The organism is Synechococcus sp. Cu2B8-bc1011 (assembly GCF_047302735.1).
Taxonomy (GTDB): domain Bacteria; phylum Cyanobacteriota; class Cyanobacteriia; order PCC-6307; family Cyanobiaceae; genus Synechococcus_C.
Genome location: NZ_CP138915.1, coordinates 2,410,020 through 2,519,794 on the forward strand (window position 1 = coordinate 2,410,020; position 109,775 = coordinate 2,519,794).

The 109,775-nt window shown below is 55.0% G+C and carries 127 protein-coding genes and 5 tRNA genes (1 of these 132 only partly in view); 55 read left to right on the forward strand and 77 right to left on the reverse strand.

All coding sequences use genetic code 11. The features are described 5' to 3' along the window. Positions 1-727: 727 nt before the first annotated feature. Positions 728-955 (forward strand): hypothetical protein, encoded by a 228-nt coding sequence (locus tag SIC18_RS12665; protein WP_250395148.1) that lies wholly within the window; start codon positions 728-730, stop codon positions 953-955. 427 nt (positions 956-1,382) lie between these two features. Here SIC18_RS12665 and SIC18_RS12670 read toward each other — a convergent pair whose 3' ends face one another. From SIC18_RS12670 to SIC18_RS12685, 4 genes are all read right to left on the reverse strand, one after another. Continuing rightward, complete coding sequence (locus SIC18_RS12670; protein WP_048346984.1) at positions 1,383-1,709, reverse strand: 4a-hydroxytetrahydrobiopterin dehydratase; 327 nt, start codon at positions 1,707-1,709, stop codon at positions 1,383-1,385. A gap of 216 nt (positions 1,710-1,925) precedes the next feature. Continuing rightward, positions 1,926-2,249, reverse strand: coding sequence for a hypothetical protein (locus SIC18_RS12675; RefSeq protein WP_413429809.1), 324 nt, complete (start codon positions 2,247-2,249; stop codon positions 1,926-1,928). Positions 2,250-2,526: 277 nt separating this feature from the next. Further along, a complete protein-coding gene (locus SIC18_RS12680) occupies positions 2,527-2,919 on the reverse strand; it encodes a nuclear transport factor 2 family protein (protein ID WP_048346986.1) in 393 nt (130 codons plus the stop codon). 264 nt (positions 2,920-3,183) lie between these two features. Continuing rightward, the gene (locus SIC18_RS12685) at positions 3,184-3,483 is read right to left on the reverse strand and encodes a hypothetical protein (RefSeq protein ID WP_413429810.1); all 300 of its coding nucleotides are present in this window, start codon (positions 3,481-3,483) and stop codon (positions 3,184-3,186) included. A gap of 39 nt (positions 3,484-3,522) precedes the next feature. Between SIC18_RS12685 and SIC18_RS12690 the strand changes: the two genes are divergently transcribed. From SIC18_RS12690 to SIC18_RS12705, 4 genes are all read left to right on the forward strand, one after another. Beyond that, complete coding sequence (locus tag SIC18_RS12690) at positions 3,523-4,182, forward strand: hypothetical protein (protein WP_048346987.1); 660 nt, start codon at positions 3,523-3,525, stop codon at positions 4,180-4,182. Between the two features lie 84 nt (positions 4,183-4,266). After that, complete coding sequence (locus SIC18_RS12695) at positions 4,267-4,419, forward strand: hypothetical protein (protein WP_157028591.1); 153 nt, start codon at positions 4,267-4,269, stop codon at positions 4,417-4,419. 173 nt (positions 4,420-4,592) lie between these two features. Continuing rightward, the gene (gene def, locus SIC18_RS12700; protein ID WP_413429811.1) at positions 4,593-5,126 is read left to right on the forward strand and encodes a peptide deformylase; all 534 of its coding nucleotides are present in this window, start codon (positions 4,593-4,595) and stop codon (positions 5,124-5,126) included. A gap of 220 nt (positions 5,127-5,346) precedes the next feature. Continuing rightward, positions 5,347-5,517, forward strand: a complete 171-nt coding sequence (locus tag SIC18_RS12705; protein WP_413429812.1) for a hypothetical protein — start codon at positions 5,347-5,349, stop codon at positions 5,515-5,517. A gap of 888 nt (positions 5,518-6,405) precedes the next feature. On the opposite strand, the gene SIC18_RS12710 is transcribed toward SIC18_RS12705, so the two are convergent. Continuing rightward, a tRNA-Arg gene (locus SIC18_RS12710) sits at positions 6,406-6,479 on the reverse strand. Positions 6,480-6,545: 66 nt separating this feature from the next. Here SIC18_RS12710 and SIC18_RS12715 point away from each other — a divergent pair. After that, positions 6,546-7,370 carry a DNA-binding protein gene (locus tag SIC18_RS12715; RefSeq protein ID WP_048348270.1) on the forward strand — a complete coding sequence of 275 codons (825 nt, stop codon included), beginning with the start codon at positions 6,546-6,548 and terminating at the stop codon, positions 7,368-7,370. 1 nt (position 7,371) lies between these two features. On the opposite strand, the gene SIC18_RS12720 is transcribed toward SIC18_RS12715, so the two are convergent. Both SIC18_RS12720 and rsmI read right to left on the reverse strand, forming a co-directional pair. Next, positions 7,372-7,605, reverse strand: coding sequence for a hypothetical protein (locus SIC18_RS12720; protein ID WP_048348271.1), 234 nt, complete (start codon positions 7,603-7,605; stop codon positions 7,372-7,374). Positions 7,606-7,625: 20 nt separating this feature from the next. Next, the gene (gene rsmI, locus SIC18_RS12725) at positions 7,626-8,492 is read right to left on the reverse strand and encodes a 16S rRNA (cytidine(1402)-2'-O)-methyltransferase (RefSeq protein WP_413429813.1); all 867 of its coding nucleotides are present in this window, start codon (positions 8,490-8,492) and stop codon (positions 7,626-7,628) included. A 23-nt stretch (positions 8,493-8,515) separates the two neighbouring features. Between rsmI and SIC18_RS12730 the strand changes: the two genes are divergently transcribed. Continuing rightward, positions 8,516-9,433, forward strand: coding sequence for a 3'(2'),5'-bisphosphate nucleotidase CysQ family protein (locus SIC18_RS12730; protein WP_413429814.1), 918 nt, complete (start codon positions 8,516-8,518; stop codon positions 9,431-9,433). A gap of 17 nt (positions 9,434-9,450) precedes the next feature. Here SIC18_RS12730 and SIC18_RS12735 read toward each other — a convergent pair whose 3' ends face one another. The 14 genes from SIC18_RS12735 to sppA all read right to left on the reverse strand — a co-directional run bounded on the left by SIC18_RS12735 (position 9,451) and on the right by sppA (position 21,003). Further along, entirely contained in the window at positions 9,451-11,616 is a 2,166-nt protein-coding gene (locus SIC18_RS12735) for a polyribonucleotide nucleotidyltransferase (RefSeq protein ID WP_413429815.1), read from the reverse strand. Between the two features lie 173 nt (positions 11,617-11,789). Continuing rightward, on the reverse strand, positions 11,790-12,092 hold the full coding sequence (rpsN, locus tag SIC18_RS12740; RefSeq protein WP_011620003.1) for a 30S ribosomal protein S14: 303 nt from the start codon (positions 12,090-12,092) through the stop codon (positions 11,790-11,792). 43 nt (positions 12,093-12,135) lie between these two features. Next, positions 12,136-13,218 carry an RIP metalloprotease RseP gene (rseP, locus tag SIC18_RS12745; RefSeq protein WP_048347008.1) on the reverse strand — a complete coding sequence of 361 codons (1,083 nt, stop codon included), beginning with the start codon at positions 13,216-13,218 and terminating at the stop codon, positions 12,136-12,138. A 19-nt stretch (positions 13,219-13,237) separates the two neighbouring features. Continuing rightward, positions 13,238-14,515, reverse strand: coding sequence for a serine--tRNA ligase (gene serS / locus SIC18_RS12750; RefSeq protein WP_048347009.1), 1,278 nt, complete (start codon positions 14,513-14,515; stop codon positions 13,238-13,240). A 64-nt stretch (positions 14,516-14,579) separates the two neighbouring features. Next, complete coding sequence (locus tag SIC18_RS12755; RefSeq protein ID WP_245407112.1) at positions 14,580-14,741, reverse strand: hypothetical protein; 162 nt, start codon at positions 14,739-14,741, stop codon at positions 14,580-14,582. Positions 14,742-14,812: 71 nt separating this feature from the next. After that, positions 14,813-16,312 (reverse strand): AAA family ATPase, encoded by a 1,500-nt coding sequence (locus SIC18_RS12760; RefSeq protein WP_048347010.1) that lies wholly within the window; start codon positions 16,310-16,312, stop codon positions 14,813-14,815. Continuing rightward, positions 16,305-16,856 (reverse strand): YceD family protein, encoded by a 552-nt coding sequence (locus SIC18_RS12765; protein WP_048347011.1) that lies wholly within the window; start codon positions 16,854-16,856, stop codon positions 16,305-16,307. The genes SIC18_RS12760 and SIC18_RS12765 overlap by 8 nt, the downstream gene beginning before the upstream one ends. Further along, the gene (yidC, locus tag SIC18_RS12770; protein WP_048347012.1) at positions 16,853-18,001 is read right to left on the reverse strand and encodes a membrane protein insertase YidC; all 1,149 of its coding nucleotides are present in this window, start codon (positions 17,999-18,001) and stop codon (positions 16,853-16,855) included. Before yidC ends, SIC18_RS12765 begins: the two co-directional genes overlap by 4 nt. A gap of 89 nt (positions 18,002-18,090) precedes the next feature. Further along, complete coding sequence (locus tag SIC18_RS12775) at positions 18,091-18,507, reverse strand: PH domain-containing protein (protein WP_413429816.1); 417 nt, start codon at positions 18,505-18,507, stop codon at positions 18,091-18,093. A gap of 2 nt (positions 18,508-18,509) precedes the next feature. Further along, positions 18,510-18,899: a ribonuclease P protein component gene (gene rnpA, locus SIC18_RS12780; protein WP_413429817.1), complete on the reverse strand. Its 390-nt coding sequence runs from the start codon at positions 18,897-18,899 to the stop codon at positions 18,510-18,512. Positions 18,900-18,926: 27 nt separating this feature from the next. Further along, a complete protein-coding gene (gene rpmH / locus SIC18_RS12785; protein ID WP_011620012.1) occupies positions 18,927-19,064 on the reverse strand; it encodes a 50S ribosomal protein L34 in 138 nt (45 codons plus the stop codon). A gap of 54 nt (positions 19,065-19,118) precedes the next feature. Beyond that, on the reverse strand, positions 19,119-19,616 hold the full coding sequence (locus SIC18_RS12790) for a DUF2808 domain-containing protein (protein WP_157028664.1): 498 nt from the start codon (positions 19,614-19,616) through the stop codon (positions 19,119-19,121). A gap of 191 nt (positions 19,617-19,807) precedes the next feature. Then, positions 19,808-20,194, reverse strand: coding sequence for a chorismate mutase (aroH, locus tag SIC18_RS12795; RefSeq protein ID WP_413430564.1), 387 nt, complete (start codon positions 20,192-20,194; stop codon positions 19,808-19,810). Further along, positions 20,191-21,003, reverse strand: a complete 813-nt coding sequence (gene sppA / locus SIC18_RS12800) for a signal peptide peptidase SppA (protein ID WP_413429818.1) — start codon at positions 21,001-21,003, stop codon at positions 20,191-20,193. The genes aroH and sppA overlap by 4 nt, the downstream gene beginning before the upstream one ends. Before the next feature lie 54 nt (positions 21,004-21,057). Between sppA and SIC18_RS12805 the strand changes: the two genes are divergently transcribed. From SIC18_RS12805 to SIC18_RS12815, 3 genes are read left to right on the forward strand one after another with little or no spacing between them, the layout of a single operon-like run. Further along, on the forward strand, positions 21,058-22,020 hold the full coding sequence (locus SIC18_RS12805; RefSeq protein ID WP_413429819.1) for a DMT family transporter: 963 nt from the start codon (positions 21,058-21,060) through the stop codon (positions 22,018-22,020). Then, complete coding sequence (locus SIC18_RS12810) at positions 22,017-23,129, forward strand: glycosyltransferase (RefSeq protein ID WP_048347019.1); 1,113 nt, start codon at positions 22,017-22,019, stop codon at positions 23,127-23,129. Before SIC18_RS12805 ends, SIC18_RS12810 begins: the two co-directional genes overlap by 4 nt. After that, positions 23,120-24,973: an ArnT family glycosyltransferase gene (locus tag SIC18_RS12815; protein ID WP_413429820.1), complete on the forward strand. Its 1,854-nt coding sequence runs from the start codon at positions 23,120-23,122 to the stop codon at positions 24,971-24,973. The genes SIC18_RS12810 and SIC18_RS12815 overlap by 10 nt, the downstream gene beginning before the upstream one ends. On the opposite strand, the gene SIC18_RS12820 is transcribed toward SIC18_RS12815, so the two are convergent. Further along, the gene (locus SIC18_RS12820) at positions 24,967-25,503 is read right to left on the reverse strand and encodes a DUF721 domain-containing protein (RefSeq protein WP_048347020.1); all 537 of its coding nucleotides are present in this window, start codon (positions 25,501-25,503) and stop codon (positions 24,967-24,969) included. The two genes, SIC18_RS12815 and SIC18_RS12820, sit on opposite strands and share 7 nt — an antisense overlap. Before the next feature lie 79 nt (positions 25,504-25,582). Between SIC18_RS12820 and SIC18_RS12825 the strand changes: the two genes are divergently transcribed. Genes SIC18_RS12825 through SIC18_RS12845 form a run of 5 tightly spaced genes read left to right on the forward strand, consistent with a single transcriptional unit; the run spans position 25,583 to position 29,656 of the window. Beyond that, complete coding sequence (locus tag SIC18_RS12825) at positions 25,583-26,350, forward strand: PspA/IM30 family protein (RefSeq protein WP_413429821.1); 768 nt, start codon at positions 25,583-25,585, stop codon at positions 26,348-26,350. Positions 26,351-26,407: 57 nt separating this feature from the next. After that, entirely contained in the window at positions 26,408-26,734 is a 327-nt protein-coding gene (gene trxA / locus SIC18_RS12830; RefSeq protein WP_048347022.1) for a thioredoxin, read from the forward strand. Next, positions 26,721-27,914 carry an aminotransferase class I/II-fold pyridoxal phosphate-dependent enzyme gene (locus SIC18_RS12835; RefSeq protein ID WP_413429822.1) on the forward strand — a complete coding sequence of 398 codons (1,194 nt, stop codon included), beginning with the start codon at positions 26,721-26,723 and terminating at the stop codon, positions 27,912-27,914. Before trxA ends, SIC18_RS12835 begins: the two co-directional genes overlap by 14 nt. Next, complete coding sequence (locus tag SIC18_RS12840) at positions 27,893-28,678, forward strand: biotin--[acetyl-CoA-carboxylase] ligase (RefSeq protein WP_413429823.1); 786 nt, start codon at positions 27,893-27,895, stop codon at positions 28,676-28,678. Before SIC18_RS12835 ends, SIC18_RS12840 begins: the two co-directional genes overlap by 22 nt. Before the next feature lie 30 nt (positions 28,679-28,708). Then, complete coding sequence (locus tag SIC18_RS12845) at positions 28,709-29,656, forward strand: M23 family metallopeptidase (RefSeq protein ID WP_413429824.1); 948 nt, start codon at positions 28,709-28,711, stop codon at positions 29,654-29,656. 6 nt (positions 29,657-29,662) lie between these two features. Here SIC18_RS12845 and SIC18_RS12850 read toward each other — a convergent pair whose 3' ends face one another. The 3 genes from SIC18_RS12850 to SIC18_RS12860 are packed head-to-tail and all read right to left on the reverse strand — an operon-like array spanning position 29,663 to position 32,730. After that, the gene (locus SIC18_RS12850) at positions 29,663-30,415 is read right to left on the reverse strand and encodes a response regulator transcription factor (protein ID WP_250395538.1); all 753 of its coding nucleotides are present in this window, start codon (positions 30,413-30,415) and stop codon (positions 29,663-29,665) included. A gap of 37 nt (positions 30,416-30,452) precedes the next feature. Then, positions 30,453-31,166: an ABC transporter ATP-binding protein gene (locus tag SIC18_RS12855; protein WP_048347027.1), complete on the reverse strand. Its 714-nt coding sequence runs from the start codon at positions 31,164-31,166 to the stop codon at positions 30,453-30,455. Continuing rightward, a complete protein-coding gene (locus SIC18_RS12860) occupies positions 31,159-32,730 on the reverse strand; it encodes an NAD(P)H-quinone oxidoreductase subunit N (protein ID WP_048347028.1) in 1,572 nt (523 codons plus the stop codon). Before SIC18_RS12860 ends, SIC18_RS12855 begins: the two co-directional genes overlap by 8 nt. Before the next feature lie 126 nt (positions 32,731-32,856). Between SIC18_RS12860 and topA the strand changes: the two genes are divergently transcribed. Genes topA through SIC18_RS12885 form a run of 5 tightly spaced genes read left to right on the forward strand, consistent with a single transcriptional unit; the run spans position 32,857 to position 38,945 of the window. Beyond that, the gene (topA, locus tag SIC18_RS12865) at positions 32,857-35,574 is read left to right on the forward strand and encodes a type I DNA topoisomerase (protein ID WP_048348273.1); all 2,718 of its coding nucleotides are present in this window, start codon (positions 32,857-32,859) and stop codon (positions 35,572-35,574) included. Then, positions 35,574-36,086: a hypothetical protein gene (locus tag SIC18_RS12870; protein ID WP_413429825.1), complete on the forward strand. Its 513-nt coding sequence runs from the start codon at positions 35,574-35,576 to the stop codon at positions 36,084-36,086. The genes topA and SIC18_RS12870 overlap by 1 nt, the downstream gene beginning before the upstream one ends. 5 nt (positions 36,087-36,091) lie before the next feature. Further along, the gene (locus SIC18_RS12875) at positions 36,092-36,736 is read left to right on the forward strand and encodes a DUF2232 domain-containing protein (protein WP_250394773.1); all 645 of its coding nucleotides are present in this window, start codon (positions 36,092-36,094) and stop codon (positions 36,734-36,736) included. Then, a complete protein-coding gene (locus tag SIC18_RS12880) occupies positions 36,708-37,898 on the forward strand; it encodes a nicotinate-nucleotide--dimethylbenzimidazole phosphoribosyltransferase (RefSeq protein ID WP_048347031.1) in 1,191 nt (396 codons plus the stop codon). The genes SIC18_RS12875 and SIC18_RS12880 overlap by 29 nt, the downstream gene beginning before the upstream one ends. Positions 37,899-37,934: 36 nt before the next feature. Then, positions 37,935-38,945: an ABC transporter substrate-binding protein gene (locus SIC18_RS12885; protein ID WP_048347032.1), complete on the forward strand. Its 1,011-nt coding sequence runs from the start codon at positions 37,935-37,937 to the stop codon at positions 38,943-38,945. Here SIC18_RS12885 and SIC18_RS12890 read toward each other — a convergent pair. Beyond that, positions 38,934-40,091, reverse strand: a complete 1,158-nt coding sequence (locus SIC18_RS12890; RefSeq protein ID WP_413429826.1) for an aldo/keto reductase — start codon at positions 40,089-40,091, stop codon at positions 38,934-38,936. The two genes, SIC18_RS12885 and SIC18_RS12890, sit on opposite strands and share 12 nt — an antisense overlap. Further along, positions 40,088-40,681, reverse strand: a complete 594-nt coding sequence (locus SIC18_RS12895; protein WP_048347034.1) for a bifunctional nuclease family protein — start codon at positions 40,679-40,681, stop codon at positions 40,088-40,090. Before SIC18_RS12895 ends, SIC18_RS12890 begins: the two co-directional genes overlap by 4 nt. Before the next feature lie 61 nt (positions 40,682-40,742). Between SIC18_RS12895 and SIC18_RS12900 the strand changes: the two genes are divergently transcribed. Further along, complete coding sequence (locus tag SIC18_RS12900) at positions 40,743-41,405, forward strand: riboflavin synthase (protein ID WP_048348274.1); 663 nt, start codon at positions 40,743-40,745, stop codon at positions 41,403-41,405. An 86-nt stretch (positions 41,406-41,491) separates the two neighbouring features. Then, the gene (locus SIC18_RS12905; protein ID WP_048347035.1) at positions 41,492-42,082 is read left to right on the forward strand and encodes an HdeD family acid-resistance protein; all 591 of its coding nucleotides are present in this window, start codon (positions 41,492-41,494) and stop codon (positions 42,080-42,082) included. 49 nt (positions 42,083-42,131) lie between these two features. Here the strand turns inward: SIC18_RS12905 and SIC18_RS12910 are convergent, their stop codons facing one another. From SIC18_RS12910 to SIC18_RS12925, 4 genes are all read right to left on the reverse strand, one after another. After that, positions 42,132-42,539 carry an AbrB family transcriptional regulator gene (locus SIC18_RS12910; RefSeq protein WP_048347036.1) on the reverse strand — a complete coding sequence of 136 codons (408 nt, stop codon included), beginning with the start codon at positions 42,537-42,539 and terminating at the stop codon, positions 42,132-42,134. Between the two features lie 96 nt (positions 42,540-42,635). Further along, positions 42,636-43,238 (reverse strand): heme-copper oxidase subunit III, encoded by a 603-nt coding sequence (locus SIC18_RS12915; protein WP_048348275.1) that lies wholly within the window; start codon positions 43,236-43,238, stop codon positions 42,636-42,638. Next, positions 43,235-44,899, reverse strand: coding sequence for a cytochrome c oxidase subunit I (gene ctaD / locus SIC18_RS12920; RefSeq protein ID WP_048347037.1), 1,665 nt, complete (start codon positions 44,897-44,899; stop codon positions 43,235-43,237). The genes SIC18_RS12915 and ctaD overlap by 4 nt, the downstream gene beginning before the upstream one ends. Further along, positions 44,896-45,720, reverse strand: a complete 825-nt coding sequence (locus SIC18_RS12925) for a cytochrome c oxidase subunit II (RefSeq protein WP_048347038.1) — start codon at positions 45,718-45,720, stop codon at positions 44,896-44,898. Before SIC18_RS12925 ends, ctaD begins: the two co-directional genes overlap by 4 nt. Positions 45,721-45,949: 229 nt before the next feature. Between SIC18_RS12925 and SIC18_RS12930 the strand changes: the two genes are divergently transcribed. Genes SIC18_RS12930 through SIC18_RS12955 form a run of 6 tightly spaced genes read left to right on the forward strand, consistent with a single transcriptional unit; the run spans position 45,950 to position 50,989 of the window. Further along, positions 45,950-46,882: a COX15/CtaA family protein gene (locus tag SIC18_RS12930; protein WP_413429827.1), complete on the forward strand. Its 933-nt coding sequence runs from the start codon at positions 45,950-45,952 to the stop codon at positions 46,880-46,882. 19 nt (positions 46,883-46,901) lie between these two features. After that, positions 46,902-47,885 (forward strand): heme o synthase, encoded by a 984-nt coding sequence (locus SIC18_RS12935; RefSeq protein ID WP_413430566.1) that lies wholly within the window; start codon positions 46,902-46,904, stop codon positions 47,883-47,885. Positions 47,886-47,915: 30 nt separating this feature from the next. Continuing rightward, entirely contained in the window at positions 47,916-48,929 is a 1,014-nt protein-coding gene (locus tag SIC18_RS12940) for an ATP-binding cassette domain-containing protein (protein WP_048347041.1), read from the forward strand. Positions 48,930-48,969: 40 nt separating this feature from the next. Then, positions 48,970-49,827 (forward strand): ABC transporter permease, encoded by an 858-nt coding sequence (locus SIC18_RS12945; RefSeq protein WP_048347042.1) that lies wholly within the window; start codon positions 48,970-48,972, stop codon positions 49,825-49,827. Between the two features lie 4 nt (positions 49,828-49,831). Further along, positions 49,832-50,281, forward strand: a complete 450-nt coding sequence (locus tag SIC18_RS12950) for a hypothetical protein (protein ID WP_413429828.1) — start codon at positions 49,832-49,834, stop codon at positions 50,279-50,281. 6 nt (positions 50,282-50,287) lie between these two features. Next, complete coding sequence (locus tag SIC18_RS12955) at positions 50,288-50,989, forward strand: N-acetylmannosamine-6-phosphate 2-epimerase (RefSeq protein ID WP_048347044.1); 702 nt, start codon at positions 50,288-50,290, stop codon at positions 50,987-50,989. Between the two features lie 220 nt (positions 50,990-51,209). On the opposite strand, the gene groL is transcribed toward SIC18_RS12955, so the two are convergent. Further along, entirely contained in the window at positions 51,210-52,874 is a 1,665-nt protein-coding gene (gene groL / locus SIC18_RS12960) for a chaperonin GroEL (RefSeq protein ID WP_048347045.1), read from the reverse strand. 118 nt (positions 52,875-52,992) lie between these two features. Between groL and SIC18_RS12965 the strand changes: the two genes are divergently transcribed. Then, positions 52,993-53,169 (forward strand): hypothetical protein, encoded by a 177-nt coding sequence (locus SIC18_RS12965; RefSeq protein WP_245407115.1) that lies wholly within the window; start codon positions 52,993-52,995, stop codon positions 53,167-53,169. Between the two features lie 3 nt (positions 53,170-53,172). Here SIC18_RS12965 and fabG read toward each other — a convergent pair whose 3' ends face one another. The 3 genes from fabG to SIC18_RS12980 form a co-directional block, all read right to left on the reverse strand. Then, the gene (fabG, locus tag SIC18_RS12970) at positions 53,173-53,925 is read right to left on the reverse strand and encodes a 3-oxoacyl-[acyl-carrier-protein] reductase (protein ID WP_048348276.1); all 753 of its coding nucleotides are present in this window, start codon (positions 53,923-53,925) and stop codon (positions 53,173-53,175) included. A 63-nt stretch (positions 53,926-53,988) separates the two neighbouring features. Continuing rightward, a complete protein-coding gene (locus tag SIC18_RS12975) occupies positions 53,989-55,095 on the reverse strand; it encodes a potassium channel family protein (RefSeq protein ID WP_413429829.1) in 1,107 nt (368 codons plus the stop codon). Next, the gene (locus tag SIC18_RS12980; RefSeq protein WP_048347047.1) at positions 55,095-55,925 is read right to left on the reverse strand and encodes a glycosyltransferase family 9 protein; all 831 of its coding nucleotides are present in this window, start codon (positions 55,923-55,925) and stop codon (positions 55,095-55,097) included. Before SIC18_RS12980 ends, SIC18_RS12975 begins: the two co-directional genes overlap by 1 nt. Before the next feature lie 72 nt (positions 55,926-55,997). On the opposite strand from SIC18_RS12980, the gene ispD reads away from it, so the two are divergent. After that, entirely contained in the window at positions 55,998-56,675 is a 678-nt protein-coding gene (gene ispD, locus SIC18_RS12985; RefSeq protein ID WP_048347048.1) for a 2-C-methyl-D-erythritol 4-phosphate cytidylyltransferase, read from the forward strand. On the opposite strand, the gene SIC18_RS12990 is transcribed toward ispD, so the two are convergent. Beyond that, positions 56,635-57,567 carry a S66 peptidase family protein gene (locus SIC18_RS12990; RefSeq protein ID WP_157028598.1) on the reverse strand — a complete coding sequence of 311 codons (933 nt, stop codon included), beginning with the start codon at positions 57,565-57,567 and terminating at the stop codon, positions 56,635-56,637. The genes ispD and SIC18_RS12990 overlap by 41 nt on opposite strands. Then, positions 57,567-58,454 carry a 4-hydroxybenzoate polyprenyltransferase gene (locus SIC18_RS12995; protein WP_413430568.1) on the reverse strand — a complete coding sequence of 296 codons (888 nt, stop codon included), beginning with the start codon at positions 58,452-58,454 and terminating at the stop codon, positions 57,567-57,569. The genes SIC18_RS12990 and SIC18_RS12995 overlap by 1 nt, the downstream gene beginning before the upstream one ends. Before the next feature lie 102 nt (positions 58,455-58,556). Between SIC18_RS12995 and SIC18_RS13000 the strand changes: the two genes are divergently transcribed. Continuing rightward, the gene (locus SIC18_RS13000; RefSeq protein ID WP_413429830.1) at positions 58,557-60,167 is read left to right on the forward strand and encodes a Ppx/GppA phosphatase family protein; all 1,611 of its coding nucleotides are present in this window, start codon (positions 58,557-58,559) and stop codon (positions 60,165-60,167) included. Here the strand turns inward: SIC18_RS13000 and SIC18_RS13005 are convergent. From SIC18_RS13005 to petC, 6 genes are all read right to left on the reverse strand, one after another. Further along, positions 60,151-60,960 (reverse strand): helix-turn-helix domain-containing protein, encoded by an 810-nt coding sequence (locus SIC18_RS13005; RefSeq protein WP_413429831.1) that lies wholly within the window; start codon positions 60,958-60,960, stop codon positions 60,151-60,153. The genes SIC18_RS13000 and SIC18_RS13005 overlap by 17 nt on opposite strands. Before the next feature lie 108 nt (positions 60,961-61,068). After that, a tRNA-Val gene (locus SIC18_RS13010) sits at positions 61,069-61,140 on the reverse strand. A gap of 39 nt (positions 61,141-61,179) precedes the next feature. Beyond that, complete coding sequence (cobM, locus tag SIC18_RS13015) at positions 61,180-61,935, reverse strand: precorrin-4 C(11)-methyltransferase (protein WP_048347052.1); 756 nt, start codon at positions 61,933-61,935, stop codon at positions 61,180-61,182. After that, complete coding sequence (gene lgt, locus SIC18_RS13020; protein WP_048347053.1) at positions 61,932-62,798, reverse strand: prolipoprotein diacylglyceryl transferase; 867 nt, start codon at positions 62,796-62,798, stop codon at positions 61,932-61,934. The genes cobM and lgt overlap by 4 nt, the downstream gene beginning before the upstream one ends. Positions 62,799-62,803: 5 nt before the next feature. Next, entirely contained in the window at positions 62,804-63,736 is a 933-nt protein-coding gene (gene petA, locus SIC18_RS13025; RefSeq protein WP_048347054.1) for a cytochrome f, read from the reverse strand. A gap of 43 nt (positions 63,737-63,779) precedes the next feature. Beyond that, on the reverse strand, positions 63,780-64,316 hold the full coding sequence (gene petC / locus SIC18_RS13030) for a cytochrome b6-f complex iron-sulfur subunit (protein ID WP_048347055.1): 537 nt from the start codon (positions 64,314-64,316) through the stop codon (positions 63,780-63,782). A gap of 82 nt (positions 64,317-64,398) precedes the next feature. Here petC and SIC18_RS13035 point away from each other — a divergent pair, with 82 nt between their 5' ends. Further along, complete coding sequence (locus SIC18_RS13035) at positions 64,399-64,767, forward strand: DUF3067 family protein (RefSeq protein WP_048347056.1); 369 nt, start codon at positions 64,399-64,401, stop codon at positions 64,765-64,767. Here the strand turns inward: SIC18_RS13035 and tatC are convergent. Both tatC and SIC18_RS13045 read right to left on the reverse strand, forming a co-directional pair. Beyond that, positions 64,718-65,452 (reverse strand): twin-arginine translocase subunit TatC, encoded by a 735-nt coding sequence (tatC, locus tag SIC18_RS13040; protein WP_413430570.1) that lies wholly within the window; start codon positions 65,450-65,452, stop codon positions 64,718-64,720. The two genes, SIC18_RS13035 and tatC, sit on opposite strands and share 50 nt — an antisense overlap. A gap of 120 nt (positions 65,453-65,572) precedes the next feature. After that, complete coding sequence (locus SIC18_RS13045; protein ID WP_413429832.1) at positions 65,573-67,315, reverse strand: NFACT family protein; 1,743 nt, start codon at positions 67,313-67,315, stop codon at positions 65,573-65,575. A 65-nt stretch (positions 67,316-67,380) separates the two neighbouring features. On the opposite strand from SIC18_RS13045, the gene gmk reads away from it, so the two are divergent. Further along, positions 67,381-67,953: a guanylate kinase gene (gmk, locus tag SIC18_RS13050; RefSeq protein WP_048347058.1), complete on the forward strand. Its 573-nt coding sequence runs from the start codon at positions 67,381-67,383 to the stop codon at positions 67,951-67,953. A 50-nt stretch (positions 67,954-68,003) separates the two neighbouring features. On the opposite strand, the gene psaJ is transcribed toward gmk, so the two are convergent. Beyond that, positions 68,004-68,123, reverse strand: a complete 120-nt coding sequence (gene psaJ, locus SIC18_RS13055; protein ID WP_011620067.1) for a photosystem I reaction center subunit IX — start codon at positions 68,121-68,123, stop codon at positions 68,004-68,006. A gap of 32 nt (positions 68,124-68,155) precedes the next feature. Next, positions 68,156-68,635 (reverse strand): Photosystem I reaction center subunit III, encoded by a 480-nt coding sequence (locus SIC18_RS13060; protein WP_048347059.1) that lies wholly within the window; start codon positions 68,633-68,635, stop codon positions 68,156-68,158. A 77-nt stretch (positions 68,636-68,712) separates the two neighbouring features. On the opposite strand from SIC18_RS13060, the gene tsaD reads away from it, so the two are divergent. Together tsaD and SIC18_RS13070 are read left to right on the forward strand one after the other, a co-directional pair. Next, positions 68,713-69,783 (forward strand): tRNA (adenosine(37)-N6)-threonylcarbamoyltransferase complex transferase subunit TsaD, encoded by a 1,071-nt coding sequence (gene tsaD / locus SIC18_RS13065; RefSeq protein ID WP_048348279.1) that lies wholly within the window; start codon positions 68,713-68,715, stop codon positions 69,781-69,783. Positions 69,784-69,824: 41 nt separating this feature from the next. Next, the gene (locus SIC18_RS13070; RefSeq protein ID WP_048347060.1) at positions 69,825-70,010 is read left to right on the forward strand and encodes a high light inducible protein; all 186 of its coding nucleotides are present in this window, start codon (positions 69,825-69,827) and stop codon (positions 70,008-70,010) included. A 6-nt stretch (positions 70,011-70,016) separates the two neighbouring features. On the opposite strand, the gene SIC18_RS13075 is transcribed toward SIC18_RS13070, so the two are convergent. Further along, the gene (locus tag SIC18_RS13075) at positions 70,017-71,159 is read right to left on the reverse strand and encodes a type IV pilus twitching motility protein PilT (protein ID WP_413429833.1); all 1,143 of its coding nucleotides are present in this window, start codon (positions 71,157-71,159) and stop codon (positions 70,017-70,019) included. 110 nt (positions 71,160-71,269) lie between these two features. Between SIC18_RS13075 and wecB the strand changes: the two genes are divergently transcribed. The 4 genes from wecB to SIC18_RS13095 are packed head-to-tail and all read left to right on the forward strand — an operon-like array spanning position 71,270 to position 74,422. Beyond that, entirely contained in the window at positions 71,270-72,382 is a 1,113-nt protein-coding gene (gene wecB, locus SIC18_RS13080) for a non-hydrolyzing UDP-N-acetylglucosamine 2-epimerase (RefSeq protein WP_048347062.1), read from the forward strand. Beyond that, a complete protein-coding gene (locus SIC18_RS13085; protein ID WP_048347063.1) occupies positions 72,327-72,992 on the forward strand; it encodes a DUF1643 domain-containing protein in 666 nt (221 codons plus the stop codon). Before wecB ends, SIC18_RS13085 begins: the two co-directional genes overlap by 56 nt. Then, entirely contained in the window at positions 72,910-73,155 is a 246-nt protein-coding gene (locus tag SIC18_RS13090) for a hypothetical protein (protein ID WP_011620074.1), read from the forward strand. The genes SIC18_RS13085 and SIC18_RS13090 overlap by 83 nt, the downstream gene beginning before the upstream one ends. Next, positions 73,145-74,422, forward strand: a complete 1,278-nt coding sequence (locus SIC18_RS13095) for a cation:proton antiporter (RefSeq protein WP_048347064.1) — start codon at positions 73,145-73,147, stop codon at positions 74,420-74,422. Before SIC18_RS13090 ends, SIC18_RS13095 begins: the two co-directional genes overlap by 11 nt. Here the strand turns inward: SIC18_RS13095 and gltX are convergent. The 6 genes from gltX to SIC18_RS13125 form a co-directional block, all read right to left on the reverse strand. Then, the gene (gene gltX / locus SIC18_RS13100) at positions 74,372-75,802 is read right to left on the reverse strand and encodes a glutamate--tRNA ligase (RefSeq protein WP_048347065.1); all 1,431 of its coding nucleotides are present in this window, start codon (positions 75,800-75,802) and stop codon (positions 74,372-74,374) included. The genes SIC18_RS13095 and gltX overlap by 51 nt on opposite strands. Before the next feature lie 19 nt (positions 75,803-75,821). Next, positions 75,822-75,895: transfer RNA gene (locus SIC18_RS13105), tRNA-Asp, on the reverse strand. A 303-nt stretch (positions 75,896-76,198) separates the two neighbouring features. Beyond that, entirely contained in the window at positions 76,199-76,387 is a 189-nt protein-coding gene (locus SIC18_RS13110; RefSeq protein WP_006043540.1) for a hyperconserved protein Hcp, read from the reverse strand. Between the two features lie 39 nt (positions 76,388-76,426). Continuing rightward, positions 76,427-76,499: transfer RNA gene (locus SIC18_RS13115), tRNA-Trp, on the reverse strand. A gap of 59 nt (positions 76,500-76,558) precedes the next feature. Beyond that, entirely contained in the window at positions 76,559-77,017 is a 459-nt protein-coding gene (gene rplS / locus SIC18_RS13120; protein ID WP_048348280.1) for a 50S ribosomal protein L19, read from the reverse strand. Between the two features lie 32 nt (positions 77,018-77,049). After that, entirely contained in the window at positions 77,050-77,361 is a 312-nt protein-coding gene (locus tag SIC18_RS13125; protein WP_048347066.1) for a hypothetical protein, read from the reverse strand. Positions 77,362-77,467: 106 nt separating this feature from the next. Between SIC18_RS13125 and map the strand changes: the two genes are divergently transcribed. Next, complete coding sequence (map, locus tag SIC18_RS13130; RefSeq protein ID WP_048347067.1) at positions 77,468-78,307, forward strand: type I methionyl aminopeptidase; 840 nt, start codon at positions 77,468-77,470, stop codon at positions 78,305-78,307. Here map and SIC18_RS13135 read toward each other — a convergent pair. Continuing rightward, positions 78,288-79,055, reverse strand: coding sequence for an SDR family oxidoreductase (locus tag SIC18_RS13135; RefSeq protein WP_413430572.1), 768 nt, complete (start codon positions 79,053-79,055; stop codon positions 78,288-78,290). The genes map and SIC18_RS13135 overlap by 20 nt on opposite strands. Before the next feature lie 122 nt (positions 79,056-79,177). Between SIC18_RS13135 and SIC18_RS13140 the strand changes: the two genes are divergently transcribed. Both SIC18_RS13140 and SIC18_RS13145 read left to right on the forward strand, forming a co-directional pair. After that, complete coding sequence (locus SIC18_RS13140) at positions 79,178-80,260, forward strand: phosphotransacetylase family protein (protein WP_048347068.1); 1,083 nt, start codon at positions 79,178-79,180, stop codon at positions 80,258-80,260. Positions 80,261-80,331: 71 nt separating this feature from the next. After that, entirely contained in the window at positions 80,332-80,850 is a 519-nt protein-coding gene (locus tag SIC18_RS13145; RefSeq protein WP_048347069.1) for a DNA recombination-mediator protein A, read from the forward strand. A 163-nt stretch (positions 80,851-81,013) separates the two neighbouring features. Here the strand turns inward: SIC18_RS13145 and SIC18_RS13150 are convergent, their stop codons facing one another. From SIC18_RS13150 to SIC18_RS13160, 3 genes are all read right to left on the reverse strand, one after another. Then, entirely contained in the window at positions 81,014-81,469 is a 456-nt protein-coding gene (locus tag SIC18_RS13150; protein ID WP_413429834.1) for an MAPEG family protein, read from the reverse strand. Between the two features lie 433 nt (positions 81,470-81,902). Further along, on the reverse strand, positions 81,903-82,220 hold the full coding sequence (locus tag SIC18_RS13155; RefSeq protein ID WP_048347071.1) for a DUF3288 family protein: 318 nt from the start codon (positions 82,218-82,220) through the stop codon (positions 81,903-81,905). Between the two features lie 368 nt (positions 82,221-82,588). Beyond that, entirely contained in the window at positions 82,589-82,759 is a 171-nt protein-coding gene (locus SIC18_RS13160) for a hypothetical protein (protein WP_245407118.1), read from the reverse strand. 434 nt (positions 82,760-83,193) lie between these two features. Here SIC18_RS13160 and SIC18_RS13165 point away from each other — a divergent pair, with 434 nt between their 5' ends. Continuing rightward, a complete protein-coding gene (locus SIC18_RS13165) occupies positions 83,194-83,454 on the forward strand; it encodes a hypothetical protein (RefSeq protein WP_048347072.1) in 261 nt (86 codons plus the stop codon). Between the two features lie 508 nt (positions 83,455-83,962). Here SIC18_RS13165 and SIC18_RS13170 read toward each other — a convergent pair. After that, entirely contained in the window at positions 83,963-84,163 is a 201-nt protein-coding gene (locus SIC18_RS13170) for a chlorophyll a/b-binding protein (protein ID WP_048347074.1), read from the reverse strand. Positions 84,164-84,221: 58 nt separating this feature from the next. Between SIC18_RS13170 and SIC18_RS13175 the strand changes: the two genes are divergently transcribed. After that, positions 84,222-84,671, forward strand: a complete 450-nt coding sequence (locus tag SIC18_RS13175; RefSeq protein WP_413429835.1) for a GNAT family N-acetyltransferase — start codon at positions 84,222-84,224, stop codon at positions 84,669-84,671. 622 nt (positions 84,672-85,293) lie between these two features. On the opposite strand, the gene SIC18_RS13180 is transcribed toward SIC18_RS13175, so the two are convergent. The 5 genes from SIC18_RS13180 to SIC18_RS13200 all read right to left on the reverse strand — a co-directional run bounded on the left by SIC18_RS13180 (position 85,294) and on the right by SIC18_RS13200 (position 88,389). Further along, the gene (locus SIC18_RS13180) at positions 85,294-85,632 is read right to left on the reverse strand and encodes a hypothetical protein (protein ID WP_413429836.1); all 339 of its coding nucleotides are present in this window, start codon (positions 85,630-85,632) and stop codon (positions 85,294-85,296) included. Next, positions 85,617-86,117, reverse strand: coding sequence for a hypothetical protein (locus SIC18_RS13185; protein WP_053068599.1), 501 nt, complete (start codon positions 86,115-86,117; stop codon positions 85,617-85,619). Before SIC18_RS13185 ends, SIC18_RS13180 begins: the two co-directional genes overlap by 16 nt. A 200-nt stretch (positions 86,118-86,317) precedes the next feature. Next, positions 86,318-87,217 carry a tRNA glutamyl-Q(34) synthetase GluQRS gene (gluQRS, locus tag SIC18_RS13190; RefSeq protein ID WP_413430574.1) on the reverse strand — a complete coding sequence of 300 codons (900 nt, stop codon included), beginning with the start codon at positions 87,215-87,217 and terminating at the stop codon, positions 86,318-86,320. Positions 87,218-87,299: 82 nt separating this feature from the next. Beyond that, positions 87,300-87,575 (reverse strand): HU family DNA-binding protein, encoded by a 276-nt coding sequence (locus tag SIC18_RS13195; protein ID WP_011620102.1) that lies wholly within the window; start codon positions 87,573-87,575, stop codon positions 87,300-87,302. A 142-nt stretch (positions 87,576-87,717) separates the two neighbouring features. Continuing rightward, complete coding sequence (locus SIC18_RS13200; RefSeq protein WP_048347077.1) at positions 87,718-88,389, reverse strand: hypothetical protein; 672 nt, start codon at positions 88,387-88,389, stop codon at positions 87,718-87,720. A 108-nt stretch (positions 88,390-88,497) separates the two neighbouring features. Between SIC18_RS13200 and SIC18_RS13205 the strand changes: the two genes are divergently transcribed. Further along, positions 88,498-90,531 (forward strand): glycogen debranching protein, encoded by a 2,034-nt coding sequence (locus SIC18_RS13205; RefSeq protein ID WP_245407119.1) that lies wholly within the window; start codon positions 88,498-88,500, stop codon positions 90,529-90,531. Positions 90,532-90,535: 4 nt separating this feature from the next. On the opposite strand, the gene SIC18_RS13210 is transcribed toward SIC18_RS13205, so the two are convergent. Continuing rightward, a tRNA-Gly gene (locus SIC18_RS13210) sits at positions 90,536-90,606 on the reverse strand. Positions 90,607-90,740: 134 nt separating this feature from the next. Between SIC18_RS13210 and SIC18_RS13215 the strand changes: the two genes are divergently transcribed. The 5 genes from SIC18_RS13215 to plsY all read left to right on the forward strand — a co-directional run bounded on the left by SIC18_RS13215 (position 90,741) and on the right by plsY (position 94,941). After that, complete coding sequence (locus tag SIC18_RS13215) at positions 90,741-92,054, forward strand: MFS transporter (protein WP_048347079.1); 1,314 nt, start codon at positions 90,741-90,743, stop codon at positions 92,052-92,054. A gap of 23 nt (positions 92,055-92,077) precedes the next feature. Continuing rightward, complete coding sequence (locus SIC18_RS13220) at positions 92,078-92,824, forward strand: MlaE family ABC transporter permease (protein WP_048347080.1); 747 nt, start codon at positions 92,078-92,080, stop codon at positions 92,822-92,824. 12 nt (positions 92,825-92,836) lie between these two features. Next, positions 92,837-93,235 (forward strand): DUF3119 family protein, encoded by a 399-nt coding sequence (locus tag SIC18_RS13225; protein WP_413429837.1) that lies wholly within the window; start codon positions 92,837-92,839, stop codon positions 93,233-93,235. A 126-nt stretch (positions 93,236-93,361) separates the two neighbouring features. Next, complete coding sequence (locus SIC18_RS13230) at positions 93,362-94,354, forward strand: DUF3086 domain-containing protein (RefSeq protein ID WP_413429838.1); 993 nt, start codon at positions 93,362-93,364, stop codon at positions 94,352-94,354. Then, on the forward strand, positions 94,354-94,941 hold the full coding sequence (plsY, locus tag SIC18_RS13235; RefSeq protein ID WP_048347083.1) for a glycerol-3-phosphate 1-O-acyltransferase PlsY: 588 nt from the start codon (positions 94,354-94,356) through the stop codon (positions 94,939-94,941). The genes SIC18_RS13230 and plsY overlap by 1 nt, the downstream gene beginning before the upstream one ends. Positions 94,942-94,983: 42 nt before the next feature. On the opposite strand, the gene pyrF is transcribed toward plsY, so the two are convergent. The 5 genes from pyrF to SIC18_RS13260 form a co-directional block, all read right to left on the reverse strand. Beyond that, complete coding sequence (gene pyrF / locus SIC18_RS13240; RefSeq protein ID WP_284498672.1) at positions 94,984-95,739, reverse strand: orotidine-5'-phosphate decarboxylase; 756 nt, start codon at positions 95,737-95,739, stop codon at positions 94,984-94,986. A gap of 28 nt (positions 95,740-95,767) precedes the next feature. Further along, positions 95,768-96,652 carry an SMP-30/gluconolactonase/LRE family protein gene (locus SIC18_RS13245; RefSeq protein ID WP_413429839.1) on the reverse strand — a complete coding sequence of 295 codons (885 nt, stop codon included), beginning with the start codon at positions 96,650-96,652 and terminating at the stop codon, positions 95,768-95,770. Between the two features lie 30 nt (positions 96,653-96,682). Further along, positions 96,683-97,069, reverse strand: a complete 387-nt coding sequence (locus SIC18_RS13250; protein ID WP_048347085.1) for a hypothetical protein — start codon at positions 97,067-97,069, stop codon at positions 96,683-96,685. Between the two features lie 81 nt (positions 97,070-97,150). Beyond that, positions 97,151-98,398, reverse strand: coding sequence for a tyrosine--tRNA ligase (gene tyrS / locus SIC18_RS13255; protein WP_048347086.1), 1,248 nt, complete (start codon positions 98,396-98,398; stop codon positions 97,151-97,153). A gap of 36 nt (positions 98,399-98,434) precedes the next feature. After that, a complete protein-coding gene (locus SIC18_RS13260; protein ID WP_006853572.1) occupies positions 98,435-98,764 on the reverse strand; it encodes a DUF1825 family protein in 330 nt (109 codons plus the stop codon). 106 nt (positions 98,765-98,870) lie between these two features. Here SIC18_RS13260 and SIC18_RS13265 point away from each other — a divergent pair, with 106 nt between their 5' ends. Genes SIC18_RS13265 through SIC18_RS13285 form a run of 5 tightly spaced genes read left to right on the forward strand, consistent with a single transcriptional unit; the run spans position 98,871 to position 102,636 of the window. After that, positions 98,871-99,599, forward strand: a complete 729-nt coding sequence (locus SIC18_RS13265; protein WP_048347087.1) for a response regulator transcription factor — start codon at positions 98,871-98,873, stop codon at positions 99,597-99,599. A 54-nt stretch (positions 99,600-99,653) separates the two neighbouring features. Next, a complete protein-coding gene (locus tag SIC18_RS13270; RefSeq protein ID WP_413429840.1) occupies positions 99,654-100,229 on the forward strand; it encodes a hypothetical protein in 576 nt (191 codons plus the stop codon). A gap of 7 nt (positions 100,230-100,236) precedes the next feature. Next, complete coding sequence (locus SIC18_RS13275; RefSeq protein ID WP_048347088.1) at positions 100,237-100,839, forward strand: hypothetical protein; 603 nt, start codon at positions 100,237-100,239, stop codon at positions 100,837-100,839. A 37-nt stretch (positions 100,840-100,876) separates the two neighbouring features. Beyond that, complete coding sequence (locus tag SIC18_RS13280; protein WP_413429841.1) at positions 100,877-102,367, forward strand: leucyl aminopeptidase; 1,491 nt, start codon at positions 100,877-100,879, stop codon at positions 102,365-102,367. Between the two features lie 32 nt (positions 102,368-102,399). Continuing rightward, positions 102,400-102,636 carry a hypothetical protein gene (locus SIC18_RS13285; RefSeq protein ID WP_048347090.1) on the forward strand — a complete coding sequence of 79 codons (237 nt, stop codon included), beginning with the start codon at positions 102,400-102,402 and terminating at the stop codon, positions 102,634-102,636. A 312-nt stretch (positions 102,637-102,948) separates the two neighbouring features. On the opposite strand, the gene msrA is transcribed toward SIC18_RS13285, so the two are convergent. From msrA to purC, 7 genes are all read right to left on the reverse strand, one after another. Beyond that, positions 102,949-103,581: a peptide-methionine (S)-S-oxide reductase MsrA gene (gene msrA / locus SIC18_RS13290; protein WP_413429842.1), complete on the reverse strand. Its 633-nt coding sequence runs from the start codon at positions 103,579-103,581 to the stop codon at positions 102,949-102,951. Positions 103,582-103,585: 4 nt separating this feature from the next. Beyond that, positions 103,586-104,770, reverse strand: coding sequence for a lipid-A-disaccharide synthase (lpxB, locus tag SIC18_RS13295; RefSeq protein WP_048347092.1), 1,185 nt, complete (start codon positions 104,768-104,770; stop codon positions 103,586-103,588). Then, positions 104,770-105,621, reverse strand: a complete 852-nt coding sequence (gene lpxA, locus SIC18_RS13300) for an acyl-ACP--UDP-N-acetylglucosamine O-acyltransferase (protein WP_048348287.1) — start codon at positions 105,619-105,621, stop codon at positions 104,770-104,772. The genes lpxB and lpxA overlap by 1 nt, the downstream gene beginning before the upstream one ends. 5 nt (positions 105,622-105,626) lie before the next feature. Beyond that, the gene (fabZ, locus tag SIC18_RS13305) at positions 105,627-106,034 is read right to left on the reverse strand and encodes a 3-hydroxyacyl-ACP dehydratase FabZ (protein ID WP_048348288.1); all 408 of its coding nucleotides are present in this window, start codon (positions 106,032-106,034) and stop codon (positions 105,627-105,629) included. Positions 106,035-106,096: 62 nt separating this feature from the next. Further along, positions 106,097-106,951, reverse strand: a complete 855-nt coding sequence (lpxC, locus tag SIC18_RS13310; RefSeq protein ID WP_413430577.1) for a UDP-3-O-acyl-N-acetylglucosamine deacetylase — start codon at positions 106,949-106,951, stop codon at positions 106,097-106,099. Then, on the reverse strand, positions 106,951-109,221 hold the full coding sequence (locus tag SIC18_RS13315; RefSeq protein ID WP_413429843.1) for a BamA/TamA family outer membrane protein: 2,271 nt from the start codon (positions 109,219-109,221) through the stop codon (positions 106,951-106,953). The genes lpxC and SIC18_RS13315 overlap by 1 nt, the downstream gene beginning before the upstream one ends. Before the next feature lie 47 nt (positions 109,222-109,268). Further along, positions 109,269-109,775, reverse strand: partial view of a phosphoribosylaminoimidazolesuccinocarboxamide synthase gene (gene purC / locus SIC18_RS13320; protein WP_250395680.1) — the 3' portion only. 246 nt of this gene lie beyond the right edge of the window; 507 of the gene's 753 nt are visible here — the last part of the coding sequence; its start codon lies off the right edge, out of view; its stop codon occupies positions 109,269-109,271.

Here is a 109,775-nt window from a genome sequence, read left to right on the forward strand (position 1 = left end):
GAGACTGCCTCATCACAAACACCAGGCCTTAGCCAACGGCATGACCCAGATCGCCGGCCAGTCGATCCTGCCGTTTAGCTCTATCACTCCGGTTCGCATCCAACCAACAGTGACCACACGATGCATTGCGATTGAAACCGCATCAAATTTGGCAACCGAGGTTAACGCAAGAAACTGATCTTTCTGGATGCATTGACAGAAGAGGGCTCAGCCAACAGAAAGGATTTAACGAGTGGTTCAGACACCATGAACCCGTATGAGCTGCGGAGAGCTTCTAATAACCACCAAAACGCAGCGCCAGCTCTAAGGCCCCATAACCAAAAAGAAATGTGCTGCCCAGCAGCGCCAACTCTTTTTTAGAACTTGCCATGGAAAGAAGGGACGAACCCACCAACAACGCTCCGAAGAATCTAAAGGAAATCTGAAGCTCCAATATTTAGAAAGCTATCAATCTGACCGTTGAGAGGAAGTTGTTTACTCAAATTCATGAAAAAAGCGTAACAAGGGGTGCTTTCAAGTCTCGGCGCAATGTTTCTATTTATATTTGATCAGATAAAAATTGATGGGCCCCTGATCGCCACTGCATGTAACGAACGCAGCCCTGATCGCCCACACTCTTGGCTTATCCAGTGGTTTTGGCCAGTGATTCTGCAAGGCATCAGCCTGACCTGCCGCAAATCACTGGTTTCACTGAAGTTTTGGTGGTTGCAGTGAAGGCGAGAAGCTTTTGACACCTGCCTTTTGCTTGCTTTCTGGTGTTCGCTTGGCAGACTGGGCCACCCATCCGATTGTCCTTTTGCCAGTCGATCGCAACTTAAGAGCTGTCGCGGCCACTTCTCCCGCAGAGGCAGCCCTTCTTCAGCAGGAGGAGCGTCTCCGCATGCCAGGGATCCGTGGAACCAAGGCTGCACAGAGAACGGATCTCGACGGAATAGGAGCGAGCGCTCCCTCTTAGAAATCTGGGTGAAACAGCACTTTCAAAGCCAGCGACTCTCAGGCTGGCCTCAGAGCAACGGATGCTCCGTCAATTGCATCCATCACGCAATGTCCAAGTTGGACGTGGTTGGTCTGCGTTGCCGTCAGCTACCTGACCAAAGACAAAGCCTGTAACGATCAACATTGGGCAGAATTGAATCCCGAGATAAAAAAAACGAGCGGATTGGTTTTAATTAGTTGGTTAATTCAATGTCAAGAATCCTGCAGCACGTTGGAGGAACGTCAAACAACACCCACAAGAAAAAGCGAGGAGCTTTGGTTTCCCTATAGATCTCCCAACTAAATCATGACATCTCCAACGCGAGCAGATTTTCTTAGTAAAGAGGCGACAGCTTGACAAGCAAAAGCCTTCTGCTTGGTTTCAGATCACCTTTCTCAAAAAAATTCTACACGTCAATTCCATTCAGCTTTGCTGCCAAGACAGCATCGGCTTGCGTTAGGCCATCAACTTTATGGGTGTAAATCACAGCTTCCGCATGTGCCCAGCCCAGGGAAAACTCAGCATGGTGTCCCTCAACCTCACAGATTGCTCCTGCTGCATTCACCCAATCAAGGGCAGTCTGGAAGTCGATAAATCGCAGTGATCGAGAGAGGTGGTGGTTATCGACCACCTCCCACCCAGGCAATTGAGGCAGCAGATCAGCAAGTTCCGCTTCTGTGAGCTTAGGAGCACCTTCTTGACAGGGGATACAGGTCTGTTTTGCCAAATTCATTGAGATCTCCTGCCGCTTTTGAAGTATGGCCGTAATACTGAAAACAGTGACGCGGGAGCTGAGGCAAACACTCCAGCTCCTAAATAGACCCCCTACTTCCGTAGCCTCAAGATCAAGTGCCGGTGACGCATGGACGAAGACAGCAGAAAAGCCAGACGAACTACTTTTGCCTGGGTTATCGGCGCCAACATCGCCGCATGGGGCCTTTACCTCGTCCTAACGAAGGTCGTGGGAATGGATTTCGACATGATTCGCCAGGCCAACTACGGTTGAATCAAGTAGACGTTCCAGTTCTCCCTTGCTGTCAACCGGTCGTTTGCTGTCTGGTTGTTTGCCTTGATCGACTCCCACCACAACAACGGCCACACGGCAGGTAATCGCCCCTTTCGATCCGAATACCACCCACAGCACAGATGTAGCGCCATACAACCCGCTCACCCAGAACGACTCCACACCCAGCCCACCTCTGAACCACCCCAGCAACAGCAGTTCGGCTGCGTCGTGGATTGCTTGGCTGCCACTTGAGCTGCCTATGAGCACGGAGCATAGGGGGCTTTATCAGTTATCACCTGGGAATCAAGAAAATGGGCCAGATTTTTTCTCTGCTGCCCATGGCTAAGTATTGACAGAGAGGAAGCTGGGAAGAGGTGGATTACGAATACGAGTCGAGACGGTGTAGCGCATAGCTGGTCAGAGTTGAATATGAAGATTGGATCATTGCGGCTAATTGATATTGACAACAAAGTTGAGTTGAAGGGTAACTGCTTCAGGAATTGACCAATCTCTCGAAAGCGCATCGAGAAGACTGAAGCGGAATTTACTTGATAATTTTGTCTACCAAGACATCATCAAAATACACCCGTACCCTGTGAAACATTTTGCCATCAAACTCTAATATCCAGGCATATTGGTTGTTGTAAGGCTGCCCGCTTTTAGCAACAGCTTTGGAAGTCATCTCCAGCACAACGAAGGCACCATCAACGATAACATTATTTACCTTCCACTGAATTCCGCCGTCCAAAGAGGACTTTAGCCTTGAGACTGCTGCATCAATGAAGTGCGCCCTAGATGTATAAACACCAGCAAGAATGCTTGAGCCTGTGATAGCCCATTGGACGTCCTCCGCTACAAAATTGGCCAAAAACTGATCAATAGCGCCAATTTCAAGCAGATTAATAGCATTGTCAACGTAATCACGAGTGACCTGCATAGCAACAAGCACGAAGCGAAAATCAATTGTAGAAGATTTCGGAAGAATCTTGATCGTTCAAATCATTTTGGAATGTCACTGACTTAGGCAATTGCAATGCATGGAGCTACAGAGCGATTCAATAGACAAGCTGGGGCAATGCAATACCTCAAACAATTGGAAAGACTGCATTAGACATGCATATAACGCCAATCCTTTGCAGGGATGACTGAAGCGATGAACGCGAGGCTGAGCTCACTGCCCTCATCAACAAGCTCTGTCGGATCAATGGCAAAGACTGGCCACGCGGGCATGCCGCAGAACTTGCACGACGGGCCGGTGTCTCCACTCAGGCCATCGACAGCCGCCGCAACACTGCCCTGAAAACGTAAGCCGAGGAGAACACATGGTCCGCACCACGCTCACCGCAGCAGCACTCGCCATCGGATCACCTTCAACCGAGATGGTCAATACACCCTGAATGTGTTCTGGAAAAAGCCGTAACCCGTGAGCCAGGCTGCTGGGGCGAAGGTGCGTGCTGGAGGGGATGAAAGCAGCAGTGTGATCAGCTGACAGACCAGCCAAAGCTGATGAAGATGAAAGTCATCGCGCCTGCTCGAAGCCATGACAAACGATTGCGTTGTGACCCCCGAACAGATCATGGGAACGTCGCAACAGAGTGCTAATGGCCACCGAAAAGGGACCACCTCGGCCTTTTTTCTCAACGCGGAATGGGCCCTCCGCAGGCCGTTGATAACGGATCAAGATCGACTGCAGGCTGAAGCCTGCAAACGCATGCTTAGGCGTCAAATGGTCGACATTGTGCGTTCCAACGGCGTCGGTGACCTGTTCGACTGGCGCGACCAGGACATCGCTGAGATCTGCCTGGAGGAGATGGCCAAGCGTGGCGATGAGGAGGTTCAGGGCTTTGACGATGAGAATCTCAAGGCGCTGGCCTCAGGTGAGGTGTGCGGATTCACCGGTGAGGATCTGTTGCCGGGTGCTCAGGATTTCGGAGCATCAGCTGCCCAGACAGCTACCAGTAGCCATCGCACCGATGCTTTGCTGCAGGAGCATCTCGAACGACAGCGGGGGGTGCGCAAGGGGACGTTCGGTGCTTTTTGCGCGAACTATCGACTGGCCAGGACGCAGCCGGATCCGGCTGCGACAGCAGCTGCGGCGATGATGCTTGAGCTGCTGCCTCACGTGCATCAGCTCGGATACCTCAAGTGGTGGGTATGCCGTGATGCCTGGGCCGAGGCTCTGGTCGCGGCGGGGGCTTGATGGCGGGCAAATCCCCCTATCGGGTGATGTCAGGACCGATCACCGCGATCAGCGTCCTTGCTCATAGGGAGCCCATAGCGCAGTATGGAAAATCAAAAAACAAATGTCGAAGATATTGGATTAGAGGAGATCAGAGCAATCCGCGGTCAAATGAAGGATGCCAAAGAGAAAACCACTAGAACTGATGCCGAATTAGATGAACTTGCTGCAAGGCAAGCACAACATGCTGTTCTCTGAGCAATCTCAGACTTGCAAAGTCGAATGTACGAATCTCCTTGATCATTGGTGGTGCATCAAGGCTTATTACTGCAATTGTTAATGGTGATCCGATGCTTAATTCCACTGGACGAGGGAAGAGTGCATTGGAAGACGAGAAGGCAGAGTAGACCGCTAGATGACATGATTAGCAGATGAGTATTCGAAGTGTCCTGCGAATTGGTCACCCGTCTTTACGCGGGCGCTCGACGGAAATCCCTGATGATTGGTTCGGCAGTCAACGCTTGCAGACGCTGATAGACGACTTATTCGATACCAAGTCAGCATGCTCTGGTGCAGGAATAGCAGCACCTCAGATCGGTGAGCCGTGGAGGGTTTTTGTGCTCGGAATGAAGCACAACCCTCGTTATCCTGAGGCTCCTCCATTGCCTGAGCGAGTAGTGATCAATCCTGTATTCAAAGCAATTGGCGAAGAATCGACGACTTTCTGGGAGGGGTGTCTAAGTGTCCCTGGATTGCGTGGTGAGGTAAAAAGATCCAAATACATTCACCTGCAGTATCAAGACCAAGACGGGGCTTCCCATCAGGAAGAATTGGAGGGGTTTCATGCACGAGCTATTCAGCATGAAGTTGATCACTTAGATGGAGTATTTTTCACTGACCGCTTAACCAGCACAGTAGCCTTTGGCTTTATTGATGAGCTTCAGGCTCATGGGCTTATTCCTTGAATAAGCACCATTGGTATGCGGACAACGAGTTTGCCCTTATACCAATGGTGCGATCTGACCGATGGTGGTGTCGCTGCCGTGGACTGGGTGAAGCGGTATGCGCAGAAGTGACTCCCAAATCAGAGGAATTTGCAGTGGTTCAAGGCAGCAGCTGCACGGCTTGCTCCCAGCCACTGCTCGAAACTAAGAGCGATGCCATGAGGTCAAAAACGAATGATCCATGCGGTCTCCAATTTGGATTCACCATCGATCAGACGGTCTCAATCCACATCCCACCATCCGGGGCAAAGCCTCCACCTGGGCGGGCACCGTTTCCCAGGCTTCGATGGCGTTGTGGCGAAGCATCCTGCGAACGCATGGCTGGGTGCAAGGACTGAGTTTGATGTGGTAGATCCAGCTATATCCAGAATGAGCATTACTCGGCTGAAAAGGTATTCACGGTAAATGTCATTGCTGTAGAGCTTTAGCTTCCAATACATTCGCCATCCACACCATTGAAGGAGTTACGGATTTAGCCAAAGCAATGACACCTCGCAATTGTTGGGCATCATTGCTTTGTAAAAAGAATATCTAGTTACCCCCGCAAGTTAGATTTCCATGCTCGTCCAGATCTGTATTGCCGGTGCAGTCTACAAGTGTTTCTCCTGGGCAACTTTGACCTTTCTCTATCGAGTAGCAGCCCCATCCATGACCATATGAAGAGCAACAAAAAGTTCCTGCTCTATTTGTCCCAGAATTCTGTTTAAAAGAATTCTTTGATGCATGCCGCGTTCTCCTCGTTTTTTGCTTCTTTGTGCGAGGTTCCGCTTGAGCTATTCTTCTAGACTGTGCCAATAGCAAATTGCAATTCATTTGCCTTGGCTTCACCTAATGGCAAAACCGCGCAAGGAAGAAACGCCAGTCCAATTAATTTTGTGATTAATTTAGGGTGAAAAAGAGAATTCATTGTGATAGTTAAGTGAGTCTAAAGAGGATTGCTCCCCCTGTGAACTCACCATCGCCGAATTGACTGCATCACTCGATGACCACGCTCATAAGCGCCTGTGATCTTGCCCACACCCGAGAAGCCAGATCGCCACTTAGGTTGACAACGCTTGAAACCCAAGCCGGTGTCTTCCGTTTCGCAGGCATCCGGGCAAATGCAGCCGGACCGACCCTTGATTCGAGGCTCCTACGTTTGCAAATTCGTTTGTAAACGTAGGAGCGATTTGATGCAGTAAGTGGTTTCAAGCATCTCGGTGTTTTCCGACAATGCCTGTCCTGGCTTGGTTTTTTGAAACGCCCCCTGCTGGATTCGAACCAGCGACCGACTGCTTAGAAGGCAGTTGCTCTATCCAGCTGAGCTAAGGGAGCACTCATTCATTTTGACAGTCGACGCACGCAACCCCGCTTAAGCTTGAAAGCTGTGCGGTACTGATGATGGCCCCCAGCCGGCTTAACGACAGCCACAAGCAGGAGATTGTGGAGCGGTACCGCGCTGGAGAAACAAGCGCCCAGATTGCCGCGGCCTATAGCTGCAGCACCAATACGGTGAGTCGAACCGTCAGGTCCCTACTCAGCCCTGAGGAGTACGCCGAGCTCAAGACCCAGCGATCCTCGAAAAGCTCTGGTTTAGAGAGCCCTGCTCACGCAAGCTTGTCTTTGAAGGACAGTGTGCCTGAAATCGATACCGCTGAGGTCAGCTGTCCAGAGAGCACACAAACCAACCTCGAAGATTCCAGAAGCGAGGCACCAAGCGCCAGGGAAGAGGAAGGAGTTAAGAGCAGTGGTAACGACGGTAATGATGAGGGCCAAATCCTCGCTCTCGATGATGCCGAGGATTTTGGTGGCTCCGATCTTGACGACAACGAGACCTTCAACACGGACGATGAGACTGTCTTTCATGAAATAGCGGTACTACCGGTCGACCTTCCTCAGGTCACTACCCAACAAGTGATTTGCCGACCCTTCGCATCTGAACTGTTGCCAGACAGCGTCTACATGCTGGTGGACAAAACGGTGGAGCTGGACCCACGGCCGCTCAGTGAGTTCCCTGAATTAGGCCTCAGTGATCCTTCAGAGCAGCAACGTCAGGCTTTATGCCTTTATGCAAGTCCACGCGCTGCTAAACGCCAATGCAGCCGTAGTCAGCGCGTGATCAAAGTTCCAGACACCCAGGTCTTTGAGCAAACATCCCCTTACCTGCTCGCCCGTGGCATCACGCACTTGGTGGTTGAAGGATCCCTGTTTGCACTCAAGTCCTGATTCAGCGGTCTTGATCAGGAGCTGGCGCCAAGACCGCGGCCACACTGCCGCCGCTGACAATCCCCAACACCAAGCTGACGCCGACAATGAAGCCTGAGGGAAGGGGCGCAGAACGCCCAACGCCAAGATTGAGGCGATGGCGATCATTCAGATTCTGAGCACCAAGGCAGAGAACCAACATCAGAGTGAGCCCAGTCCCCAAACTCAACAAAAGCAGTCTCAGGCGGATGAGCATCGCAATCGCTTTTGATTCCATCAGTCTGCCTGTTCGGTCATCGTATGGAGCAACGCGTAGAGCTCGCGTTTTGAGCGTCCAATCCGGCTGGAAAGCAGCTTGGCTGCATCCTTGGCACTCATCCCCTCGGTAGTGAGTGCAAGTAACTGCTCCAAACAATGCGTATCGCTTAAGGATTCGATCTCAATGGGTAAGGCTCCACCCAACACCACAGTGCATTCTCCCTGGGGGCTGTTTTCTTGAAAATAATGTCGCGCTGCCCCTACGGTTGGGCCCACTTGTTGCTCATGCCGCTTCGTGAGTTCTCGAGCCACTTGTAACGGGCGCTCCTCACCACAAAGCTCGAACAGCTCGTTGAGGAGTTGGCACAAGCGATGGGGAGCTTCATAAATCACGCTGGTGCGCTGCTCACTGGCAATCAAGACCAGTCGATCCCGGCGTTCCCTGCCTTTTGCAGGCAGAAAACCCTCAAAACAGAAACGGTCGGTGGGAAGCCCGCTGCTCACCAGTGCCGTTGTCGCCGCACAGGGACCAGGGATAGAAATCACCTCACAGCCCAACTCACGCGCAGCAGCGACCAACTCCTGTCCAGGGTCACTAATCCCAGGCAAACCTGCATCACTGATCAGCGCAACGCTGCGGCCCCCTTCCAATTCCAGCAACAGCTGAGGAATCCGCGTGCGGGTGTTGTGCTGATGGAAGGAGCACCGTCGAGCTGCTGACCCGATACGGCTCAGCAGCTGTCCGCTGTGACGCGTGTCTTCACAAGCAATCGTGTCCACAGCAATCAACAGATCACGTGCTCGCGGAGACAGGTCACCGAGATGGCCAATCGGAGTGCCTACGACATACAGCACTCCAGCAGCAGGTTCAGCGCGTTGCTTCACAATGGCTCCGCCCAGATCAAACCATGATGCCGAGCTCGCCGACCCTTCTTGCCGGTATCAACCTGGAAGATGTTTTAAAGGTTCTTCGCCCTCTCAGCTGGGGGGCTGCAGACATCCTGCGTGCCTATGCCCGTGGAGAACAGCCACCCCATGGGTTTCCGAAAGCCCTCAGCGTTGACAACGGCGGAGAAGGACCCGTGTCTGCTGCTGATCTTGCCGTCAATCAATGGCTCCTCGATGGCTTGAAACAATCCTTCCCCGCCGCCGATTGGACCCTCCTCAGTGAAGAAACAGCCAAGGAGCAACTAACGGAGGGGCAACCCTTGGCTGCTGATTGGCTATGGATTTTGGACCCACTGGATGGAACCAAAGATTTCCTTCAAGGCACAGGGGAATATGCAGTGCATCTGGCCTTAGTGCATCAGCAACGCCCCGTGCTTGGGGTCGTGCTCGTTCCAGAACGAGACGAGCTTTGGATTGGTGTGGTGGGTGAGGGCACCTGGTGCGAAAACCGCTCTGGAGAACGAACACCCGTTTGTTTCAGTGAGCGGAGGGTCAGCCATGAGCTGATCTTGGTAGCAAGCCGCAGTCACAGGGATCAGCGACTGGAACAGTTGATTACAGCCTTAGAACTCGGTGATTCTCATGCGGTCGGCAGTGTCGGCTGCAAAGTGGCCACGATCCTTCGCGGGGAAACCGATCTGTACATCTCCCTGTCTGGAAAAAGTGCTCCAAAGGATTGGGACATGGCCGCTCCAGAAGCCGTACTGCTTGCCGCTGGTGGTGCCTTCACCCATGCCAACGGTGGCGAACTCACCTACAACACCGGCGATGTTCGCCAGGCAGGCTGTTTGATCGCTAGCCATGGTAAAACCCATGCCGCTTTATGTGAACAAGCGACACGGGCCATAGAACTGATTGATCCAGGTTTTCAGGTCTGAACCTGGGTGGGCGCCTCTCAGGAGAGGGGCGCTACTGGAGTTGGAGCCGGTTGAGAGTCGGGTGACTCGCCGTTCTGGGGAACGCCCCGCAAGGTGAGGTTGATCCGGCCGCGGTTGTCGATTTCACGGACACGCACCGTGACCTCATCGCCAACCTTGACCACATCTTCGACTTTTTCGACCCTTGCCTCCGAAAGCTGTGAAATGTGAATCATGCCCTCTTTACCAGGCAGGATTTCCACAAAGGCTCCAATCGGAATGATGCGCGTAATGGAGCCCGTAAACACTTCACCCTCATTCACCTTGCGGGTGAGGCCTTCGATGATCTTCTGAGCTTCCTCGGCGGCAGCACCGTCATGGGAGGCAATGGTGACGATGCCACTGTCTTCAATATCGATCTTGGTGTTGGTTCGCTCCGTGATGTTCTTGATGGTGCGACCACCAGGACCGATCACAGTGCCAATCAGCTCAGGATCAATGCGGAAACTGAGCAGGCGAGGTGCGTGAGGAGAGAGACCCTCACGTGGAGTTTCGATCGCCTCCATCATCTTTTCAAGGATGTGGAGTCGAGCAGGGCGAGCCTGATTCACAGCATCGGCCACGATGCTGACAGGAAGACCCGTGATCTTCATGTCCATCTGGAGAGCGGTAATCCCCTTATCGGTACCCGCCACTTTGAAGTCCATGTCTCCAAGGAAGTCTTCAATGCCTTGAATATCGGTGAGGATTTTGACCTCATCTCCCTCCTTGATTAGGCCCATCGCCGCACCACTGACAGGCGACTTCAAAGGAACACCGGCATCCATGAGAGCCAACGTGCTTCCACACACGGAACCCATCGAAGTGGAGCCATTGGAGCTCAACACTTCGCTGACAACACGCACCACGTAGGGAAAGGTGTCTTTCGCGGGAAGCACGGGCACGATGGCTCGTTCGGCCAATGCGCCGTGGCCGATTTCACGACGTCCCGGAGAGCGCATGGGGCGTGTCTCACCGACGGAATATGCCGGGAAGTTGTAATGGTGAAGGTAGGTTTTTTCGTTATTTGGGTTGAGATCATCCATCTCCTGGGCATCACTTGGCGTGCCGAGAGTGGCGGTCGACAACACCTGGGTGAGGCCACGTTGAAATAAACCTGAGCCATGCACTCGCTTCGGGAGCACCCCTGCAGCGGCACTGATTGGACGCACCTGATCAAGGTTGCGACCATCCACCCTTTTGCCGTCCTTAAGGATCTGCTGGCGCATCAAGGTTTTGGTGAGCGCTTTGAAACTGTTTTGAAGGGCCTTGCCGTTGGCACTAACAGCAACTCGAACAGGATCGGAGTCCTTGAGACCCTGGATCGTTTCGGCAGTTGTGCTGCGAATAGCATCAAGCTTTTCGTCACGCTCAGCCTTGGTTTGCTCGAACTGGCCAAGCACCTCACCAATCGACTTGCTGCAGGCTTTCTCTAAATAAACAGGCAGCGTTTTGTCTTGGTCAGGAGCCTCTGGAATCACTTGCTCGATCCCAGCGTCTTTGAGGATGGATTGCTGCGCTTTGATCAACTCAGAAACAGCTTCGTAGCCAAAGTCGATCGCTTCAATCACATCTCCCTCAGGAAGCTGATTCGCTCCGGCTTCCACCATCACCACACCTTGTGGGGTGCCGGCAACAACGAGGTCAAGATCGCCGCGCTCAATCTCCCGGAAGCTTGGATTCAGCACAAAATCGTCGCCCAGCAGACCGACGCGAACAGCAGCCATCGGCCCATAGAAGGGAATCTTTGCCAGGAGGGTGGCCATGGAGGCACCGGTCACGGCAAGCACATCTGCCGGAACCCGCTCATCCAGCGACATGCAAGTCGCAACGATCTGCAAATCGTCGCGAAGCCAGCTTGGAAACAACGGACGCATCGGCCTGTCGATGAGTCGGCAAATCAGCGTGGCGCGCTCAGGAGGGCGACTCTCACGCCGCATAAAACTTCCTGGAATCCTTCCTGCTGCATAGAGGCGCTCTTCGTAATCACAGATCAGCGGAAGAAAATCAATTCCATCTCGACCTTTGGAGCGTGTAGCCGTGACCAGTACGGAGGTGTCTCCGCACTCAATCATCACCGAGCCGCCGGCTTGGGGGGCATACCTCCCAGTGGTCAGCCGTATCTCCCGACCGTCAAAGGAGATCGACTGCGTCTGACCTTGCACGTTGGTTTATGTCTTTCTGTCAACTCTGATTCTGACATTTGAGCGGAACCCAGTGTTGGGGTTATCCGGTTAGATCCACACAATCCAACAGATCCACCGCCATGCAAAAGTCACAAAAAAAGAGGCGATGACTCACCTCTTCATTCGATGGATTGCAGAAAAGTGATCTCAAATCACCAGCTGGACTTCACAACACCAGGAAGCTCACCCTTGTGAGCACGCTCGCGTAGCTGGTTGCGGCAGAGACCAAAATCGCGGTACACACCACGAGGCTTACCAGTGGCCCAGCAGCGGTTGCGAACACGGTTTGGGGCGCTATTGCGCGGCAAACCTTGAATTTTGCGGTGAATTTCAAGGCGCTCCATCGGATCCTTAGCGGCATGGAACGCAGCCATGAGAGCGGCGCGCCTGTCGGAAAAGCGCTCGACCATTTTTTTCCGCTTCACATCGCGGGCAATCATCGACTTCTTGGCCATGCAGCGAGTCAGATCAGACGTCTTGAAGCGCCACTCTATCGGTTCACTGACCAAGCAAGCGCTGAACAACCGAGAGCTGACTTGTATCGCGCACGATCAAAAGAACACTCAGTCCAACCACGAGCAAAAAACTGGACTGCATCACGATCAATTGAAAGCGCTCAGGGACAGGTCGTCCGCGGAACCCCTCCAAAAGAATGAACACCAACTGCCCTCCATCCAGAAGAGGCAATGGGAGCGCATTGAGCACCGCGAGGTTGATCGAAATCAAAGCCATGAACAGGGCCAGACCACTTCCTCCCTGACTGGAGAGCTGGGCCCCCATCTCCACGATCTTGACCGGACCACTCACCTGCTGAGCTGTCGTTCCAAAGTCCGTGACAAGGGCTCCATATCCGGACACGGTGCGTTGCAAAAGTCCACCGAACTGCTCCGATCCACTGGCGATCGCTTCACCCAAGCCATGAACAGGGCGAGTGGTTCCACTGAAATTGGCCTGAAGCTGAGCACCGATGCGTCCCTGTCCTTGATGGTCTTCGGGAGTGAGCTGGATCACTCGAACCAAGCCATGTCTCTGCACCTCAACGGACAGAGCTTTGGAAGGGTTATCTCTCACTGGCATCACAGCCTCCTTGACGGCCTTCTCGCCACGACCAAGGGACTGTCCATCGATGCTCAGAATTTGATCACCAGGCAGCAAGCCCGCTTTCTCAGCGGGCTCTCCCTGCTGAACAGCCATCACCATCACACCGGGATCAAGATCTCCTGGGACTCCAGACAGGGCGGTATGCCCTACGAGAACCAGCCAGGCGAGCAGCAAATTGGCGAGCACCCCTGCACTAATGACCAGGGCTCTCTGTGGAATCGGGCGGTTGCGCAGAAGATCAGGATCATCCGCAGGAATGGGACTGTCTTCATCGTCGTCAGGGAAGGAGACGAATCCGCCAAGAGGAAGAGCGCGTAAGGCGTAGGTCACACCTCCACGCTCAAGTTTCCAAAGGGCAGGTCCAAATCCAATAGAAAATCCGTTCACACGAATGCCCTGACATCTGGCTGCAAGAAAGTGACCGGCCTCATGGATCACGATCAGCAGCCCTAGAACCAACAGTGCTGCCAGAACGTTCATATCGGATCCATGACTGGGTTCATTCTGGCTGGAGACGATCGCAACCGAAGTAAGGAACCAAAGCCTGGGGAAGCGTCACGCTTCCGTCTGGCTGTTGCCCGTTCTCAAGCAAAGCCGCCATGGTGCGACCAATCGCAAGGCCACTGCCATTGAGAGTGTGAACCAAGCGAGTTGTCTTACCATCTTTCGTGCGGATGGAGGAGCGACGGGCCTGGAAATCGGAACAGACACTGCAGCTTGAAATTTCCCTGTACGAGCCTGCACCCGCCAACCAAACTTCGAGGTCATAGGTGCGAGCGGCGGAGAAGCCCAAATCACCCGTGCAAAGCTCGAGCACGCGATAGGGCAATTCCAAAGCCTGAAGTACGGCTTCAGCGTCGGCGGTGATCTGAGCATGAGCCTCTTCAGAGCGCTCTGGATGAACAAACCAATACAGCTCAACTTTGTTGAACTGATGCAGTCGAATGAGGCCCCGGGTGTCACGTCCATAGCTACCGGCCTCCCTGCGAAAGCAGGGGCTGTAGGCCACATAGCGGAGTGGTAGATGATCCGAAGGAATAATTTCGTCGCGATGCAGCGAGGTGACCGGAACCTCAGCAGTTGGTGTCAACCAGAGATCATCCTCCGCACAACGAAAGCTTTCTTCCGCAAATTTGGGCAGCTGACCTGATCCCGTCAGACTTGCACTATTAACCAAAACAGGAGGAAGAACCTCGCGGTAGCCCTTCGCGGTGTGCAGGTCAAGCATAAAATTGATGAGCGCTCTCTCCAATCGGGCGCCTTGCCCAAACAAAGTCACAAAGCGACTCTGGGCAATTCTCACGGAACGCTCCGTGTCGAGCAACGACAGCTGTTCAGCGATTTGCCAATGCTCCAGGAGTCCCTTTTCCACCCTGGGATCACCCCAGCGACGAACTTCTTTGTTGTCGTCTTCGCTGCGACCGTCTGGACAAGCCTCTGACGGCAGGTTGGGGTAGCTAAGGAGCTCTTCACGGAGTTGCGCCGTGAGCTTCTTCTCCTCATCCTCAAGAACAGCTACCTTCTGCTTGATTTGGTTGCCTTGCAAGCGAAGTTCAGAGACTTGAGCACCCTTGGGGTCAGCCCCAGCTTGAATGCGTTGACCAACCTCTTTCCCAATGCGATTGCCATCGGCTTGAAGGCCGCTCCGACGCTCCTCTAAGTCACGTTGCTGCTGTGCTATCAGCTGAAGGCCTGTGAGATCAACATCCATCCCCCTACGCGCTAACGCGCGGGAAATCAGTTCGGGGTTATCACGCAGCAGGCGCTGGTCAAGCACGGAAATTCTGAAGGGGGCAGGCTCGAAAGCCTACGTCTCTGTTCAGAACGAACGATCAAAGTTCCTAGAGAACTTGTCCAACCATCACCGCGGCAACAGCCGAGAACAAGGTGATGCCGAGAGCTGTCAGTGGGTTCTGCCCCTGAGCGACCGCAACGGTGGTGATCACACCAGCACCAAGACATGCGGCTGCGAGTTGGGTAGTGAGATCAGAAGAACGATTCACGAACAAATGCAAGCTATTAATGAAACATACGGACGTATCCAAAGCCTGTCTGGAAGGGAGTCCCTTGTTCGTTACGCCCTGTCAGGGTTCGTTACCAGTCGCAATGAAGCAGGACGTGCCCGGCCGCTACTAGCCCATTGCTTCAGGCCTTCCAATTGCTCTTTGGCGGTACGCGACAGAGGAACCAATTGAGCCGCAGCCTGAATCAAATCGGACTCAGCCAATTCACGGCCCTCCGCAAAGGCAAGGTGCATCGCTTCGATCACCGTTTGCTCTAGCTCTGCACCGGAGTAACCATCCGTCCGGTCCACGACAGTTTCAACAGGAAGGTGGAGGCCTGGCCGTCTTCGACTGATATGCAATTCCATGATGCTCTGACGTTCAGAGCGAGCTGGCAAATCAAGGAGAAAAATTTCATCGAAGCGGCCCTTCCTTAGAAGTTCAGCGGGCAGCCGTTCCACTCCATTGGCCGTAGCCACCACAAACACAGAAGACGTTTTTTCTGCCATCCAGGTCAGAACAGTGGCTAAGACCCGTTGACTGGTTCCACCATCGCTACGGCCATCACTGCCAAACCCTTTGTCGATTTCATCAATCCAAAGCACGCAGGGAGCCATCGCTTCAGCCCTTTGAATCATTTCGCGCGTGCGTGCTTCACTCGCCCCAACGAGTCCAGCAAAAAGACGTCCCACGTCCAGGCGCAGGAGTGGCATGGACCAGCTATGGGCAATCACTCGCGCCGTCAGCGATTTACCCGTTCCCTGCGGCCCTACCAAGAGCACTCCACGAGGGAGAGGTAAACCAAAACGCCGAGCTTCATCACTGAAGGCCCGATGGCGCTGTTCTAACCATTGCTTGAGAGCATCCAACCCACCAATATCTGCGGGAGTGGCGTCAGTGCGACAGAACTCCAGCACTTCGCTTCGAGCCAGCGCGAGGCGTTTCTCCTCCAGCACATCAGCAAGGTCCTGGCGGCTTAGCTCACCGCGCTGAGCCAACGCCTTCGCAGCCACGTGACGAACCCGTGATTCACTCAATCCGCAGCACGCATGGGTGAGCTCCTCAAGCACCTCGCTATTGAGGGGCGATCCAGTGGCTTTCGAAATATTCCCAAGCAGGGTCATCAATTCCTGTTCTTGCGGGAGGGGCAAGTCGAGCAGGGTGAGAGCTTCTTCTAAATCTGTTGGTGGCGTCCAGCTGCCGCAACCCAGCACGAGCGTGTGAGGGCGTCCACGCAACAAACTTGTGAGATTGCGCAGCATGCGGGCGATTCCCGGGTCATCGCAGAAGCGATGCACATCTTTGAGCAGAAGCAGCGTGGGACTGTTGCCATCGAGATCCTGCAACCACTGGAGAACAACCATCGGCTGGCGAGCACCGAGTCCCTCGCTACCAAGAACACCTAACAGGCCACTCACAAAGTCCCAAGACGCCACTCGACGGCCTGGCAAGCGTTCCGCTGCTTGACTCAGCAGAGATTCAACACGCTCCTCCTCGTGGCTGCGAATCCAGATCAGAGGAGTGCCCGCGCGAATGAGCAGATCGAGTTGTTGTGCCCACTGTTCAGTCACGCGTGACCTCCGACTCCTCGTCTGGGTCCAAGCGCAGGCTCAAGAGAGCCTCCCAACGCGGATCTGCCGCCGGCGTGGGCGAAGCAGACAGCTCATGGTCAGCTGATTGAGGCATGCCTGGGCAGCCATCACCGCAGAAATTAACGGCTGGCATTTGAAGACTCAATTGCTCGAAGACCCATCGCTCTGGCTCAAAGCTGCCCCTTGGATCCAGGCACTCCACAAGTCCGTTGATTGAAGACACATCGAGTCCCTCCTCTGCCATCGCCTCTGTGGCTTCACTATCGCCAAGCCAGATCAGCTCACTAGCGTCCGTAGACAATTTGCGATTGAACTGATTCAAACAGCGATCGCAGCACAAGCACACGATGGTGTGCGCTGAACCGGAAACCTCGAGGATATTTCCACGGTGCTCGGCCTGAATACTGCCACGAACTGGGGTTAAGGAGGGCAGCTCATCCAGTTGGCCTGCAAATTCCCACTCACGAGCTGAACCAAGAGCTTGTAGCTCGCGAAGGGGAACGGGCTCGAGCCCAGGAATCATTTGTTTCCGCCTTTGGGCTCGAAGGGCATGCGTCCTGAGCTAGACCCACCACCGGCAGAGGCTGAGGCAGCCTGGGATTTCTGCAGCATCTGGGCATCAAGAATGGACTGGAGGTTGTCGGGCAAAGCCTCGCGAGTGAGCAGGAAGGTTTGAAAAGCCTGAAAGATATTGGCGATCACCATGTACAACAAAACACCGGCAGGGAGCGGGAAGAACAAGAACATCCCAGTGATCATCACAGGAGTGATCTTGTTGGCGGTGGACTGCTGAGGATTGGCAGGCATCCCCATGCCAGAGAGGAGCTGTGAGACAAACAGGCTCAGACCGAAAGCACCAATCAGGATCGCAATATCCCAATTGATTGTCCCCTCGGTGTAGAACCCAACCTGACCGAGGGCTTTGATGAACAAGAAGCCGCTGCGTGCTGCCAGTCCAGTGATTTTCCCTTCAACGGTGGCATCGCCGGTCGTGAGGGCCGTAATTGTTCCTGTCTCACTCACGCTGACAACGCCCTCTCCCTTGGTAACCGTCCATTTAGGGAGGAACATTTGACCGTTATCAACCCCAGAGATCACATTCCGGAAACTCTCTCCACCACGAGTTTCGAGCTGAATGGGAACGCTCTCTCCAGTGCCGAGTTTGGTGCCACCAGGAAGGCTTGCCACGATCGGGACGTGGTTGGTTTCCGTGATGAAAATTGAGTGGCTGGCGCTTGTGAAAGGCTTGGGCTCAACAGCAGCAATTTGATCCGCAGGTAGGACCTTCAGATTGAGCGTGTAGGGCACATCTGCGAAGGGTGATCCACGCAACGTCGCAAACAAAGCGAACAGAATCGGCATTTGAACCAACAGAGGTAGGCAACCCGCCAATGGGCTACCGAACTCCTTCATCAACTTGCCAAGTTCTGCCTGCTGCTTTTGGGGATCGTTCGCATAACGCGCCTTGATTTCAGCTTGACGCTTCTGCATCACAGGCTGGGCAATCCGCATGCGCCTGGCACTGCGAATGGACCCTGCGCTGAGAGGGAAGAGAGCCAGGCGAATTACCACCGTGAGGGCCACGATCGCCAGGCCATAGCTTGGGACCAATCCGTAGAAAAAGTCCAGGATTGGGATCAGCAGATTGTCGGAGATGTACCCGATCACGATGGAGTTCCGAGTGATTGATGAATGTTGATGCCAGTGTGCAACAGCACAGGAGCCTCTGTGGGAATGGGCTCAGAGAGAAGACGGTTTCAAGCGGCGAAGCCTTTGTTCTCCACGTCCTTTGAAGCCGAGCTCGCACGTAGAGCACTGATTCGCTCTTCGATGAAAGCCTGGAGCTCTCGGAAGCGTGGAACCGAGCGCAGTTCGAGGCGGGATCCGTCTGTCAAGACAAGAACCATGTCTCCCCAGGCGCCAAACCCCCTCGACACACTGCGAACCTCCCGAACCTGGCTGTATACAACCTGGCTGCGATCTCGTCCCATCCAGCCACCGGTCACAGAAATTCGTCGACTGGTGATGTTGAAACGCAACCAAATGGCGCGAACAATTGCGCCAACCGCAAAGGGCAAACCGATCAATGTCAGCCCGAGCAACAGGTTGAGAATCAAGTCACCGACTGCTGGTCCGCCTTCGTAGAACGTGTCTTCTTGGATGGATGTTGGCATCGTTAGTACCCCGCTTGTTGGAGCAATCTGTCGCATTCTTCCAACATCGGGGCTTCTGAGATCGCCGCACCTGGTTTCAGACTGATCAAAACCCAGGTGTTTGCGTGCTGGAAAGACTGCTCAAAATGTTGACGAAGATGGTCGTGCAAACGCCGTCTTAGCCGATTGCGAATGACGGCCCGCTTACTCACTTTGCTGCTGATGACAACAGCGCAACGGCACACTGCAGCTTGACCTTGATCCTCCAGTGGACGGCATTCCGAACGCAGAAGCCTCGGCATCGCAGAAGCCTTGCGCAACGTCATCAAGGTTCCATGGAACCGTTGACCCTTGCGATACAGGTAATCAAAACAGCGGTGACCACGCAATCTCATTGATGTGGGAAGCACCATCGGGGGCTAGGACGAGCTCTAGAGCCCTTAAGCAGCCAAACGTGAACGCCCACGCTTTCGGCGCGTGCGAATCACACGACGACCGGTGTGAGAGCGCATGCGAACACGGAAACCAGAAACGCGTTTCCGCTTACGGCTGGTGCCTCCAAAAGTTCGTTTGGTCATGGATTCACCCCGGCGCCCAGCCTTTTATCAGTAGAAGAGCTTATCAGCCAATGCTTAGTCGATACTGAAGTTCCAGCTCCCTAAATAGCCAGCCACTGGAACGTCTCCAGGGGCCTGTGCCAGGGCATTGAACTGAAACATCCCACTCTTGTTGGGATTGAAGATCGTCATGGACACGGCGTAGGTGTCTTCAGTGGGAATAGGCGTTTCAGGGAAAACCTCAATCGCAGTTTGGTTCTCGCTGATTTCGAAAACAGCAGGGATGACCTCTTCGCAACGGCTTCTGCTGAGCATGCCGCCCTTCTTCATCTTGCAGAGCTTCAATTTGTTGGGGCGGATCTTGGCATTGAAGTAATCGGGAACGGTGATGCTTAGTTTCAGGATCGCGGTTTTGCGATCTTTCGGCCGAAGCATCAGAAAGTATTCCGATCGCTCGCGCGTACGAGTGCTCGTTTGGACGTAGTACAGCTTGCGGTAGTTGTTGTCGCTTTCCCAGCGAAACTCCATCAAAGAGGGAGTGTTCTGGGCTTGAACAGCAACGGGTTGGAGCATCTCCACCACAGAAGCAGAAGCAACAACTCCGCAACCGATCACCCCTGCAATAACGGCGAGGCGGCGGATCGGGGTCGTGGGCAGAAGGTCCATTAATTCAGCTGGTGAAAACAATCACCGCAATGGTTAGTCCCATGATTGTCCTAAGGACAGCGAGCGGCAAGGGGTTCGAAGGGTCGGCCCGGCATCTGTCAGTTGTGACTGGATCTATCTGGCCTGAGGCGACTGGCTTCCCCCAGGTAGGCGTGGCGAACCTCCTGATCGTCTGGCATCCAGGCATGTGCCAGAAGACGGATGCACCTAGGCAGGTCTCCCTCAACAGCCATCTGCTGACAATCGAGGAGAGCAACGCCATCCCACCCTTCACGGCGCCGTGCAACGGCAGCTGGAAAGCACGCATCCAGATCGGTGGTCACAGAAAACGTGATCGAAACGATGCAGTCCGGCTTCAGAGCGTTGTGTTTCACCAGCGCATCCATCAGTTCAGAGACCGCCTGCTCAATCACAACAACAGTGTTAGCGCTGCAGGTGGTTGCACCACGTAGACCGCGCAAGGCCAATCCGCTCCCCAAGGTCATGGCCGGAACAACCACAAGGGTTGACCGCTGAGCTCCATCTCAATCGAGACGAGCTGCTCGATTCGTACAAGCAGATTGGACCCCGACAACCCTTGCAGCAATGGCTTACGGGGTTTTCCAAGTGTCACCACGCGGCAGCGCTCCTCATCCAGATCAGCCAACTGTGCCGCAAGCACCCTTGCGCGCTCCTCGTCACCCAGCTCATCCACGAGTCCAAGATCTTTGGCCTGGGCACCGCTGAACACCCGACCGTCAGCAAATTCGCGGACGCGGCTTGAATCAAGCTTCCGTCCTTCCGCAACGGCCGCCACAAATTGCTCATAGCTGCTGTCAATCAAGGCTTGCAGCAACTGACGTTCTTCTGGGCCTAAAGCACGATCTGGAGAAAGGATGTCTTTGAAAGCACCGCTCTTCACGGTTTCAAATTTGACGCCAACACGATCCAGCAATTTGGAAAGATTGTTGCCGCGAAGGATCACACCGATGGAACCGGTGATCGTCCCTGGATTGGACACAATCTTTTCTGCGGCAACACCCACATACACCCCACCAGATGCAGAGATATTCCCGAAGCTGGCGACGACGTGACAGCCTTTTTCACGCAGCCTGAGCAGGGCAGAGTGAATCTCCTGGCTGTCGCCAACAGTCCCTCCAGGACTATCAATTCGTAGCAACAGTGCAGGAAATTCACGCTCCTGAACCTCTTTCAGAGCTTTGAGGACTCGACGACGGGTGGAGCCAGTGATCGCCCCCTCAATGGCGATCCTCGCCATCGTTCGCCGGGACTTGCGGCGCCAGGGCCAGATCATGGTGGTCAATCGAACACGTCTAGATCTTAAAAAGGAGCCTGTTCGTAGCACCCCATGGGATCTCTCCGCCGAGGGCTGCTGATGATCCTGCCGTTCGCCCTATGGGGCACAGCGATGACAGCAATGGCTCCTCTGGTCAGCACAGGAGGGCCGATTCTGGTGTCCTGCTTGAGGTTGCTCCCGGCTGGAATCATCGTGATCGCCTCTGTTCCGCTTCTCGGGCGTTCCTTAGCCATTGATCCTGGGGATCGGGTTTGGTTTCTCCTGTTCACCCTGATTGATGCCCTGCTGTTTCAGATCTGTCTGGCCCGCGGACTCGAAGGCACTGGCGCGGGTCTCGGTTCTGTACTGATTGATTCTCAGCCCTTGATGGTTGCACTGCTTGCCCGCTGGCTCTTTGCAGAAACGATCAATCCGATCGGTTGGATGGGATTGATTCTTGGTCTGGTGGGCATTGTCTGCCTGGGCGTTCCCCAACGGCTCCTCCAGCACTGGTGGCTGTTGGGTGAGGGGGTGTCATTTCAATCGGGTTGGCAGGCTGGCACTGGCTGGATGTTGGCGGCTGCCATTGCGATGGCTGTCGGCACCGTTCTGAGTCGGTTCGCCTGCCGAAACAGTGATCCTGTGGCCGTCACGGGATGGCACATGCTGCTGGGGGGACTCCCCTTGCTGATTTGGCATGGCCTCGACGGAGCGTTCCCGTTGATTCCGCCTTGGTCCGCTTTTGCATGGACGCAAATGGCCTATGCATCTTTGATGGGGGGAGCCGTGGCCTACGCACTCTTTTTCTGGTTTGCAAGCCGTGAGGACCTCACAGGATTCACCACACTGGGATTTCTCACACCCGTTTTTGCACTTGCTTCTGGTGGACTGCTGTTGCAAGAACGACTCAACAACCTGCAATGGTGTGCGGTGCTTTTGGTTCTGCTTTCGGTGGTACTGGTGAGCCAGCGCAAACGACTTTGGGAGCCGGTTGCTCTCGTCAACGAACCCCAGCGAAGTGATCTCGGAGCATGAGCACCACTCCTCTCGATTTAATTCTGGTCAGCACACCCATCGGACACTTGGGAAGTGGGCGCGGAGGAGGGGTGGAACTGACGCTGAACTCATTGCTACGAGGTCTCGCCGCAAAGGGGCATCGGATCAGCCTGGTCGCCCCGAACGGCTCAGTTGCGCCTCATGACTGCCCTGGAGTCTCCCTCCACACCGCTGGGGGCAGCGATCAACCCAGCTGGCAGCACTCCGAACGAGATGCTTCCGTCCAAGTTCCTTTTGATGGTGTGCTTCCCCATCTATGGGACCTTGCTTTGTCCTTAGGCGAGGACGCCGATGCAGTGATCAACTTCAGCTACGACTGGTTACCGCTCTGGCTCACCCCCCATGCAAAGCCCTCGTTATTTCATCTTGTGAGCATGGGATCGGTCTCGCGAGCGATGGATGAGGTCATCTCTCAAATCGCTCAGTGGGACCAGAGGCGAATGTCATTCCATACTCAACGACAGGCAGGAGATTTTTCATTGCCTAGTCCACCGTCCGTTGTGGGGAATGGCTTTGACCTCACGCGATACCAGTTGCAGTTGAACCTCAATGGGCCCCTGGGTTGGGCCGGTCGCATCGCCCCTGAAAAAGGCCTGGAGGATGCTGCAGCTGTTGCCGCAGCTCTGGGAGAAACGCTTCTGGTTTGGGGCTTGGTTGAAGATGCTGACTATGCGCAATCAGTCGAAGCCGCCGTGCCTCCCGGAACCATTAATTGGCGCGGTTTTCAGCCGACACACCAACTTCAGACAGAGCTTGGCTGCTGCCGCGCCCTACTCAACACACCGAAATGGAATGAGGCCTACGGCAACGTGGTGGTAGAAGCCATGGCCTGCGGAGTCCCTGTCGTGGCCTATGACCGAGGCGGTCCTGGCGAACTCATCCAAGACGGAACAACGGGATGGCTTGTGCAGCCCGATGATCTCGAGGCCCTAACCATGGCTATCAGCAAAGTCGATCAAATCGATCGACGCGCTTGCCGCCGTTGGGTGGAACAGAACGCCAGCCATATGGTTTTCGCACAACGCGTTGAGGATTGGATCAGGCAGGGCCTCTCTGCTGGGAATGGCACGATCGTTCCATGTCGATGATCAACGCGCCTGCCAACCCACGGATCTCGCCTCGACAGCGCAGCCGGGGGCTGTTGCTGATCTTGGCGCTTGGCCTTGCCATGTTCTGCTGGCAACTGGGTTCCACCGGTCTCGTCGATGAAACTCCACCGCTCTTTGCAGCCGCTGGCCGTGCCATGGCACGCACGGGTGACTGGTTAACCCCTCGGGTTAATGGATTGCCCAGATTCGACAAACCGCCCCTGGTGTACTGGCTGATGGGGTTGGGGTACTCGATTCCTGCCAATGAGCTCTGGGATCCACTTGGCACCTGGGCCGGCAGGCTTCCCTCAGCCCTCGCAAGCGTGGCCACCATGCTGATGCTTGGGGACACCTTGATGGTGCATCCGGCCGAAAATGACACGCACCCTCGCCGCACCGCGGTGGCAGCAGCACTGGCCTTCGCGCTCTCTCCCTTGGTGCAGCTCTGGAGTCGTACGGCTGTCAGTGATCCTTTACTGAGCGGCACTCTCGCTTTGAGCCTGATGTGCCATTGGCGTTGTTATGCCAGCGGCGAATCACGACGATGGTGGCTGGCCTGGGTTCTTCTCGCCACAGCCGTTCTCACAAAAGGGCCTGTGGCCGTGGTCCTCAGTGGCATGACCCTGGCGCTCTTTGCTCTGATGCGCAGGGATCTCAAGGGCATCTCGCACTGCATCAAACCGCTACGCGGTCTTGCACTCACCGCCGTGATCAGCGTGCCTTGGTATCTCGCAGAACTGCTGGTCGAAGGTCAGCCTTTTTGGGACAGCTTTTTTGGCTATCACAACCTTCAACGCTTCACATCGGTCGTGAATAGCCACCTCCAACCCTGGTGGTTTTTCGGGGTGATTTTGGTGGTGGCATCCCTGCCCTTCACCCCCCTGTTACTCCTTGGGCTGGCGCAAACCTTGCACCCATCAACCCTGAAGCGTGCCTTTTCATCCGTCCAACCCGGCGCATCGTTGTCTCTTCAGAGTTTTGCCAGTTGCTGGCTTGTTTCTGTCTTTCTGCTGTTCACCACCGCGGCCACCAAACTTCCGAGCTACTGGATTCCGGCAACACCTGCTGCCGCCATTCTCATCGCCCTTGCAGCAAGGCCCTCCGATCGAGAGAACCGCCTCTCTTTGGATTGGGCCTGGGGCACAACAATCGTGCTCACGTTTGCTTTGGCAGTGGGGTTCTGGAGTTCCTCGATCTGGGTTCCTCTCATCGATGACCCCGAGATGCCAACGATGCCTGCCGAACTGCTGGCAAGCCGATTGGTGCTAAGGGCAGCAGTGTGCTTTTCAATCGCTGGCGTTTTGGGCCTCTGGATGATCAAGAGGAAGGCCTCCGGTCGCTTGCTAGCCGTTCAGGGGCCGCTGGTGGTGTTTCAGCTCATTGCTCTGATCCCCATGATTGGCCTAGGCGATCGTGTGCGTCAGCGTCCAATCCGTGACGTAGCCGCAACTGTGTTGGAGCACCAACGTCCTGATGAACCTTTGGCAATGGTTGGGGTGATGAAACCGTCTTTGCACTTCTACACAGATCAGGTTGTTGTCTACGAAGGAACATCTAAAAACGCCTTCCTTAATGTTGCGGATCGCTTTAGCAATGAGAAAAGACAGGGATGGCAAGGGGTCCCAACTAGCAAGGAAGGAGGGTCGCAGTCGGCACTAATTGTTATCGATTCACTGACAATGAAAAAGAAACATTGGCAGGGTCTCGATCCTGAGCTCCTCGGACAATTTGGAATTTATCAAGTTCTTCGATTCGACAGGAAGACATTGGATCAAAGAGCTTTAAAGCTCCATGCCAAAGGGGCTCATTCAACATGGGAACGGCCTCGTGCTGAACGTTACTGACCGCTTCCGAGCGACTCTGACAGCTTCAGTCGTCGACAGAACCCGCAGTGACCCCAGAGGGCCATCTCTCCTGCCGGAGCCGGGCTGTCACAGCAAGGGCATGACGCCATTCCATGCACATCGATCCGGCTCGGATGGCGAGCCCAAACACTTTCTTCTGTCTCTAACTCCGCTGTAGGGGAGGGGTGATGTTGCTGAATCCTCAGATCGCGAACGGCATGGCCAGCGCTTCGCACTGCTGCCAACAGTTGAGGCTTGCTGTACTGAAGAGCCTGGCGCCATTGCGGGTGGCGCGCTCCAACAGTGAGGACGCCATGGCTCAAATTCAGGGGCCTGCAGTGATCAGCCAATGGACGCCCCGCCAACTGGGGCCAGTCCTGCCAAAGCGCAGCCAGTGAGCCTTCTCGTCTCCATGTGCTCCGCAGAGACTCAAGGCACTCTTGAAGGGGCTGAACCGGCGGCGGCGGCGGCGGCACCAACACCTCTCCCCGACCAAAACGGCGCCGTTGGGATCGAGGTGCTCGCCCCATAACGTCATCCAATGAAATTGGACCTTAGTGGGGAAAGGTGGTCCAGCTCGCTAATCTCTGGCACTGCTCGCACCGATTCATGGGTTTCTTCGACCGGCTCAGCCGTCTGCTGCGCGCCAACCTGAATGATCTCGTCAGCAAAGCTGAGGATCCCGTCAAGATCCTTGATCAAGCCGTCTCTGACATGCAAGACGACCTGGTCAAGCTCCGACAGGCTGTCGCGATGGCGATCGCCAGTCAAAAACGGCTCCAAAACCAAGCAGAGCAGGCCGAGTCTCAAGCCCGTACCTGGTACGAGCGCGCCGAACTTGCACTCAAGAAAAATGAAGACGAATTAGCGCGCGAGGCTCTTACCCGTCGCAAAACCTTCCAAGAAACGGCCAGTTCTCTTGGCACCCAGGTTCAGGCTCAGAGCGCTCAAGTTGAAACGCTCAAAAAAAGCTTGGTCGCTTTGGAAGGAAAGATTGCCGAGGCTCGAACCAAGAAAGACATGCTCAAAGCCCGGGCTCAAGCCGCCCAGGCCCAACAACAGCTCCAAAGTGCTGTTGGCAGCATGGGAACCAATTCAGCCATGGCTGCCTTCGAGCGCATGGAAGACAAGGTTCAATCTCTCGAAGCCAGTAGCCAAGCTGCAGCTGAGCTCGCTGGTGCTGACCTCGATAGCCAGTTCGCGGCCCTGGAAGGTGGCGACGATGTGGATGATGAACTGGCAGCCCTAAGAAAGCAGGTGAAGGGAAGCGCAGAGACTGCCGCTCTCCCGGCTGCCGACTCCGAGGTGAAACCCGTCAAGGTGGAAGAGGTGGATGCAGATCTCGAGGAGCTGCGTCGATCTATCGACAAACTGTGATGAATCTGCGCCTTCAGCAGCCGAGTCCATAAGATTCATTCAGTTCAACGATCGCCCGTGTCTTCAGCTGTTTCCGACTTCACAGATGCAGCGTTCGAGCAGGATGTGTTGACTGCGTCCACAACCGTTTTGGTTGACTTCTGGGCCCCATGGTGTGGCCCTTGCCGGTTGATGGCGCCATTGATGGACTGGGCTGCTGAGACCTACGCCGAACGCCTTTTGGTGGGGAAGCTTGAAGTGGATGGCAACCCGATCACCCGCGATGGGTTCAAAGTTCAAGGCATTCCAACCCTGATCCTGTTCCGTAACGGCCAGGAAATTGCTCGGCACGAAGGGGCCATTGCCCGCCCTCAGTTGCAATCCTTTCTGGATGCTCACCTCTAAGCGACTGTCTCGCCTCGGGAGCGGAGTGTTTGATCGCAATGATCAGCGCAAGCACTCCTACAAGCTCGGGGCAACACAACAACATCAACCACTCATCGACCTCTCCCTGGGATGCACCGATTTGCTTCCCCCACCTGCTGCAGTAGAGGCGATGGCGAACCACCTCCAGGAGCCAAGGAGTGCCGCCTACTGCCTCCACGCGGCAACAGCCTCATTTCGGGAGGCAGCAGCGGCCTGGTGTGAACAGCGACTAGGAGTGTCGGTGGATCCTGAGCGTGAGGTTCTTCTCCTGGTTGGATCTCAAGAGGGGACAGCCCATTTCCCGTTGACTGTGTTGGACCCAGGTGATCAAGCCCTGATTCTTGATCCGTCTTACCCCTCCCATCGCGGAGGCCTTGAATTAGCAGATGCTTTCATCCAGACCCTTCCCCTCTCTCCGGAACAAGGTTGGGCTCCGAACTTCAAGGCGATCACAGACAGTCAGTGGGCTCAACTGCGACTCTTGATGCTGGGTTTTCCCCACAACCCCACAGCCTGTGTTGGTCAACAATCCTGGCTTGATGAAGCGATGGGTCAGGCCCAACGCCATGATCTGGTGGTCGCCCACGACAATCCTTATCTAGACCTAGCGCTTGAGGGAGAAGCCCCATCCCTTTTGCGTTGTCCCCGCTGGCGCGAACGCGGAATCGAGTTCTTTTCTCTCTCCAAGGGGTGGTGCCTTGGTGGATTTCGTCTGGCATTTGCGATCGGAGCGGAAACCCTGATTACGGCCTTGAGGCAGGTCAAAAGCGTGATCGATTTCAATCAATGTCAGGCGCTTCAGCAGGGCGCTGTTGTGGCCCTCTCGGATCACGCCGATTGGCCAGCCCATCTTCTACCGATCTACCGCGAACGGCGTGACCGCACGCGCGCTGCACTCTCTGAGCTTGGATGGCCGATCCCATCGCCATCCATGGCCCTATATCTCTGGGCGCCCATTCCTGACTGGGCCCGCGCCCAAGGATGGGGAGACGAGGAGATGGCCGCTCAGCTTCTCAAGCATTGCGGGGTTGTGGTCACACCTGGCTCCGGGTTTGGAGAGGCTGGGCGTGATTGGCTGCGCTTTGCCTTGGTCCGTCCAGTGGCCGAACTTGAGGCTGCAATTTCACGACTGACGCCTTGGTGGCAACAGCAATGCTGAACCATCACCAACGGGCAGGAGGACTCGTCCATCGCCTTCGCAGACAGCAAGCCGATGCTTGGAGGCTGAAATGCAGACCCGTTTGTGCAAGCACAGAACTTGAACTGAGCCACTGGCTTCAAGCAGTGCCCTGGCGCGGAGACCTGCCTCGAGCTGTTATGGCCGATCACCAAACCAGAGGACAGGGCCAGCGTGGCCGCCGCTGGGAGGCAGAGCGTGGAGGGGTCTGGATCAGCGCTGCTCTTCCCTGGGATTCAAGCAGCGGCCACACCGACATGCTCGGGCTGATGGTGGCATATGCCTTATGTGAACGCTTGGAAAAGTCGGGACTCACCGTCCGGATCAAATGGCCTAACGACCTCCTTATCGATTCCCGCAAACTGGCTGGCTTGCTTCCTCGACTGGTTTTTCGTGGCGGTCGTTTACGCATGGTGCGCATTGGAGTTGGAATGAATGTGGCTAACCCGGTTCCCGTTGGGGCCATTGCCCTTCGCGATCTCCTGCCGCGTGGATGCGCCAGACGAGACGTGTGGACGGTGGAGGTCTTAAAAGCCTTGGAGAGCATCCAGACCCTGGCCAACCGTCCAGAGCTTGTGCGTCGTGGAATAGAGAATCGCCTTTGGGCCAATCAGGTGAAGGATCCTCAGAGCAAAGAGATCTGGGAGATCCAAGGATTGGCCCTCAATGGAGCCCTTCAACTTTGCCAAGGGACCCGGACCACCAGCTGGACCCGCTGGCCTGATGTCAACCATGACAATCTCTAAAATCTCGTCTGATAAGACCTTTGAAACGAAGTGGTCCTGCGCTGGCTCGCTGCTCCCTTGGTTCTGACCCTGCCCTCTGCTCCGCAGAGCCCTCAAGGCCTTCCAGCCCCTCAGGCGCCTCTACGTCCTCCGGCTGAACTTCGCGTCAAGACTCCCCAACGCTTCGATCGCTCGTTGGAGTCTCTCGAACGCAATCAAATCATCACTCCGCAAGAGCGTCGAACGCTGGAGACTGGAGCGGTTGCCAAGCCCATTGATGTGCCGCGCTTTCAATACGCCTGTCGAAGTGGCGCTCTGTCCAAGCGTGAGTGCGCAACCGGCGTTGCCTTTCGCGGGCGGTCCAATCGCGCCACGTTCAGCCAAAGGAATCGTCGTCTCTCTCCCATCTCGGTCCCCGTCTCTGCGCTCCTTGCAGGAGCCGGACATGGCTTTCGCTTGGAGTCCGTCTTCTCCGTTTCGCCCAGACCTCTTGCGATCGCAGGAAATGGTGATCAACGCTTGCTCTTCCCCATCATTGGCTCTGCAATCACCACCAGTGAATTCGGAATGCGTCAACATCCCGTGATCGGCCGTTGGTTGATGCACGCAGGAAAAGACCTCGCCGCCCCAGAAGGAACGCCTGTCATTGCAGCACTCTCAGGCACGGTTATGAGTAGTGGACTCGCCGGCGGCTATGGCATCGCTGTGGAAATAGAGCACAAGTCCCCCAGGCGGCGGACGCTCTATGGACATCTCTCAGAGATCTACGTGAAATCTGGACAAAAGGTCCAACAGGGTGAGGTGATCGGAAGGGTCGGAAGCACCGGCCTTAGCACTGGACCTCATCTTCATTTTGAACTGAGAATGAAGCAGGGCAACGGGTGGGTGGCAAAAAATCCTGGGGAATTTGATCTCAATCCGATTACAGCATCTGGAAGTGATGCCGTCTCGATGCTTGTTGGTCAACTCATGAACAGTCTCGAAAGAGACAAAGTCTGAACCAATTTATGAGCTCGTGGAATCATCTTCATCTCTCAAGATGAACCCAACGCCACGAACGGTATGAATCAAAGATGGAAGATCCTTATGTTCCACTTTTTGCCTTAAGTAGCGTATGTAGACATCAAGCAAATTATCGTCTCCGTAAAAGTCTTCTCCCCAGACACCCTTCATAATCTCAGACCTCTCCAATACTTTTCCGCTTCCACGCATCAAGAAGCAAAGCAGCTCATACTCCTTAACCGAAAGCTGGATTTTTTTACCAGAACGAATGACATCCCTTGTCTGGGTATTGACCGTTAACCCTCCAACTGCCAACAAGTCTGACTCGGTTTCGCTCCCTTGTGCTGAGCCGGAAAAGCCATGAGCTCTACGCTGCATCGCTCTCAACCGAGCCATCAATTCTTCGATTGAAAAAGGTTTTACCAAATAATCATCGACGCCAGCATCAAGAGCTTTAACACGGTCAGCAATATCATCGTGACCGGTCAACATCAAGATAGGAGTTGTTACTCCGCTACTACGAATTCGCTGACAAATGTCCACACCGGAAAAATCTGGAAGGTTCCAATCCAAAACAATGAGATCAGGCTCAGGCTGACTTCTAGCTTTGATTAATCCAGTGGCCCCGTCAGATGCAACCTCAACGTCATAACCTTCTACGTTCAACTCCAAACACAACAACTCCGTCAAGTGGACTTCGTCATCCACAAGCAGAATTCGAATCGTTTGATCTGAGGGTTCTGACTGCTTGGCCATTCTCAAACTTCTATCAATTTAATGAGGGGCGGGAGTGTTAAACGCGGTTTTGAGCCACACGCTCAACTTTACCGTCGCGAAAGTGAACCACAGTCTGGGCACGAGCTGCCACATCGTCTTCATGGGTCACGAGAACAATCGTGATGCCTTGAGCGTGCAACTCATCAAACAAGTTCAAAACGTCATTCGTCGTGCGCGAATCCAAAGCACCGGTGGGCTCATCAGCGAGTAGGAGAGCTGGCTTATTGATAATCGCTCGAGCAATGGCCACCCGCTGTTGCTGACCACCCGACAGTTGATTGGGACGATTCTCCATTCTTTTGCCAAGCCCAACCTGTTGAAGCGCTGCAACAGCCCTTTGCTCACGCTCCGAGGAGGGCAGTCCGGCATAAATCATCGGAAGCATCACATTCTCCAGCGCTGTCGCATGAGGAAGGAGATGGAACTGCTGAAACACAAAGCCCAGTTCCTTGTTGCGCAGATCTGCCAACGCATCGTCATCAAGCCGCTCAACAGCATTCCCGTTGAGGCAATAGGAGCCACTGGTTGGTCGATCCAAGCAGCCAAGAACATTCATCGCTGTGCTCTTTCCTGATCCGCTCGCACCCATCACAGCCAAATAGTCACCGCGAAGTACATCAAGATCAAGTCCATTGAGGGCTTTGACCTCCGTTTCTCCTGATCCATAGACCTTGCTGACATCTCGAAGCTGAGCCACCGCTGGGCCGGCTTCATCCAAGAGATCAGCCAAGGGAGGCCCCTGAAGACGTAGCAATCGCCTGCTGCAGCAAAGGTGTGCCAGCCACCGTGCTGCTGGCCCACTCAAATAGCGGGTTGGAAAGAATTCCGCCAACGGCCGTGACCAGGACACAAAGCACAAGTGCCACTCTCAAAGGAGGAAGTCCCATCGTGGTCCAGTCGCTCGGTGGATAGGCCTTTACAACCTCTGAAGCCTCTTGAGGCTCTTTCACCACCATCATTTTGATGACGCCGATGTAGTAATAAATCGAAACAACCGAAGTCACAAGGCCCACCACCACCAAAACGTATTGGTGGTCCGCCCAGCCAGCAAAAAACAAATAAATCTTCCCGAAGAAACCGAGCATCGGTGGAATTCCGCCGAGAGAAAGCAGGCAGAGACTCAGACCAAGCGTGATCAAGGGATCTTTCTGATAGAGGCCCGCATAGTCAGAAATGCGGTCACTGCCCGTTCTGATCGAGAACAGGATGATGCAAGCGAAAGCACCCAAGTTCATGAAGAGATAGGTGGCCATGTACAGCACCATTGCGGCAAAGCCGTCTTCAGTGCCGCACACCAGACCGATCATCACGAATCCGGCCTGTCCGATTGAGCTGTAGGCCAGCATCCTCTTCATCGAGGTCTGGGCTAATGCCACCACGTTGCCCAGCGTCATGCTGAGAATCGCCAAAACGGTGAATAGAAGTTTCCATTGCGTATCGAAACTTCCAAAACAGCCGACAAGAAGTCGCAGCGCCAGCGCAAAACCAGCTGCCTTGGAACCCACCGACAAAAACGCCACAACAGGGGTCGGAGACCCCTCATACACATCAGGTGTCCACTGGTGGAAGGGCACAGCGGCAATCTTGAATGCCACCGTGGCAAGCACAAAAACCAGCGCCAGAGCGGCCAACGGTGTGGGGCTCGTGACCAGAGCATTACCAATCACTTCCAAACTGGTTGAGCCACTCAGGCCATAGAGAAGCGAAGCTCCATACAGGAATACGGCCGCCGCAGCCGATCCCACCAGCAAATATTTGAGTGCTGCCTCTGAACTACGCGCATCACGCTTCATGTACCCCGACAACAGGTAACTGGCTACGGAAAGCGTCTCGAGCGACACGAAAACACTTACCAGATCTGTTGCACCGCAAAGCAGCATTCCGCCGAGGGTGGCGGCCAGCAGGATCGCAGCGTATTCCCCAACAGGAGTGCCACTTTGCTCGGCATATCGCCAACTAATCAGAAGCGAGAGAAGGGTTGAAAGGGCAACAACAGCACGAAAGGCAATCGCAAGGTGATCGGAAAGGAAAGCACCTAAAAATGAAGGTTCAAGGGGTGCATTCCATTGCAGGGCAAGCAGAACCAGGGCAGTACCCAAACCCGCATAACAAATAGGGGGAACCCAACGAACTGAAACTTTTTCTCCGGCTAGATCCACCAACAACGTGGCGATCATCGCCACTAAAACAGCGGCCTCTGGTCCAACAGTGCCGGCATGCAAAGCAAGGTTGAGAAGCTCCCCAGGAGCTGCCACGGCCTGTGTGGAGAGAAGCAGAGAACCCAACTCGGGCATGGCGAGTCTGGTCAAACCAATTGGAGGGACTGTAGCTGCGCTCCTGCTCTTCCCTGAGTGAATTCCCTGATTTCGCTGCAGAAAGCTCGGCGGTGCGATAAAGAAGGAGACGGTTACCGACCCCACGTGGCGAACACCCTGGTCATCGTTGAGAGCCCCACAAAGGCACGCACCATCCGTGGATTCCTTCCCAAGGGCTATCGGGTGGAAGCTTCGATGGGCCACGTGCGGGATCTGCCGAACAACGCAAGTGAGATTCCTGCAGCCCAAAAAGGTCAGAAGTGGGCCAACCTTGGAGTCAACACTGAGGCGGACTTCGAACCCCTTTATGTGGTTCCGAAGGACAAGAAAAAAATTGTGCGCGAGCTTAAAGACGCCCTGAAAGGCGTTGATGAACTGTTGCTAGCGACTGACGAAGACCGCGAAGGAGAAAGCATCAGCTGGCATTTACTCCAGCTGTTGTCACCGAAAGTCCCGGTGAAACGGATGGTGTTTCACGAGATCACGAAAGAGGCAATCTCCCGGGCACTGGATGACACGCGTGAGCTCGATATGGAGCTGGTGCATGCCCAGGAAACCCGAAGAATCCTCGACCGATTGGTGGGCTACACCCTCTCGCCTCTGTTGTGGAAGAAAGTTGCCTGGGGGCTTTCAGCCGGACGTGTTCAATCCGTGGCGGTCCGACTGCTCGTACAGCGAGAGCGGGCTAGACGCGCCTTTCGCAGCGGTAGCTACTGGGATCTGAAAGCTGCGCTCGAGCAGCAAAGCATCCGCTTTGATGCCAAGCTCACGCACCTCGGCGGAACGAAAGTCGCCACCGGCACTGACTTTGATGAAAGTACCGGCGGCCTCAAGCAGGACAGCAAGGTGCGCCTTCTGAGCGAGGACGACGCCCGCTCCCTAGCGCTTGCCCTTCAATCGTCGGATTGGAGCGTCTCCTCGGTTGAGGAAAAGCCAACGGTGCGGAGGCCCGTTCCGCCGTTCACTACCAGCACGCTGCAGCAAGAATCCAATCGCAAATTGCGTCTGTCAGCGCGGGAGACGATGCGCTGCGCTCAGGGCCTGTACGAACGCGGCTACATCACCTACATGCGCACCGATTCGGTGCATCTCTCCGATCAAGCCATTTCGGCAGCGCGCAGCTGTGTGGAATCGCGCTACGGCAAGGAGTATCTGAGCAAAGGGCCCAGGCAGTTCAGCACGAAGTCACGCAATGCCCAGGAAGCTCATGAGGCGATCCGACCTTCAGGTGAAAGCTTCCGAGCTCCCTCCGAAACTGGCTTAGAAGGGCGTGATCTGTCCTTGTACGAGCTGATTTGGAAGCGAACAGTCGCGAGCCAAATGGCCGAAGCCCGACTCACCATGCTCGCGGTGGATCTCACGGTTGGAGAAGCCGTGTTCCGCTCCAATGGAAAGCGCATTGACTTCCCGGGCTTTTTCCGCGCCTACGTCGAAGGCAGCGATGACCCTGATGCAGCTTTGGAAGGTCAGGAAGTGTTGTTGCCCGCCCTCAACGTTGGTGACTCACCCAAAGTTCATGACGTCGAAGCGCTCGGACACCAAACGCAGCCACCTGCTCGCTTCAGCGAAGCTTCCCTGGTGAAAATGCTGGAGAAAGAAGGGATCGGTCGTCCTTCCACCTACGCCAGCATCATCGGCACGATTGTGGATCGAGGCTATTCCTCGCTCAACAACAATTCGCTCACACCAAGCTTCACAGCCTTTGCTGTGACCGCTCTGCTGGAAGAGCACTTCCCCGATTTGGTGGATACCGGATTTACGGCCCGCATGGAAACCACGTTGGATGAAATCTCCACCGGCAAAGTGCAATGGCTGCCCTATTTGGATGGATTTTTCAAAGGGGATGAAGGACTGGAGTCCTTGGTCCAAAAACGCGAGGGAGACATCGACCCGGGAGCATCACGCACGATTGACCTCGAAGGCTTGCCTTGCGTGGTCAGAATTGGACGCTTTGGGGCTTATCTCGAATCCAAACGCGTTGGTGACGACGGAGAAGAGGAGCTCATCAAAGCAACCCTGCCCAAAGAGATCACCCCTGGTGAACTGGATCAGGAACAAGCAGAGCTCATTCTTAAGCACAAAGCGGACGGTCCAGAAGCACTCGGCGAAGATCCCGAAACAGGTGATCTCGTGTACTTGCTCTTCGGTCAGTACGGCCCCTATGTGCAGAAGGGTCAGGTCAGCGATGAGAACCCCAAGCCGAAACGGGCCTCCTTGCCAAAAGGGGTAAAGCCCGAAGATCTAACGCTGGATGAGGCACTTGGGCTGCTGCGCTTGCCCCGTCTACTCGGCGAACATCCAGAGAGCGGAAAGGTTCAAGCTGGCTTGGGTCGCTTTGGACCCTATGTGGTTTGGGACAAGGGAAAAGGCGAAAAGGACTATCGCTCTCTCAAGGGTGAAGACGACGTTCTTGCCGTTGGTCTGAGCAGAGCCCTGGAACTACTCGCCATGCCCAAACGCGGACGAGGTGGAAGGACGGCGCTCAAGGATCTAGGGAAACCGGAGGGAAGCGAAGAAACCGTGCAGGTGTTCGATGGCCCCTATGGCCTCTATGTCAAACAGGGAAAAGTGAACGCTTCATTGCCGGAAGGGAAAGGGGCCGAAGACATCACCTTGAAAGAAGCGATCGAGCTCCTCGAAGCAAAAGCCGCCACAAAAAAAACCACAAAGCGCAAAACCTCAACGACCAAGAGCACCAGCAAAGCCAAAAGCACAACCAAGAGCGCAAAAGCCAAACCTGCTGCCCGTAAAGCACCAGCCACGACGAAAACCGGGCGCCTTCGCGCGAGTGCAGTGCGCGTCATCCGTCCTGGAGACGCTTAATGCGCGCGCGGTGGTTGCTGATGCCGCTGCTGCTTGCCTTGCAGGCCTGCTCAGGGACAACATTTGGTCAGAAGCTGGCCGATAGCTTCGATTCACCACCAACACCAGCCGCCGCCCAGCAGTCACCAAAGACCAAGCTGGATCAGGAGCCAGCCACCGCCCTGAAGGAGCCGGAGAAAGCTGACGCCCAGCGCAAAAAGGACAAGCCGGAGTTGGAGGCTGAAGCGGAGCCAACAGAAGCGGCAGAGCCGAAGACCATCAAAGAAGAGTCCACCAAAGTCCAACCAGCCAACCAAGAATCAGCACCGGTGCGCTCGATGCCCACCGACCCTCGGCCCTACCGCATCACGATTCGATTAGCGGCCGCTGATCCTGCCGCACCGGCGGAAAGTGTCACCGATGCCTTACGTCGCGCCGGAATTGGTTTCGAAGTCGAAACAATCGAGAAAATCCCTTCGATTCCAGCCTCCAAAGCAACCACCAGTGACAGCGCAAGCGCAGGGCAGCCCTAAACGCAATGGAACCACGCCTCAGCCGTCGACAAGCGCTGCGCATGATGGAGGCCTCTTACCTTGCGGCGGCGGCGGCCTTGATTTGGCTGGCTCTCTATTACTTGCCGATCGGTGGAGCCCTGTTCCGTCTTGCCCTTCCGCTGCCCCTAGCGCTACTGCTGGTGCGCCGGGGCAGTCGCGCCGGGCTTGAGGGCGTCGTTGTGGCGATTTTGCTGCTGGTGGTGCTCATGGGTCCTCTGCGTGGGCCCCTGATGCTGTTTCCCTATGGATTGCTGTCGCTTTGGCTGGGGTGGTGCTGGCACAAAAAAGTGAGCTGGTGGATTAGCTGGGGGCTCGGTGTCGTCATTGGCGCCGCTGGATTTCTGGTGAGGGTCGTGGCGCTGTCCTTGATGGTGGGTGAGAACCTGTGGGTGGTGATTACAAGAGCCGGCGCCGGACTCCTCGATCGCGTCCTGGAGTTGATGCAGCTGCCCCTCGCCCCTGATCTGCTGTTGGTGCAAGCCATGGCAATCACTCTCGTCGTGGTTCAGCAGCTCGTTTACGTGCTGGCTCTCCACGCTTTGGCCTACTGGATCTTTCCCCGTCTCCAAGCTCCGATTCCTGAACCTCCCCCCCTGCTCCATGGCCTGGTCGCCCTCGACCCTCTTTGAGCTCCCAGCGGGATGCACTCGCCTTTCGGGCCGAGCATCCGAGTATTGGGTAGGTGCAACTCACCGCTTTTGGTCCGACCCCAAACCTGCTCCGGATCTTTTATTGCTCCTGTCCTCCACTTTGACCGCCGAGGTGGAAGGCATCTCTGCAGCCGGTGCAACCTCTGAATCACGTCGCTACACAGCCATTGCTGACGCAGAGTTGCTTCTCTATGGGCCTGCCCATCAGCCTCACTGGCCTTTACCGCCTCTGCCCGCAGGCGTCTCGCCAGCGTTGATCAGTTGGGTTGCTGCGGAGGCCCTCCAGATTCAGCCCTGGGTGGGATCGATTGGACTGTCAAAGATGCCTCCCTTCGCTCATCTGCGTTTTGAGGATCCGCAGCTCGGTCCAGCCGAATGCCTCAGCTCCGGACACTCCATGACGCCGAAACGAGTCCTCCAGCTGCTCAACAAAGGCCAACGGTTCGGTAAGCGTTTGCGACACCCACTCGTCCTTGCCGAATGTGTCCCCGGAGGAACCACCACAGCGTTAGCCGTTCTTCGTGGTCTTGGACTACCCGCCAATGACCTGATCAGCGGAAGTGCCATCCATCCACCGATGGCCTTGAAACGACAACTTGTGCGTCAGGGGCTGCAATCCGCAGAGCTCAGCGCCATCCCCTCGGCGCAGGAGGTTCTAGCTGCCGTGGGAGATCCTTTTCAGGCCTTTGCAACCGGGTTACTGATTGGATCCCTCTCGAGCGGTGAACCCCTCCTCTTAGCTGGGGGAAGTCAGATGGCTGCCGTGCTGGCACTCGCCCTGAGCATGGTGTCGGCCCGAGAGCGCCGCTTGCTGTCCAATCAAGTGCTGATTGGCACAACGGCCTGGTTGGCTGGGGAAGTGCTGACGCCAACCGGAAACAAGCGCGCATCACTGGTCGAGCTGCTGGCATTAATGGAGGATCATTTCGCCGTTTCCATCTCTGCACTGGCGAGTGGTCTGCGCTTTCGCAACAGTCGACACCTCTCGCTGCGTGACTACGAGCTCGGTCATGTCAAAGAGGGGGTGGGTGCCGGTGGTCTTGCATTGCTGGCGCAGCTGCGTGGACTGTCTCTAGACCGCATCAGCCAGGATTGTGACAAGGCCATGGATCAATTGCTCGAATCCAAGCTCAAACCCTAGAAATCCCTAGGGAATCCAGCCCCGTAAGGTTTGAGAATGATCGGCCCATCTGCTCAGCCCGTTTCGTTTCGCAGGCGACAACTGCTTCAGGCCGGCTGCATAGCAAGCCTGTCATGGCTCGCCGGCTGTGCGCGATCCAATGGTTCACCTGTCTTGCGGGCCCCAACAAAGAGCCTGCCTGCACTGTGGCAAAAGCAACTCAAGTCTCCGTGGCGCATTACAGAGCTGAAAGCCATCAACGGCTCCGCACCCCCCTGGCTGTCATCCACCGATCTGCTCACGATTGGGGATGGTTGGTTATCGAGTCTCAACCCAAGATCGTTTCAAGCGATTGATGCCGCTCCTGTTCAAGCGCAATTAGGGCCTTCAGCAGATCAGTTTCTCTCTGAATTGCCTACAGCCTGGAAAGGCAAAATTTTGCCTGTGGGCGTCAGCCCCTGGGTAATGCTTTTTCGAGGAGAACCGGCCCTTCAAAAGCAAGCAGCCAACAGCTGGAAGGTGCTGCTGGATCCAGATTTCAAAGGCAAAGTCCTCTTACCGTCGAGCCCACGACTGGTGATGTCGCTTGCAGCGCACATGGAGACCCCTGATGCGCTGCGCCGCCTCAGACAGGCAGCCATCAGTTTTGATGATCGACATGCCCTCAACTGGTTGCTGCAAGGGGATGCACAGGTGGCTGTCCTGCCTCTGCAACGGTGCATGGGAGCGCTCCTTCGAGACCAAAGGCTGCATGCTGTGCTGCCTGAGAACGGTGCGCCTCTGAACTGGACTCTGATGCTGCGCCCAAGCTCAAGCAAAGAGCCCTTACCGCAAGCCTGGGTCGAAAAAGCCTGGGAAGAACCACTGCTCAGTCGGTTGCTCTCTGCAGGATGGGTCCCCCCCTTGGCTCGCTCAGATGTCAGCACTGCAATGTCGCGGGTGCCAACAAGGCTTCGCTCCCTCGTCCTTCCTTCCAACGAGATCTGGGAGCGCTGCTGGAATCTTGCCCCTCTGGATCCGTCAGAGCAGGACGGTCTGAAAGCCAAGTGGAATGACTTAGCCCCATAAACGTCGTCGAGGGGCCGCAGCCAAAAGCTGATGGGTCTCCGCCAACAGATCAGGAATCGCCAGTTGATGGGGACATCGGGGAAGGCAATCCCCACAGGTCTCACAGCCTTCGGCATTGACCTCCTCCCACCAGTGGCCAGCGCGCCCAATCAAGTTGTAACGCTCTTCCGTGAACTCCTTAAGGTGATGACCGAGCCTTAGGTTGCGCAGTCGCAGCAGCTCAGGGATGGGAACCTCCTGCGGACAGGGGAGACAGGCTCTGCATTGATGGCAAAGCGTTTCACCAAGCCGCTGTTGACGCAAACGTTCCAAACGGGTCAAAGCGGTCTGTTCTGCAGGGGTGAGAGCCCCATCGCTGCTGGCCATGGAGGCGGCAAGGTTGAGATCGGCCGGGCTGTTGGCCCCGACCATCAGGGTGCTTATCCCAGCAGCCAAGAGGTAGCGGTAAGCCAGAGCCAAGGGTTCCCAGGGCTGGCAATCTGCCCTTAGCAATGAGCTTGGTGCTTGCAAGCGTCCACCCTTATCCGCAGGGGAGATCGCCATGACTCCCATTCCTGCACCGAGCGCTTGCAATGCCAAGGGGAGCCGTGCTGGATCCAAAAGATGCAGATGGAGGCTGCAGAACTGAAAGCGACCAGTTGAGATCGCACGAGCGATCAGTGAATTAGGGCCATGGCTACTGAAACCAACTTGACCCACAAGCCCAGATCTAAGGGCCCATTCCAAAAGCCTGGCTCCATCCCCGTCGATCGCCCAATGCAGGTGGTCCTCGCGGTTTAGACCATGGACCGCCAGGCCATGCAAAAAGGGGCGTCCCAACCGTTCCAGGCACGCAGATAAGGCGCGTTTCCCTTGTTCCAAAGAGAGCCCTGGAAGGAGTTTGCTGGTGATTAACCATCCCCCCTCAGGGGCAATCCCTTCTCGAGCCAACTGATCTAAGGACTGCCCCAAAAAGGTTTCAGCAGGGCCATAGGCGGGTGCCGTCTCGAGGTGGTTGATCCCAGCGGCATGGGCGGCCCGCACAACGGCAACCATTTGCTCGCGGTCTTTCAAAGCACGCATCGTCCCCAGCGTGAACAAGCTCACTTCCGGACCCGCGCCAAAGGCGCGACGAACCCCAACACCAGCCAAAGGCTCTGTTGTCATCGCGAAGTGTCGTCATCCGTTTCTTCGTCCTTGGGATGTCTGGACTGAAGGTGGCGAACCATGGCTGCAGGACTTATCTCATCTAAAAATCGACGAAACTCGTTTCGATCCTCTGCATCCGCTTCAGCATCCACCGCGATCGAGGCCTCAGCGACCACTTCCTCCAACATCCAAATGCTGCTGCCCGTTCGGATCGCAAGCGCAATGGCATCACTGGGCCTGGCATCAATATCGAGGAGCTCTTCTCTCACCTCGTTCTCTTCAAGCGGCTCAACGTCTGAAGGGTCTTCGATCTCGTCGCTTGGCTCGTCATGACTGAGTTTCAAGACAGCGCGAAAGGTGCTGTCTTCAATCGCATGAATGATGACCCGTTCAAGATGAAGGTCACCAGCCGCCAACAAGCGCACCATCAAGTCATGGCTTAAGGGGCGAGGAGATGGCTCTCCATTCAATCCAGCCATGATGTTGTGTGCCTGGGCCTGATCGATCCAGATCGGCACTTGTCGCCGTCGCGATGGATCTCGAAGCAACACGATCGGACTTCGGCTCGCGGCATCCAGCGCAATCCCGATCACGCTCATTTCAACCATCGACGGCTCTCCCCCCCCCCTTCCTCGATTATGACCAGGGAACTCACGCTGAATGCACAGCATGTTCACAGGTCTGGTGCAAGCTGTTGGGCGGATTGAGCGACGCGGCAGTGGCCTTGTGGTGAGTGGCTGCTCTCCGTTCGCTCCCCTTCAGCTGGGAGACAGCGTTGCTGTAGATGGGGTTTGTCTCACGGTGGCGGAACTGGTCGGTGATGGGTTTCTCGCCAATGTCAGCGAGGAAACGCTGCAACGCAGCACCCTCGGACGCAAGGCCTCTACAGGTGGTTCAGTCAATTTGGAGCCAGCCCTGCGCTTGTCCGATCGCCTTGGCGGACATCTCGTGAGTGGTCATGTGGACAGCATCGGCGAGGTGGTGGCCATCGAAGCCCTAAGCCAATCATGGAACCTCGAGCTGCGCTGGCGAGATGCCGCCTATGGCCGGTACATCTGTGAAAAAGCCAGTGTTGCCGTCAATGGCATCAGCCTCACAGTCGCTGGGTGCTCTGATGCTGGTGCGCGATTTTGGATCGCCGTGATTCCACACACCTGGATGGCAACAGCATTGCGCGATCTCGCAGCAGGGGATGAGGTGAATTTAGAAATCGATCTTCTCGCTCGATATACGGAACGCTTGCTCGGCCACGCGCGCGAGGGAGCTTCAACCGCCCCGAAGAACGAGGCGTCTCTGAGCTCTGAATGGCTCGCCTCTCACGGTTGGAGCTGACGGTTGGAGCTGAGGGAACATCACAAAAACGGGACAGATCTTGGGGGAATCAATACCTTTCGAGAGTTGTCTCTTTTACAAATTTCATGACCATGGACGATCGTCCCGATTCCATCGGGACTTTTCAAGCTTTCGCCATCGCGGAAGGGATTCTGCTGATCATCTTGGGCGTCCTGGCCCTGATCTTTCCAGTGCTGGCCTCCGTATGGGTCACTGGTGTGATCGCCGTTGTCTTTCTCGTTGGAGGTGTGGTTGGTTGGATCAGCAATCTTGCCCGCTCCAAACGCATGGGGCGCTGGATTTGCTTCTGGCGATTAGTTGTATCAACCCTGTTCATCGTTGCGGGTGCTTCGATGATCAGCAATTTCCGAAGTCCTGCAGACGCCGCTGGCCAGGTGGCAGCACTTTCGCTCGCGATTGGAATCGTCTTTCTAGTGGAGGGTGTTGTTGCCTTTTTCAACGGTCTGTCTCACAGCAACCGTCCTGGAGCGGGCTGGGCCATTGCCAATGGCGTCATCACCTTCATCCTTGGCCTGCTGATCGTGACGCTGAAGTTCTGGGGCTTGCTGTGGGTCCTCGGCGTGCTTGTAGGCATCAGTTTCCTGTTCAGCGGCATTGATCTGATTGCCCTGAGCTCAACCATTCCCAAGGATCAAGACCCACCAGCTGCTGCTTGATCAACTCGCAGTCAGTGTCTTAAGACCAGTCGTCTCAAGGGCCCGGGGCTCAACCTGGGTCCTTTGTTGTGTCTTGATCCTGCTCTGAGCTCACCCCTGAGACCTTGAGCTCTTGGTTATTCATCGGAAGCAACCAGATGGAACGAGAGTCTTGACGCAACTCAATTCGAAACTCTTGGCCAGGTTCTAAGCCAAGGCGACGGGTGTAGGCATGACCAATGAGCAGATTTCCGTTCCCATGAACCCGGGTCTTGAAATCAGCTTGGCGACCTCTGGTTCCACCACCGGAACTGGAAGAGGGGAGTTTGTATCCCTTCGCTTCCACCAAGGCTTTGTAAAAGCCTTTACGCAGAACGCGACCACTGGGACCGACATAGCCGCATCCCCTCGCAATTTCATCTTCAGAGCGATTGCTGAGTGACCGGGCCCTGTTCAGCAATTCCTGGCCAGTGAGCATTTAACTCAAGAAATTTGTTTTAATTCTGGCCATGACTCTCATACGAAGCAACAAAAGTATCGAAATAAGATTGAATCCATGACAAGCCAAGCTCGCTCAGATGAGATAGAGAATCACAAATAAGACCACCCAGATGCCATCAACGAAGTGCCAATAGAGCTCTGCCGCCTCAAGGGGGAAGTGGTTGTCTGCCGTGACTCGCCCTTGAGGGGTACGACACTGCCACCACACAATCAGAATCATCAGGGCACCCAGGGTCACATGTAGACCGTGGAAGCCAGTCAGAGCATAGAAAGTGCTGGCATAAAGATTGTCAGTCAACCCAAATGGCAAGGTGAAATACTCCACCATCTGACTCACCAAAAAGGCCAAGCCCAGACTTGCCGTGAGCAGTAACCAGCGCCTGCAGCGTTGCATCTCACTTCGGCGCAGATTGACACCAGCACGATGGAAGGTGGCACTACTGACAAGCAAAAGAATGGTGTTCAGCGTTGGAAGCGGAAGCTCCAACTCGTATACAGCATCAGGCAGGAGAGGGTTAACAGCCTTAAACGTGAGATAGGCCGCGAAAAAGCCTGCAAATGTCATCGCATCAGCCACCAAAAAGGTGGCCAGGCCAAACATGCGATGGTCGGGATGGCTTTCTTCGTGATGATCCTGGATTTCAACCGCTTGGTCTTGAGGGGATAGGGAGGTCATCGGCCGTTGCTCCATACATCGCTGCCACTGGCATCTTTCAAGTCGATCTGGTCTGCAGGAATTCCATATCCATAGGGGTGAGTGACCAAGGGAGGCTCACCTTTCCAGTTCTCTACAGGAGGGGGAGAGGTGGTCAACCATTCAGGGGTCAAGGCCCGCCAAGGGTTATCTCCAGCAATCTGGCCTGAGCGTGCACTCGCGAACACGTTCCAGAGAAAGGGCAAGGTGCTCAGGGCCATCAGCAAGGCACCAACACTGCTGATCTGATTCACCAACGCAAATTGCGGATCGTATTCAGCCACACGCCTGGGCATGCCGTTGAGGCCAAGCCAATGCTGTGGGGCGAAGCAAAGATTGAATCCAATAAACGTCAACAAGAAATGAAAACGTCCAACATTTTCATCAAGCATCCTCCCCGTCACTTTTGGGAACCAGTGATAGATCGACGCGAAGATCACAAAAACCGAACCTCCATAAACAATGTAATGGAAGTGAGCGACGACAAAGTAGGTGTCGTGAACATGGACATCAAAAGGCACTTGAGCAAGCGCCACACCAGTAATTCCACCCAAAACAAAGTTGACGATAAAACCACAGGAGAAGAGAACAGCACTATTAAGACTAATTTTTCCTCCCCACAACGTGGCTAACCAATTAAAGAATTTGATACCTGTGGGAACAGCAATAAAGGCCGTTGCAATTGTGAAAAATAAGCGCATCCATGGAGGCGTGCCGCTTGTAAACATGTGATGGGCCCAAACAACAAGCCCAAGAACAACGATCGCCATGATCGAATACACCATTGTGGTGTACCCAAAAAGAGGCTTCCGGCAATGAATCGGAAGGATTTCACTCACCAATCCAAACGCCGGCAACACCATGATGTAAACAGCTGGGTGAGAGTAAAACCAGAAGAGGTGTTGATAAACAACGACATTTCCACCCATTCCTGGATTAAAGAATCCAGTATGAGCAACAATATCGAAGCTCAGAAGAATCAAAGTCCCGGCAAGAACGGGTGTCGACAGAACGACAAGAATGCTCGTTCCAAGCATGGCCCAGCAATACATCGGCAGTTGCATCAGCTTCAAGCCAGGCCGTCGCAATTTCAAAATGGTGGCAATAAAGTTAATTCCACCAAAGATTGAGCTTCCACCTAACAATAAAACGCTCAGAATCCAAATGATCTGACCTGTAGCAGGAGTCGTCAGACTGAGAGGCGGATAGGCTGTCCAACCTGACTGCGCCGCACCAGTAATAAAGTAACTGGCAACAAGCAGTAACCCAGCAGGTGGAATCAACCAGAAAGCAACAGCATTTAGCCTTGGGAAAGCCATGTCCCTGGCTCCGACATAAAACGGGATCAGATAATTACCAAAAGCACCATTAACCACAGGGACGATCCAAAGAAAGATCATCACGGTGCCGTGCAAAGTCAGCACCTGATTGTAAACATCCCGGGGCATGAAATCAGCTACCGGACTGGTTAGTTCTGTACGAATCGCTCCAGCAAGGGCACCACCAATAAGGTAAAAAGCAAAGCCACAAACTAGATATTGAAGTCCGATCACTTTGTGATCAACGCTAAAGCTGAGATAGCGAAGCCAGCCAGTGGGTTGCAATGAGGGGGGTTTGCTTTGTTGCGGAAGAGTGAGTGTCATGCCTCAGATACAGGGAGCTTGCGATTGGCTTGGAACCAGGTGTCGTAATCGTCGGCAGACTCAACCACCACCGTGGAGCGCATACCACCGTGATAAGGCCCACACAGTTCAGCGCAAACCACTGGATAACGCCCTGGGCGAGTGGGAGTGAAGTTAAGCAATGTTGGCTGACCAGGAATGATGTCCTGCTTGAGCCTGAATTCTGGAACCCAGAATGCGTGGATCACATCTTTAGCCTCCATTTTTAGTGAGATAGGTCGTCCTGATGGCACATGCAGTTCTCCAGAAATAATGTCCCCATCGGGGTAATGGAACAGGAATGCAAATTGCATCGCCGTAACCTCAACTGGAAGTGGCGCTATCGCCATTTCAGAACTGGCTTGCATCGCCCCTGCCGTGCCAATACCTCCCCAAACCCTCTCTTGAGTGGCTTGAGAATCACCATGCCCCCCATGAGCAAGGGGAACCATTCCCCCCATACGTTCGTAGATGTCGTAGCTGAATAAACCCACAAACAACACAACAATCGCGGGCACAGCGGTCCAAAAAATCTCAAGGGGCAAATTGCCTTCGAGTGCTATCCCATCACCAATTTGTCCAGCTTTGCGGCGGAAGCGCACAAGGCTGAACAGCACCAACCCAACGATTCCTACAAACAAAATCGTTCCGATGCTGAACAGAACACGAAACAGCTCGTCGTAAATGGGTGCATTGACGCTGGCATCAACAGGAAGAAGGTTGATGTTTTGGCCAATCCACAATCCACCCAGCACAAGGATCATTCCCAGCACAAGAGTGAGAATTGCCGAGGGGATAGGCACGAAACTCCTGATACATGTGTCAACAGACTATGGAGATCCCAGGCCTTCTTCATGCCGTGATTGTTAAAGCAGCCTGAAGTTCCTACTAACACAGCTGTTTCAAGGCGTTGTTGTCAGCAAAGGGAGATGTTGGCGACCTTGAAAATGTTGGAGACCTGTAAATAGCGTGCCGTTTGAGATCAGATCGCTAGTTTCCAAAAACAAACCATGCGATTAGGAGGAACAGTCGTTGACCTCATCGACAACAGTTCCGATTCGTTGGCGTCTGGCCCAGCTCGCTGCTCACCTGGTCGTGGCTCTGATCGCCCTGGTGGTGATTGGAGGGGCAACCCGTGTCATGGAGGCAGGGCTGGCCTGTCCTGATTGGCCCCTTTGTTATGGAAGCCTGCTGCCTGGGCGCCAGATGAATCTCAAGGTGTTCTTGGAGTGGTTCCACCGCCTGGATGCCTTTGTTGTGGGCATTGCACTGCTCGTCCAACTGGGTGCCACCTGGTTCTGGAGGAAGGACTTGCCCCGTTGGTTGCTGCCTCTGTCGTTCCTATTGGTTCTGTTGGTTGTTCTTCAAGGAGGCCTCGGGGCTCTGACCGTGCTGCAACTGCTCCCCTCCGCAGTGGTGACGGCCCATCTCGTCCTGGCTCTCACCCTGGTCATTGTGATGAGCGCACTCACACAAAGGCTGCTTCATCAAGGGTCCAAAGAATCTGCCGCCCCTCGCTGGTGGCCCTGGTTCGGCGGAATCAGCCTTGCAGCCGTGTCAGGCCAATGCCTACTAGGCGGACGGATGGCGACCTCATGGGCGGCCCAACGGTGCTTACAGGAGGGGCAGTCCTGCCAATGGCTTCATTGGCATCGCAGTGCTGCAACCCCAGCAGCCATCTGCGTGTTGCTGTTCGTTGCGACAGCTCTGATCGCCGGCGGCTGGGCTCGTCAGCAATGGCCCCTCCTCATCACAGCCACTCTCCTGGTCTCAATGCAGATCGCTTTGGGTGTTTTCACCTTGCGGCTTGGTCTAAGTCAGCCCGCTGTGACGGTGTGCCATCAACTCGTGGCCTGTCTGCTCGTGGCCGTCCTCGCGGCTCTCACTTGGAGACGCCCGTCCGCACCCGACTCCCTTCTCACGATCGCTCGCGATTCTTCAACCCTGGAGCCCTGTCATGGCTAGTTCAGCTTCCGTTGCTCCAATGCCCCCCACCCTCACCAGAGAGGAGGTGGTGCCATCTCGCAAGAGAATCAAACTCCCCCCCTGGCTTGAGGTTGCCAAACCACGGCTGATCCCACTTCTCCTCGCAACCACCTTGGGAGGAATGGCTCTTACCGAAGGCTGGCCACTCTCCTCACCAAGGCTGGCTTGCACCCTTGGCGGTGGTGCTTTAGCAGCAGCGGCAGCAGGAGTTCTCAACTGTTTGTGGGAGCAGGAGCTGGATGGACGCATGCTGCGAACAAGCGGTCGAGCCCTTCCCTCAGGACGGTTGTCACCATCCGCGGCTTTTGTTGGCGCGGTGTCCTGCACGCTGGCTGCAGCAGCTCTTCTGGTCAGTGGGGTGAATTGCCTTGCAGCTGGACTGTCTCTCCTAGGACTCTGTAGTTATGTGCTGCTTTACACCGCGCTGCTTAAGCCCCGCACCACACAAAACATTGTGGTTGGCGGCGTTGCTGGTGCCATCCCACCCCTGGTTGGAGCAGCTGCAGCAACAGGCCATATAGGCCTGGGTGGATGGTGGCTGTTCGCACTTGTGATGGTGTGGACTCCAGCCCATTTCTGGGCACTAGCCCTGCTTTTGCATGACGACTATCGGGCCGTTGGGATTCCAATGCTTCCAGTCGTCAAGGGACCTTTGGTGACCACGAGGGCGATCAGACGCTACGGATGGGCAACCATCTTGCTGAGCTTTTTAGGGACCTGGGCCCTACCGGAAGGTGGCGCCTTATACGGGCTGTTGATCCTTCCCTTCAACGGTCGCCTTTTGCAGATGGTGGAACGTCTGGCTGCTGAACCCAACAATCAAGATCGAGCCAAGGGATTATTCCGATGGTCGATTCTCTATCTGTTTGGAATCTGTCTCTTGCTTGTCATGAGCCGAATGCCTGGTTCTGCTCAATTTGATCTGCAAGTGAGGGCAGTCCTCAACATCCTCGCGGGCGGCTATCTTCCTGCCGCTTCCTAGATTCTTTATCCACGCTTTTTGGTCGGTTTCATGTCCCTGATCGTGCTCGATCACCTGGAAAAGTCTTACGGGACGATTTCAGCGCTCAGGGATTTGAGCTTGCAAGTCCCTGAAGGGTGTCTTTATGGCCTGCTGGGTCCCAATGGTGCTGGGAAAACGACAACTCTGAGAATTCTTGCCACTCTCTTGGCTCCAGATCTTGGCGATGTCCGCATTGCTGGCCTGGATGCCTTGAAAGACCAACGGGACGTTCGACGCCTCATTGGTTATGTCGCTCAAGAGGTAGCGATTGACAAGATCCTCACAGGTCGAGAGCTCCTTGAACTTCAAGGTGACCTTTATCACTTAAAGCCAAAGCAAAGAAACCAACGGATCGACGAACTGATCGAGATGTTGGGCATGGATCCTTGGATCGACCGTCGATGTGGCACCTATTCAGGAGGAATGCGTCGTCGACTTGATTTAGCAGCAGGTCTCCTACATCGTCCCCAACTCCTCATCCTCGATGAACCCACAGTCGGACTTGACATCGAAAGTCGAGCTGTGATCTGGAACGTGCTTCGTGACTTAAGAGATCAAGGAACAACGGTCTTGCTCAGCACCCATTACCTCGAGGAAGTGGAAGCACTCGCCGATCGAATGGCGATCATTGATGCCGGAACAGTGATTGCTGAGGGCACCCCTAACGAACTCAAGACTCGTCTTGGAGGGGATCGCGTCACCTTGCGTGTGCGTGAATTCAGCAATGAGCAGGAAGCAGAGACGATTCGCGACTTGCTTCAACCCCTTGATGGCGTCCAAAACATTGTGATTAATCGCTCGCAAGGCCACTCCCTCAATCTGGTGGTGGATGGAGAACAGGTCCTCCCTCGCCTTCGCCTGTGTCTGGAAGAAGCAGGACTTCCCGTGTTTGCCCTTGCACAAAGCAGGCCAAGTCTTGACGATGTTTACCTTCAGGCCACAGGCCGCACCCTGATGGATGCCGAGCTGGCCACAGCCGGTCAGCGTGATCAAAAGCAAGAGCGCAAACAAGCCATGCGGTAACGACCTGCTTTCACCCCCCGATCTTCATCAGTGCGCCCCCATGACCACTCCCCATCTCCAGATCGATGCCAATGAAGCACCCTCCCGAGGAGCGGTGACGGAGCTCATCCAGGAAACGACAGCTTTAACGCGTCGCCTGTTCGTGCAGCTCAAGCGTCGTCCCTCCACGCTGATTGCCGGTGTTCTGCAGCCCCTGATCTGGTTGATTTTATTTGGAGCTCTTTTCTCCAACGCTCCAGAGGGGCTGTTGCCAGGCGGCATGAGCTACGGGCGATTTCTCGGTGCTGGAGTGATTGTGTTCACAGCATTCAGCGGTGCACTCAATGCGGGACTTCCGGTCATGTTTGACCGCGAATTTGGATTTCTCAACCGACTTCTCGTTGCGCCATTAAGAAGTCGAAGTTCCATTGTCTTCGCTTCAGTGATCTACATCACCACATTGAGCCTCGTGCAGAGTTTGGCGATCATGCTCACAGCGGCATTACTCGGATATGGATGGCCTGGAGCTGGCGGGCTCCTGCTCGTTCTGTTCACCCTGCTGTTGTTGGTATTTGCCGTTACGGCCTTAAGTCTGGGTTTGGCCTTTGCCTTACCTGGTCACATTGAGTTGATTGCGGTGATTTTTGTCGCCAATCTTCCTCTGCTCTTTGCCAGCACCGCATTGGCGCCTCTGAGCTTTATGCCTGGGTGGATGGGCTGGCTAGCGGCCCTAAATCCCCTTACCTTCGCGATAGAACCAATTCGAGCGGCCTATGCAGGCCCTCTCGATCTTTCGCTGGTTCTCTTGGACGCACCCTATGGCTCCGTTACAGGTCAAACCTGCTTGTTGGTCTTGACCGTGCTCACCGTGGGGCTGTTTCTCCTCATCAGACCACTGCTCAATCGCAAACTCTCTTGATTCCGTGTACGTCTCTTCGTTTCAGCCCCTGAACCCGCGCCAACTGGACCTGCAACGTCGCCTGCTGCTTGCCAATGAATTAAGAGAAACATCGCTCATCGCCCAATTAGAGCTGCAGTGGGTGCATCGCTATGGGGTGACCTCTCTGCCCAAACGAACGACTGAAGCCTCCCAGGACTCTCTCCCATCTCCTAAGAATTCCGAGGAGGGTTCAAAGAGCCAAGGTCTCTCACTCGTCAGCAATCCAATGGTCGAAACAGAGAAGCGGGCCTTACACGTGGCCCCCCTCCCGAGTGACTCCAAGGATGATGAGACTGAGGTCATTGAAGACGTAGCGGATCGTTCTTCCAATCCGCCACTCGCAATCGCGCCTCCTCCGATTGCACGCGGTGCTCAACGCTTTCGTCGCTGGATGGTTGCGTCCTCAGCAGACCAAGATCTACAGGCATCCTGAAGGACCATGCCCATTCCATCCCGCACCCAACTTGAGGGTGGCTTGATCGTGTCCGTTCAGGCTCCGGAAGGATCACCCATGCGCCATCCCGATGTGATTGCAGCCATGGCTGAAGCCAGCCTTCGCAACGGAGCGACGGGTGTGCGACTCGAGAGCCCAGAGCACATTGGAGCGGTGCGAAATCGCTGTCCTGACGCCCTGATCATTGGGCTCTGGAAGCGCTCATTTCCTGATAGCTCTGTCTACATCACACCTCGATGGGATGACATCCAAACGGTCTGGGCAGCCGGTGCTGACGTCATCGCCCTCGATGCCACAGCTCGCCAAAGGCCAGAAAAGGAAGACCTTGCAGAACTTATTCAACGGTCTAAGGAGGACCTAGGGGCACCACTCATGGCCGACGTGGACTCAATCGACAACGGACTGATCGCGGCATCACTGGGATGCGAGTGGGTGGGCACCACCCTGTATGGATACACAGAGCAAACATCACAACAATCTCCTCCTGGCTACAGCTTGATCTCTCCCTTAAGGGATCAACTTCCCGACCATGTGACTTTGATTTGCGAGGGTGGCATCAAGTCGCCAACTTCAGCTCTCCAGGCCCTTGAACACGGCGCCGATCTTGTTGTTGTTGGCACGGCGATTACGGGCGTTGATCTGCAAGTGGCCGATTACCTCAGGACCTTGAAGAGGCAAAGTGGATGAGTCTCGCAAGACTCAGGCATGTTGCTGAAATTTGCTTTTCCTGTTGTCCTCAGCGGAGCTTTCTTCGGTCTGCCAATCGCAGGGTTGCCGATGACAGAACTTCAGGCCCTAAATCGAGAGTTAGGGAGATTGTGCAACGCACCTCCCCGAGAAGCTTTATCGGTGTGTCGAATCCACGCGCGACTAGTGGGATCCCTTTAAGGGGACCCCATTAGCGGGATTACATCATTCCCATGCCGCCCATGCCGCCCATGGGGTCCATGCCACCCATGCCGCCCATGGGGTCACCACCTCCAGCGCCTGCAGGCGCTGGAGGTTCAGGTTTATCTGCCACCACAACTTCCGTGGTTACGACAAGAGATGCAATCGAGACCGCATCCTGAAGCGCAAGACGAACCACCTTGGATGCGTCCAGAATCCCGGCACTCATTAGGTCTTCAAAGTTTCCAGTGAGAGCGTTGAATCCCTCTCCGCTATTGCGGACGCGATCCACCACCACATCACCGTTAGAACCTGCATTTTCAGCGATCTGACGCAGGGGAGCGCTCAGGGCACGCTGAACGATTTCCACTCCAGTCTTTTGATCACCTTCCAACCCAGAGGTCAGAGAATCGAGTTCTGATGCGATGTGCAGAAGGGTGGATCCACCTCCAGCAACAATGCCTTCCTCCACAGCTGCACGGGTGGCATTAAGGGCATCCTCAATGCGTAGCTTCCGGTTTTTGAGCTCCGTCTCTGTTGGGGCGCCAACCTTGATAACAGCCACGCCTCCAGCGAGCTTGGCAATGCGCTCGTTGAGTTTCTCTTGGTCATACTCCGAATCAGTGTTCTCGAGCTCGCGCCTAATTGAGGCAACGCGAGCACTGACGGCGTCTTTGCTGTCATCGCTGGCCACGATCGTGGTGCTGTCCTTGCTGATCGTGATCCGGCGTGCCCGTCCCAAGTCGTCCATCGTCACCTTGTCGAGGGTCATCGCCCTGTCTTCACTGATGACCTGACCACCCGTCAGCACAGCGATGTCAGCCAAAGCAGCCTTACGACGCTCGCCAAACGATGGAGCACGCACTGCAGCCACCTGCAGCACCCCTCGGTTCTTGTTCACGACCAAGGTGGCAAGGGCTTCCCCATCGACTTCTTCCGCCAAAATGACTAGCGGTGAGCCTGATTTCTGAACCGTCTCCAACACGGGAACCAAATCGGTGACGGAGCTGATCTTGCGATCTGTGAGAAGCAATAACGCATTCTCGAATTCGCAAATCTGGCGGTCACCATCGGTGACGAAATAGGGAGAGCTATAACCGCGATCGAAGGCCATACCTTCTGTGACTTCGAGCTCAGTGGCCAGAGACTTGGATTCCTCCACGGTGATCACACCGTCAAAGCTCACCCTGTCCATGGCCTCGGCAACCATGCGACCCACCTCCTCATCGCCGCCTGAACTGACCGTGGCAACCTGGCGAATCGCATCACCGCTCACGGACTGACTGCGTTGATTGAGGCTTGTGACCACAGCAGCCACAGCTTTTTCCATACCCCGGCGAAGTTCGATCGGGCTAGCACCTGCAGCCGTATTTCGAAGCCCCTCCTCCACCATCGCCTGGGCAAGCACGGTGGCAGTCGTGGTGCCATCGCCAGCTTTGTCCTTGGTCTTAGACGCCACCTGCTGGATCAACTTGGCACCGATGTTTTCGAACGGATCTGCAAGTTCAATTTCCTTGGCGATCGTGTCACCGTCATTGACGATGTCGGGCGCGCCGTAGGACTTCTCGAGCACCACATTGCGACCACGAGGTCCGATCGTGACCCGAACGGCATCGGCAAGGGCATTCATGCCTCGCTCGAGGGACTCCCGTGATTCGTTCGAAAAGCTGAGAAGTTTGGACATAGTGTCAGGAACCCGGGGGGCAATCGCATCCAGCGTCTATGACTACCCGCTCCCCTCGGAAGTGGGGAAAGCCGAATCCATCGGACAAAGGCGCAAATCGTCTGGTTAATGTTTGACCATGAAGGATTCAGGAGCGCTGTTCTTCGTTTTCATGGCTGCAATGGCTGCAACCATGACCTTGGTTTATGTGCCACTTCGCATCTATCTAACCGCTACGGACCGCAGTCGAAGATTGAAGTTGCTTCAGCGCATACGCCGCTTAAGAGAAGAGCTGGGTCAGCCTCTCCAAAACTGAGATTCAACTCATCACCATCCCACCATCCACCTGGAGCACCTGCCCCGTGATGTATGCGGCGGATGGGTCGGCAGCCAAAAATCTCACGGTTCCAGCCACCTGATCGGGCGTCCCAAACCGTCCCAGTGGAATGGCCGCAAGGATGCCGTCTGCTTCCAGGTCTTTCGTCATATCCGTAGCAATAAAACCAGGTGCCACGGCATTCACCGTGATTCCACGGCTTGCCATCTCCTTGGCGCTACTTCGCGTTAGGCCCACCACACCGGCTTTGGCTGCTGCGTAATTGGCTTGCCCGGCGTTGCCCATCAGCCCAACCACGGAGGTGATGTTGATAATCCGACCACTCCGTTGCTTCAACATTGGGCGCGCCACAGCCCTCGTACAGAGGAAGACTCCGGTGAGATTGAGATTGATCACCGCCTGCCAATCCTCGGTTTTCATCCTCATCAGCAAGCCATCCCGAGTGATTCCCGCGTTATTCACCAGGACGTCAATGCGTTCACTGCGCTTCAACACCGTTTTGATCAAGGCTTCAACCGAAGCCTCATCGCCCACGTCGGCCTTGACGGCATAAGCGGAGCCACCCTGGGCCTGAATTTCAGCAACCACCTGCTCAGCAGCATCGGGAGAACTGGCGTAATTCACCACCACTTCTGCGCCCTCACCTGCCAAAGCCAAGGCCACTGCACGACCGATGCCACGACTTGCACCGGTCACAAGGGCTGTTTGACCGTCAAGAGAAGCGGATGAACTCATGAACGCTTTTTTTAAGATCGTGTGATCGTAGGGATCGTTGGCCCTTTCAGTCATCAAGGCCAGCTAGATGCCCCGCATGGTTTCAATCGTGTCGATGGCATCACCCAGCAAATTGCGGAATAACTCCAGCTGCTTCTGGCTTCCCATCACCACAAGAAGTTGTCCAGGACCAAGTCGTTCTTCACCGCTGGGATTTCCCTTCAATGCGCTGCCGTCACGGATGGCCAGCACCATGGCCCCACTGCGGCGGCCCAGCTGGAGCTCCGACAAGCTCTTGCTGGCCAAATGACCAACAAGTGAGGGATCACGACTTAACCGAAATTCTTCAATTTCAAATTCCGACCCAGACAACAGATCCATAAAGTCCACCGCCAAGGGCCTTAGAGCCGTTGCTGCCATCACCCTTCCCCCAGCGACGTAGGGACTCACGACAACAGTTGCTCCAGCAAGTTCGAGCTTGGCTGCAGCTTCTTCGCTGTCGGCTCGAGCAATGAGCCGGCATCCAGGCTCCAAGCCTCGAGCACTGAGCGTGACGTACAGATTGGCCGCATCGCTAGGCAAGGCCGCCACCAGGCTGCGACAACGATGAAGTCCAGCCTCCAAAAGCGTTTCGTCGAGAGTGGCATCGGCCAGGAGCACAGGCAGACCCCGTTCCTCTGCCGCCTGCCGACGAGCAGGATCCATCTCAACCACAAGAACGGGAACGGTCTCCAGGAGCAGCTGTTCAGCAATCTCCCGGCCAATGCGTCCATACCCGCAGAGAATCACATGGTTCTGCATACGCCGTAGGTTTCGGCGAAACCTCAGCTCCCGCAACTGACGGAAGTATCCGGATTCTGTCAGGCCAAGAATCTTTTGGATCGAAAGCTGCACCACGACGATGCCCCCTGCCACGATCAACACCGTCACCAGCCGTCCGGCCTGAGAGAGGGGCTCCACTTCTCCGTAACCGATGGTGCTGATCGTGATCAGCACCATCCATAAACAATCACCCCAGTCCCAACCCTCCGTGATCCGATAACCAATCGCTCCACCCAAGATCACGATGGCCAGAGCTAAAACGGGCAATAGCCATGGGCTGGCCAGCTGGCTTAGCTGAAAACCATGCAAATGAGAGGGATAGCGCTGAAGCCGACGGTGTTTATGCGACCTCCGTCGTGGCCTCTTCATCAGAAGCCCATCGCCTCCAACACATCAGCTTCGGAGAGAGAGCTGAGATCGTCATTGCCAAGATGCCGAATCACATCTCGCTTAGGCAATTGATCCTCAGACAGTCCAAGTGCAACCAATGGCACTCCGCAAAAGGTTGCCAACAGACTGGTCACAGGACAACTCGTCAAAACTACGTCGGTACAGGCAATCTGCGCTGCTCTCTCAGAGAGCGAGCTGTTGTCTTCAAGATCAATAGTTCGCAAACCAGGAAGTTTGTCTTTGATGGTGAGCGGTAATTGCTTCCAGCGTTCTGCTGGCCAGTCTCCCGCTCTGGCAGATGGCTGGAGCAACAACAGAGGCCCATCGCCCTGGGGCTGCCGTTCGCGAGCTCTGTTCATCAGCCCTGCAGGCAAGCTGATCCGAAAGGCTGCGGCATCCAAGCTCAAACCGAGCGGAGCAAGAAATCCGGAGAGACGTTGAGCACTCCAGCCTTGAGCCTGGGCGGCCTTAGCAGTGGAAGCAAATCCAGCTTCTGCAACCCGCGTTGGGATATGGCTCATCGACAGCATCAGATTCACCTGACGTCCCTCAGCAAAATTGAGGCAAACCTGGAAATCAGGTTCACGGACAGAGCCAAGAAGATTGGCCCAATCGGCCATCGTCAGAGCTGCAGAAAAATCAAAGGGAATGATTTTTTCGACCGAGGGCAGCAACGTCCACAACGATCGGTAGCCAGGGGAACAGGCAACTTGGATGGAAGCCCCAAGCTCGTTGGCACAGGCTGCTACAGCAGGCATACGCTCAAGCTGCTGTTGAGCTGTTCCTGGGCTTAAAACGAGAACGCGCATGCAACAACAGCACAAGTGGTGCGAGCTGATTGTATGGAGGCCGTTTCAGGTTGCTGAAAACAGGAGTCGCTTATGCATCTGTTGATCGCAGCCGCTGGGAGTGGGCGGCGGATGGGCGCGACCCGCAACAAGCTGCTGCTGCCTCTATCTGGACAACCCGTGCTGGCATGGACGCTGCAAGCAGCTCTTGAGGCTGCGTCGATTGATTGGATTGGGATCATCGGTCAGGAAATCGACCGTTCCGAGATTCTCGCTCTCGTGGAGGGCGCTCCAAAACCTATCGCTTGGATTGCTGGCGGAGACAGTCGTCAGGAGTCGGTCGAACGGGGACTGGCCGGACTCCCCGACCAAGCTCGGCATGTTCTGATCCATGACGGGGCCCGCTGTCTCGCCTCCCCCGAATTGTTTAACCGCTGTGCAGAAGCCGTTCGCGGCGGCAAGGCGGTGATTGCTGCGACCCCAGTCACCGACACGATTAAGCGCGTGGATGAATCAGGCTTCATCAAAGCGACCCCGAATCGCGCAGAGCTCTGGGCGGCCCAGACACCACAAGCCTTCTCAGTGCATGAACTCCGCCAGGGGCATCAGGAGGCCCGTGCGCAGGGCTGGACTGTGACCGATGACGCCTCGCTTTATGAGCGCTTGGGATGGCCGGTCAAAGTTCTTGATGCTGGTCCCTCCAATATCAAAGTCACGACCCCATTTGATCTCACTGTCGCTGCAGCGGTGCTGGCAGAACGCCAGGGTTAGCACCCACCCTCAAGACACCCTGATCCCCATCAAGGGTCGCAATCGCACCAACCGGCAACGCGGCATTCCCTCCCGGGCCATGGCCCACAAGCAGATTTGCCACCAGGGGAATCCCTAAGTCAGCGGTGCGCTCTCGCAACACCTCTTCCAATCTGAACCCACCAGAGTCCGACCCGTCATCGCAGTCCAGGAATCGACCGAATCCAAGGCCTGCAAGCGATTGGAGCAGACCTGCTAATCGCCACTGCGTGAGCATGCGATCAATGCGATAGGGGGCTTCACCGATGTCTTCAATGACCAACACAACTCCCGTTAGGTCAGGCAGGAAAGGAGTCCCGATCAAATGGGACGCAACCGTTAAATTCAGTGTTAACAGGGGACCGACAGCCATGCCTCCCCGCCAAGGCACCCCTTGAAGATCGTGCAGAGGATGGCCAAAGAGAACGTCCTGCAGTCGCCGCTGGCTCCACTCAGGTTCATCGGCCAGGGTTGTGATTAAAGGCCCATGGATCCCCCCGCTCACACCTGCTGCCATGCGAGCGCAGAGCAGTGCGGTCACGTCCGAGAAACCCAACAACCATCCTGGCTGCCAAGCAAAAGGTTGCTCCAAAAGCCTGGCAGCGCCCCAGCCACCGCGAGCACAGGCCAAGAGGGAGGCAGTGGGGACCGATTGGAAATCACTCCGACGCTCGTCATCCCGTCCGGCCAGATACCCCCAGCGCCGTTGGCTGATGACATCTGGACGGATTCGCAATCCCCAGCTGTTCAGGATCGAGATCCCTCGCAAAAGGTTGTCCGTGTTGTCCAGCGCAGAGCTAGCGGCCACGATTGCTACGTCATCACCACGCTGAAGAGGGGAAAGCAACAAACCAGACCGGTCTTTGTTGTGCATCAGCCCAGCCGCCCGAGAACGAGACCCAAGAACAACAATGCGCCCAAAAGCACCTGGTGACTGAAATGAACTCCGTACAACGACATGGGCTGCTGCCTAACACTTTTCAGTGCTCGGGTGGCACGCTGCATCCCAGAGGCCACCACTATCCAGAACGGCCAGAAGATGAGTCCGACTCCGGCGGAGGCAGCAGCAACAGCCAGGGCCAACATCGAGAGCGCATAGGTCACACTCACGACGCGCAAGACGGACGGGCCAAGGGTCAATGCGCTGCTTTTTAAAGCCATCAGGGTGTCATCCGGACGATCCGCCATCGCGTAGACCGTGTCAAAAGAAAACGTCCAAAGCAGGGTGGCAACCCAACAACCTGCCAAGGGCCAACCGCCATTCAGATCTCCGGTTTGCGCGGCCCAAGGAATCAACACCGCAAAACCCCAGCACAAGGCCAAGACCGCTTGGGGGTAGGCGAACCAACGCTTAGCGGACGGGTAGATCAAGATCGGCGGAAGGGCGAGACAAGCCAGTAGAAAGCAAAGGTCGCGCACGGAATCCGGCAAGTTCAGCACCACGCCCAAGCTGATGATCAGCAGCACGATCAACGCAACAACGGCCTGGGCAACGCTCAAACTTCCTTGTGCGAGCGGGCGCAGCTTCGTGCGTTCCACATTGCGGTCGATGCGGCGATCCCATAAATCATTCGCAATACAGCCCGCCCCACTGACCGCCAAACCGCCGAGCACGATCATGAACACAAGGGCCAGCGAAGGCGGTGCATCCGGAGTGAGCCAGAGACTCCAGCCTGCTGGGATCAGCAAAATCAGTCTTCCGCTGGGTTTGTTCCAACGCAAAAGGGCAACCCATGGAGCCAGGGTTTGACGAAACAACATGTCGTTAGCGGAGCCGACTGGCAAAAAAGGGCTCCATTTCGGAAACCCTAAGCAGAGGTTCTTGATGTCTGCTTAGGGCAAAGTGGGAGGGCTTTCAGCGCGGTGCTTCAAGTGACACCAGGGCCGAGCTTTCAAAACGGTCGAGCCTTGCGGAAGATTGCCGCGATCGATATTGGAACCAATTCCACCCACCTCTTGGTGGCCTCTGTTGATACGGAGCTAAGAACGTTCAGCATCGAGTTGGCTGAGAAGTCCACAACGCGCTTAGGGGAAAGAGATCCGGAAACAGGCAATCTCTCAGAGGCGGCTATCGAGCGCGGCCTGGAAGCGCTGCGTCGCTTTCGCGAGCTCGCGCTGAGTCACCAGGTTGAACAGATCGTGACCGCGGCCACAAGCGCGGTGCGTGAAGCCCCGAATGGTCGGGACTTTTTGCAAGAGATTGAGGATCAGCTCGATCTTGAAGTGGATCTCGTCAGTGGCCCAGAAGAAGCCCGCTTGATCTACCTAGGCGTGCTCTCAGGCATGCCTTTCGGAGACTGTCCGCATCTTGTACTGGACATCGGAGGAGGATCCACAGAGCTGATTCTTGCGGATGGTCGTGATGCACGAGCACTGACCAGCACAAGAGTTGGCGCGGTGCGACTTCAGCGAGATTTTGTCAACGATGAGCCGATTCCCCCGCAGCGTCGGACCTTTCTTCAAGCGTTCATCCAAGGATCTCTAGAGCCCGCGGTCAACAAAGTGCTGCGGCGGATCACCCCGAACGAAAAGCCCGTGATGGTGGCCACCAGTGGCACCGCAATGGCCATTGGAGCCCTAGCCGCGAGCGAGGAGGATCGTCCACCTCTGAAGCTTCACGGCTATCGGGTGAGCAAACAACGTCTCGACCGGGTGGTTGATCGCTTGGTGGTGATGACACCAGAGCAACGCAAAGGATTGGCACCCATCAACGATCGACGTGCGGAGATCATTGTTCCAGGTGCCTTAATTCTTCAAACCAGCATGCAGATGTTGGGAGCCAAAGAATTGGTTCTGAGTGAACGCGCTCTGCGCGAAGGCCTGATCGTTGATTGGATGTTGCGTCACGGCCTCCTAGAAGACCGTTTCAGCTTTCAAAGCAGTATTCGACAGCGCACCGTGATCCATCAGGTGCAGCGTTTCGCCGTCAATCAACAACGAGCCGAGCGTGTGGCTTCCCATGCGCTCACTCTGTATGACAACACCCAAGACCATCTTCATCGTGACGATGGCTCAGGCCGCGACTTGCTATGGGCCGCAGCGATGCTTCACGCCTGCGGTCAACACATCAATCTCAGCGCCTATCACAAGCACTCCTGGTATCTGATCCGCCATGGCGAACTGCTGGGCTATTCAGAAGCAGAGCATTTGATGGTGGCTGCCATCGCGCGTTATCACCGCCGCAGTCTTCCCAAAAAGAGGCATGAGTCTTGGCAAGCACTTCAAAGCCGCGACAATCGACGCACGGTCTCAGATATGGCCTTACTGCTCAGACTGGCGGTTGCCCTCGATCGACGTCCAGAGCCGGTTTTTCAAAGCTTGCTGGTCAACGTGAACAATGAAGATCTTGTGCTCGAGTTGATCGGGGAAAAGGCAGATCAAGATTTCAGTCTCGAGCAGTGGAGCCTGGAGAGTTGTGCCCCAATGCTGAGGGAGGTCGCCGGTTTGAACCTCAAGCTCAAGGTTCAGGAGTAAGGGGGTACCAACGCAACTGATCGATGCTGCCCAAGACCCGAGGCGAGCCATCCCCATAGCTAAACCTCACCAAATCAGGTCGTCCCGCGAAGACCTCAAGCCCCTGATCGCCCTCAAACTGTTTCGGTTCGTTCAGAGTGCCCTCAAAGATCACATCCCCGCTCCGATTGCGGACGGACACCCAGCTCGGTTGTGAGCTGACAAGCGAAATCTGTCCTGGACTCTTGTTGTTACCGCTCGTAGCCATGTCCAAAGCGAGACCGTTGTTCATGGCTGGAGTTGGCTGAGGCACAGCTTGGTCCGACGAAGCCGCGGTGCTCACAACTTCTGATTGCTGGCGGTTTCCACGAAATGCAATGGCGCTGATTGCCGTCACTGCAACTAGGAGCAAAGGAATGGCTGCATTTCTGATCCAGCGACCCATCGATGCGGAGTCCTGCTGGCCTTGCGGTACGTCGGTAGCTCCTGAGCGCTCGCGACTCACCCGCTTTGCAGGCGCAGCCTTCGTCACAGCAGACTGAGATTGGAATTGTTGAACCAAAGGAACGGGGTCTAATCCCAATTTTTGCGCCACTCTTCGCAGCATCCCGCATATAAAAACGGGTTCTGGAAGATTGTCCCGATCTCCATTCTCCAAAGCTTCAAGCTGCTCTTTACCCATGTGGAGCGAATCGGCAAAAGCTTGGCAAGTCATCCCTTGCCTTTCCCGCTCTTCCTTTAAGACGCGGCCGAGGGAAGCGAGTTCATCCTGACGGAAATCTGAATGATCGGTAGCGTCACTAACTTCGGCCATTTCATGTATTCACCGTCAAAAAATTTTAGTTGCGTTTCGGCAAACTGTCACCAGGATTTAAATTTACCCAGTCAATAAAGTATTTAACTTTCAGATCAAAAGATTCAATGGGCGATACTGGATTCGAACCAGTGACCCCTTCCGTGTGAAGGAAGTGCGCTACCACTGTGCTAATCGCCCCGGATGGAAATCTTAAACCACAACGGAGAAGCCAGATACTTAGTGACGAGGACGGAACAAGTGATCATGCTCTGGCGAGTAAAGCTTTGAGCGCTGGCGACCTGCCTTCAATGCTGGGCTCACAATATAAAGAGTGGTCCGGATCAAATTTTGCTCTTGAGAGATCGCTGCCATGCGGTCCAGAGGGACGACTTGCAGCCATTCATCGGGCCAGCTCACACGGTGACCGATAGCCACTGGTGTATCGGGCGAATAATGCTTCAGCAATGTTGCTTGCACCTCCTCAACATGGCGAGCACTGAGATAGAGGCATAGCGATGCTTGTAGACGGGCAAGATTCTCCAAACTCTCCGTTTCGGGCACCCCAGTGCGTCCACCGGCTCTCCCCAAAACAATGGTCTGAACGAGGCCAGGAATCGTGAGTTCAGCCCCTAACGCTGAAGCGGTCGCCTGATAAGCGCTGATTCCTGGAACCACGTCGACAGAGATCCCAGCATCAGTTAAGCCACAAATTTGCTCCGAAAGAGCTCCATACAGGCAGGGATCACCGTCATGAAGACGAACCACCTGAAGACCTTTTTGGGCCCGATCAATCATCAGTGGGAGCACATCTTCAAGCGTGAGCGTGCTGCTCCGAATGGTTTCGCAGTGATCTGGGGCTAAGGCCGCGATCTGAGGCGACACCAACGAGTCTGTCCAAATCAAAACCTGAGCAGACTTCAACCGGTTCTCAGCACGTCGCGTTAGAAGATCAGGAGCTCCGGGCCCTGCACCGACAATCGACACTGTGGTCATGAAGTACCTGGAGTGCGTAAGCCTGGATCAGGCAAAGACTTTCGTTTCCCGTATAGCCAAAACAAACCAAACCCCGCAAGCAGCAGCAGTGAGAGGCTCATCAACTGAGCAATCCTCAAGCCCCCGTCACAAAATGGAGGGACTCCTCCTAAGCAGAGCGGATCAATTCGCAGACCCTCAATCCACACACGACCGAGGCTATAGCAAAGCAGATAAACACAACTCAGAGCTCCTGGTGGGAGCGAAATACGTCCACTCCGACCCCACTGAAACAACGTCATCAGCACAATAAAAACCACCAAATTCCAAAGAGATTCGTAAAGGAATGTGGGGTGAAAGAACTCTGAATCAGCAAAAATCTGGGGACGGCTTAAATAAGGAATAAATAATTTCCAAGGCAATTGGGTCGGGACCCCAAAGGCTTCTGAATTGAAAAAATTCCCCCAACGGCCAATTGTTTGACCAAGGATCACAGATGGGACCAAAACATCGAGCAGATCCCAAAAGGAAACTTTCCGCCAACGACAGAACAAAACCAGGGAGATCGTGCCTCCGATCAATGCTCCATGGATCGCAATCCCCCCTTGCCAAATCGCAAACACATCCCACCAGGAGTTTTGGTAAGAGCGCCATTCAAAGGCTACGTAATACAGACGAGCGCCGATGATGGAAGCCAGCACCAGAATGGGAAGAAGGTCACTAATTAATCCCGATTCAAGGTTTCTCTGTTTAGCTAGCCAGCTTGATAAGTTGAGTCCAATGAGCACGGCCAGCGCAATGAGTAGACCGTACCAGCGCAAAGTAATAGGCCCGAGCTGAAAAAGCACGGGCCCAGGTGATGTAAAGACAGCGGGAATGATCACGTTGATCAGACACCTTCAGCAGCTTGAACCTTCTCAATCTGCCTCTTTTTCAGAACCAGCATGATCTGAGCCAAAGCAACTGCTGCGAAGAACGCGAGCATGCCGTAAATACGAACAGGGTTCTGAAGAACAACTTCGGTATCGAGCTGACCGAATCCACCCACATTGGGATCGTCCGTGATGGGGGCTCCAGCTTCAACCACATCGCCAACAGAGACCAGCAGGGCGGGACCCACTGGAACGGTCTCTGAGATTTCAGATCCATCAGCAGACTTGACGGTGACGACGCTTGCGCCATTGTCACCAGGTTCAATGGCACTCACAGAGCCAGAGGCGGGCGCCGTGTAAACGGTGTTGTTGCTCTTTTCACCCGTTGGGTACACCTGGCCGCGGCCGCGGTTTCCACCCACGTGAATGGAGTACTTACCAAAACTGATGCTGCTGTCCGTCGCGGGGTCAGGAGAAAGCACTGGGAAGACAATTTCTTGATGCTCGTCTCCAGGGATCGGACCCACCAAAATCACATTGGGCTGGTCGTCGCTGTACTCGCTGAAATAAACCCCCTCTGTTTCCTCCTTAATCTCATCGGTCCAGCGATCCTGAGGAGCGAGCGTGAAGCCATCAGGAAGCATCACAACAGCTCCCACCTGGAGGGGAACCTGACTGCCATCAGCACCAAGCTCTTGAACGCCATTGTCGTAAGGGATCTTGACAACTGCTTTGAAGACGCTGTCAGGCAGAACGGACTGGGGAACTTCTGCCTGAGTGAGCTTTTGGGCCAGGTGACAATTCGCACAAACGATCTTGCCGGTGGCCTCACGGGGAGAATCGTAATTTTGTTGTGCCCAGAAGGGATAGGCCCAACTTGCAGAGGGTGCACTGAAGACGGCGAGGCCGACGATCAGTGCGGCAAAAGTGGAGGAGAGCAGGCGGCGCATGGGAAAGCGAGGTAGGGGAGAGACAGCAAAAAGGAGGGGCTGATCAGGACCACCAGGGCTTTTCGCCCGTCCGGAAATCGGTTTCAGTCCACTGGCTAACAAACACGTTGTCGTTGTCGACGCTGACATTGGCCAAGGCCAAAGACAGAGGCGCGGGGCCGCGCACCACCTTGCCTGTGGCGTCGTACTGACTGCCATGGCAGGGACACATGAATTTGTTGGCGCCGCTGTTCCAAGGCACCACACAGCCGAGGTGGGTGCAAATGGCATTGATGCCGTAGCTACCGATCGCGTCAGAGCCTTCCACGATCAAGTAGGTGGGATCACCCTTCAAGCCTTGGACAAGACTGCGATCACCCTCGGCGTGGCTACTCAACCAACCGCTGGCGGTGACTGAATTACCGAGCTCATCCTTGGCACTGGTTCCACCACCGCTCCCGGCAGCCCTGGGCGGGATGAAGTAATTAGCCACCGGGTAAAGCGCCCCCAAGGCCACACCCGTGACGGATCCGAAGGTCAGCAGATTCATGAACTGCCGACGGCCCATACCGGGCACATCACTAGCTGGCATCTGAGTCATGACTGACGCTCAATCAACACTGAATGAGGTCCATTATGGAGGGTAAAGGTCCCGTCACGCTTTGCAACGACTGGGCTTTTAGATGAACCACTCAGCCGTTTCCGTGCTTGTAGACCCAGTATTCGAACAATCCATCCCTCCCATCACTGTCGACGAAGTGATCGACCGACTGCGGGAGCGCTGGCAAGCCAGCTACGACATCCAACTCGTCGTCAGGCGCAAGAGGTTGTACCTCCAAGTGATGTGGGCCTATTTGGAGCAACAATCCTTCCCTTTAAACGAGGAGGAATACCGCACCCATCTCGCCCAAGTCGTGGATGTGGTCAATCGCTTGGGCCAAGCAGCCGTCGTCCGATCGTGGTTAAACGACACACGAGACCGTCCTCGACTCGGGAAAGCACTCAGCCTGCAGCTGCAGGGGGAGGGGCGTCTGGAGGAGTTTCTGGTCTGAACCGCTCGACTGCTGCAACCAGAGCAACTCCAACGAAAAACAGGCCTGAGATTGCACCGGCTAGCAAGGACATCGTGATCGGATCCGTGGATGGGGTCAGCACGGCTCCTGCCAATGCAGCAATCAACACGACCCAACGCCAGGCCGAGAGCATCCGCCTCCAACTGACCAACCCAAACAACCCAAGCAACAACTGCAGAACAGGAAGCTGAAAGGCCAGTCCAGTGGAGAGCATCAACAGGAGCACAAAGTCGAGATAACGCTCGATCGACCAAATCGGTTCCACGACATCAGCCCCGTAACTCACCAGGAACCCAAGGGCAGCAGGGATGAGTGCCCACCAAGAAAAAGCAATTCCGGCGAAAAAGAGCACCGCTGAACCCGCCACAGCGGGAGCGATCAGACGACGCTCATTCCGCGTGAGACCCGGCAAAACGAAAGCCAAGCCTTGATACAAGACGTAAGGAATCGCCAAGGTGAGTCCGGCATAGCCGGCAACCTTGAAGGAAACAAAGAGGAACTCGCCAGGTGCCAACTGGAGGAATCGGATCGATCCCGCGGGTTCCTCCAAGATCCTCACCAACGGTTTGACCGCGAAAAGGCAGGCCAAAGCGCCAAACACAATCGCAATCAGGCTGCGAAACACTCGCTGACGAAGCTCTTCGAGGTGATCCACCAGGGACATTTCCACATCATTGGGTGGAAGCTGCTCAGGTTGAGGGTTCACCCGAATCGGTTCGGGGGCAGGAAGCACTGTTTTCTCGTTCGGCTCGGGAGGGATCAGTCCGACAGCTAGTGGGTGAGCTCAGGCTAAGAGCTTGCCGGCGATCAGTCGCTGTCTTGCTCGATCTGGCTCGGCCCAGACAACCTCACCCTCTTTGTGTTGCACCGTTCCAAGCGCTGCACCTGCAATGCGTTGGAGATGCTCCACAGGGGCTCTGACGACAGCAACCCGGCGATTTCCACGCGCGCGGCTAAACCAAGCAGCGAGATCAGCAGCAAGGGTGACATCGTCTTCGTCGGCAAAACCAGCCGATGCCTTCAACACAACGTGACTACCCGGACATTCCTGGGCATGGAACCAAAGGTCACCAGGTCGTGCCCGCCGGAGACTGATCCAGTCGTTTTGACGATGATTTCGTCCCACCTGAATCAACAATCCCGCCGGGCTATGGATTTCGAGGGGCTGAGGGTCCAGTCGACGGGATCCCTGACGGCGGCGGCGGAGCCGTTTTGGAGCCAACAGATCATCCAATTCTTCCCGCAGGTCCAGAAGGCTTTTCGTGCGCGCCTCTAAGCGATCCCAATCAGCACCAATCAGCTCTTCCAGAAAGCTTTCACTGCCCTCGAGTAATGCCAGTCGGCTTTGATGATGCTGCAGCCGTTCTTCAAGAGCCGGCACAGCTCGTCTCAGTTTTCGTGCTCTGCCGTACAACTTCTGTGCGCGATCAATGGTCTCCCGATTCGGACTCACCTGACACAACAACGCATCTCCCTGCTGTTGCAAGTCATCGGCACCGCCGGTCTCCTCCAAGCCAGCTCTCTGGTCAGCCAATAGGGCCTCCTCACGAGTCCTTAACTGCTTGAGCTGCTTTTGCAAATCCTGAGTGACACGATTCAACTCCTGACGTTGAAGAACAGTGGCGTAGTACTCACCCAAACGCAGGCTTAGGGGCTGCCCAGGTTGTGGAAGATCCGCCAACGACTCCCCATCAAATGTCGATGCGGACGCAGGCTTCCAAACGCGATAGGAGTTAGGCCCATCAAATTGCAGCTCAAACCGTTCGGTCTCCAGCGCTTTCAACCAGCACTGCCAACGCTGATGCAACACCTGCCACTGCTGATCGCTGAGCTCATGAACGCTTGTCGCCAATCGCGCTCTGGCAACGTCTTCATGCGGGTCAGCCAGATGCTTCGCCAGCACCGGACTGATGCCCTGGTAGGCACTGCGCAGCGCCTTTTCCAGGCTTAGCGGCAACAGTTCCAATCGCTCTCTCCAGCGCTGCTCAGGCTCATCAAGTCGGGGAGCAATGCCTTGAAGGGCTGGGGGAGCGCTGTAGACATCTCCCGTACCAATCGGCCTCACTCTCGACTGGTGCATGCGGACTTGGCGTGCAATCGCAGTGATGCGTTGTCGGTCATCGAGCAACAACAAATTGCTGTGACGCCCCATCAGTTCGAGCACCAAGGTGCGCTGGGGAGGCTGTCCAGGTCGAGGCGCCAACTGAAATTGCACAACCCGTTCAAAACCTTCCTGGCTGAGCTCCGTCAGTGCAAGTTGGCGGAGTCCATGCTGAATCTGTTGCGCCAGCGTGCTTCCTGCACCCTGCTTGGGTGGCGCGGAGATTTCAACCAGTCGGGGAACTTCTGCTTTCCAGCTCAGCTCCAACCAAATCATTCCCCGCAGGGTGCGAAATCCAAGCTGAAGCGTCTGAGGATCGGGCTGTTGAGCTTTCTCAAACCGGCTGGGTAGCAAGCGGGCACGTAAATCCGCCAACACAGCCCTCAGGCTGGTGAGATCCATCACTTGCGGACTTTGGCTGACCATGAAGTGCCTGAGAATCAGGCTGAACAGGAAGCCTTCCTACCCTGCGATGCAGTCTCAAGCAACGTATGGCTCCTGATGGATCAATCGCCAGGCCCACGGTGCTCACCGGCCCGAGCGGCGTGGGCAAGGGCACCTTGGTCGCCCGCCTGAGAGAGCGTCATCCAGAGATATGGCTCTCCGTATCGGCCACCACGCGTGCTCCACGCAGTGGAGAAATCGATGGAGTTCACTATTTTTTTCACTCCAAAGAACAGTTCCACAAACTCGTTCAAAGCGGTGGCTTGCTGGAGTGGGCTGAATTTGCTGGAAACTGCTACGGAACACCTCGACAACCCGTCAGTGAGCGCGTCGCGAAGGGCATTCCCGTGCTTCTTGAAATTGAATTAGAGGGGGCCAGGCAGGTTAGAAACAGCTTGCCTGAAGCAATCCAAATTTTTCTTGCACCACCTTGCGTTGAAGAGCTTGAGAAACGGATTCGCGGCCGCGGAACCGAAGTAGAAGAGGCGATCCAGCGCCGGCTGAAGCGGGCACAAGAAGAACTACAAGCTCAAACAGAATTCGATGCTGTCATCGTCAACGACGATCTTGAAACAGCTTTAGCCGAGCTAGAGAAACAGATGAATTTGACTATCTCCTAAAAAAAAGGGGCCCATTGGGCCCCTCTTTGATGGTGTTGTGAACTGAACGATCAGCCCATGGGGTGGAAGAGGAGATCAGGGAAAAAGCGATTCCACTCGATCAAGATCCCGGCGGTGAGAGTGAACCATATCGCCGCAACGACAGGTGCAGTAGTCAGAAATTTCTTCATCGTGAAAAAGATAAGGACTTCGTGATGCGAGTTCAGCGAGGAGAGACGGTCACCTTGTTGTCGCTTTCAAGCAATTTGCCACTCGTGAATTCACCAAAAGCAGCGACAGGCCAAGCGGCTGATGCCAACAAAGACTTGAGAGCAAGAGAGAGATCAATTTGAATCTCTTTCGTGTACTGCTCCTTGGTCCCGCGAGTGCCTTTGAGGTACTCACGACCCGCCCAGCCAATGCAACCATTGATGTAGAGGAACATCAGGCCTGGGAAGACGAAATCACCGGCATGGCTCCAACGGCCATCCACGATCAAATGAGGCAGCCCATCTTCACCACAAACGGCCTCGCTATACATCTCGAAGCGAGCCTTAGCTTGAGGCGTGGCGGCAGCGCTTGCACGCTGCTGAAAACGGGCACTTTCGGCGCAGGGTGTCAGACCAGCTACATCAGCCTTGGCGACGGGGGCAAAGCCGAACACCAGCAGGGCCGAGAGCGCAAGAGCGAAGAGACGACGCATCGGAACGGTTCCTGTTGAGCCTGCCCCAAAGCGGCAGGATGTCACAAACGGACAGTAGGGGAGATCCCTCCATCTTCATGCCCACAGTGCTTGGCCTCGAAACAAGTTGTGACGAGTCAGCCGCGGCGGTGCTCCGCCAGGAGGGCGGCCAGCTCACGGTGTTATCCCACGGCATCGCCTCCCAGGTTGAGGAGCACGCGCAATGGGGTGGGGTCGTTCCTGAGATTGCCTCACGACGGCATGTGGAAGCGCTCCCAAGCCTCGTGGAGCACGCCTTAAAAGACGCTGGTCTCATCGCTGCCGACCTTGACGCCATCGCGGCAACCGTCGCCCCTGGCTTGGTGGGAGCCCTCATGGTGGGCTCCATCACCGGACGGACACTGGCCGCGCTGCATCAGAAACCCTTCCTCGCCGTTCATCATCTGGAGGCGCATCTCGCTTCCGTGTTCCTGGCGGATCACCCGCCAAAGGCCCCTTATCTCGTACTTCTCGTGAGTGGCGGCCACACCGAACTGATTCGGGTGGATCAGCGCGGAGAGATGAAACGCCTGGGACGAAGCCATGACGATGCGGCCGGTGAAGCTTTCGACAAAGTGGCTCGACTCATGGGCTTGGGCTACCCAGGAGGTCCTGCGATTCAGGCCATCGCCGTGGAGGGCGATGCCAAACGGTTTCAGTTACCAAAAGGGCGCGTTTCCAAGCCAGAAGGAGGCTTCTACCCCTACGACTTTTCATTCAGTGGTCTGAAAACCGCGGTGCTTCGGCATGTGGAAGCGTTGAAGCATGAATCGGAGGAGCTTCCTCTTGCTGATCTCGCAGCCAGCTTTGAACAGATCGTGGCCGATGTGCTGGTGGAGCGAAGCCTGCGCTGCTGCCTAGAGCAGGGGATGGATCAGTTGGTCATGGTTGGCGGCGTTGCCGCTAACCAGCGCCTGCGTTCTCTCATGCAGACTGCCGGTCAGTCAAAGGGGGTGTCCATCCACATCGCCCCGTTGGCCTATTGCACGGACAACGCAGCAATGGTTGCTGTAGCGGCATTGCGTCGACTAACAAGCGGCGTGAAACCTAGTTCTCTAGAGCTAGGCGTCTCAGCACGATGGCCGTTAGAAAAAGCATTAAGCCTGTATAGCTCAGCACCTCCATTTTAAAATTATTCTCTTAAGGTTGACTCCCCCTGAGATCCTTCCTGATGGCTCCCGAAACTGATCTCCAGCAAAACGTTGTAGCAGAGCCAATCGAGCCAATCGAATTGAATGCTTGGAAGCGAGGACTTACTCCCCAAGCTGAAATTTGGAATGGACGCCTTGCCATGCTCGGATTTTCCATCGGCATGGCAACGCTGCTAATCGTGCGGATGTTTAATAACGCAGCCTGAACAGATTCAACGTCTACCCCTTAACGCCTGAGCGAGTTCATTCGGACGAGGACTAACGGCTATTGCCTTCTCAGCTTCGACTTGCCCAGATTCAACCAATCGTTGCAAGGACTGATTAGCGGTCATCATTCCATCAAAATCGCTTCTCTGCATGATGTCTTCAACATCATCAAGAGCTCCCTTTTTAATATAATCTTTACAAGCATCAGTATTAATCAAAAGGTCATGATAGGCAGCACGTTTACCGCCAGCACTCTGAATTAATCCCTGAGAAACAATTCCCATTAGCGATTCAGCTAAAGACTGTCGAACACTTTCCTGCTCTTCAGGTTGGTACATTCCAAGGACACGCTCAACGGTTTTAACCGCGGAGTTTGTATGCAGAGTTCCAAACACAAGGTGTCCAGTCTGAGCCGCTTCCATCGCGGTGCTTAGCGTTTCTTTGTCACGAATTTCCCCAACCAAAATCACATCAGGATCTTCACGCAACGCCGCTCTCAAAGCATGATGAAACTGGAGTGTGTGGCGTCCAACCTCACGCTGTCGGATTAGGGACTGCCGGCTTTCATGCACGAATTCAATAGGATCTTCAATCGTGAGGATATGCCTGCTTTGATTGTGATTAATCCAATCAATCATGGCTGCCAGCGTGGTGCTTTTACCGGAGCCTGTCGGGCCAGTGACCAGCAGCAACCCTTTTGGACGCGCGCAAAGAACTTGAAGAACAGACGGCAGCTTTAGTTCGTCCATCGACAGGATCGTTTGAGGGATGAGGCGCAACACCATCGCCGCACCCTTCAAAGCATCGAACAAGTTGATGCGTACCCTTACGAAAGAGAACGCATGAGCCCCGTCGAACTCTTTGCACTGTCTGAAGTGGTCGACCTGCTGGGGAGTGAGTAATTCTCCTAGCCAATCCTGAAACTCGCCGGGGTTCGTGGGGGGCCAATCGGAGCCAATGATCTCGCCACGGGCTCGAAATCTGGGGCTCTCCCCGATCCCAAGATGAACGTCGGAATGCCCCTGTTCATACGCGATACGCACGATCTGCTCTAAAGACGTAGGCGGTGAAGCCGACGACTGTGGAGCTGAAGCTGAGGTGAACGTGGGCTTGGCTGGGATGCCAGGAGGAAAAACGGGCTGACTCATGCTGGTGGTGTCCGCTGTATGCAGCTTCGCGATGCTTCGTCAGCTGGCAAGTGATTCACCAAACCTCTAGGCGAGTTCGCCCTTAGGATTACCGCACAATCTGGATGGTTATGGCCGGCCTGCCACGCGTGACGATCGTCTTGGGCACCAGGCCTGAAGCCATCAAATTGGCGCCTGTGATCCAAGAATTCCGGGCCAGCAAGGACGTGGAAACACGAGTCGTGCTGACCGGGCAGCACAGGGAGATGGTGTCGCAAGTGATGGATTTGTTTGGCCTGAGCGCCGATCTGGATCTCAATTTGATGGCCCCCCGACAAACCCTCACGCACGTGACCTGTGCGGCGCTGCAGGGTTTACGTGATGACTTCCAAGCGTTTCCTCCAAAGCTCGTGCTGGTTCAAGGAGACACAACCACGGCCTTCGCTGCAGCCCTCTCCGCCTTCTACGAACAAATTCCCGTTGGACACGTCGAGGCAGGACTGCGAACGGACAATCTTCTCGATCCTTTTCCAGAAGAAGCGAACCGTCGATTGATCTCGCAAATTTCGCATCTTCACTTTGCTCCCACCAAGCAATCAGCAGCCAACCTCCAAGCGTCTGGGGTGGTTGGGCGCGTGCTGCTTACGGGCAACACCGTGATCGATGCTCTGCTGCGAATGTCCGAACGCGCTCCTGAGTTAAGCGACTTAGCCATCGATTGGGACGCGCAAAGGGTGATTTTGGCGACTGTTCACCGACGTGAGAATTGGGGTGACCGCCTCAAGACCATTGCGGATGGAATGCTCCGTGTTCTCGACAGCCATCCCGACACCGTGTTGCTGTTGCCCTTGCATCGCAACCCAACCGTGCGTGAACCCCTCCAGGCACTCCTAGGGGAGCATCCACGTGTGGTGCTAACCGAGCCACTGGATTACGACCGCTTAGTGGCAGCCATGAAAGGCTGCACTCTTTTACTCACTGACTCCGGTGGGCTACAGGAAGAAGCGCCAGCACTCGGAAAACCGGTGCTTGTCCTGCGTGAAACCACGGAACGCCCCGAAGCCGTTGAAGCCGGCACAGCCCAATTGGTGGGGACTGATCCAACCGCGATTCACCGTGAAGCATCCCTGTTATTAGACGACAGCGAGGCCTACAACGCCATGGCGAAAGCCGTGAATCCCTTTGGTGATGGCCACGCGAGTGAAAGGATTCTCGGGGCTGCTCTTGAGCTGTTGGCAAGCTGAAGCAACGCTCAGTCCTTGCGGTGCCTACCGCTGGGTGCTGCATCGTCCCATTCCATCCAGGGATCACAGGTCCGAACAGAGGAGGGTGCTTCTGTTCGTTGGCCTGAACCCGTCGCGAGCCGATGGACTTCGAGACGACCCCACCCTGCGAAGACTTCAAAGCTTTTCACAACACTGGGGGTATCACCATCTAGTGGTCCTGAATCTCTTTGCCCGCATCTCCCCCTCCCCCTCCCTGCTTTGCCGTTGCGCTGAGCCAATCGGCGCTGAGAATGATCTGATCCTGCACCGCTGGTTCCAGCAGTGGGCGCAGCAGCCCACATGGGATCTCTGGCTGGGATGGGGGGTCGGCGGACGACTGATGCAACGGGATCAGGCGGTCTTGAGAATGTTGAACGACGTCAGCGATCAACGAGGAGTGCTTCCACCTCCCTTTGCGACGGGCTTAACCAAAGCGGGCGATCCCCGCCACCCCCTGTACCTTCCCAGTGATGTGCAGAGAGTTGCCTGGGCAGTACCGTTCCTAGATGAACCGCACTCCGCGCCGGTATCGGATCTCCCTTCACCTGTCTGGCGGACAGACCGAAGTGGTGCATTTCACATCACTTGAACAATTCCAGGATTGGTATCAAGGACTGGTCAATGCCAGTGCTGAAGGGGCTTTTGTCAATGTCCCCCTCAGCGACCTAGACGGAGAGTTTCTTGTCGTGCGGCCGGATGCCGTCATCGGAATGCGCGTTGAACCGCAATACGCCTTGATCGATGACGCCTGAGCGTTTAGGGCTGCTTTGGGGCATCACGGTCTTTGCGGGGGCAGGGGCGAGGCTGCTAGCGGCTTTATCCAATATCAATGGCGTGGTTTTGCTGCTGCTGTCAGGGCTGCTGATCGGGCGCTCTGGCCTAGGACTCGTTGAACCTCTCGATCTTGGACAAGGGCTGCAAACCATTGTCGGACTCTTGGTGAGCTTGGTGTTGTTTGACGGAGGTCTCAACCTTCGTCTGCCAGGAGACACGATCAAAGCCACTGTGCTTCGCATCTCAGTCCTGAGAATCTTCATTTCTCTCGGCGCGGGAATCCTTGCTGCTCACTGGCTCGCTGGCCTTGGATGGTCCTTAGCTGCCGTCTTTAGCGCCATCGTGCTGGCCACTGGACCCACAGTGGTCACCCCAATCGTGAAACAAATTCGCTTAGCCCATCCCCTTGGAGATGTGCTGGAAGCGGAAGGACTGGTGCTCGAGCCCATCGGCGCGGTGCTGGCATTACTACTCCTGGAACTTGCATTAGGAGACCTCCATGGCTGGCGTGAAGTAGCCCAAGGTCTACTGGCACGCCTCGGAGGAGGAGTGCTGATTGGTGTCACGGTTGGTTGGCTGTTGTCAGAGGGGTTACGCCGCCTGAATGGTTCGCAACCCGTTGGATTGCGTTTACAGCTCACTCTCGGGGCGTTGTTCCTCATGTTTGGGCTTGCCGAATGGCTTCTGCCTGAATCAGGGCTACCCGCATCCGTTGCCGCGGGCGTCGTGGTCGGTCGTCGCTCAACCGAAGAAGCCGGTCAGCTCGATGAACTGATCCGAGAGTTGGCGTCACTCGCCATCACCATGCTGTTTCCTCTCTTGGCAGCTGACGTGTCTTGGGCTGAGCTCAGTCCTCTGGGATGGGGCGGTGTGAGCTGTGTCTTGCTGCTCATGTTTGTGGTGCGTCCCATAGCCGTGAGTGTGGCCACAGTCGGGTTGCCTTTGGTTTGGCGTCAAAAGTTGTTTATGGCCTGGCTGGCACCACGAGGCATCGTGACAGCAGCCGTAGCCTCATTATTCGCCATCCGCCTTGAGCAGGCTGGAATTTTGGGTGCAGGGCGACTACAAGGGTTGGTCTTCCTCACCATTTTGATGACTGTTGGCATTCAAGGCTTAACAGCACAACCCTTGGCACGCGTTCTTGGCCTGACTGCTGAGAGCCCAGAAGACTCTGCCTCCACCACTGCTGCCTCTTCAGAGGGAGCGACGCAAACGCTGCCGATCGTTCCCGAGTCTGGCCAGTAACCCCCATGTGGTGATGAGGTCTGGCCCCTGAAGACGACCGAGCAAGGCGGCCCTGAGACTCTTCATCAAGACGCCCTTCTTCACGGCTGCGGTGGCCGCTGCCTCTTTCAGCAAGGTTTGGGCGCGCTCAACATCAAGTCCATCCCATGGATTCAGCTCAAGAGCAGAAAGAAGAGCCTGAAGCGCAGAACGAGAACCCTCTTGCTCTAGTTGCTTGAGGCCATCTTCTTCTAAGGGAGGTTCTTCAAAAAAAGGCCTGGCTTGCGTCACTCCGTCTTCGATCAAGGTGAGCGAAGGTCCAAGTAAAACGGCTAAGTCGTTGGCCCAAAGAGGTTCACTAGCAACCCAGCCTTGTTGCTGCCAGCGGGGCTCAAGTGCTGCAAGCAGTTCAGCAGACGACCAACCATGCAAAACCTGGGCATTGAGCCAGTTGAGCTTGTCCCAATCGAATTTGGCACCTGCTTTATTCACCCGATCAAAACTGAAAACTTCAGCTGCGTCTCGGAGCGTGAATCGTTCCTCCATTCCTTCCGGGACAGACCAACCGAGCAGGGTCATGTAATTGGCTAAGGCCTCCGCTGTATAACCCATCTCCTGAAAATCACCAATGGAGGTCACTCCATCGCGCTTCGAGAGCTTTCGTCCCTCTGGGTTGAGGATCAAAGGCGTATGGGCAAAGGTGGGACAGTTCAACTCCAGAGCCTGATAGAGCAACAGCTGTTTAGCCGTATTGGCGATGTGATCCTCACCTCGAATCACGTGGCTGATGGCCATAGCGGCGTCATCAACCACCACAACGAGGTTGTACAGAGGGTCACCAACTGTGGTCGCAGGGGCACGTCTGGCGATCACCATGTCACCGCCAAGATCGGCGCCGCGCCATTGCATCGGACCGCGCACCATGTCGGTCCAAGCGATGGTGGCTTCATCATCAATCCGAAAACGGATCACAGCCTCTCGCCCTTCCGCCCGATAGGCCTCCTCCTGCTCAACAGTGAGATGGCGATGACGGTTGTCGTAACGAGGAGGCTGACCTGAAGCCCTTTGGGCTTCACGCATGGAATCCAATTCCTGCTCACTGGCATAACAGCGATAGGCAAGACCTTGAGCGAGCAATTGGCTGATGGCCTGGCGATGCGCTTCAATCCGCTCGCTTTGGATAACCGGTTCCTCATCCCAGTCCAGGCCAAGCCAGCGCAAGCCATCAAGAATATTTTCTGTGAACTCTGGCTTGGATCGCTCTTTATCCGTGTCTTCAATTCTCAGCAAAAATTTGCCGTTTTGGTGACGGGCAAACAACCAATTAAAAACAGCAGTACGAGCTGTTCCGATATGTAGCGTGCCGGTGGGGCTTGGGGCCAGACGAACGCGAACCGTCACTAAGCCGGAGGAATAAAAACGGGACCGACGGGATTCGAACCCGCAACTTCCGCCGTGACAGGGCGGTGCTCTAACCGATTGAACTACGGTCCCAGGCTGAACTCAATTGAGGGAGCTTTACCCACAACGAGTGACCTTCGCCGCTCACGCGGACTTGGCCAGTATCAACTGCCGCCGTGCCCTCCGTCAACACACTCGAAAAGAGACCAATGTTTTGTGTGCTTTTCAGCTGTGATCTTGAAGCTCAAGCAACTGAAAAGATCCATCTCCCTGATGAGCGCAAGGAACCCTCATTGGAGAATCAAGCCCTCCACGTCGACCTCACACACGTTGACAAAAAAAATCCTCCCCTTAAGGGGAGGATCAATTCCCTACATGAGGTCTCAGAAATTGGACTTAAGGGCGGAATCCAGCTGGTTCGATTAAACGCACTTGATTCCCTCTGGCCGTGAATTCACGGCCTTGATCACTTTGAACGACGACTCGTCCACCGGACTTAACGCGAATCACTCGTGCACGAACCCAGCCGAGAGCGGCTGATTCGAGCACTTTGACCACATCACCAGGTTGAAGATCCAACTCCATGCTCGAAATCAGGAAAACTGCAAGTAAGGGGTCATCGGACGCGCCGTGGAGGACTTGAACCCCCGACATCAGGTTTTGGAGACCTGCGTTCTACCAACTGAACTAACGGCGCAAGGCGATGAACCCCTCAACCATCAAAAAAGATGGCATTAATTCGTTGAAGCGAAAGCCTCAGCGATCGAAGCGCTGCTTCACGCGAGTGGCCTTGCCCACTCGGTCACGAAGATAAAAGAGCTTCGCACGCCTTACTTTACCGCGACGCTCAATTTTGACCGAAGCAACTTGGGGGCTGTGGAGCATAAAAACCCGCTCAACACCGATGCCCTGGAAGATGCGGCGCACCGTGATTGTTTGGTTGAGACTGCCATGGCGCTTGGCGATCACCACGCCCTCGTAAGGCTGGACACGCTCTTTATTGCCCTCGCTGATACGTACACCAACACGCACAGTGTCTCCGACGTAAATCTCAGGAAGATCACTCTTGAGCTGTGCGTCTTCGAATTCTTTGATGAGTGCGGAAGCACTCAACTTCTTCGAAGGTTTCGCCGTTGACTTTTCAGCAACAGCAGTTGTTCCGCTGGTCGCCTCAGTGGCCTCGTCCACAGACGTCTCTATCGGGTCAACCGCCATCCCAGCTCCTGGTAACACGCCAAACAACCAGCTTAACCCCCAGCCTCCTTCCGAGACGCAATCCATTGCCTTCGAAAGCTTTGCAAGAGGAGCCAGGCACCAGTTATCAGCATCCACAACAGGCCGACCGCGTTGAGAAGAACCACGACTGGCTCGAGGACAGGCCCAAGCCACTCGCCTTCATGGATGGCCATTAACCAATGAACCTGCTCACGACTCACCCCCCCCCAGTCCTTGGCTAACCGATAGGTCACGCCGGTACACACAGTTACCAGCAAAGGGAGCACAACAAGAGGAGCGATCCAGCGATGCCATTGGCGTACGCGAACCAACAAGCGGGCCACCGTCGATCCCTACATTTCTATTGATAGCGTGACAGGAAGACTGTCTGAAGAGCATCCGTAGATGCGGCTTGCTTTAACGGCCTGAAACAAGCAACGCCGAAACCCGATGAATTTGTTCGCTGACCTCCTCGCCTCCACAAAGGGGGCCACTGTCACCTCCACCGGCCCTCGCATCCAACAGCGGCGTGGCGTGGAAATCAAATCCGCCCGTGAGCTGAAAATCATGGCGAAAGCCAGCTCCATCGTGGCCACCGTTCTGCGTGAAATCATGGAGCTGGTGGAGCCTGGCCAGACCACGGGGGACCTTGACGCCCATGCTGAGCGCCGCATCAGGGAGATGGGCGCAACCCCAAGTTTCATGGGTTATCACGGCTTCCCGGCGAGCATCTGCGCCAGCATTAACAATGAGGTGGTGCATGGCATTCCCAGCAACAAACGGGTCATTCATGCGGGCGATTTGTTGAAAGTGGATACGGGGGCTTATTTCGACGGGTATCACGGTGATAGCTGCATCACCGTTTGCGTCGGTGACGTCTCTGAAGAAGCACGCAAGCTCAGTCGGGTCGCTCAGGAATCACTGATGGCTGGACTCTCCCAGATCCGCGCCGGAAATACGCTTCTTGATATCGCCGGAGCCGTCGAAGATCACGTCAAAGCCAATCAATTCAGTGTGGTGGAGGATTACACAGGCCATGGAGTCGGAAGGAATCTCCATGAAGAGCCATCGGTGTTCAACTTCCGTACGAACGATCTGCCTAACGTCAAATTGCGTCCAGGCATGACCCTTGCCGTTGAGCCAATTCTTAATGCAGGAAGCAATGCTTGTCGCACCCTCAAAGACCGCTGGACCGTCGTCACCAAGGACGGCAGTCTTTCCGCTCAGTGGGAGCACACCATCGTGGTGACATCTGATGGTTGTGAAATCCTCACCGATCGTGGGGATTGACCTTCAAAGCACGGCAATAAACCCTTCGGACCAGTTCGACGAGAGGCATTAGCAAGTAAGTCAGTGGATTGGGGGTGACGATGATCAAGTTCACCCCAAGATTGGCTTGCCAAATCACCTGTCTGGAGACGAATCCAGACGTCAAAATTCCAATCGGGTTGAGGTTGGAGCGAAACGGCCCAAGGATGAGTTTGCGCAAACGCAAGGCCTGACGCTGCGTCGCGGTTTGATTGTTCCAACGCAAGCTGACCAATTCACCGATCAATCTCTTGCTCAGCTCATAGCCAGGACTCAAGGCCGGTTGGATCTCAGCCTCTGACGTGTTGACCCAGAGCTCTCGTGGCTGTTCGCACTTTTGATCTCGATCAGCAATGCTCTCGAATTGCTGCATCAAACGCCAGTGGCTTAACGCGTTCACCTCAAGGGTTTTAGAGAGGGTTTCGGAACACTGATCACCGCCAGGGTTGATGCCGTGGTTCAACAACAACACATCCACTCTTTTAAGAGTCGAATCCAGCTGATGCTCGTCTCCGCAAGACCAACTCACCCACTCTTGAGCCTCATCCATTGACGATGAGACTTGGGGGCGCGGACTATGGCTCAAAGCAATCACCCAGGCGCCCTCTGCGATGAGGGCCTTGGTCAAAGCCCGTCCCAAGGCGCCACTCGCTCCAGTGATTCCCACTGTTCGGCCGGCCCAGCGTCCCGACAGGGGTGGATCAGAAGAGGAAGACGCCTGATTGGCCATAAGAGGGAGCTTGGATCGGGGGGAAGCAACCTGGCCGAAACCATTCACCCCTTCTCCGCCTCAACGATGACAGCACAACGGGGCTTGACCTCTAAATTGCTGAACACGCCGGAATCTCCTGCATGGGCAACACACTGCTGATCGGATCCTGTGAGCCGTTCAGCGGCAAATCCGCTCTCGTACTTGGATTAGCCCGCTATCTCCAATCTGAAGGCCAGACTGTTCGCTTTGGAAAACCACTGGCCACGAGCCTTGAGTGGACAGCCAAAGGTTCTCCTCTGCCTGATCCGCTGATTGATGACGACGTGCGATTCGTTGGCACAACCCTTGGGCTCGACGAGACCCGCTTGATTCCGTCTCTCCACCTGCTCTCTCCAGAGACAGCCGACACTCGCTTGAGGCAGGGGAATTTGGATGCGGGCACGGGGCTCGAAATGCTGCTGAAGGATCTGCAAAACGATCAAGACAGCTTCACCATGCTCGAAGCGGCTGGGAGCCTCCATGAAGGCCTGATGTACGGCCTCAGCCTCGTACAACTCGCTCAAGGACTCAATGCTCCTGTGATCCTTGTGCATCTTTGGCAAGACAGTCGGAGTGTTGATGCCCTACTCGCAGCGCAGCATCAGCTCGGCGATCGACTAGCCGGTGTTGTTTTGAATGCGGTAACACCCGATGAAGTCGAGGAGTTGAACCAACATGTTGTACCGGCTCTACAGGCGCTGGGATTGAAGGTCTTCGGTGTGATGCCCCGATCTCCCCTTCTGCGTAGCGTCACCGTTGGTGAGCTGGTGCGACGACTTGATGCAAGAGTGATTTGTTGCAAAGAACGCCTCGAACTCCTGGTTGAGACCCTGAGTATTGGAGCCATGAATGTGAATTCAGCGATGGAATTCTTCAGGCGGCGGCGCAACATGGCGGTGGTGACAGGAGCGGATCGCACCGATATTCAGCTCGCAGCACTGGAGGCCTCAACGCAGTGCCTCATCCTCACCGGAGCTGGAGAGCCTCTCCCCCAACTGGTGAATCGTGCCGATGAATTAGAGGTACCACTTCTGAAGGTTGAGCACGACACCCTGGCCACCGTCGAAGTCATCGAACAGGCCTTTGGACACGTTCGACTCCACGAAACAGTGAAGGCCACCTACGCCTTCCGACTCGTTGAAGAGCACTGCCAGCTGAGCGAATTATTTCGTGCCGTTAGCTGACCGTTTTCGCAGCGTTCACCGGGTCACGCTTCTCTCAAGGGGCGCTGCTAGCGTTTGCAAACGCCAGTGGGATGTCATTGAGCCGCTCTCTTGATCTTCCTGCACTCGACAGGGTCGACACACTTGCCCAAGAACTTGCCCTACTTCAGGACAAGGGAAAACGGAGAATTGCCATTCTTGGCAGCCGCCACGTGCCGGTTGTCGCAATTCATCTAGTGGAGCTGATCTCTCGATCCTTGGCTCAGGAGGGGCATACGTTGCTGACCTCTGGATCCCAAGGTGTGAATGCAGCTGTGATTCGTGGGGTCTTAGCCGTAGATCGAGAACGACTCACCGTGCTGCTCCCACAGAGCCTCGATCGCCAAGTCCCAGAAATTCGTGACCAACTTGATCAGGTTCTCCATCTCATCGAAAAACCTGAGCATGACGATCTGCCCTTACCCATCGCCAGCAGTCTCTGCAATCAAGAAATCATTAACCGTTGCGATCAATTGATTTGTTTCGCGTTTCATGACAGTGAAACGCTGTTGGCGAGTTGTAGAACCGCAGAAGACATGGGGAAAGTTGTTAGCCTTCTATATTTCGACTAATCAACTTCCATCAAGTCAGCAGATCGCCCCCCGCAGAACGTGACTCACTCCCATGATTCGGATGCGCGTATTGAAAGATAAGGGCGAGTTAATAGCAAACAATGGTGATACATGAGAGTTTCCACAACCCAAGACCCCCAGCGAGGGTCGATAGATTCTCCGGTCAAGCTGAGTGGAGAAGAGCCTTCAGGCCCTCTACATACAAAATGCCGGTACAAAAGAGCGCCGAAGCCCAGCACAAACCTCGCAAAGCTGCAATGTTGCCGACGTAGGCACCGATATAAATCAGACGGAGGATTGGCTGAATGAGCGCAACAATTACGGCGATTCCCGGCAAAGGCCCTGTTTGAAGAGCGGCTATGAGAGCCAACAACGCTGCGGGTGCATGCAAACCAAAGGATTCAAAACTGTTTTGATGGGCCCAACTAGCCCGCTTACCCCAGGCGGGCAGACGATCAAACATCGCCCTCGGAGCATCCATGTCAGCCATGGTGAAGTCAGCCTGGGAGCGCGCCGCACCTAGAGGAACAATGCTGACAATCACAACGGCGCCTGCCAGCACAAGGGACCAGGCATAGGGAGCCGCTGGAGCCGCTATGAACAACGCAATTAAATTCATGAGCTAATCAAAAGCAAATCCTTTCTAAACAGCAATCTTCTCGACTGTGATTGCGTTCAGCCATCCAAGCCTTCTCACCTCAGACGGTGGCCGGCTTGAGAGCTTTACCAGCCATCAACGAATCGAGTCAACAACTCAGCATAAGCAACGAAGAAGACCCCGAAAACGAGACAGAAGACCCGCACGCAACAAGCGCCAGAACCGGAACTCCGAGGCAGGTGCAATATAAAATAGCAAGTCAAATCAACAGCAATACCCTAACAAGGCATAGACCCCACGAGATATCACAAAATCAACCAAATAGCAGCACTGATTACCATTTAGCCCCATTAAACCCAGGAGAAATCATAATACAGCAGCATTACTTTCACGAACCGCTCTTACCGTGAGGAGAGCAACTCAAAGTTTTACTCTCTACACACTCTTGGAATCGCTAGGGCGCATCCGAATCGCTGACATCAGATCCAGAGCCCACTTCATCGCTGAGGCTTTGCCCTGGACGCCAACCACTTGCCCAAATCTCTCTGCATTGACGATTGAGAGTGTCCCGAGTCAAACCCCATCCAGCAACAACTTTCTCCAAGTCTGTCTTGATGTCATCAGCCCCAGGAAACTCTCCATAACGCGTCGCAAGTCTTGCCGCTGAGGTCAGCTGATCGGGCCCTGGAGCACCTTCAAAACCAAGCAAGGAATCCAAAATATCCCGATCCGACGCATAGAGCGGATGGGTTTGCTGAATGTCTTCTGCCATAAGTTTTGGGCCTGCAGGCAACGACGGAAGAAGGAATCAGACATCCCTGTAGACACTCAAGCGCATTGAGATCAACACAGGCAAGCCTTTAACAACCACACCCCGAGACGGGATCGAAGGAATCAGAGCCAGGGAGCGCTATCAAATGACTGGATATGCACTCCTGACCCCCCAAGCAATCAGAGCAGAGATACTGCCCCATACAAAAAGAGAGGCTGTAAACAAACGAAATCTGTTTTCATTCTTTGGAAGTACGCGATGGCGATCCATTTAACAAGGCCTTCAAACCCTTTACTGACAAAGCTCGACAATGATCACAAGCATTTCACAGGGTTAGCTGACAATGATGTCAAAAGCAAACAGCGTGTCTAAGTTGCAGGTAACGCTAAAATCACATGGGCTTCGACAAGGGCGATAAATTCATCGACGACGCCAAGCAACGCGCTCACGATGCCATTGGTGAATCCAACCCAAAACTCACATCTCTTGAAAAAGGGTTTTTGCACGCCATGAAGCGACGCCAGGCCCGCGAAAAGCATTCAAGGAAAGGCAGCTAAGCTTTTCCTCACAACCCAAAAGATTTTTAGCGAGAACATCTTTTAAAAATTAGCCAAAAGCAAGAAACGCATTATATTCTCGATTGGCGGCAAAATATCATAACCAACATTACCAATATTTTTCGACACCCGTATCCCTAAGTCACGTCTTATCAAGAGAAAATCAACAATTGATCTCTCTCTTCTCTATTGAGCTTCACTTGATTGGTGATCAAACCATCAATCATCTTCATTCAGGAAACAATTTGACGCGTCTCATCCATGACGCCCCGACTGAGCTGTTATCCCAAGGGAAGATCTTTAGGCCAAAAAGACTGCAGCAACTTGGACTTGAAGCTATCAGACACCATTGAGGAAAGCTCGAACGGCTCACATCCTTAAATTTCCATTACGATGTAAAGCCATTTAGGAATCAGATGCTCAGAACGATTGTTTCGCTGTTGTTCGCTGCTGTGATGTGGGTTCAAGTCCCTCAATGGTCAAACGATTGGTCGAAATGCGCTGTAGACGTCCCTGACACGGCTTGCCACTGGTACGTCGTTGCACCAGACAACACCTTTGGAGAAGGTTTTAGCTGGGCCAACGCTCCTTGGTTTAGTGCCGAAGGGCTCATCGATATTGGCGAACTCACTGACACCATGAGCAACATCCATATCGAAGCGGTTGAGAACGCTTAAAAAACAAACAGCACAAAAAGCCGAACCATTGCGACTTCGATCGTTGGAGTTACTTCAACAATAGTCCCAGGCTGCGTCGATCAAGAGATGCTTTCCCCCTCTTGATCAAACCAGCTTGTCCAAGCGAAACACTGTCCAGGAATATTTCTTTGCGATTGATTGCCAACATCAAAGTCAAACCATAGGTTAAAGCAGTCCTGGCATTGAAGATGCATCTCTGAAAAGGAGGACTGCTGCTGCAATTTCGCCAATTACCACTTATCAATTCACGACAAAGCCTCTTCCACAATCCAACAACGATCTTATCGATTCCAGGGCGAACGTGCCTCACGAACAGTCAATAAAAAAGACCCGAAACAATGCCATATGGCTTCGCAATAGGCGACGAAGCACTATTTTTTCTTCAAGTCTGAAAAATCGCTTGGCTGGGAGAGAGTGTAAACAACAGATGCTGCAATCAAGGCACTCCCTGCCAGCATTGGGTAGATCCAAACGGAATAATCGATCATCAATTCAAACCCAAAACGCCAAAAGTGAATTGGCTCAGAATGCCATGACCTGTCAATACTTCCGTGAGTAAACCGATCACAAAGCCGAGCATGGCCAAGCGACCGTTGAGAAGCTCAGCAGCAGCAAAACGCCCAGACTTGGTTTGTTCTGAAGATGCTTCTTGGAACCAATCATCCTGGGACTGAGAACTGGAACCCATCAACTTCAGATAGCCACACAGACCCTACCTGCTTTGCAACGTTTTGCGAAGCGCTGCTATGCGACCTATCCGGCCCACTGACTCACCTTTATTACGCGAGATTTACGTCGATGCCATTCAAACGCAGGCCCCTCAGGCCTACAGCCCTGATCAAATACGAGCTTGGGCCACCCTCGCTTTGCTGCCTGGACTTTTGGATCGCACCTTAGAAGAAGGTCAAGGCTGGATCAGTGGGATCGATGATGGGTTCGCGATTCGCTATCCCGCCAACCGATTATCAATGCTGTATTGCCGAGGTCGATCGTCTCGACAGGGGCATGGCTCAGCTCTTCTTCAGGCCATTGAAGGCGATGCGCAGCGAATGGGAATCCAACGGTTACAGACAGAGGCCAGCCTCCTCTCCAGGCCCATGCTTGAACAAAGAGGCTGGACGGTGATCGCTCCTGAGCCATTCATGATTGCCGGCGTGCATTTCGTACATTTCCAGATGGAAAAAACATTGAGCTGAGTCACCACCTATTTCGCGACGCGCAGAAGAGAGGAGCAAGCCACTCAGGGAAACCAACGTTGGTCGACGACCTCAGCCCAAAGCGTTGAGAGGTGCTCCAAGCCATGGCGAAAAATCATCGAGCCCTTAAGGCGCCTCAAAGAACCGGAAGGGTGATCATTCCTGACTTGCCAAATCCTTCTCTCCGCATCTGTTTTTCCACACGAAGTTCAAATCAAGACAGTCTTTTGAGCGAGCGACTGCTGATCTCGAGGTTCTGACAGCAATGAAGCAAGATCAGTCATGAACTGTCGCAACTCCGGCGACACAACAACGTGACATCCGTTACTCGCAATCAACCCTTGCCATAACTGGACTGCAATTCCAAAAACTTTATTAAATCAACAGTGATCAACAAAACAAAGGGCGTTAAAGCACGAGGAGCCCTCTTGTTTCTAGACCTGAGATGCCGAACCTTGATTGCACAGAATTCAACGATCAGCGGCTGTGGAAAAATTGTGGAAAATCATCCAAGCCTTGTGATTGCCTCCTAACAAATATGGTTATAAAGGTGCAGATGGTTCGCCCTACAGCTTTTTGACGTCTGTAGACGGAGTATCAGAGCGGTCGATCCAATCAGGAATCAGGTTTGGTTGCCACCAAACATGTCTTCATACCCTTCATAGGGGTCATATTCAGCCCATCCAGGACTGGCTTGATCCAGAAGTCCGTATTCGCCATCAATCATCTGTGTTCTTGTATTCCCATAGGGCACTGTGTTGCAGCTCACGCCTCCCCCCGCAACAGGCTGGCAATCATTGAAGCGAACCTGGCCCTTCACTGAGACACCAACCAGTGAAACAAAGCCGATAACAAGAGCGACCGCTGACATGAAACGCGCATCAAGACGTTGATGGATCGGCATGAGCTGATGGACAACTGAAACCAGTTTGACGGCATCGGCCCTCAGAAGCCCTGGCACTGAACATTCACAGCCGTCAAAAAATTGACAGCGTCTTGCCCACGTCCCGCTCGGAGCTGCACCATGAGCAAGTCGGATTGAAGGCCTAAAAGCATCGTTTGACACGGATAACGATCGCGCGCTGACGCACTGCGCTGCAGCAGTTCAGCACGAATCAAGGCTTGCTGACAGCTGGCGATTCGCTCGAAGCGGAAACAATCCAACGCAACAGGATTGACGCTTCTCAGCGAAGCGGCAGAGGCAGAGCCTATGAAGGCACAACAAACGACCAAGAGAAGTGCCCCAGAGGTCGCAATCTCCTGAGAGGATGCAAGAGCTATTTCACTGATCGGATGTACACCGACTGGACTGCTGTCGCCCTTCTGCTGTTCACCACTGTGCCCTTGCTGGCTGTCGTGGTGACCGCCGCCTTCTTTATTTGGCAACAGAGGAAGAAACAACTGCGTTAACTGACTCAGAAACGGCCTTGGTGTGCTGAAGTCCAAGGGCTGGAAGTGACATGCCCAGCTCTTGATTTTGACTTTGAATGAGCACTCCTTGACCCAGACAATCAAGACACGTGCGAAAACGCTTGTCATTGATCCGCTGAATTCCACTACCACCGCAGCTTCTGCAAATCATCGTTCCTGTTGCCATTTCAAGACTTTTAGTTTGAGGCCTTTTTTCTGTTGTGATCCCGAACTTTTCATGAAGAATCAGCCCCAACAATCAATGACGTGAGCTTGTCCTGACGTTCTCTCAGTTCCTCTAGCAATTCTTCTGCCGAAATCGCTGTCGCAGGAGCCACCAGACCAAGAGATGCGGCCAATTCGCCAATCACTTGTGCTGCCTCTTGATCACGATCACGCAGCGAGCTCAAGCCTGTCGCATGATCACGTTTTGAAAGTTTTTGACCGGATGAATCACAGAGCAACGGCACATGCCCATAGCGCGGAGAAGTCATCCCCAAAGACGTGATGACAGCACGCTGGGCAGCGCAGACCGACACCAGATCTTGTCCTCGCACCACCTCGTTGATGCCTAAAGCCAACTCGTCGATGGAAGTAGCCAAGTGATAAGCGATGACTCCATCAGCGCGACGGAGAACGACATCTCCTACGGCTGTGGCAAAGGGCTCAACAACGCGCAGTCTCCAGGACGGTAATCGCGCGTCCTTCAAGCCCCAATCTTGATGAAGCCGCCTGCAGGTTCCTGGATAAACCGTTGCACCTTCAAGCTGACGGCGACTGCAGCGACAAGGATAGAGATAACCCTGCTTCCGTAAAGTTGAAAGGAATGATCCATAGAGTCCTCGTCGTCTGCTTTGCAGTACGACGGGTCCATCCCAGTTGAGTCCAAGCCAGCGAAGGTCTTGCAACACCGATTCAATGGAGCCAGTACGAATCCTTGGGGTGTCGAGATCATCCACCCGCAACAGCCATTGCCCGTTGTTGAGTCGGGCTCGCAGCCAAGACAGAAGGGCCGTCCTCACATTGCCGAGATGAAGAGGACCAGATGGAGTCGGCGCAAATCGGCCCCGATAGCACCGTCGGCTTAGCCCCTGACCTTTCTGCAGGACTTGACTTAGGTGATCCGGAAGCTGGATAGCCATCGACAGTGCTGATCGTTCAGATCAACAAAAAAGGGTGGTCCAAAGACCACCCCATCATCATGAAAGGCTCAGTGATCTAGCCCTGGACGCGGTCTTTAAACATTTTGCCAGCGGTAAATGCGGGAACACGCTTTGCTGGGATTTTGATCTTTTCACCCGTTTTAGGGTTCAGGCCCTGACGAGCGGAACGCTCCCGTGGTTCAAATGAACCGAAACCAAGGATTGAAACCTTTTTCCCTTCGACAACGGAATCAATGATGGTGTCGATAGCGGCGTCAACAACGAGGGAGACGTCCGTTTTGGTGAGTTCAGTGCGAGCAGCAACGAGGTTGACGAGGTCAGCTTTGTTCATGGAAGAAGTGGTGTGGAGCGAGAGCGGGCTGGTTGACGTTGCGGAGGTCAACATCCGCACGGCTTCCTTGAGCGTGCCAATCGTATGGAGGCCAGCGCCTTGAAGCAACCGAAAAACGCTGTGCCGCAATGCATTCACCGAATCAGTCTTGAGGAAGACGGTCTGATTGCGCAGGACTCCAACTCTTAAAAGGAGCGAGACGCCCACCTCGGAGCGCCCCAAGCCCTGCTCCAGAAGCAAGTGCTGGACTGGATTCTGGGGGAATCCAATCCCGCAGGCGCCGAAGACTGAGCTGCTGTCTCGGCCAGTGAAAAGTGCGTCGATGTCGAAGAGGAGCCAACTGGCCTTCTTGAACTGGAATTAACAATCGTCCGCAAAACAGCACATCCAGAGGGGCTGGAGCGTGCACAACGCAGCTTCCCGGGGTGGGTCCTGGCGTCCAAAGCAGCCTTAAACCGGAGGTGGTGATGTGGGAATCAACAAAAGTCTCAAGGGGTTGAACCCCTGGCAACAAGTAAGCCTCTTGCTCCTGAACCAACACAGGCCATCCCAATCGTTCTTGCAAACGCCGTAAGCGTCCATGCCCCTCTCGACTCGTGAGAAGAATCCGGGGCAAACGATCAGAAGCCAGGTCATGCAGAGCTTGAAGGGTGGCCTCGGTCAGCGGCGGACAATCAATCAGTACTGGTTCAGGCTCGACATCGAGCCACCAAGATGACCCACCGCGACAGTCTCGATTGGGTGGAAACAACCAAAGGTTGTCCAAAATTTGCTGAGGTGGTCGGCCTGACTCCAAAGCCGAGGTCATCGTCATTTCGGTGGAGTTCCATCACACCCTCTACTTTGAGGGAAGTACGTCCTGCGATCTGCGGGCGGATCTTTGAGCACGATCCATCGCGGCAGTCCCTGGCCACTAGGCAGCATGATCACATCGCGAGGTGTGAATTTTTCAGTTGCAGCGCCGATGGCCAATCGGCTGGAATTACTGATCTTTGCCCATCCAGAGGCAAACACACCAGCGCAGGTAATTGAGCTGTCGGAGGAGCATCGCTCGGCAGATTATTGGCATGTCGAGGTCGAAGGACTTGGTGCTGGATGTTGCTACTGCTATCGGGTGTTTGGCCCCATTGAGCCAGGTGGCCATGGCTTTAGACCCGCCAAGGTGCTTGTGGACCCCTGCGCCCGCGCCATTGATGGCTGGAACGTCTACCGGCGCGTAGCGGCGACCGGAGCATCACCCAACACCGATCGGTGCTTGAAATCAGTGGTTTGCGAACGAGATCTGTTCGATTTCCAAGCCCATCCCCGGCCTCGCCACAGCTGGCAAGAGACCGTGATCTACGAGCTCCACATCGGCGGGTTCACCAAACGCCCCGACAGCGGTGTCAGCCCAGATCAACGGGGAACCTATTTAGGTGTGATCGAAAAGATCCCCTATCTGAAGGAGCTCGGGATCACCACGATCGAGCTGCTTCCGATCCAAGCCTTCGATCCCAACGATGCCCCCGCTGGTCGTGACAATGTTTGGGGTTATAGCCCTCTCAGTTGGTTTGCACCGCATCACGAATACGCGCTGGGCTCGGATCCCCATTCGGCTCGAGACCAGGTCCGAGACCTCGTAGCGGCCTGCCATGACGCAGACATTGAGGTGCTTTTGGATGTGGTTTACAACCACACCACTGAAGGAAACCGCAACGGTCCCACCTTGAGCTGGAGGGGGTTTGCTGATCGCAATTACTACCACCAGAGCGATGCAGGTGAGTACTTGGATGTGAGCGGCTGTGGCAACAGCATTGCCGCCAACGATCCTCTCTCCAGACAACTCATCCTTGAATCACTGCGTTGCTGGTCCAATGAACTGGGCATCGACGGGTTCCGTTTTGATTTAGGGATCGCTCTCAGCCGAGGGGAGAAGCTGAAACCCCTGGAACACCCGCCCCTGTTTGAAGCGATGGAGGCTGATCCGCAGCTGAGTGAACTCAAACTCGTGAGCGAACCCTGGGATTGTGGTGGGCTCTATCGGTTGAGTGATTTTCCGGCCAAACGGATTGGCACCTGGAATGGGCACTTCCGTGATGCATTGCGCAGTTTCTGGAAAGGAGATGAGGGCAGCACCTGGCCTCTCGGACAACGCTTCCGTGGCAGTCCCGATCTCTACAACGGAAAGGCGGCAAACCTTGGTAGCTCAGTGAACCTGATCACGGCCCATGACGGCTTCAGCCTCTTGGACCTCGTGAGCTTCAACAACAAGCACAACTTGGCCAATGGTGAAAACAACAGAGATGGGGAGAACCACAACAACAGCTGGAACCACGGAGTCGAGGGGCCGAGCAGCGATCGGGCTATCCAGGCACTGCGACGGCGACAACAACGGAATCTGCTCAGCACCTTGCTGCTGAGTCGTGGTGTCCCGATGCTCCTTATGGGCGATGAAGTGGGGCGCAGTCAGGGAGGGAATAACAACACTTGGTGCCAGGACAGCCCGCTCAGCTGGATGATCTGGGGCGACGATCACTGCGATCACGAGTTGCAGACCTACGTGCAACGCCTGCTTGATGTGCGCCAACAACTTGCAACTTTATTCAATCCAATCCGGCCTCACAACGAAAAGAAACCGCTGCGATCAAACGATTCAGACGAGTTGTGGCGGCAGTGGCATGGCGTAGAGCTCAGCAAACCTGACTGGGCTAACTGGTCCCACTGCTTAGCGATGAGCCTGCAGCAAGGACATCAAGGCGCTGTGTTGTGGATGGGCTTCAACGCCTACTTCAAATCCATGCACTTCGACCTACCGGCAGCGGCCTCGCCATGGTGTCGATTGATTGATACCGCGTTACCTGCTGGAGAAGATCTCCCCAGGAGCTTCCAGCGCTGGAGTCCATCTGGAGTGCCATTAGAGGCGAGAAGCCTCGTGGTGCTGGTGGCTCAGGAGTACGCAGACCAACTGAGTTTGTAAATCAAGCGGGCGGCGGGAATCGAACCCGCATCATCAGCTTGGAAGGCTGAGGTTTTACCACTAAACTACGCCCGCACTAGTACGTCAGAACTGCTTACCAGAAATGGTAGCTGTTCTGTCGCGTGCCCAAGCATTATGGCGTTCCGCGTGCCCCCTGTTCCAGATTGACCGCTTCAACAGCTCGCCCCGAGGGCTCCCGTCGCCGCCTCATGCTCGCTTATGGGCTCGGGGATGCAGGTACCGGACTAGCCGCCACGACGCTGGGGTTCTACCTGTTTCCCTTTTTCACCTCTGCAGCAGGGTTGCCAGCTCTGATTGCCGGCTCATTACTCACCGTGATCAAACTTTGGGATGCCATCAATGATCCTTTGATCGGCTGGATGAGCGATCACACCAGCAGTCGATGGGGCCCAAGACTTCCCTGGATGTTTGCGGCCGCACTGCCCTTGGGCATCAGCCTGGCAGCGATGTGGTGGGTGCCTGAGGGCGGCACTTTGCAACGCACGGCGTATTACGTGGTGATGGCCATCCTGCTTATGACGGCCTACACAAGCGTGAACCTGCCCTATGCGGCGCTCTCTACCGAGCTCACACCGGATACGGCGATTCGCACGCGGCTGAATGCAGCTCGATTTACCGGATCCATTTTGGCGGGAACGATCGGGTTACTCATCGCTGTTTTCGTCTTGCGAGAGGGAAGTGGGGGCTACCTCTTGATGGGACAAATCACGGGAACGATCGCAGCAGTCGCCACATTGCTTTGCTGCTGGGGTCTTGCCCCATATGCCAAAAAAGCTCAACGCCCCAGTGGCAACAAAGAGCCTCTGCTGTTGCAACTACGGCGCATTCGCTCCAACTCACGCTTTTTGATGGTGCTAGGCCTGTATTTGCTGCTGTGGTTTGGCCTTCAGCTGATGCAAGTGGTTGCCCTGATTTGGCTGGTCCAAGTCATCCACGTTCCAGCTGAAATTGCCACATTGCTATTGCTTGCCTTCAATATCGCCGCATTGGTGGGCCTCCAGGTTTGGAGCGTGCTCTCTAATCGATACGGCCGAATCAAGGCACTTGGCTGGGGATCGAGCATTTGGATTGCCGCCTGTCTCCTTTCAATGACCCTTGCGCCACTGACGGATAGCAGCGTGGTTGCCCTGATCCCTGTGATCGGCCTAATCATGATGGTGGGATTGGGAGCTTCAACGGCTTACCTCATCCCCTGGTCCCTGCTTCCTGATGCGATCGACGCGGATCCCACCCACCCAGCGGGCCTTTACACCGCTTGGATGGTGTTTGGGCAAAAACTCATCATTGGCCTCAGCATGAGCGTGTTTGGAACATTGCTTCAGCTCACTGGGTACATCTCCACAAAGGCAGCCGATGGCGCATTGAGTTCCGTCCAACAGCCTGAAACAGCACTGATTGCCATTCGTCTTTGCATGGGTTTAATTCCAGCTGTGTTGGTGGTGTTTGGGCTTCTGTTGATGCGACGCTGGCCTGATCGTGGCGCGCATCTGCACAGCGCTTAAGTCTTTTCTCTGATCTCGTCTTAATGAAGTCCCCTCGCTGGCTGAACCGACTTGGCAGCAGCCTGCTGATCGGCGGACAAGCTGTCTCAGCCACAATCAAAGGCCAAATCAACACCATTGATTTGTTGGATCAGCTCCAGGAAGCAGGGCCTGGAAGCTTTTTGATCGTGATCATCACGGCCTTAGCTGCAGGCACCGTGTTCAACATTCAAATCACAGCGGAGCTCAACAGCATGGGCGCCGGATCCACCGTGGGTGGTGTTCTCGCCATTGGCCTAGCCAGGGAGATTGCTCCCCTGCTAACGGCCACGCTGCTGACTGGAAAGGTTGCCACTGCCTATGCCGCCCAACTGGGAACGATGAAGGTCACCGAGCAGATCGATGCAATCACCATGCTGCGCACCGATCCCGTGGAGTACTTGGTGGTCCCACGCCTCATCGCCATGGTGGTAATGGCACCGGTGCAGTGCCTGTTGTTTTTTGGGGTTGCGATCTGGAGCGCTCAAATCAGCAGCACCAACCTCTACAGCATTCCACCAGCCGTATTTTGGACAGCCGTTAGGACCTGGCTAGAACCTGATGACCTGCCCTTCATGTTGATCAAAGCACTGGTCTTTGGTCTTCAAATCGGTGTCATTGCCTGCGGATGGGGAATGACCACCAAAGGCGGAGCGAAAGAGGTTGGCACAAGTACCACCGGAGCTGTGGTCATGATCCTTGTCAGCGTGGCGCTGATGGATGTACTGCTCACTCAGATTTTATTCGGCTGATTCTCCAATCCCATGACCCCCTCCCCAGAGACCAACAGCGTGATCATCAGCCCGAGTCCGAGGTTGCCATTGTTGATTTTGTTGCTGAGTGCAAGCCTTTGGTTCTTACCCCTCAGTCCCTGGCCCACCCTCGTGGTGGGGCTGTTCAGTGTGTTCCTTCTGGTGCAGACCTACATCCTCAAACTTGAATTCAGCGAGGAGGATCTGGTGGTGTGGCGCGGACAAGAGGAATTACGCCGTTTCCCCTTCAATGAATGGATGTCTTGGCGCCTCTTCGCACCTTGGCTGCCCGGACTTTTTTACTTCCGTGAAAGCAAAAGCATTCATTTCCTTCCCATCCTGTTCAATCCAGCAGAACTTCAAGAGCAACTAGAGCAACGGGTGGGGCAGTTACAACAAGGCAAGCCCTAAGCAAGCTTGGATCACTTCTCACTTCACGCGCTGGCGTAACGAAAACGAAATGCTTCCTACACGTTTGGAGAGAAGGTTCGACTTGCGTCGCGCAATCAGCTGAAATACCCCAAGGACGAGCGGACCATGCCAGACGACACCGATCTCACACCCCAAGAGCACTCCGGAGAGCCGGCCGAAGCGTCTTCACCTGAAACTGAAGCACCACAGAGCGACGATTCTGCTGGAGAGACATCTTCAGACGCAGGTAGCGATGCCTTGATCAGCCTCGCCCTGAGCGAGCTGCAGCAACGCCGCCATGCCTTGCAGCAAGACATCGAGAGCCTCAACCAACGCAAGCTGCAGCTTGAACAAGAGATTGCAGGTACCTTCGTCGGCCAATCCGATGCCATTGCTCGGCGCGTCAAGGGATTCCAGGAGTATCTGAGCGGAGCGCTTCAAGGCATGGCTCAGTCGGTCGAGCAGCTGGAGCTGGTATCCCAGCCGGTTGTGGTTCAGCCTTCTCCCCTTGATCAACAGGCTTCTAACGCTCAGGAAGGGGGCAACATTGCTGATCCATCACCTGCAATTGCCGACACCTTTAGGCCCGATGAAGCGCTGATTCGCTCCAGCCTCGAGCGTTTTGCCCAGCAACCAGACTTCTATGCCGATCCTTGGAAGCTGCGCCGCAGCCTTGATCACAGTGATATTGCCCTCCTCGAGGATTGGTTCTTCAATCAGGGAGGACGGGGAGCCCAGTCCAGTCGCGGGAATCGCCCACGCAACGTGTTGATAGGCAGTGCCTTGATCTCTATTCTCAGCGATCTCTATGGCGATCAGTTCCAGACCCTTGTTCTCGCAGGGCAACCAGAGCGACTCGGCGAATGGCGGCGCGGCTTGCAAGATGCTCTTGGATTAGGCCGAGAAGACTTTGGTCCCAACAGCGGCATCGTGCTCTTTGAACGTGGTGATGCGTTAGTTGAGCGGGCTGACCGACTTGAGGAACGCGGCGAAGTGCCGCTGATCCTGATCGATGCCGCTGAGCGTGTCGTCGACATCCCCGTGCTTCAGTTTCCGCTGTGGATGGCCTTTGCGGCTGGACCCGGTGAGATCGACTACGACGACAACGAACTGCTCTGATGGGTTTCTTTTCTCTAATCCTCGGCTACCTACTCGGATCAATCCCCAGTGGCTGGCTTGCAGGCCGCTGGCTCAAAGGCATTGACTTGCGCGAGCTCGGTTCCGGGTCCACTGGAGCCACCAATGTGCTGAGGCAAGTGGGCAAAGGGCCTGCCATGGGTGTCTTTTTGATCGATGTTGGGAAGGGAGCGGCCGCTGTCCTACTGGCGCGCGCCCTTGGCCAAGGTGATTGGATTCAAGTGTTAGCAGGGCTGAGCGCCTTGGCTGGCCATATCTGGCCTGTGTGGCTGAATTTCAAAGGCGGAAAAGCAGTAGCAACAGGCTTCGGCATGTTTCTCGGTCTGGCATGGCCCGTGGGGCTGGCCAGTTTTGGAGTGTTTTTGCTGACGCTTTGGCTCTTCCGCATCGTCTCGCTTTCCAGCGTGTTGGCCGCAGTCAGCCTGCCCCTATTGATGTTCCGCTTCTCAGGCATTGCTTCCTACATCCTGATAGCGCTCGTAGCCATGGGCTTGGTGCTATGGCGACACCGCAGCAACCTTTCAAGGATTCTCGAAGGCAGCGAGCCCAAAATCGGCCAGAAGGATTGAAAACCAGCTGAGCGAACAAAGGGGGGTGCACCGATGCGTGACTTACGTCGTTAACGCAGCACAGCACTGCGCAAACGCACCAGTTGGATCCGTAGATTGCGTGATGGGACGACCAATCACTAACTGAGAGGCTCCAGCCGCGATCGCATCTGGAGGAGTCATGACTCGCACCTGATCTCCCACTGCACTGCCTTGAGGGCGAATGCCTGGCGTCACCAGTGCGAATGGCCTTCGATGTTGAGCTCTTAAAGAGGCAACTTCCAACGGCGAACACACGCAGCCACCAACACCCGCTGTTGCCGCCAATTGAGCCAGCTGTAAGACCCGATCGGCGATGCCTTGCTCGATCGCCAGCTCCCGCTGCAGCCGTTGCTCTTCCCAGCTGGTCAGCACCGTGACCGCAAGCAGCGTTGGCGTTGCGATACCGGTCGAGGCAGCGCCGGCAACCGCTCCAGCCTGCGCAGCCTTGAGAGCTTCAGTCCCAGCGCAGGCATGCACCGTGATCAGTTCGGCTCCCAACGCTGCCGCCCGGCGGCAGGATCCCTCCATGGTGGCCGGAATGTCGTGAAATTTGAGATCCAAAAACACGCGCAGATCCTGATCGCGCAACTGCATCACCACATCCGGCCCCGCCTGAACGAACAGCTCCAGGCCAACCTTCACCCAACGCAAACCTTCCACCTGGGCACTGAAAGCAAGCGCTTGATCAGGGGCCATACCGTCGAGAGCCACAATGATCCGTTCCGCGGATTCAGCCGAGAAAGAGGAAGCCACACACCGTCTCTGCACGACCCTCATCGTGATGCGTCATGCGCAACCCCTTGGATCAACCCAGGACTTGAAAATAATCCGCAGGCAAACCTTTCACGCCCACATCGGCCTGAAACAAGCCACCAGCCAATGGCTCGGCCTTCACTGCAACAGGATCCATCCCCCTTCTCGCAGTTGTAACAAACAGCTGATCCAAATTGGGGCCACCAAAACAACAGGATGTGACCTGACGACAAGGCAACGCCAAGCGGTCGAGCAAGCGACCACGCAACGGATCCCAACGCGTCACGCAACCACCGCCAAACAGGGCGATCCAAAGCATTCCCTCCGCATCGATGCACATGCCATCCGGAAGGGCATCCCAATCTTCTGGAATATGGAGACAGATGCTGGGGTCTCCAGCGATCTCACCAGCAACGGTGAGCGGGAAAGCCATCACACTCAGCGTTGGCGAATCAATGAAATAGAGCGTCCCTCGGTCTTGGCTCCAAGCCAGTCCGTTGGAAATGGTGAGCTGGCTGCGTTGGCGCTTAATGCCTCCATCACCATCTAGCCGCCATAGAGATCCAGCCAGCGGCTCGAAGTCGTAGGCCATCGTGCCTGCCCAAAAGCGCCCCCAAGGATCACATTTACCGTCGTTGAAACGATTACCAGGACGATCCGCCTCAGGATCAGACAACAAGGTCACAGCCCCGTTGCTCGGATCCATCCTCATCAACCCCGCCGCTGTTGCCAAGAGCAAATCTCCAACCGATGTGGGAACAACAGCACCCACATGGGCGGGAAGATGCAAAAAATCATTGTTGCCTGTTGCAGGATCAAACAGGCCAATCCTTGAAGCCTCAATATCAACCCAGAGAAGAACTTGACGCTCGGTCCACCAACAAGGGCCCTCTGCCAATCCTGCCGCAACAGGCAACACACAACGAGATGTCAGCATTCAATTCACAGCACAAGTGGATGGAAGACATCAATACAAAACTGGCCTTTCCATACGTTTTCTACCCAAAATCACGCGCTCCACAACACCTTTTTTCTTGGCATAGTGAACTAATTTGTCATTTTCAATTGTATTCAAGCTCATGACTCCAGCCTGGCGATAGTCACGATCAAATGGCAAGGCCCATGCCTTACCACTTCGCATCACATAGATAACAAAACGACGATCTTGGCTGATGCAAAATCGCACGTTGACTTCATCAAAGACGCCAATATCACTTCCATATTCAGCCTGGCTGTAGTCACACTCCTGAGCTCGCTCATATTCATCCTTAATCCCGGCATTGGCCGGTGCCGTTAGTCCCACTCCCACCACAAAGGTGAGGAATGCTCCCAAGATTGAGCGCGAAGATTTCATATCAAACAGGTGCCTCCCGAATTCCAGCTATGGCAGTCATAGCAGCACATCAAGGCTCAGGACACCCACCCCTTTGCCCTATCAAGGGACCAATCGCCTAAATGTCTTTTTACCGAGCTGAAGGACCTTCCCTTCCAAGTCGGATACCGAACCAAATTCCTGATTGGGATCGGTAATTTTCTCTCCCTCAAGGCGTGCTGCACCCCCTTTGATCTGCCGGCGCGCTTCACTGCTACTGGCACAAATACCCACCGCGCTAAGCAGATAGAACGCCTTGGCGGGGAAATTCACTGCTGAAAGGGAAGCCTCTGGTACATCCGCTGCTGCTGCAGCCGATCCAGCCACCAAGGTGGCGGCATCCGCCTGTGCTTTTTGGGCCACCTCCATTCCGTAGCGGCTTGCCGTCACCGCCAGAGCCATTGCTTTTTGCTTTTCACGGGGATTGTCTGGCAACGCTTCATGGGCCAAATCGGTGAGCAACATCACGTAGTCGTTGATGGCCGCATCACCAACTTTCTCGAGTTTGGAATACATCGACAACGGATCCTCTTCCAGACCCACCGTGTTGCCAAGGCTCTTACTCATCTTCTGAACGCCATCAAGACCGACAAGGATGGGTAAGAGCAAGCCGAACTGAGTTCTTTGGCTGAAGTGACGCTGTAAGTCACGCCCCATCGCCACATTGAATTTCTGATCCGTTCCCCCCAATTCCACATCAGCATCCACAGCCACAGAGTCATACCCCTGAAGCAGGGGGTAAAGGAACTCATGCAGAGCAATTGGGGTGCCGCTCCCATAACGCTTGGCAAAGTCATCCTTGGCCAGCATTTGGCCCACCGTGGCCGTTCCCAGCAAGCCAATCACCTGGGGCAGATCCAGGGCCTCAAGCCATTCACTGTTGCGTCGCACCTCCAGCCGTCCTGGAGTTTCAAAATCAAGTAGGGCACGCTCCTTGGGCTGTCCTTGCCCTAACTGACGCAAATACGTTGTCGCATTGGCTTCCACCTGTTCCGTTGTGAGCTGCACACGCGTGGAGCTCTTGCCCGTTGGATCGCCGATCCGGGCCGTGAAATCACCAATAATCAGGACCGCTGTATGCCCCGCATCCTGAAAAGCGCGCAACTTTCGAAACAAAATGCTGTGGCCAAGGTGAATATCACTTCCCGTTGGGTCAATGCCCAACTTCACCCGCAGAGGACGGCCTTCCAACTCAGCCGCGGCCAAGCGAGCAGCCAACGCCTGATCCACATCATCCGATTGACCGTCCGGAAACAAATCGGCCATCCCCCGCGCCAACCAGTTCGGCAGTGAATGGGGGTTGACTGTCATTACGGGAGAACGTTGTTGTGCGAGGGATCGTACGGCTCACTGACCTTCCGATTGCTCGAGCTGACTCTTCATCCGCTCCAAGGTTTGATTCATCTGCTCGAACATTTGCTCCGGTGTAATCCCAAACTGCCCAAGCTGCGTCCGCAACTGCTCGACCGTGAGCTTGGCTTGGAAGTCTTCCGAGAGCTCAAAGCGTTTCATAAAAACGCGATAACGCTCCATCAGATCTTCCATCGTGTCGATGAACTTTTTCTTCCCTTCTCGGTCGAACTTTCCATAATCCGACCCCAACTGCATCAACTGCTGATAGTCGCCAAAAAGATGCTTGGCCTCCTCCTGCACGATTTCGGAATCGAAGAAGGCCATGGTCTTGAAAAAGAGTCATCCATATTTTGAACAATTCGCGGAATCCCTCACAGTGCGGATCCACGCCCCCTCACCAAAGTCAACATGAAGAGAGTTTCAAAATGGCGTGGATCTCACCTCCCAGATCCCCAGACTTCAGACGCGCAGCAAACAGGGGCACAGTCTTCTGCGCACTAGTCGCACAGCGATTGCCAGTGGCGATCGCGTGTTATTAGCCAGTTGGATGGGCTGGTTTCAAGACCTTGGGCACCTGGTTGCTGCCGCCACCACGGAAGAGGACTGTCTTCAGAGGTTGCAAACGGATGATGTCAATCTCTTGATCTGCACAGACCAGCTCGAGGGTGGCAATGGTCCAAGCCTCATTCGGCGCGCCAAACAAAACAAGCCCACTTTGAAAGCGTTGCTACTCGTTCAGCGTCCAATTCTGCGGACCATCCTCCAGGCGATCGACGCGCCCTGTGATGGATTGTGCTCGCATCAGAATGTCGGGATGGGAGGCGTCACTGCAGCCCTAACCGCAATGGAATCCGATGGCACCTATCACGATTCAGTGATCGCAGACGTTCTCCGCCACGGTCGACTGGCACGCACAGCCTCTGGCTCCATTCCTCCCGAACTGAGCTTGAAGGAAGAGGACGTGCTGCGTGGACTTTGCAAAGGAATGAGCAATCAGGAGATCGCAGACAGTCTTGTGGTCTCGATCGACACGGTGAAATCCCACATCGGCAGCCTTCTGCGTAAGTTGCAAGCCAACAACCGCACCCATGCCGTGGTGGTTGCCTTTCAACAGGGACTGATCGACATCCCAACCTCGCCTCCGCGCTGGACCCCCTAACACCACAGGCTTGGGCTCGGTATGGTCCTGGCCAAGAAGAAAGTCCCTAAAGCAATGTCGCGCCAGCACTGGCTTGACCCCCTGGCTCGCAAGCTCTTGCAGGCCACCGGCGATCTCCCTCCAGACCCTGTCCGAGCGAAACCAAAGCAGAGGGAGACCCCTAACGCAGCGGATACCTGGACCCTGGATGTCAATCGGGCGACGCCTGAACAATGGCAAAAACTGCCTGGTTGCAGTGAACACATGGTGGATGTGCTGATGCGACTGCAACGGGGTGGGGTGCAATTCAGCCAGCTGGATGATCTCGCGCTCTTGCTCAACCTTCCCGCTGATCTCATAGGACTGTGGACGCCTCACCTGGTGTTTCGCTGGCATGGGGATACTCCAGTGCTGCCTGAACAGCCTCCACTGGATCTCAATGCCGCGGCACCCACCTTGTTAGAGCAGACTCTCAACTGGCCAAAACCCCGCCTCCAACGTTTGATCGAGGAGCGGCGGCGGAAACCGTTTGAGCATCTCGCTGATCTTCAGGAACGCGTCTGTTTACCGCCTGATGCTGTGGAACAGCTGATTGGCCGCGTGAGCTTTGGGGCACGGCCATCAGGCCCCAGCCTCCCTCCAAGGAGCTAATAACCCCATGGCCACTCCCCCTGGGCAGGGCAACCTATTTGAGCAACCATTGGCAGAGTCCAGTGGTCTGATCGAACGTTCCCTGCCCCTGAGCTCAGAGCTATTACAGGACTGGCAAGAGCGAGTTCATCAGTTCCAAGCACCTCTGTTTTCTGCTCAGTTCGGGCATCGGAATCAACACGCAGAACAACAGCACCTGTTTGCCAGTGACAACACCAATCCGCTGAGTAGCTTCCAGCCCCTGCAGCTCAGGCCCTTACCTTTGAGCTTCTGGCGCTGGCCCAACAGTCCCCACCGAGGGGCTGCCATCTATCTCGTGATGGATCGGCCGAAAGAACTCGAACACCCGATTCTTCTCTACATCGGAGAAACAAAGGCGGCGGATCGGCGCTGGAAAGGCGAGCACGACTGCAAGGCTTACTTGGCGAGTTACCAAGAGGCCTGCATGAGCACAGGCTTGTGCTGCAGCACAAGCATCCGTTTCTGGGCCGATGTCCCGCAGGAAACCCGTCCTCGACGACGGCTGGAACAAACCTTGATTCGTCTCTGGCAACCGCCTTTTAACAAGGAGACCCGTGAGCGTTGGTCCACGCCGTTCCATGCCGATTGAGGGTGCCTCGTAGCATCGGCTCACGCGCCCAATCTCCATGCAGATCTCCCTCTCTTCGGCCCAACCAGAGGCCTGGTCGGGAACCGTGTTGGCCCTAGGCATTGCAGAGGGTGATCCCAATGGCTGGATACCTGCGATGGAGGAACGCTTTTCCATCTCCCTTGGCAACTGGTTGGAAAAGCGGAAGTTCCAAGGGAAAAAGGGAGAGAGTGCGAGCCTTCAACTCCTGAACCCCAAGTGCATCTCCCTCGTACTCATAGGCCTGGGGCCTCTTGAAGCACTTGATGTCAATAGCTTTCGAGAGGCGGGCGCTGCGGCGGCCCGAGCGAGCAAGGACCAGACGGGCAGTCTTGGGTTGTTACTGCCATGGAACGCCGTTGATCCTGCAGAAGCGGTGACCGTTGCAGCGCAAGCGGTGAGGCTTGCGCTCTTCAGCGATCAACGTTTCCGCAGTCAACCCGAGCCCAGCATTCACCCCGAGCAACTTGAACTGCTCGGCCCCCTCCCCAATACCCTCAACAGCGCCCTCGAAGCGGTGCACCCCATTTGCGCAGGGGTAGAACTCGCAAGAGAGCTCGTTGCAGCACCTCCCAACAGTGTTACTCCATCAGCCCTTGCCGAAAGCGCTGCTCAGATGGCGCGCGAGCATGGCTTGGACTTGAAGGTGCTTGAGCGGAGCGACTGTGAAGCGAGGGGAATGGGGTCATTCCTTTCAGTCTGCCAAGGCTCAGACATGGATCCCAAGTTCATCCATCTCACTTACCGCCCTTCCGGTCCTGCCACAAAACGGGTGGTCTTGGTCGGCAAGGGGCTCACCTTTGATTCCGGTGGTTACAACCTGAAAGTGGGTGCTGCGCAGATCGACATGATGAAATTCGATATGGGAGGCAGTGCCGCTGTGCTTGGCGCGATGCGCTCAATCGCTGAGCTCCGCCCCAAGGGGATTGAAGTGCACATGCTGGTGGCGTCATGCGAAAACATGATCAACGGCTCTGCCGTGCATCCAGGTGACATCGTCACCGCCTCTAACGGCACCACAATTGAAATCAACAACACGGATGCGGAAGGACGGCTGACCCTCGCGGATGCCTTGGTGTATGCATCCGAACTTGAACCCGATGCCATCGTGGACCTGGCCACATTGACCGGTGCCTGCGTGATTGCCCTTGGCGACGAGATTGCTGGACTTTGGACTGAAGACGACTCACTTTCCAACTCCTTAAAAGGAGCAGCAAAAGATGCAGGTGAGGGGCTCTGGCGGATGCCAATGCACCAGGCTTATCGCAAGGGCCTCAAATCACTCCTTGCGGATTTAAAAAACACAGGTCCCCGGCCAGGAGGCTCGATTACAGCCGCTTTATTCCTCAAGGAGTTTGTTAAGGGCTCCATTCCATGGGCGCACATCGACATCGCGGGCACGGTGTGGAGCGACAAGGGGAGAGGTATGGATCCTGCTGGAGCCACTGGCTACGGAGTGCGCACCTTGGTGAATTGGGTGTGCGCGCAAACACATCAGGCCGAGAACTAGGTTTTTCAAAGACTGTGCGACAACCAAAACGAATGGCTTCCAGACCCTTGCGCTGGTACCTGCGAGCTCAACTTGGCGTTCTGCTTTTACCTGTAGGACTCTGCCTCTTTGGGGAAGCTATCAGTCGACGCATTATTCAGATGCTTGGACAAGACCGTGGGCCTTGGTTCTGGTATGGAGCCCTCAGCCTGATCTGTATTAATGCAGGCATCGGCTTAATGATCGAAAGCGGTCTTCTCAGCGGTTATCCAGGCCGACAAGCCGATTAGGACGCAACCGCAGTCATGGCACGTGGGCACTCAAGCGCATGAATCTGCCAGCGAGCCCGCTCAGAACAACTTGCAAGCACTCGATCCAAATCATCGGAAGCAAGCTTCGGAGACGGATAAGGACCCACGTGACGCGTTACCAGACCATCCTTGATCGTCAGCAGATACATACAGCCCCCTCCACAAATCTTGGACCAATGGTAAGGACAAAATCTGGGAGCGTCGAGAGGGGAAAACCCGCATCTTTACTGAGAAACGCCTGAAAAAAACCAATATTCAAATTACAGATTTTCTTCAGGTTTCGGAGGTGGATTATGGCTGCGCTTGATTCACCCACGCTGTACCTGATCTTGCGCGCTCCCCCCACACAGCATCAAGGCGGCGATCGCGCCCACAACTAAATCGGTAGTAGCGATAGCGAAGCTGATTATTTTTAGCGTAATTTTGGTGATAATCCTCTGCAGGCCAGAACCGAACTGAATCACGAATCTGCACTTTTATCTTGGATCTTGACACCCCTAATTCACTTGCAGCAGAGGCAGCACTTGCCTGAGCAGCGGTGGCCTGCTTGTCTCCAGAAGTGAAAATAACTGGCCGATACGAGTCACCTCGATCACAAAACTGGCCTTTCCCATCAAGAGGATCAATGTTTCGCCAATAATGCTGCAAAAGATTGGCATAACTGATTTTATCGGAGTCAAATCGAACACGTACCACCTCTTGATGCCCACTTTTTTCACTACTTACTTGTTGATAAGTGGGGTTCTCCACATGGCCACCGCTGTACCCACTTTCAGCCGAGATCACACCTTCAACATCCTCTAAATCATGCTCAAGGCACCAAAAGCAGCCACCAGCAAGGACAGCATCCTGGACAGCTGCCATAGCTGACATCGGACTCAACAACATCATGCTGGTCAAAACCAGTGGGATTAATGCACGCATGAGGTCAAGAGGGCTGTTTGATCTGGTCAAGGATGGCTTCCGCCGCACGGTCGGTCACACCCGGTTCACCAAGGGTGTCACGTAAGCGCTGATACCCATCCAAAACCCTTTGCCGAACCGTTTGGTTGTTCAACAGCGGAATGGCCAATGCAACTAACTGATCGGCGTTGAAATCCTCCTGCAACAGCTCCGGCACCAGTCTCTCTTTGAGCAGAAGATTGACCGGCGAGATGTGATCCACGTGAAAGCGGAGAATTCTCCGTGCCACCCAAGCAGTGACACGGCTGACTCGATAGCCAACCACTTGCGGTACACCCTGCAACGCCAATTCCAAATTCACGGTTCCCGATTTACCCAGTGCCAAATCGGCCGCTGCAAACAGGTGGGGCTTCATGGCATCCGCCTGGTCGGCAGGGATGACGGTCCCGCGAACCCCCGCTTGATCCAGGGCCTGTTGAAGAGGCTCCTCAAAGCGCTCCAATCCGGCAGGCACCATCACATTCAGAGATGGGTCACGCGCCTGAAGGGTGGCAGCAGCCTGCACCAATTCAGGCATGAGATAACGCAGTTCCTGAGGCCGCGATGCAGGCATCAAGAGCAAGAGAGCTCCTTCCAAGGGCAAACCCAACGCACAACGAGCAGCCTGGCGATCGGATGAAACCGGAACCATGTCCAGAAGGGGATGCCCCACCCAGGTGACCTCAGCGCCTCGACCGGAATAAAACTCAGCTTCTTCAGGGAAAATCGCCAGGATGCGATCTGTGAACTGCAGCAAACTTTTGGTGCCTCCTTCCCCAATGCGCCAAGCCCATTCCTGGGGGGCGATGTAATAAGTGATTGGCACATCCGGCAGTCGGCCTCTGAGGCTGTGGCCCAAGCGCACGTTGGCGCCCATGTAATCGATTAACACCACCCCATCGGGTGGACGCTCCTTCAATACCCGATCCACCCTGGCTTGCAATCGAATCGTGGGAACCACCAAAGGAAGGGCTTCCCACAAACCGATCGCTCCCATCGGAGAGGTGTCCGCCAGCAACTCAGCTCCGGCGGCCTTCATCCGCTCACCCCCGAGAGCAAGAACTTCTAAATCCAGTCCACGACGCTTCGCGACACGCCAAAGAGCCTGAATTAGAAGGCTTCCCTGCAAATCTCCTGACACCTCGCCGGTGCTGATGAGCAGACGCACCATCAGCGACTAGATGGAGGAGGCATAGGGCCCCGTCGACCTGTCGACAAGGAACCCTCCAAAAACGTGCAGAGATGATTCGCGGCAGGCAGCAAGGCCTGCTGCCTCGCAAGGTTTAAGCCGTCGGCAATGACGTGATTGGAGCGATAGAGCAACGACCAAATGTCCTGAAGCTGTTTGAATTCCTGGCCCCCCTCGAGGCGGTGCAGGCCCTGACGCCTCAAGCCCACACGATTAAGCCCCCGGACCCGGCCTGGATGACCTTCAACGAGACAGTAGGGAGGAACATCACGATCCACACGAGTCATGCCGCCAACCATGGCCATACCACCGATGTGGACGAATTGGTGAATTCCTAAACAACCACCAATTACAGCGCGATCTTCAATCAGCACATGGCCTGCTACTTGGATGCCATTCGACATCACAATGTTGTTACCCAGCAAACAGTTATGCCCAAGGTGGCAATAAGCCATGAGCAAGTTGTTGTCACCGATCCGAGTTTGCTCTCCTTCATCAGTGGCGCGATTAATCGTGACGCATTCACGAATGGTGTTGTGATCACCAATCACAACCTCCGTTGGAGCGCCTTTGTATTTCAAATCCTGAGGTTCTTGCCCCAAACAAGCGCCGGGGTAAATGCGATTGTGCGCACCAATGCGCAGCAGACCATCGAGTACCACGTGCGGACCGATCCAGGTGTTAGCCCCAATACTCACCTCAGGGCCGATCACCGCTCCAGGACCGACCACAACTCCATGGGCGAGTTCTGCTCTGGGATCAACCACCGCCATCGGATGAACCTGGGCAGGGCGATCGTCAGTAATCACTGATGTGGAGAGCTCCTCACTCATCACGATCAATCCACCAGAGAAAACATCAGATCACCAGAACAGACAAGCTGTCCATCCACCGTGGCCTCCGCTTTCACTTTGCCAAAACGCTTGCGTTTCAGGCTGAGCAACTCGCAAGTAATCCTCAATTGATCCCCTGGAACCACCGGGCGACGAAAACGAACTCCATCAATGCCGGCAAACACGAACAGGCCCTTAGGGAGATCTGGCATCTGAGTCACAATCAACCCACCCACCTGAGCCATCGCTTCCACAATCAAGACCCCTGGCATCAGAGGTCGACCAGGAAAATGTCCCTGGAACTGCGGCTCATTAAAGGTGACGTTCTTGAGGGCAACAGCTCGTTCCCCTGGAACGTGCTCCAGCACCCGATCCACCAAGGCAAATGGATAGCGATGCGGCAGCAAACCCATGATCTGCTCGGCATTCAGCACCGCTGCGGGAGTGTCGGTAGAGGCAAGAACGGTCAAGTGGCTCAGCGTTGAGGAACGAGTTGATCGGCAAGTGCCGCGGCCAATTCAGTATGAAGGCCGTGAGATCCGCGATAGACCAGCACTTGGGCTTGAGGGAAACCTATGAGAGCCAGATCTCCGATTAAGTCCAAGATCTTATGGCGCACTGGTTCATCTGGGAAACGCAGAGGGGGATTCACCCAGGAATCTCCATCACAAACGAGAGCGTTATCTAAGGCACCTCCACGAATGAGACCAGAGGAGCGAAGCTGTTCTACTTGCTCGCGAAACCCAAAGGTACGAGCAGGAGCGATCTCATCAATAAACGCCTGAGGAGAAAGCTCTAGAGCAAATTGCTGACGACCAATCGCTGCCTGAGGGAAGTCAATCACGCCAACCAGCGTGAAGCGATCAGCAGGCGTCGCAACGATGGCGCTACTGCCGCGATAAAAAGCTAGCGGTTCAGAGAGCACCAAGGGGGGACGACGTGGTGTCGACGCTGTTGTCAAGCCCGCTTCAGCGATCGCCTCAACCCAGCCCAAAGCGGAACCGTCGAGAAGCGGTATTTCAGTACCCGATACCTGCAGTTCCAAATGGGACACCCCGCAGCCAGCAACAGCAGCGAGCAAATGCTCCACCGTGGAAAGCTTTCTGTCACCAAAATCAAGGGTGGTACACAACTGGCTGTCGCGCACCTGCGAAGGATCGAGACGTACGGGCTCTGAGGTTTGATCAAGCCAGCGCACATAGAAGCCCTCCTGCTCCGAGGGAGCAAGGGTGACTTGACATTGCTGTCCGCTATGTAAACCAATCCCTGAGCGCGACACACTGGATGCCAACGTCCAAGGCCTGTCGTAGTCAGCAGGCCAAGACATCATTAGAACTTCCAGCCAACACCCAAATTGAATCGCCACTCACCGGTGAAATCCTGACTGGCAACCTCTAGACGCAGAGGGCCGACTGGCGTCGTCACAATGACACCTGTACCGACGGAGAAGCCTGATCCTGGCTTTTCAAGCAATTTACCAGGCTTTCCAGGAACATTATTCTGGGACCCAAAATCAGTACCAGCATCAACAAATAATTCCCCTGCAAATATACTAATCAGTGGGAATCGGTATTCCAAAGTTGCTTCGCCATAGCTTCGCCCAACCGCCAAGTCACAATCAAACCAGCCACGAACCGAATTAGAGCCTCCCAGACAGAAGGCTTCGTAGGGAGGAAGATCGCCAACGATTGACCCAGCCTTAATTTGGAGCCCGATCGATTGCGGGCAATTTAATTTTTCTCCGGGCTTAGGCCGACAACCCTTCGCGATCTTCAACCAGTTAACTGGAAAGAATTGAGTGTAACTTGCCTTGACTCGATTAAAAGTTGGAGAATTCTCACCAACCGACAAGAATTGTTCGGTTCCGAGACTAAAGAAATTTCCGGAAGTAGGATTCCGCGGATCGTTTAACGAGTTATACGTTGCAGCAAGTCGCAAGCCAGCAAGATTATTCTCGGATGCGCAATTGTAAGCGATGCAAATTATGTTCTCGTTAGGGATATCATTTTTATTGCGCTTATTAGGCGTAGCAAATATACGAGAACTACCTTCGAAATTAATCGGCCTAACGTTTTGAACATTCATCCCGACAAGGACCTGCCAGGGAGCATTTTTGTAGGGATCTCCACCATTAAGCGGACGAGCGAAGATAACATTACCTCCAACTCTCTGCAGGACAACAGTATCTCCCTCGTAATCAAACCAACTATCTTCAGGGAAAAGCTTTGAAGCGTCGTCAACATTATCAAACTTCCGACCAGCAGGATTTTTTTTGTTGTTAATTTCGTAAGCACGAGAGGAATTATTGTCCTCATAGTCAGTGACCGTAACAATGTCACCCTTGTCTTGACTTTGAAAAACCTGAGGAACTTCTCGGCTTAGGAAAATAGAAGTACGGAAGGAAGTGCGATGCGAATCACCCTTGATCCATGGGTCAGTAAACGTAAAATTAGCCAGACCACCGAATTGTCCGTATGTAAGATTGAGAGCAATATTCCATGCTCTACCGAAGAGATTACTGTCTTGAACTTGAATTTGACCAAAGACTCCCTGACTTTGGCTATAGCCCAAGCCACCAGAAAGAGAACCGGTGGATTGTTCAACGATCCCCAGAACAATATTGATTTCGCCCGGCTTTCCTGCAACAGGTTTCAACGTGACTTTGACGTCGCTGAATAGCGAAGTTCCATAAAGGCGTTTGATATCACCCTCAAGTTGGTTGCGATTGAAGGCCTCTCCTGGCTTGATTGAGATTTCTCTCGTAACCACCCAAGGTTTTGTTTTTCCTCGAATCGGCTCACCGTTTTCGTCAGTGGTTTCGCCTTCCTTATTGAGAAACTGCACTTCAACGCCAGCGACCGTGCCAACGACAACTTTGAGCTCAACAACTCCATCTGGACTAACTCGCGTTGGACCTGTGACCCTTGCAAGGGCATACCCCTCGTTTGAATACCAAGTCTGAAGTTCTTTCATCCGAAGCTGAAGTTCGGAGAGGTTCAGCGTGCGTCCGTAATCGGAACTGAAGGCATCCTCAATGACCTGCGGAGGGATCTCATTGTCTTCAGGCAACAGCTCAACTTTTGTGAGCACGGGATTGGGAGCAACTTGAACCACAAGTTGCACGCCAAGAGGGCCGTTCACCGGTTCTATGCGTACATCAGAGAACCAGCCGGTGGCGTAGATCGCCTCTAAATCAACTTTCAGTTCATCCCTGGTGACGCGACTACCAGGGCGAACGGTCATGGCGTCATAAGCAGCCAGTTCCAACCGCTCTTGTTCAGGGTGACCATCGATCCCTTCGATCATCACCTCTGTAATCAGCACTCTGGGCTGCTCAGTGACTTCGTTTTCTGCAGCAACTGGTGCTTCCTGAGCACCTTCAAACTCCTCCACCTCCACAGATTGAGGTGCAGATTGAGGCGCGTTGGCCTCCCCTGTTAAAGCATCCTCCAGCTGGGTCTGCTCTTCCGAACTCTGATCGGAGTCAGTCTCAGCTTGCGCTCGAGCTGGAAGGGTGGTCAGAAGCGGCAGGGCCAGAGCAAGCCCCAAAGCTCCTCGCCGAACGGCGTTCCTGGTTCGGCATGAGGAGGGATTGACCATGAGGTGGTGCGGATATCGGCCGAATTGGCCGGAAATGTCCGGTGACCTTACCTGTAGTTGCGGGGTTTGGGGGTGGCCCCTTGGACCCGTTTGCAGACCTCCCCGTAGGCCTCAATCACTCCGCCAAGGTCTTGGCGGAATCGATCCTTGTCCAAAATTCGTGCTTTTGCATCCCGACTGTTCATGTCCCAAAGCCGGCAGGTGTCTGGGCTGATCTCGTCAGCCACAAGTAATTCACCCGCTGCGTTGCATCCCAGCTCGAGCTTGAAATCCACCAATTGAAGGTTGAGACCAGAAAAGAAAGGGGTCAAAACAGCATTGACCCGTCTTGCCAACGTCTCGATTTCCTGACGACTTTCTGGGCTGACCAAGTCAAGTAAGAACAGACGCGACTCTGTCAAAAGAGGATCCCCAAGGTCATCATCCTTGTAGTAAAGATCCAGCAGTGCCGGATCCAAGCGAGTGCCTTGAGAGATAGGGGTTTGACGGCAGAGTGATCCGGTGGCCACATTGCGCAGCACCACTTCAATCGGAATCACCTTGACCCGTTGGAC

What these genes read in the sequence shown, in the direction of transcription:
- SIC18_RS12670 (WP_048346984.1), bottom strand. Translation starts at nt 1,709, where the DNA reads ATGAATTTGGCAAAACAGACCTGTATCCCCTGTCAAGAAGGTGCTCCT.
- SIC18_RS12680 (WP_048346986.1), bottom strand. Translation starts at nt 2,919, where the DNA reads ATGCAGGTCACTCGTGATTACGTTGACAATGCTATTAATCTGCTTGAA.
- SIC18_RS12690 (WP_048346987.1), top strand. Translation starts at nt 3,523, where the DNA reads ATGACAAACGATTGCGTTGTGACCCCCGAACAGATCATGGGAACGTCG.
- SIC18_RS12695 (WP_157028591.1), top strand. Translation starts at nt 4,267, where the DNA reads ATGGAAAATCAAAAAACAAATGTCGAAGATATTGGATTAGAGGAGATC.
- def (WP_413429811.1), top strand. Translation starts at nt 4,593, where the DNA reads ATGAGTATTCGAAGTGTCCTGCGAATTGGTCACCCGTCTTTACGCGGG.
- SIC18_RS12705 (WP_413429812.1), top strand. Translation starts at nt 5,347, where the DNA reads ATGCGGTCTCCAATTTGGATTCACCATCGATCAGACGGTCTCAATCCA.
- SIC18_RS12715 (WP_048348270.1), top strand. Translation starts at nt 6,546, where the DNA reads ATGGCCCCCAGCCGGCTTAACGACAGCCACAAGCAGGAGATTGTGGAG.
- SIC18_RS12720 (WP_048348271.1), bottom strand. Translation starts at nt 7,605, where the DNA reads ATGCTCATCCGCCTGAGACTGCTTTTGTTGAGTTTGGGGACTGGGCTC.
- SIC18_RS12730 (WP_413429814.1), top strand. Translation starts at nt 8,516, where the DNA reads ATGATGCCGAGCTCGCCGACCCTTCTTGCCGGTATCAACCTGGAAGAT.
- rpsN (WP_011620003.1), bottom strand. Translation starts at nt 12,092, where the DNA reads ATGGCCAAGAAGTCGATGATTGCCCGCGATGTGAAGCGGAAAAAAATG.
- rseP (WP_048347008.1), bottom strand. Translation starts at nt 13,218, where the DNA reads ATGAACGTTCTGGCAGCACTGTTGGTTCTAGGGCTGCTGATCGTGATC.
- SIC18_RS12765 (WP_048347011.1), bottom strand. Translation starts at nt 16,856, where the DNA reads ATGATTCCTGGGCTCGAGCCCGTTCCCCTTCGCGAGCTACAAGCTCTT.
- SIC18_RS12775 (WP_413429816.1), bottom strand. Translation starts at nt 18,507, where the DNA reads ATGCCAACATCCATCCAAGAAGACACGTTCTACGAAGGCGGACCAGCA.
- rnpA (WP_413429817.1), bottom strand. Translation starts at nt 18,899, where the DNA reads ATGGTGCTTCCCACATCAATGAGATTGCGTGGTCACCGCTGTTTTGAT.
- rpmH (WP_011620012.1), bottom strand. Translation starts at nt 19,064, where the DNA reads ATGACCAAACGAACTTTTGGAGGCACCAGCCGTAAGCGGAAACGCGTT.
- SIC18_RS12790 (WP_157028664.1), bottom strand. Translation starts at nt 19,616, where the DNA reads ATGCTCCAACCCGTTGCTGTTCAAGCCCAGAACACTCCCTCTTTGATG.
- aroH (WP_413430564.1), bottom strand. Translation starts at nt 20,194, where the DNA reads ATGACCTTGGGGAGCGGATTGGCCTTGCGCGGTCTACGTGGTGCAACC.
- sppA (WP_413429818.1), bottom strand. Translation starts at nt 21,003, where the DNA reads ATGATCTGGCCCTGGCGCCGCAAGTCCCGGCGAACGATGGCGAGGATC.
- SIC18_RS12805 (WP_413429819.1), top strand. Translation starts at nt 21,058, where the DNA reads ATGGGATCTCTCCGCCGAGGGCTGCTGATGATCCTGCCGTTCGCCCTA.
- SIC18_RS12810 (WP_048347019.1), top strand. Translation starts at nt 22,017, where the DNA reads ATGAGCACCACTCCTCTCGATTTAATTCTGGTCAGCACACCCATCGGA.
- SIC18_RS12815 (WP_413429820.1), top strand. Translation starts at nt 23,120, where the DNA reads ATGTCGATGATCAACGCGCCTGCCAACCCACGGATCTCGCCTCGACAG.
- SIC18_RS12820 (WP_048347020.1), bottom strand. Translation starts at nt 25,503, where the DNA reads ATGGGGCGAGCACCTCGATCCCAACGGCGCCGTTTTGGTCGGGGAGAG.
- SIC18_RS12825 (WP_413429821.1), top strand. Translation starts at nt 25,583, where the DNA reads ATGGGTTTCTTCGACCGGCTCAGCCGTCTGCTGCGCGCCAACCTGAAT.
- SIC18_RS12835 (WP_413429822.1), top strand. Translation starts at nt 26,721, where the DNA reads ATGCTCACCTCTAAGCGACTGTCTCGCCTCGGGAGCGGAGTGTTTGAT.
- SIC18_RS12850 (WP_250395538.1), bottom strand. Translation starts at nt 30,415, where the DNA reads ATGGCCAAGCAGTCAGAACCCTCAGATCAAACGATTCGAATTCTGCTT.
- SIC18_RS12860 (WP_048347028.1), bottom strand. Translation starts at nt 32,730, where the DNA reads ATGCCCGAGTTGGGTTCTCTGCTTCTCTCCACACAGGCCGTGGCAGCT.
- SIC18_RS12870 (WP_413429825.1), top strand. Translation starts at nt 35,574, where the DNA reads ATGCGCGCGCGGTGGTTGCTGATGCCGCTGCTGCTTGCCTTGCAGGCC.
- SIC18_RS12875 (WP_250394773.1), top strand. Translation starts at nt 36,092, where the DNA reads ATGGAACCACGCCTCAGCCGTCGACAAGCGCTGCGCATGATGGAGGCC.
- SIC18_RS12880 (WP_048347031.1), top strand. Translation starts at nt 36,708, where the DNA reads ATGGCCTGGTCGCCCTCGACCCTCTTTGAGCTCCCAGCGGGATGCACT.
- SIC18_RS12885 (WP_048347032.1), top strand. Translation starts at nt 37,935, where the DNA reads ATGATCGGCCCATCTGCTCAGCCCGTTTCGTTTCGCAGGCGACAACTG.
- SIC18_RS12890 (WP_413429826.1), bottom strand. Translation starts at nt 40,091, where the DNA reads ATGACAACAGAGCCTTTGGCTGGTGTTGGGGTTCGTCGCGCCTTTGGC.
- SIC18_RS12895 (WP_048347034.1), bottom strand. Translation starts at nt 40,681, where the DNA reads ATGGTTGAAATGAGCGTGATCGGGATTGCGCTGGATGCCGCGAGCCGA.
- SIC18_RS12900 (WP_048348274.1), top strand. Translation starts at nt 40,743, where the DNA reads ATGTTCACAGGTCTGGTGCAAGCTGTTGGGCGGATTGAGCGACGCGGC.
- SIC18_RS12905 (WP_048347035.1), top strand. Translation starts at nt 41,492, where the DNA reads ATGACCATGGACGATCGTCCCGATTCCATCGGGACTTTTCAAGCTTTC.
- SIC18_RS12910 (WP_048347036.1), bottom strand. Translation starts at nt 42,539, where the DNA reads ATGCTCACTGGCCAGGAATTGCTGAACAGGGCCCGGTCACTCAGCAAT.
- SIC18_RS12915 (WP_048348275.1), bottom strand. Translation starts at nt 43,238, where the DNA reads ATGACCTCCCTATCCCCTCAAGACCAAGCGGTTGAAATCCAGGATCAT.
- ctaD (WP_048347037.1), bottom strand. Translation starts at nt 44,899, where the DNA reads ATGACACTCACTCTTCCGCAACAAAGCAAACCCCCCTCATTGCAACCC.
- SIC18_RS12935 (WP_413430566.1), top strand. Translation starts at nt 46,902, where the DNA reads ATGCCCCCCACCCTCACCAGAGAGGAGGTGGTGCCATCTCGCAAGAGA.
- SIC18_RS12940 (WP_048347041.1), top strand. Translation starts at nt 47,916, where the DNA reads ATGTCCCTGATCGTGCTCGATCACCTGGAAAAGTCTTACGGGACGATT.
- SIC18_RS12945 (WP_048347042.1), top strand. Translation starts at nt 48,970, where the DNA reads ATGACCACTCCCCATCTCCAGATCGATGCCAATGAAGCACCCTCCCGA.
- SIC18_RS12955 (WP_048347044.1), top strand. Translation starts at nt 50,288, where the DNA reads ATGCCCATTCCATCCCGCACCCAACTTGAGGGTGGCTTGATCGTGTCC.
- groL (WP_048347045.1), bottom strand. Translation starts at nt 52,874, where the DNA reads ATGTCCAAACTTCTCAGCTTTTCGAACGAATCACGGGAGTCCCTCGAG.
- SIC18_RS12965 (WP_245407115.1), top strand. Translation starts at nt 52,993, where the DNA reads ATGAAGGATTCAGGAGCGCTGTTCTTCGTTTTCATGGCTGCAATGGCT.
- fabG (WP_048348276.1), bottom strand. Translation starts at nt 53,925, where the DNA reads ATGAGTTCATCCGCTTCTCTTGACGGTCAAACAGCCCTTGTGACCGGT.
- SIC18_RS12975 (WP_413429829.1), bottom strand. Translation starts at nt 55,095, where the DNA reads ATGAAGAGGCCACGACGGAGGTCGCATAAACACCGTCGGCTTCAGCGC.
- SIC18_RS12980 (WP_048347047.1), bottom strand. Translation starts at nt 55,925, where the DNA reads ATGCGCGTTCTCGTTTTAAGCCCAGGAACAGCTCAACAGCAGCTTGAG.
- ispD (WP_048347048.1), top strand. Translation starts at nt 55,998, where the DNA reads ATGCATCTGTTGATCGCAGCCGCTGGGAGTGGGCGGCGGATGGGCGCG.
- SIC18_RS12990 (WP_157028598.1), bottom strand. Translation starts at nt 57,567, where the DNA reads ATGCACAACAAAGACCGGTCTGGTTTGTTGCTTTCCCCTCTTCAGCGT.
- SIC18_RS12995 (WP_413430568.1), bottom strand. Translation starts at nt 58,454, where the DNA reads ATGTTGTTTCGTCAAACCCTGGCTCCATGGGTTGCCCTTTTGCGTTGG.
- SIC18_RS13005 (WP_413429831.1), bottom strand. Translation starts at nt 60,960, where the DNA reads ATGGCCGAAGTTAGTGACGCTACCGATCATTCAGATTTCCGTCAGGAT.
- cobM (WP_048347052.1), bottom strand. Translation starts at nt 61,935, where the DNA reads ATGACCACAGTGTCGATTGTCGGTGCAGGGCCCGGAGCTCCTGATCTT.
- petA (WP_048347054.1), bottom strand. Translation starts at nt 63,736, where the DNA reads ATGCGCCGCCTGCTCTCCTCCACTTTTGCCGCACTGATCGTCGGCCTC.
- petC (WP_048347055.1), bottom strand. Translation starts at nt 64,316, where the DNA reads ATGACTCAGATGCCAGCTAGTGATGTGCCCGGTATGGGCCGTCGGCAG.
- SIC18_RS13035 (WP_048347056.1), top strand. Translation starts at nt 64,399, where the DNA reads ATGAACCACTCAGCCGTTTCCGTGCTTGTAGACCCAGTATTCGAACAA.
- tatC (WP_413430570.1), bottom strand. Translation starts at nt 65,452, where the DNA reads ATGTCCCTGGTGGATCACCTCGAAGAGCTTCGTCAGCGAGTGTTTCGC.
- SIC18_RS13045 (WP_413429832.1), bottom strand. Translation starts at nt 67,315, where the DNA reads ATGGTCAGCCAAAGTCCGCAAGTGATGGATCTCACCAGCCTGAGGGCT.
- gmk (WP_048347058.1), top strand. Translation starts at nt 67,381, where the DNA reads ATGGCTCCTGATGGATCAATCGCCAGGCCCACGGTGCTCACCGGCCCG.
- psaJ (WP_011620067.1), bottom strand. Translation starts at nt 68,123, where the DNA reads ATGAAGAAATTTCTGACTACTGCACCTGTCGTTGCGGCGATATGGTTC.
- SIC18_RS13060 (WP_048347059.1), bottom strand. Translation starts at nt 68,635, where the DNA reads ATGCGTCGTCTCTTCGCTCTTGCGCTCTCGGCCCTGCTGGTGTTCGGC.
- tsaD (WP_048348279.1), top strand. Translation starts at nt 68,713, where the DNA reads ATGCCCACAGTGCTTGGCCTCGAAACAAGTTGTGACGAGTCAGCCGCG.
- SIC18_RS13070 (WP_048347060.1), top strand. Translation starts at nt 69,825, where the DNA reads ATGGCTCCCGAAACTGATCTCCAGCAAAACGTTGTAGCAGAGCCAATC.
- SIC18_RS13075 (WP_413429833.1), bottom strand. Translation starts at nt 71,159, where the DNA reads ATGAGTCAGCCCGTTTTTCCTCCTGGCATCCCAGCCAAGCCCACGTTC.
- wecB (WP_048347062.1), top strand. Translation starts at nt 71,270, where the DNA reads ATGGCCGGCCTGCCACGCGTGACGATCGTCTTGGGCACCAGGCCTGAA.
- SIC18_RS13085 (WP_048347063.1), top strand. Translation starts at nt 72,327, where the DNA reads ATGGCCACGCGAGTGAAAGGATTCTCGGGGCTGCTCTTGAGCTGTTGG.
- SIC18_RS13090 (WP_011620074.1), top strand. Translation starts at nt 72,910, where the DNA reads ATGAACCGCACTCCGCGCCGGTATCGGATCTCCCTTCACCTGTCTGGC.
- SIC18_RS13095 (WP_048347064.1), top strand. Translation starts at nt 73,145, where the DNA reads ATGACGCCTGAGCGTTTAGGGCTGCTTTGGGGCATCACGGTCTTTGCG.
- SIC18_RS13110 (WP_006043540.1), bottom strand. Translation starts at nt 76,387, where the DNA reads ATGGAGTTGGATCTTCAACCTGGTGATGTGGTCAAAGTGCTCGAATCA.
- rplS (WP_048348280.1), bottom strand. Translation starts at nt 77,017, where the DNA reads ATGGCGGTTGACCCGATAGAGACGTCTGTGGACGAGGCCACTGAGGCG.
- map (WP_048347067.1), top strand. Translation starts at nt 77,468, where the DNA reads ATGAATTTGTTCGCTGACCTCCTCGCCTCCACAAAGGGGGCCACTGTC.
- SIC18_RS13135 (WP_413430572.1), bottom strand. Translation starts at nt 79,055, where the DNA reads ATGGCCAATCAGGCGTCTTCCTCTTCTGATCCACCCCTGTCGGGACGC.
- SIC18_RS13140 (WP_048347068.1), top strand. Translation starts at nt 79,178, where the DNA reads ATGGGCAACACACTGCTGATCGGATCCTGTGAGCCGTTCAGCGGCAAA.
- SIC18_RS13145 (WP_048347069.1), top strand. Translation starts at nt 80,332, where the DNA reads ATGTCATTGAGCCGCTCTCTTGATCTTCCTGCACTCGACAGGGTCGAC.
- SIC18_RS13150 (WP_413429834.1), bottom strand. Translation starts at nt 81,469, where the DNA reads ATGAATTTAATTGCGTTGTTCATAGCGGCTCCAGCGGCTCCCTATGCC.
- SIC18_RS13155 (WP_048347071.1), bottom strand. Translation starts at nt 82,220, where the DNA reads ATGGCAGAAGACATTCAGCAAACCCATCCGCTCTATGCGTCGGATCGG.
- SIC18_RS13160 (WP_245407118.1), bottom strand. Translation starts at nt 82,759, where the DNA reads ATGCTTTTCGCGGGCCTGGCGTCGCTTCATGGCGTGCAAAAACCCTTT.
- SIC18_RS13165 (WP_048347072.1), top strand. Translation starts at nt 83,194, where the DNA reads ATGCTCAGAACGATTGTTTCGCTGTTGTTCGCTGCTGTGATGTGGGTT.
- SIC18_RS13170 (WP_048347074.1), bottom strand. Translation starts at nt 84,163, where the DNA reads ATGGGTTCCAGTTCTCAGTCCCAGGATGATTGGTTCCAAGAAGCATCT.
- SIC18_RS13175 (WP_413429835.1), top strand. Translation starts at nt 84,222, where the DNA reads ATGCGACCTATCCGGCCCACTGACTCACCTTTATTACGCGAGATTTAC.
- SIC18_RS13195 (WP_011620102.1), bottom strand. Translation starts at nt 87,575, where the DNA reads ATGAACAAAGCTGACCTCGTCAACCTCGTTGCTGCTCGCACTGAACTC.
- SIC18_RS13200 (WP_048347077.1), bottom strand. Translation starts at nt 88,389, where the DNA reads ATGACGATGACCTCGGCTTTGGAGTCAGGCCGACCACCTCAGCAAATT.
- SIC18_RS13205 (WP_245407119.1), top strand. Translation starts at nt 88,498, where the DNA reads ATGATCACATCGCGAGGTGTGAATTTTTCAGTTGCAGCGCCGATGGCC.
- SIC18_RS13215 (WP_048347079.1), top strand. Translation starts at nt 90,741, where the DNA reads ATGCTCGCTTATGGGCTCGGGGATGCAGGTACCGGACTAGCCGCCACG.
- SIC18_RS13220 (WP_048347080.1), top strand. Translation starts at nt 92,078, where the DNA reads ATGAAGTCCCCTCGCTGGCTGAACCGACTTGGCAGCAGCCTGCTGATC.
- SIC18_RS13225 (WP_413429837.1), top strand. Translation starts at nt 92,837, where the DNA reads ATGACCCCCTCCCCAGAGACCAACAGCGTGATCATCAGCCCGAGTCCG.
- SIC18_RS13230 (WP_413429838.1), top strand. Translation starts at nt 93,362, where the DNA reads ATGCCAGACGACACCGATCTCACACCCCAAGAGCACTCCGGAGAGCCG.
- plsY (WP_048347083.1), top strand. Translation starts at nt 94,354, where the DNA reads ATGGGTTTCTTTTCTCTAATCCTCGGCTACCTACTCGGATCAATCCCC.
- pyrF (WP_284498672.1), bottom strand. Translation starts at nt 95,739, where the DNA reads ATGAGGGTCGTGCAGAGACGGTGTGTGGCTTCCTCTTTCTCGGCTGAA.
- SIC18_RS13245 (WP_413429839.1), bottom strand. Translation starts at nt 96,652, where the DNA reads ATGCTGACATCTCGTTGTGTGTTGCCTGTTGCGGCAGGATTGGCAGAG.
- SIC18_RS13250 (WP_048347085.1), bottom strand. Translation starts at nt 97,069, where the DNA reads ATGAAATCTTCGCGCTCAATCTTGGGAGCATTCCTCACCTTTGTGGTG.
- tyrS (WP_048347086.1), bottom strand. Translation starts at nt 98,398, where the DNA reads ATGACAGTCAACCCCCATTCACTGCCGAACTGGTTGGCGCGGGGGATG.
- SIC18_RS13260 (WP_006853572.1), bottom strand. Translation starts at nt 98,764, where the DNA reads ATGGCCTTCTTCGATTCCGAAATCGTGCAGGAGGAGGCCAAGCATCTT.
- SIC18_RS13270 (WP_413429840.1), top strand. Translation starts at nt 99,654, where the DNA reads ATGTCGCGCCAGCACTGGCTTGACCCCCTGGCTCGCAAGCTCTTGCAG.
- SIC18_RS13275 (WP_048347088.1), top strand. Translation starts at nt 100,237, where the DNA reads ATGGCCACTCCCCCTGGGCAGGGCAACCTATTTGAGCAACCATTGGCA.
- SIC18_RS13280 (WP_413429841.1), top strand. Translation starts at nt 100,877, where the DNA reads ATGCAGATCTCCCTCTCTTCGGCCCAACCAGAGGCCTGGTCGGGAACC.
- SIC18_RS13285 (WP_048347090.1), top strand. Translation starts at nt 102,400, where the DNA reads ATGGCTTCCAGACCCTTGCGCTGGTACCTGCGAGCTCAACTTGGCGTT.
- msrA (WP_413429842.1), bottom strand. Translation starts at nt 103,581, where the DNA reads ATGCGTGCATTAATCCCACTGGTTTTGACCAGCATGATGTTGTTGAGT.
- lpxB (WP_048347092.1), bottom strand. Translation starts at nt 104,770, where the DNA reads ATGGTGCGTCTGCTCATCAGCACCGGCGAGGTGTCAGGAGATTTGCAG.
- lpxA (WP_048348287.1), bottom strand. Translation starts at nt 105,621, where the DNA reads ATGAGTGAGGAGCTCTCCACATCAGTGATTACTGACGATCGCCCTGCC.
- fabZ (WP_048348288.1), bottom strand. Translation starts at nt 106,034, where the DNA reads ATGGGTTTGCTGCCGCATCGCTATCCATTTGCCTTGGTGGATCGGGTG.
- lpxC (WP_413430577.1), bottom strand. Translation starts at nt 106,951, where the DNA reads ATGATGTCTTGGCCTGCTGACTACGACAGGCCTTGGACGTTGGCATCC.
- SIC18_RS13315 (WP_413429843.1), bottom strand. Translation starts at nt 109,221, where the DNA reads ATGGTCAATCCCTCCTCATGCCGAACCAGGAACGCCGTTCGGCGAGGA.